Raw genomic sequence first — 115,343 nt, 5'->3', positions numbered from 1 at the left:
TAATCTCTTGAACTTGTACTTGTTTGTTTTCGATTGCTTTGCTCATGATGACACCTCCTATTAGAATGGGTCATTTATACCGACAAAAGAAAAGCCTCCGAGTCAAATAGACACAGAGGCTGAAAGTCATCATCTTTAAATAAGAATCTGAATTCCGATGTCCTCGGTAGGAACATTAAGTGACAAGTCACTCCTACTGTCTACGGTACAAATGGATAATTCACAACAGCAACTATAGTATCACGTATAGCCACTATCGTCAATACATATATATAAATTATTTTACTACTACGTTAGAAGCGTCAATTTTAACCGCTGGACCCATTGTAGTTGTAACATTTACAGATTTCATGTAAGTACCTTTAGCTGCAGCAGGTTTTGCTTTTTGAACTACATCAAAAACAGCTAAGAAGTTTTCTACTAATTTTTCTGCTGAGAAAGAAACTTTACCGATAGGAGCGTGGATAATACCAGCTTTATCAGCACGGTATTCTACTTTACCAGCTTTGATTTCTTCGATAGCTTTTGTTACATCAAAAGTAACTGTACCAGTTTTAGGGTTTGGCATTAAACCTTTAGGCCCTAATACACGACCAAGTTTACCAACTTCACCCATCATGTCAGGAGTTGCTACGATTACATCGAAGTCAAACCAACCTTGTTGGATTTTTTGGATGTATTCTGCATCGCCTACATAGTCAGCACCAGCTGCTTCAGCTTCTTTAAGTTTTTCACCTTTTGCAAATACTAATACGCGTTGAGTTTTACCAGTACCGTTTGGTAGTACTACTGCACCACGGATTTGTTGGTCGTTCTTACGAGTATCAATACCTAAGCGGAAAGCAACTTCTACAGTAGCGTCGAAGTTTACTGTGCTAGTTTTTTGAGCAAGTTCGATTGCTTCTTGTGCAGTGTAAAGTGCGTTACGATCAATTAATTTTGCTGCATCTTGCAGTTTTTTACCTTTTTTAGCCATTATATATTTCCTCCTTGATTGTGGTTATAGCGGATTTTACCTCCCACGAATAAAGGTTGCGTGTTCACAAAGAAACTTCGCAACCTTCCAAAAAACAAAACATCAAGTAAATGGGATTAGTCTTCGATAACAATACCCATGCTTCGTGCAGTACCTTCAACCATTAACATAGCAGCTTCTACTGAAGCAGCGTTAAGGTCTGGCATTTTAGTTTCAGCGATTTCGCGAACTTTATCACGTTTAACCGTTGCCACTTTTTTACGGTTTGGTTCACCAGATCCAGATTGGATACCAGCTGCTACTTTAAGTAGAACTGCTGCAGGTGGAGTTTTTGTAATGAAAGTGAAAGAACGATCCTCGAATACTGAAATTTCAACTGGGATAATAAGACCAGCTTGATCAGCAGTACGCGCATTAAATTCTTTACAGAATCCCATGATGTTCACACCCGCTTGACCTAATGCAGGACCAACCGGTGGAGCTGGGTTAGCTTTACCAGCAGGGATTTGAAGTTTAACAACTTTAATAACTTTTTTAGCCACGAGACACACCTCCTTAAGTCCGTGATGTGGTAATTGGGTTGCCCCTCCCACTCAATATCTGTCTGTCAGCTAAGTGCCGATAACATTAAAATTATCATTACAGACGTCAAACAAAAGTATGACAGTCTGACCTATGAAATGATACCACTTTTAATTTTTTTAAGCAAGTAGTAATTAACAAAATCTGCGAAACATCTACCAATTAGCATGTAATGTTCTAATGTTAGAACTATAATTTTTGAACTTGTTCGAAATCTAGCTCCATAATCGTTTCGCGACCAAACATATCAACCGTCACTTTAATTTTACCTTTTTCTGTGTCAATTTCTTCAACACGTCCTTGGAAATGAGCAAACGGCCCTTCTAATACTTCTACTGCTTCACCAACAGTAATGTCCACTTCTACAACTTTATCAGTCATACCCATTTGTTGTAGTAAACGATCTGCTTCTTCAGGTAATAACGGTGTTGGTTTTGCTCCTCCACCAGATGAACCGATAAAGCCCGTAACACCAGGCGTATTTCGAACTACATACCAAGAATCATCTGTCATGATTAACTCTACTAACACATAACCAGGGAAAACTTTACGCATCATTGTACGTTTTTTTCCATCTTTCATTTCTGTTTCTTCATGCTCAGGAACAATCACACGGAAGATTTTATCTTGCATTCCCATTGTTTCTACACGTTTCTCTAGGTTTGCTTTTACACGGTTTTCATACCCTGAATACGTATGAACAACATACCAATTTTTCTCCATAACTACTAGGACTCCTCGTCCGTCCCTCCCTTACAAATAAAAGTGAAAATGAATCGCGATACGCTCAATGCATTTTTACTCTTTTCACAAACATCTCATTAGAAAAATATAGCTTTCGCTAATTACTTGCGAAAGCTCGATGATATATACCGAAACTAGCATAGTCATCTATCGCTACTATCATACTCTCCTAGTAGTATTTATCATAATGAGGAGATTTTACTGCTTTGCGCTTCACTTCATCCATCCCATTAGATGGAGTTTTCTGCTGAATGAAGATAAAACAAACGAAAAAACCCGTTATTGCAATGGACGGGCTATTTCAAAAATATGCTATTTACTAAATTATAAATCTAAGTACCAGCGGAATAATGATGAAATACCTAAGTCAACTAACACAAAAAATAAAGCCATAATGACAACAGTTGAAATTACAACGACTGTATATTTCGTCAGTTCTTTACTTTTCGGCCAGCTTGTTTTGCGCATTTCTGACATTACATCGCTGAAAAAGCTTTTGATCTTGCCCATTCTAGCTTAACCTCCGAATCAATCAAATCTGTCTATTTACATATCATTTTATAGCGTTTGTTTATGCATTGTATGTTCATTGCAATGCGAGCAAAATTTCTTTAATTCGAGACGTACAGTTGCACCTTCTTTAGCTGGGAACGTGTAATTTCTCGAACCGCATTTCTCACAATTTAGCACGACTTTTTTTGCCATATAATCACCTTTTTCGGCACTTTGTCTTTTTAAGACTAACACCTATATTTGTCAATGTCAATAAAGGCCTAAATGGGCTAAGACATTTCCTCAAGGACTAAATGACGTTCTAATTTACGTTTTACCCGCTGCAATGCATTATCGATAGATTTCACATGACGATTTAATTTGGCGGAAATTTCATGATAAGACTGGCCGTCTAGATATAAGGCTAAAACTTGTAGCTCTAATTCACTTAAAATCTCACTCATCTTTTCTTCTAAATATCCAAACTCTTCTCTATGAATCATCAATTCTTCTGGATCATCCATAATAGCACCCGTTAGTACATCCATAAGCGTTCGGTCTGACTCTTCGTCGAATATAGGCTTGTCCAAAGAGATATAGGAATTTAGAGGTATATGCTTTTGCCTAGTTGCTGTTTTAATAGCTGTGATAATCTGTCTTGTAATACATAACTCTGCAAAAGCTCTGAATGATGCAAGCTTATCTCCTTTAAAATCACGAATCGCTTTATATAAGCCTATCATGCCCTCTTGTACAATGTCTTCCTTATCTGCTCCGATTAAAAAATAGGATCTTGCCTTCGCTCTTACTAACAAACGGTATTTTGTAATTAAATAATCCAACGCATCTGTATTACCTTGATGCACCATTTCAATAAGCTCTTCATCATTGAATCGTTCAAAATCTTGTGTCACTTGTACAATGCTATTTTTAAACATGGTATCACCTCAGCCACAACAGATAATTAGAAACAGTATAACGGAATTGGAAAATATGCGTCAATCAATCATTTCAACCCTCGTCGCCATTTTTCAAAGGCGAGCGCAACATCTGGCTTTAATTCTATACGAGAAGGCGGCTTACTTTCTTGCTTCCGCTTCACATCATGAGTAATTTTATGTTGGATAATACTTGTATCAATTTCTAGCTCTCTAGCCGATTTCCTTAAGGCACCATTCCCAAATATAACACTTTGCTCTGCCATATCAGAAGTTGCTACATGAATTTGTACATTTCTAGCCTTTAATTCATGTGTCATTTTTTCAATACGTTCATCTGCTGTTTCATTTTTTCGTGTATAAATGACTTCTACATCATTTTCTATATAAGATTGCTCTACTCCTGGTACAAGATGGGCGTCAAAAACAATAATTACGCGCCAACCCATTGCCGCTTTATATTCAGCCATGAGTTCTATCAACCTTCTTCGCGCATCCTCAAAATTTGTATCACGCAATGGCCGCAGCTCTTTCCAAGATCCAATCATATTATAGCCATCAACAAGCAAAATGTTTTTCATTGTTATTCAATCGCTTCTTGACGTTTACGATACACTTCGTACATTAATAAAGCCGCTGCTACTGATGCGTTCAGTGATGTGACATGCCCAACCATCGGTAAGTGATATAAAAAATCGCATTTTTCTTTTAATAAACGCCCCATCCCTTTGCCCTCACTACCGATAATGATGGCTAATGGTAATGTTGCATCCATTTTTCGATAATCTGCAGATCCCTTTGCATCTGTCCCTGCAATCCATACACCGCGTTCTTTTAATTCATCTATAGTTTGAGCAAGATTGTTTACACGTACAACTGGAACGTGTTCAATCGCTCCTGTAGATGCCTTTGCCACTACTGCTGTTAGACTCACTGATCGGCGCTTAGGAATAATAATACCATGTGCTCCTATAGCATCAGCCGTTCTCATAATAGACCCTAGATTATGAGGATCCTCTAACTCATCTAAGATTAAGAAAAAAGGATCTTCCTGTTTATTAGCTGCGGCTGCAAATAAATCCTCTAGTTCAGCATACTTATAAGCGGCAACAGAAGCAACGATACCTTGATGATTAGCACTTGATAATTGGTCAACTTTCTTTTTTGGGACAAATTGAACTATGACACCACGTTCACGGGCTAAATCTAGCAGTTCATTGACGCCAGATTTCTTTACTCCTTCTGCAATCCATACTTTATTCATATCGCGGCCTGAACGAAGTGCTTCTAACACTGGGTTTTTACCGGCAATAATTTCACCATTCTGTTCTGCCATTATTTAGACACTCCTTTTGATTCCTCGATTATTTGAATAGCATATGCAATGATTTCGTAGACGCGTTCTAGTTCATTTAATAAATATAAACTACCAAGCACCGCCTCAAAGCCTGAGCTATTACGATAGGTTTGGACATCCGTATTTTTTGGTACAGAGCCGGATTTGGCATTGCGTCCACGGCGGAACACAGCCAATTCCTCCTCTGTTAAATAATTTTCATCCATCATGCGATGAACGATCATCGATTGCGCTTTTGCTGAGACGTAGCGAGTTGCCTCTCGATGTAGTGTGTTTGGTTTAACACGACCAGAGCGTAGCAAATATTCTCGGACCTTTTGTTCCAATACGGCATCACCCATATAGGCTAACGCCAGCGCTTTTAATTGTTTAACATCTTCATTGCGAAGTTTATCCAACTTAATTACCCTCGTTTCCATCTAGTTCCTTGTCGTGTATCTTCTAAAATGATACCTTGGGCTTGCAAATGGTCACGGATCTCATCAGAGCGAGCAAAATCACGATTTTTACGTGCCTCGACGCGCTCTTGTAGTAATGCTTCAATTTCTTCGTCTAATAGTTCTTCTTCTTTTGCAAATTCAATACCTAAGACGTCACCTAGTACTTCAAAGGTTTCAATAAAGGTTTCTAATACCTTCTTGCAAGTATTGGCTTCATTTAAGTAAATATTAGCAATACGAGCTACTTCAAATAATACAGAAATAGCGTTGGCTGTATTAAAATCATCATCCATTGCCTCTTCAAAATGCGCTTTCTGTTCCGCAATTTTGTTCAGCCATTCTTCTGAATGATCACCTAAGCTTACAGTAGTCGTAAGGCGATGCTTCACATTGTTGTATGCTGTACGAATGCGCTCTAAACCTGACGCAGCAGCTTCTACTAGGTCCTTCGCAAAGTTAATTGGATGACGATAATGGACAGATAGCATGAAGAAACGCAATATCTGCGGGTCAATTTGTTTACGGATATCATTCACAAGAATAAAATTCCCAAGAGATTTGGACATCTTTTCATTATCAATATTAATATACCCGTTATGCATCCAATAACGCGCAAATGTTTTATCATTGTGTGCCTCTGATTGAGCAATTTCATTTTCGTGGTGAGGGAAAGTTAAATCCTGCCCACCAGCATGAATATCAATAGTATCTCCTAAATGTTCACGAGCCATTACAGAACACTCAATATGCCACCCTGGACGGCCATCTCCCCATGGGCTTTCCCAGAATATCTCACCTGGCTTAGCAGCTTTCCATAAAGCAAAATCTAGCGCATCATCTTTTTTCTCGCCCGCTTCAATACGAGCACCGATTTTTAAATCGTCAACTGATTGGTGTGATAATTTACCATAGCCATCAAATTTACGAGTACGGTAATACACATCTCCAGCAGATTCATAAGCGTAACCCTTTTCAATTAGCACTTGAATAAATTGAATGATATCGTCCATATGCTCTGTCACACGTGGATGAACATCTGCCTTTTTGCATCCTAGTGCTGTAACATCTTCAAAATAGGCTGCAATAAAACGCTCTGTTAATTCGTGTACTTCTTCACCAAGCTCATTTGCTGCTTTAATAATTTTATCGTCTACATCCGTAAAATTGGAAACAAACTTTACATCATAGCCTTTATATTGAAAATAACGACGTACTGTATCATAAACAATTACAGGACGTGAATTCCCAATATGGATATAGTTATAAACCGTAGGACCGCAGACATACATTTTTACCTTGCCCTCTTCTAGCGGTACAAAGGTTTCCTTTTGTCGTGTTAATGAGTTAAAAATTTGAATACCCATTGTATTTCACTCTCCTTTTCTGTTGAATAAAAAAAGCGCCTCTATCACTCCTAAAAGGAATGACAGAGACGCTCGATTTGCGTGGTTCCACTCTGATTGAAGACAAAAAGCCTTCCACTTTGGACATCCATTAACGGGGATGACTCGATAAAGCCTACTCTCGTTCAGCTTTATGCTCAAAGGTGCATTTCAGTTTTGCCTAGGCTCAGACCACTTTCAGCCGATGATGGTCCTCTCTTAAGAGCATGCGCCACTTACTTCTCCTTATCAACGCTTTTTCAATGTAAATACATTTTACAACGAAAGAATGAATTGTCAATAAATTTATCTTTATTGTGCAAATTTTTCTACACGGTCAATTGCTTTCTCTTTACCAATTAAACAAATGGCGTTCGGCAACTCTGGTCCATGTGTTTCACCTGTTGTCACAACACGGATTGGCATGAACAGATTTTTACCTTTATGACCAGTTGTCTTTTGTACAGCTTTAATCGCAGCTTTTACCGCATCTGGTGTAAACTCTTCTAGCTCTTCCAATTGTGCTTTAAATGCCGCCATTACTTCAGGTACTTGCTCTCCTGCTAAAACCTCTTTTGCTTCTTCATCATATTCAATATGGTCGTTAAAGAATAGGCTAGATAATTCGACAATTTCTGCACCAAAGCTCATTTGGTCATGATAAAGTGCGATTAAATCCGTCGCCCAAGCATGTTGCTCTGCAGTAAGTTCTTCAGGTAATAAGCCTGCTTTTTGTAGATGTGGTAAAGATAAAGCTACAACTTCTTCCAAAGACAACTTTTTAATATATTGATTATTCATCCATGTTAGCTTTTGTTTATCGAACATAGATGGTGATTTTGAAAGACGTTTTTCATCAAAAATTTTGATAAATTCTTCTTTTGAGAAAATCTCTTCTTCTCCCTCTGGAGACCAACCAAGTAGCGCAAAGAAGTTAAACATCGCTTCAGGAAGATAACCTAAATCTTTATATTGCGTAACAAATTGAATAATCGATTCATCACGCTTAGATAGTTTTTTACGGTTTTCGTTAATAATTAATGTCATATGTCCAAAGCGTGGATATTCCCAACCAAATGCATCAAAAATCATCATTTGCTTTGGTGTATTCGATAAATGCTCCTCACCGCGGAAAACGTGAGAGATTTCCATAAAGTGATCATCTAAAACAACCGCATAGTTATATGTTGGAATACCATTTGCTTTTACAAGCACCCAATCACCAATATCTTTAGACTCAAAGGTAACTTGTCCACGAACTAAATCTTCAAATTCGTATGTTACACTTTCAGGTACACGCATACGGATTGTGTATGGCTCACCTGCCGCTTCTTTAGCAGCAATTTCATCTGCTGATAAGTGGCGACATGTACCATCATAAGTAGGAGCAGCTACACCTCTTGCTTTTTGTTCTTCACGAGATGCTTCAAGCTTTTCAGAAGAACAGAAACACTTGTAGGCTACACCTTGCTCTAATAGTTTTTCAGCGTGCTCTTTATAAATATCAAGACGTTCCATTTGACGATAAGGCGCATAAGGTCCACCAATATCAATGGACTCATCATATTCAATACCTAACCATTTTAGGTTATCTAGCTGAGATGCTTCTCCGCCCTCTACATTACGTTCAATATCCGTATCTTCAATACGTACAATGAATTTACCGTTATGATGTTTTGCATATAAATAATTGAATAATGCTGTACGCGCTCCACCGATATGTAAATAACCTGTTGGAGATGGCGCGTAACGAACGCGAACTTCTTTCGTCATAATTAAAAGCCTCCTAAATTTTCGATCAAAAATTGACTTTGTTCATTTTACCACTCTGTTACAGGAAATAAAAGCGGGGTTCATCCACATTTATTTCTTGATCAATAGAATTGTTGCCATTGCCGCAATACCTTCCTCGCGACCTGTAAAACCTAATCGTTCAGTTGTAGTTGCTTTAACATTTACCTGTGAAGGCTCTGCGTGTAATAATTCAGCGATACGTTGTTGCATCTGTCCAATATAGGGGGCCATTTTAGGACGCTGTGCCATAATGGTACAATCGACATTACCTAGAGAATAACCCTTATCCTCAACGATCTTCCAAATGTACTCTAATAATTTTGCTGAGTCCGCGTCCTTAAATGCAGGGTCTGTATCTGGAAAATGACGGCCAATATCCCCTTCTCCAATTGCTCCTAGAGCCGCATCTGTGACAGTGTGTAAGAGAACATCCGCATCTGAATGTCCTACTAGTCCTTTTTCATGCGGAATGGTAATGCCACCAATAATTAATGGACGACCTTCTTCAAATGCATGTACGTCAAAACCTTGTCCAATTCGAAACATATTCATCTTCCTTTAATTAATATTTATCATTATCATATCAAAATTTGCCCTAGGTTGTTTGAAAAGCGCTTTAATAATTATCCTCCTATAGCAGTAATGGGCAGTTTAGAAAGCTACACTCTCTAGACTGCCCCACATTCTTTAAATATGATACTCTATATTTTTCATTTGACTGTTGCTAATATTCGGAGATGGCTGTGAATTATAAACACGTGAATAAGGGGGAACAGAGTGTGTTAGCCAAATATTACTTCCTAAAACGGAATCGTGCCCAATCGTCGTCTCGCCCCCTAAGATAGTAGCACCAGCATAAATGACAACATTGTCGGCAATATTCGGATGACGCTTAATGCCCTTAATTGGATTACCATTTTCATCTAATGGGAAGCTTAGTGCACCTAATGTTACACCTTGATAAATTTTTACATTCTTACCGATAGTACAAGTTTCACCGATAACTACACCTGTTCCGTGGTCAATAAAGAATGATTCTCCTATTGTAGCCCCTGGATGAATATCGATACCCGTTAATCGGTGCGCATATTCTGACATAATTCGAGGCACAATTTGTACACCCATTTCGTATAACTCATGTGCGATGCGGTGAATATAAACAGCCACAATAGATGGATAGCTTAGCAAAATTTCCTCTGTGGAAAGAGCTGCTGGGTCACCATTATATGCCGCTTGAATATCTGTTTGTAGCACTTGGCGAATGGCAGGAAATCGATTAATCAAATTCATAACAATTTTGTCTGCTTGTTCACGGCAATACTTCTCGCAATTGGCAGGATCACTATCCTCCATATTATAAAATAATACTTTTTCGATAATATCCCGCAAATCTAATGCTGTTTCACGCAGCTTATTACTGCAAACTACGTTCACCCTTGTTTCATCAATAGGTCTTGTCATATAAATGCCAGGAAACAGCACCTCATGGAAATTATCTATTATTTTTATAACCCGATCTCGTCCATCAAAGCCTATTGAGTTGTCAACGTCGATGTACTGTTTATTTATACTAGTTAATGAACCTGTAATTTCTGGAACCTTTTGATTCAACCAATCATTTAATGACACAATAAACACCCCTCACATCTTTTCATCTATTCTATTACCTTATTAATCATATATCCACTATTTCATTTTACACATAAAACAATCACATATGGATAAAATCCACTTTATTGGAGCATTCCAACTTTTTATTCTCTTCTACGCCTTCGTTTCTAATTCGACTAGCAGTTATGTCATTATTATCATACATATATGGATGAACAGATTACGAAGCAATAAGGCATTCTGACCATATAATTTTTCCCAAACAAAACAAATAAAAAAGACTATCCATCCTTAACAAACTACGAATGAATAGCCTCTATAAATAATATTTCCTAATGATTGAATGATCCACGCTTACGCAAGATTGCCTCACCAAATACTAAGTCTTCTTGTGTTGTCATTTTTACATTTTCATAACTACTTTCTACGATGTGTACCTGATGTCCGAGACGCTCCATTAGCATTGCCTCATCTGTCCCAAGAAAACCTACTTTTTCAGCTACGTCCTCCGCTTCCATAATTAATTCAAAACGGAATGCTTGTGGAGTTTGCACCATCCAAAGGCTTTCTCGATCAACCGTTTCCTCTATAATGCCATTCATTGATACTTTTTTCATCGTATCTTTCGCACGAACCCCTGCAATTGCTGCACCATGATGATGCGCGTTCTGTACAAGCTTTGCAATGATATCATGCGTAATAAACGGGCGTGCTGCGTCATGGACAAGCACAATATCTACCTGTTGCATCTCTTTCATGCAAGAATGAACCGAATGCTGTCGCTCAGCACCCCCATCAGGTAAACCCTTCACTTTGGTAATCCTATAGTCCTCTAGCATTTTTTGAATAAATCCACGCTCTTCTGGTTTTACAGCGAGCCAAATACCTGTGCAAGCGGGATCTTGTTGAAACACTTCTAGCGTGTGTACCAGAATAGGTTTCTCTAAAAGCTTTAAAAATAATTTATTTTGCCCTGCACCCATACGCTTCCCACTTCCGGCAGCAGGTAGAACCACTTCATATTGCATTTCCCCACATCCTAATCGTCCTTCGGCTTAGCAAATATCATACGACCTGCCGATGTTTGCAGCACACTAGTAACTGTAACTGTAATTGCCTGTCCGATGTAACTACGACCACCTTCAACCACAATCATCGTACCATCATCTAAATAGGCAACTCCTTGGTTATGCTCTTTGCCATCCTTTATAACCACAACCTGCATATCTTCACCTGGTATAACTACAGGTTTCACTGCATTCGCTAAATCATTGATATTTAACACTTTTACATGATGGAGCTCACAGACTTTATTCAGGTTAAAATCATTGGTAACGATGCATGTATCATTGCCCATTTTTTTTGCAAGACGGACAAGCTTTAAATCTACCTCTTGTACATCTTCAAAATCCTCGTCCGTAATTTCAACTTTTGTCTTACGCTCATCTTGTAATTTTTTTAAAATATCTAAACCACGCCGACCTCTTGTGCGCTTTAAGGTATCAGATGAATCAGCTATATGCTGAAGCTCTGTGAGCACAAATTGAGGTACAACTAATATACCCTCAATGAAGCCTGTTTCAGAAATATCAGCAATACGACCATCAATAATTACACTTGTATCTAGCAGTTTGTAGCTTCCACGAACCTCTTGAGCTTCAGCACCTTCAGCAGCTTTTTTCTTCGTATTGGTACTACGTAATGTAAAAAGCTGTATGAGCTCATCTCTTTTTCTAAAACCTAGACGGAATCCTAAATACCCTAATACAAATGACAGGATAATTGGAAGTACTTCCGAAATAACAGGGAATGGTACACTATCAATGGCAAAGCCTAAAAAGTAAGCGACAATCAACCCAATTATTAAACCAAACGTACCAAATAATAAATCTCCGATAGGAACCTTAAACAGAACTTCTTCCATCCAGCTAATGAGCCTTACAAAGTAATCGGAAAATGCAAAAGATAGTGTAAACAGTAAAAGTGCGCCTAGAGCTACTGATACATAAGGATTATCTAGCCAAGGATTAGATGATAAATGAAGCAATTCGTATAATGGCGGTAAGAAAACAAGGCCCAATGCTCCTCCAATCAGTAAAAACGCAATTTGAACAAATTTTTTCACAAGCTGTCACCTCCTAATTGTTAGTTAAGATTATACATAGTTTACGGTAGAAAATCTTTCATGAGCTCAGTCAAAATCTCATTATTTTTGATGTGTGAAACAAGGATAAGATAGTTAGACAAAATTTTACAAACTTCTATTTTGTTCGTACTAGATGAAAATCCTTTATTCATTCATCAGCTATTATTTAGGACGATTATTCTTTTATTTGAGTTTCCAATATTAGCATCAAAAATGAAGGAAAATGCATGTCAGAATAATATCCAACATGCACAACCTCCTTTATAACTCTCTAAAGCATGCATTTAGTGCATCTTTTATTGTTTCTACACCAACAATTTCAATTCCCTGAGGAAATTCCCAACCACCAATATTCGAAGAAGGAATGAAAGCTCTTTTAAATCCAAGCTTCGCCGCTTCAATGACTCGCTGTTCTATACGTGATACCCGACGGACCTCACCTGTCAGTCCGACCTCACCAATAAAGCAATCCGTTGCACGCACTGCCTGATCCTTAAAACTAGATACAATGCTTGTCAACACCGCTAAATCTATTGCTGGCTCATCCAGCTTGACACCACCAGCAACTTTAATATATGCATCCTGAGCTTGTAGCATGAGACCCATACGCTTTTCTAGTACAGCCATTAGCAATTGTACTCGATTTTGATCGACACCTGTGGCCATACGTTTAGGATAGTTAAAGCTTGTAGGTGTAACTAAGGATTGAATTTCAACAAGAATTGGCCTTGTCCCCTCCATTGAGGCTACAATAGTTGACCCCGCCGCACCTTGTGAACGCTCCTGTAAAAATAACTCAGAAGGGTTTAGAACTTCCTTTAACCCACCTTGAAGCATTTCAAATATAGCAATTTCATTTGTAGATCCGAAGCGGTTTTTTTGGCTTCGTAAAATACGATGATTATGATGTCTTTCCCCTTCAAAGTATAGTACAGTATCCACCATATGCTCTAAAATACGTGGCCCAGCAATTTGCCCCTCTTTTGTGACATGCCCTACTAGAAAAATAGCAATGCCTTTTGTTTTAGCGATTCGCATCAGCTCGGCTGTACATTCACGAACCTGTGAGACACTACCTGGGGCGCTTGTTACTTCTGGATGAAAAACCGTTTGTATGGAATCGACAATGACAAATTTAGGTTGTACTTCATCAATGGTTTGGTTTAAAAACTCTAGGTTTGTTTCGGAGTATATGTAAAGCTCTTGAGAAATCACTCCTAAACGCTCTGCTCGTAATTTCGTTTGACGAATGGATTCCTCTCCGGAAATATAAAGTACGCGATGCCCTTTATTCGAGAGTAATGCGGAAACCTGTAATAGTAATGTTGATTTCCCTATTCCAGGATCGCCCCCAATTAATACTAGAGAACCAGGTACAATGCCACCGCCTAATACACGATTGAGTTCGCCCATTTCTGTTGCTACGCGCGATTCTTCAGTAGCTTCTACTTGGATAATCGGGATTGCCTTTTGAGTAACTGTAGCAGAATGTTGAAATGCTCCACGTGGGCCTTTTGCAACCATTTCTACTTCTTCCACCATTTTATTCCATTCGCCACATCCAGGGCATCTTCCCATCCATTTAGCAGATTCATAGCCACAGCCTGAACATACAAATTTCGTTTTTTTCTTTGCCAAATTGCTTTCACCTCGAATATTTGTTCTTATCCTTAATTGTACAGAAAAAAAGACAGCTTGGCACTTAAAGCCTTACTGTCTTTCCTTGAAATTATTTAGAGATGGAAACTCCCTCTTTTTTCTTTACAACAAACTCATCGTTTACGTAATCAATGACAACCTGATTACCCTTTTCTACATTACCCTTTAGTAATTCTTCTGATAATCGATCCTCTACTTGTTTTTGTAATGCACGACGTAAAGGACGAGCACCATATTGAGGGTCATAGCCTTCTTCAGCAATTTTTTCAAGTGCTGCATCAGTCAGCTCTAACGAAATGTCTTGCTCTTGCAAGCGTTTTGTTAAAGCATTGCCCATCATCGCAATGATTTCTTTTAAGTGCTCTTTTTCTAATGCGTGGAAGACAATCATTTCATCGATACGGTTTAAGAATTCTGGACGGAATGCTTTTTTCAATTCTTCTAACATCGTACCTTTCATGTCTTTATGCTTAGACTCTGCACCACCTACATTGAAACCAAGGTTCTTTTGGTATTTTAATGCATCCGCACCAACGTTTGAAGTCATAATGACCACTGTATTGCGGAAGTCTACTACACGTCCCTTAGAGTCTGTTAAACGACCATCTTCAAGCACTTGCAATAGAATATTGAATACATCAGGGTGTGCCTTTTCAATTTCATCTAATAAAACGACTGAATATGGCTTACGGCGAACTTTCTCTGTCAGTTGGCCACCATCATCGAAGCCTACATAGCCCGGAGGTGAACCTACTAAACGAGAAGTCGAATGTTTCTCCATGTACTCGGACATGTCAACACGAATCATCGCATCCTCATCGCCAAACATTACCTCAGCAAGTGCTCTTGCAAGCTCTGTTTTACCAACGCCTGTAGGTCCTAAGAAGATAAATGAGCCAATTGGTCGTTTTGGATCTTTTAAGCCTGCTCTTGCACGACGTATTGCACGAGAAATCGCTTCTACTGCTTCTCCTTGCCCTACTACACGTTTGTGTAACTCTTCTTCAAGCTGTAATAACTTCGAAGATTCTTCAGAAGCAATTTTAGCTACTGGGATTCCTGTCCACATTGATACAACTGCTGCTACATCATCCACAGTCACTTTAGATTCGGCTTTACCTTGCTCTTCTTTCCAATTTTTTCGAGTAGCTTCAATTTCATCCTTCAGCTTTTGCTCTGTATCTCTTAGCGCTGCTGCCTTTTCAAATTCTTGACCTGATACGGCTGCATTTTTTTCAGAACGAACATTTTCAAGCTTATCCTCAAGCGCCTTTAAGTTTGGTGGTACTGCGAATGAGCGTAAGCGTACTTTAGAACCTGCTTCATCGATTAAGTCAATCGCTTTATCTGGTAAGAATCGATCAGAAATATATCTATCACTCATTTTTGCCGCTGCTTCAATGGCTTCATCTGTAATTTTCACACGGTGATGTGCTTCATAACGATCGCGTAAGCCCTGAATAATTAGAATAGCCTCTTCCACTGTCGGCTCATCCACTTGGATTGGTTGGAAACGACGCTCTAAGGCCGCATCCTTTTCAATGTACTTGCGGTACTCATCAAGTGTTGTGGCACCAATACATTGAAGCTCCCCACGTGCTAAAGAAGGTTTTAAGATATTTGATGCATCAATCGCACCTTCAGCACCGCCCGCACCAATTAATGTATGCAATTCGTCAATAAATAAAATGATGTTGCCTGCTTGGCGAATTTCATCCATCACTTTTTTCAAACGATCTTCAAATTCTCCACGATATTTTGTACCTGCAACAACTGTCCCCATATCTAGTGTCATTACACGTTTGTCACGAAGGATTTCTGGCACCTCGTTATTAATAATTTGCTGTGCCAATCCTTCAGCAATCGCTGTTTTACCAACACCTGGCTCACCAATCAATACAGGGTTATTTTTCGTACGACGCGATAAAACTTCAATAACTCGTGTAATTTCCTTGCTTCGGCCAATAACAGGGTCTAAAGTACCTTCACGTGCAATTTGTGTTAAATCACGTGCTAGGCTATCTAATGTTGGTGTATTGGCAGCTTGGGCTGCTTGTTGACCAGATTGTGCATTATCATTATTACCTAATAGCAATAATACTTGCTGGCGAGCTTTATTTAAACCGACTCCCGCATTGTTTAAAACGCGAGCTGCCACGCCCTCACCCTCACGTATAAGCGCCAATAATAGATGCTCTGTACCGATATAGGAGTGACCTAGTTTACGTGACTCATCAACAGATAATTCAATTACTTTTTTAGCTCTTGGTGTATAATGAACGATTGGACCGACATCTTCTTTGCCTTTACCAACTAATTCTTCAATGCCAGCTTCAATCATTTGAGGACTAATATCAATGGCTTCTAACGCTTTCGCAGCAATACCGCCGCCTTCACGTATAAGCCCTAATAGAATATGCTCTGTACCGATAGATTCGTGCTTCCAACGAATAGCCTCTTCCTGAGCAAGCTGTAATACTTTTTGCGCGCGTTGTGTAAAACGATTAAACATCATATAAATCCTCTCCTTTTTCCCCATTTATAGGCTTATTCGCATGTTCTTGAGATAATGTCTCACGAAGCATCTCCGCTCGTACACGATCCCGCTCAGCAGGTGGTAATGCCTCACCTGCATAGTGCTGTAAAAAACCTGGTTGCATACTAACAACACATTCATTTAAGGTCGTTGTTTGTATACCATCAATCAATTGTAAATCTACTCCTAAACGAACATTAGATAGGCAAGTAGCAGCTTCCTCACTTGTTAAAATTCTTGCATGTGTAAGGGTACCTAAAGCTCGATATACGCGATCTTCTAGCGCAAGCTCTGCCTTTTCCATTAATTTACCTCTTGCATGCCGCTCTTTTTGAATAATCTTTTCAGCGACACTTTGTATATCTGCTAAAATATCTTCCTCTGTCTTCCCAAGTGTAATTTGGTTAGACACTTGATAAACATTCCCTAAATTTTCGCTTCCTTCTCCATATATACCTCTTACAGTCATTCCTAAGCGTGTCATGGCATTTATAATTTGATTCATTTGCCCAGTTAATGTAAGAGCGGGTAAATGCATCATGACGGATGCTCGTAGACCCGTACCAATATTCGTTGGACAGCTTGTTAAATAACCAAAAGTATCTCGAAAAGCATACGGTAATACTTTCTCTAGGATACGATCAATCTTATTTGCTTGTTCATAAGCACTTTGAAGTTGAAAACTTGCTGTCATACATTGAATGCGTAAATGATCCTCTTCATTCACCATAATGCTAACGGATTCGTCTTCAGAGAGTAGTATAGAGCCCACTTGCTCTTTTTTAGCCAGTTGCGGGCTAATCAAATGCTTTTCTACAAGAATTTGACGCTGTAAAGGGGTTAAATCCTTTATAGCAAAATAAGCATAATCATTTTGAAGCGTTGGGCTATCGCTGACAGCATGTGTAACGGCCTGTTCCACTTGCAGTGCCTCATTTTCTGAAAACGCTAATGGAAAACGATAGCCATCTAAATTTCGTGCAAGGCGGATCCGTGTACTAATGACGATATCTGAGTAATCATCTTTGATATGCATCCAAGTTGGTGTCGCACGCTCTAAAAATGATTCAATCATCATGTCACATCACCACCTTCAAATTGTAGATGCTTCTCTAGCTCTTTAACTTCATCCCGTAGCTTCGCCGCTTCTTCAAACTGTTCTTCATCTACGGCGGATTTCATACGCTTGCGGATATCTTCTATTTGCTTTTTAATAACATACACATTACTGCGAGCACCAGGCATTTTTCCAATGTGTTGTGGACCTGCCTGAATACGATTAAAAAGCTTTGGCAAATGATCTCCAAATGTGTCATAACAGCTTGGGCACCCGAATTTTCCTTCTTTTAAAAATTGCTTATACGAAAATCCACATTGTGGGCATGTTTGCTGTTGTGGTTGTACCTGTTGTTTTTCCCCCACCTTTTGCCATGTAGGAGAGCCAAACCAGTTAGACAATAACTGTTGAATAGATACTGGCTCTTGTTTAAACTCTGCATGAAATGGATGGAATTGTGAGGCGCAGACGTCACAATAATGATGCTCTACTTTTTGCCCACTTTGAACTTGTGTTACTGTAACTGTCGCATTACGTTGTTTACAATGTTCGCATATCATTTCCATCACCTCACTATTTTTGTTGTTCATATTTTATTGTTGTCAGCATTGCTCGCAATATTTTTGATCGAATGACATCTCTTAAGGGGAGATGCAAGTCGATCGTGGAGCGATCAATTGCTGCTAACATTAATTTCGCTTCTCGCTTGGAAATTACCTGCTCATCAATGAGTCGATAAACCAAATCTTCTGCCATTGTTTGTGATGCCCCACCTTCAATTTGCCTGAGAACATCGTCGATTAAATCAATCTGTGAATTCGCGCGGACACGTAAAATTCGAATGTATCCACCACCACCACGTTTGCTCTCAACAAGGTAACCCCGCTCGGCAGTAAATCTTGTATTAATAACATAATTTATTTGTGATGGTACACATTGAAATTTATCAGCGATTTCACTACGTTTAATTTCAATATGCCCTTCTCCACCTAATTCAAGTACTTGCTTTAAGTAACCCTCTATGATGTCTGATATATTACGCATTTTAGGAATACACCTCGCTTGCTTCACTGACTTTGACTATCTTTGACTTTCTTTGAGTATATTATACAAAACGCTTGAAAAAAATTGCAATGATTTCGCCCATAGAAAAGTGGAAAGTCTTGAAAAAGGCTTTTTAAGAGCCGAAAAGAGCCCTTTTTCGATCATTTGTTTACGGTTTAATAATTTCCTTATACACCTAATGTACCCTTATTCGTCATAGAAAAAACGCAAGCATATGCAACTAGCATATACTTGCGTCTATGAAAATTATACCCAGCGACCAACAATTGGATAACGCCAAGGTTCATCAGACAATGCTTTTACGATACCGATGATCGGTACCACAAATACCATAATGCCGAAAATGATTAAAAATGGTAAGCCAATAAGGACAAAGCTTAAACCAACAGAGATAGCAATTAAAACACCCATGACAATTTGGAATAGCAGTGCTTGAATAGAAATTGCCTTTACTTCCTCATCCGAACTAATTAAAAAGAAAATAATGGGCACTAACCATGGCGCAAAAAATGCACTTGCGTGTATGATTACTTTAGACCATTTAGTCTCCATATATATCAACCCTTTCTTTGAACTTTATTCTATGTTTTATGTACTACTATTTACGGAACTATACCCGCAATAGTTTCACATTAAGAAAGATTTTTTAAAATTTTTTTGAAAGGCTGTGAGGAGCGTTGGAATTTAACAACACATTAGCAAATGAATATGAAAAGGGTATTCGCCGTACATTGCCTAGTTATGATGCCATGCTACGTTTAATACAAACTTTTTATCATTCTAGGCTATCAGAAAATGCTAACATGCTAGTCGTGGGAGCAGGAAGTGGCAATGAAATTATACAGCTTGCAGAAGGAAGACCTCACTGGTCATTCACTGGCATTGATCCATCAGAATCCATGCTTACTATAGCTAAAGAGCGTTTACTCACTCTTCCTAATGATATGTCATTCCATCAGGCTACAATACTTGATGCTTCGCTGCCCTCTACTCAGTATGATGCGGCAAGTTGTGTTCTCGTCTTGCATTTTATTCATGATTATAAAGAAAAGCTCGAAACAATAACAGAAATAGCAAGACATTTGAAACCTGGAGCACCATTTGTCCTTGTTTCAAAATATGGTCAGCTAGGCTCTTTAGAAACAGAACTACAATTTGATTTATGGCGTTCTTATTGGCTACAGCATACTAGACTTTCTTTATCCGATGTAGCAGAGATGGAAAAATCCATTCGTTCCCTTTCTTTTATGAGTGAAGAAGAAATTTTAATACTTTTACAAAGTGCAGGTTTTACTAAACCTTCTAGATTTTTTGCCACTACTTTGTTCGGTGGTTGGGTATGCTTTAAAGAGGAGCGCTAACATTTTGTAGTAAATAATTTGAGGTGAAAACCGTGATAAGCACCATTGGCATTACAAAGCAACAACAATTGTTAAAGGATTTTCCATTAGAAGAGATACATCAGCAAGAATTTGAATGGTATTGGGTTGATTTTAATTGTCCTACAGCCGAGGAGGAATCATTGTTGGATACATTTTTCCACTTTCACCCTCTCGCTATTGAAGATTGCTTAATGAGGTTGCAGCGTCCTAAGCTCGATTTTTATGATGATTTTCATTTCTTTGTCATTCATCGGGTAAACGAAGAGACGTTAGCTGCGGAGGAGGTTAATATTTTTGCCTCCAATAAATTCATCATAACCTTCCATAAAAATCCTGTCCCTGAGATAGAGAAGGTGCAAAAGATGCTGGAAAACCAACCTAAGAATTGGGAGCGAGGTACTGTATACCTAACGTATCAAACTATCGATAAAATTGTTGATAGTTATTTTCCACTCGTTTACAAAATTGAAGATCATCTAAATGCTTTAGAAGGTGAACTTACATACCAAAGTAATGTAAATGCCATGAAAATTGTCTTCGAGTTCCGTAGTGACTTGCTTGACTTAAGACGTACTATTTTACCAATGCGTGATCTTTTATATCGCATTCTCAATTCTTACCGTTTCTCACTAAAAAAATCGGAGAGAGCTTATTTTGGAGATATCTACGACCATCTACTTAAGCTAACAGAGATGGTTGAATCTAATCGAGAGCTTACAGCAGACATGCGGGATAGTTATATGGCTATGAGTTCTAGCCGAATGAATGGCATTATGATGACTTTAACAATTGTATCAACTATCTTTATACCACTTACCTTCATTGCTGGTGTGTATGGGATGAATTTCGATAACATGCCTGAACTACATGGGCAATACAGCTATTTTATTGTACTTGGGATTATGATAATTATCGTTATCTTTATGTTGGCTGTCTTTAAACATAAAGGCTGGTTTAAACTGTTTAAACCATAAAAAGACTGCTCGTTTTAATGAAAACGAGCAGTTTTTTTAATCTATTAATACGGTCCTCTGTCATCAATCTTATTATCCCCCTGCTGTGGAAATAAAAAGTAGGCTAATACCCCTGATCCCAAAGCTGCACATATGGTAATTAATAATTGCTCAACATCTGGTACCTCAGCATGATAGTTTCGTAGCATATAAACAGAACCAATGGCAACAATCACCATGACAGGAATAACAAATTTAAAACGTTTTTTCTCCATACCACCCCTCCTTCCATTTTTTATTTTCGTACGATTTTTAGATTGCTAAACAGTTCGTATTTTACAGGTTTCCTATTTTAAATTCAAATTTACATCGCTTCACCATTTGGACTAACAATAAAGTAAAAAAATAAAGAAATATCCAATTTTTTAACCAAATATTCAGCAAATAATAGTAAAATAGATTTAATCCCATTTATTTATTAAATATACAAACCTAACAAATTTCAAAAGTGCTTATTTACTTACAATTTATTATGGATATTAAGAATGGAGCAAATAATAATGAGTTGGTTTTCAAAAAATAGTAGTTCTAGCTACGCAATTACATTAACACCTGAAAATTTTAAGAGCGGTGTACAGTTAGATGTATTGAACCACCCCAATCTTCAAAAACAATTACAACTTTTAAATTTAACACTTGAGGATTTAGCTATCATTAAGCAGCTACAGCCTTTAGCTAAAGACTTAATTCCTGAAATGGTGGAGAAATTTTATGCAGCCATTAGTTTGAGCCAAGATTTACTTGATATTATTAATAGAACATCACATATTGATCGTTTGAAAATCACGTTACATAAACATTTAAGTGACATTTTTGAAAGTCATATTAATGATGCCTACATTGCTGAACGAAAAGCCATTGCTGAGGCTCACGTTCGAATTGGCTTGCAGTCAAAGTGGTATATTGCCTCATTCCAGTCACTCACTACTACTTTTGCAAACTTTGTGAACGAGGTGGATATTTCTAAAACAGATGCTATTCGTGCTATAAACGCTTTTTGTAAAATCATTAATTTTGAGCAACAACTCGTGATTGAGGCATATGAAAAAGAGGAAGAACGTATTCGCTCAGCAGCAGATGCAACAAAAAATTCCCTTGTAACGACGATCCAAAGTACTGCAGAAGAGCTTAATGCCATTAGTGAAGAAACAGCCGCATCATTATTAGTGATTTCCTCACAAACAGATGATATTGCTGTAGCAACCAAGCAAGGATTGAACTTCGTAGCAGATACACAAGAAAAATCAAGACGAGGCCAACAGCAATTGAAAGAACAAAATGATTTAATCCAAGTTATTTTGCAAAGTGTCAATGGTCTTGAGGTAACGATGAACCAACTACGTACCTCTTCTCAAAAAATTTCTGAAATCGTTGGGCTAGTTACAGGCATTGCTGATCAAACCAATTTATTAGCATTAAATGCTTCTATTGAGGCTGCACGAGCTGGAGAACATGGGAAAGGTTTTGCAGTAGTGGCTGAGGAAGTTCGTAAACTTGCGGAGGAAACAAAAAATGCCGTCCAAAATGTTTCTCACCTTATTAAGGAAACAGAAAGTAATATTACGACTATGGCTAATTCAGTTACTAATGTTGATCAAAAAATTCAACATAGTGTCAATACACAAGAAAGTTTATCCAAGTCATTTAATGATATTGCTGATGCAGTTTCTGGCATTCAGCAGCAATACGTAAATACATCTAGAGATATTTCAGCTATATCTAATTTAATCACTGAATTATCGCAAGGTGCTACACTAGTCTCTTCTTCTTCCGACTCGCTCATTAATGTTGTCAATGAACTAAATATGTAAAATAAAAAAGGGAACTCATTTGGAGTTCCCTTTTTCCTTAATGCGGCAATGCACGTTTTTGTTTACGGTGCTCTCGTCTTGCTGGCCCAGTTTCAAATAAACGCTTCTCTTCATCTGTTTCAGGATAGATTGAGGGAACTGGTACGGGTTTCCCTTCCTCATTTACTGCAACCATCGTGACAAATGATTCTGTCGTTAATTTTTCCTCGCCAGTCTCAATATTGCGAGAAACAACGCGAACATAAACCTCCATTGAAGAACGTCCTGTAGACGAAACAATACTCTCGATTTCAAGAATATCTCCTACATGTGCAGCGGATAAAAAATCAACCGAGTCAATAGAAGCTGTCACTACAAGGCCTTTCGCATGTTTCATTGCTGTAATAGCAGCAATTTCATCAATATAAGCTAACACTCTTCCACCGAAAATAGAATTGTGATTATTTGTGTCTGGGGGTAATACGAGACGCGATTGAACCGTACGTGATTGGCTCATGGGTACAGCGTTGTTTGGCATAATTCTTGCAACTTCCCTTCTCATGTTGTTCTTTCGTCATCGTATCGCAGAAAAAGAGCTGATGCAAATTTAGAACGATTTTTTCATCGAAATAAATTTCATATCAGTCATTTCTTCTATAGCCCACTTAATTCCTTCACGTCCATAACCACTCATCTTTACTCCACCATATGGCATGTTATCTACTCGGAATGTCGGAATATCATTAATAATGACAGCACCAGCCTGTAATTCATCTGCTGCATATAAAGCATCTGACAATATATTCGTGTAAATACCTGCATTTAGGCCAAGGTCCGACTCATTTACAAGTCGAATTGCGTCGTCTAATGTTTCATATGAAACAATTGAGACGATTGGTGCGAATGTTTCCTGACAAACAATTTTCATATCAGCTGACACATTCGTCATAACTGTTGGCGTTAAAGTACGTTCAGTAAATACGCCTCCAGTTGCAATCATAGCCCCCTGTTCTTGTGCCTCCTCAATCCATTCCCTAATACGTTCCACTTCATTTGGATTTATCATGGCACTAACATCTGTTGTCTTCTCTAATGGATCTCCTACTATAAGCTTTTCTGTTTCTGCAACAAATGCTTTAGTAAATTCATCAATAATAGAGGAATGCACATATATACGTTGTAACGAAATGCATACTTGTCCAGCAAAGTTAAAAGCACCGCTTACACAACGACTGATAATTTTATTTATTGGCGTAGATGGTTCGACAATTACTGCAGCATTAGAACCCAGCTCTAAAGTTACTTTACGTAAGCCTACTTTTTCTTTAATCTTCAAACCAACCTTACCACTACCTGTAAAGGTTACTTTTTTGACATATGGATGTGTGACAAGCGTATCACTAAGCTCACCCCCACTTCCTGTCACAATTTGTAATGCCCCATCGGGTAATCCTGCCTCTCGGAAAATTTCTGCCATAACGATAGCACTTAGTGGCGTTTGTGTTGCTGGCTTTAATACAACTGTATTGCCCACTGCAAACGCTGGGCCTAACTTGTGTGCCACTAAATTGAACGGAAAATTAAATGGCGTAATGGCTGATATTACACCTAAAGGTTCTCTTTTTGTCCAGCCTATTCGATCTCCTGCTCCAGGGGCTGCATCCATTGGAACCGTCTCACCTTTTGCCTGTTTAGCTCCTTCAGCTGCAAATTGATAGGTTGCGATTGTACGGTCAATTTCAGCTAAACCTGCAACAATAGGTTTTCCAGCCTCTAAGGCTAAAATCTCTGCAAGTTCTTCTTTTCTTTGTCGCATTATATCAACGACTTTATATAATATTTCGGCACGTTCATAGGCTGTTGTCTTTTTAAACGATTGGAATGCCTGCTGCGCACCTTCGATAGCTTTCTCTACATCTTGAATAGATGCTTTAGCTACATGAGCAATAACCTCACCGCTATATGGAGAAGCTAGCTTATAGCTTTCCTCTGCATCATGCCACTGACCATTAATCCAAAGTTTTGTATCCTTCATCCTTCAAATGCACCTCCAAATAATCATGTTCTTCTTTATTCTATCACGAAGAACTTGAACTAGACGCAATGGCAGCTGCACTAACCGCTGCAATCATTGCTGCTTGCTGTGCTTGGATTAATAGCTCAATAGAAGACATAATGGTCATGGACAAAGACTTTTGTACCTTTGCCATATCATAAATAGCAAATTGTACAGCCATAAAGAGCACAAATTCACGATGCCATTTTAATAACTTCATGTCTTTTAATTCATGGTATAAATCAATCAACTTTTGAAGTTGTGCTTTATCCAGGTTAAGTATGGCTAAAAAGCCAAGTAAAGGATAATGCATAGCCTTGACTTTAACGTTTTGCTTTTTGAGCCCATCACGAAGGGTTACAACATCGGGTACTAGCTGACCATCAAATTTGGGTGATAAAAATGTTAATACCTGTGAAAGCCATTGGAGCTCATTGCCAGCATTAAAATTATATGTTCTTAGTTCTTTATAGTATCGATTCATGGTATCCGCGCGCAATTCAACATCATCAGATGGACTGCTTAATAATATGGCATAAGGAATGTCCTCATATGAGGTTAATAATGGATGATGTTTACGTATAGCATCAAATAAGGCTCTTGCCACCTGTGCATGCGTCTTTTTATCCTGTTCATCCTCCGTCAAGAATTGTGCTCCGATATAGCTAAAATTGCCGCTTCTGAATTTCGCTTCCTTTAAGATGCTCACATTTGTAAGTAAATTCTTCACTGCCTTTTCTGCATCATCTTGCTCCATGAGGTTGGCAGCAATACTATATCCAACGGTTGTCCGTAAAGGAGACAGCCATGAAGATTGCTTCTTCATCTCTTGTAAAACATTTTTATACTTCGTTGCATCAAAAGTTTTTCCTGAGGCTACAAATGTACTAGCAATAGCTAACACAATTTTACGGTCCACCGTCCAGCCTGCAGCCGTTGATACCTCCTCTACTGTATTGGCAAATTCATTTTCAATCATCACATAATCCATATTTATCACACTCCTTTACCCGTTTTACGTAACATAATGTGAGAAAGATTCACCCTCTTTGTAACAATTAACATAAAAAGTAAACATAATTTAATGTATGTTACTTACTTTATTTGATTTAATAGAAAATATTAACAACCTATAAAGGAGGTATGGCCGATGTTAGCAAAAACCACAAAGAAACTATTATTTACCATGACCTTAAAGGATCGATTAAATCTATTCCTTTTCCTAAAAAATTCATCCAATAATATCGCTTTACATACTCTTTTCCATAAAAATTAATATCAAAACACTTGAACGCCCAAAATCAATATTCATCATTTCTATAAGAAAAGAGTCATGTGTCCTAAAGCCTCCCTTTCCATACAATAACTTTTCTACTTCCAGATAAAAAAACAGCGGCAGAAAAACTTTGCCGCTGTACAGATAACTTGTTAAATTAACCCTAGCTCTTGCAGTTCTTCAGAGTTGAGGGCTCTTGACCTTGTTAGGAAACGTTTTCCTTCTACGCCCTCGAGTGAAAACATGCCGCCTCTGCCGTCCACCACATCCAATATGATTTGTGTATGCTTCCAGTAATCATATTGATTTTTGTGCATATAGAAAGGGGCACCACCCACTACACCAAGGCACACATCCTGATCTCCTATTAGCAAATCCCCTTCTGGATAACACATAGGTGAGGAGCCATCACAGCATCCGCCTGATTGATGAAACATAACGGGCCCATGTTTCTCTTTTAATAGATCGATTAGTGCTAGCGCTTCTTCCGTAGCTAATACACGTTCAACCACGCTCATGCACCTCCCTACGAATTAGAAGAAACCAAGTTTGTTTTCGCTATAGCTAACTAATAAGTTTTTCGTTTGTTGGTAATGCGCTAACATCATTTTATGATTTTCACGACCAACACCCGACATTTTGTAGCCACCGAATGCAGCATGTGCAGGATATGCGTGGTAACAGTTTGTCCAAACACGACCAGCTTGGATTTCACGACCGAAGCGATATGCCGTATTAATATCTCTCGTCCAAACACCTGATCCTAAACCATATAATGTATCATTCGCAATTTCCAATGCTTCCTCTTTCGTTTTAAATGTCGTGACAGCAACTACTGGTCCAAAAATTTCTTCTTGGAATATACGCATTTTATTATGTCCTTTGAAAACAGTTGGTTTAATGTAGTAGCCATTTTCGAAGCCTTCACCTACATTATTTTTGTCTCCTCCAATTAGACATTCTGCACCTTCTTGCTTACCAATATCTAAATAAGAAAGAATTTTTTCCATTTGCTCACTAGATGCCTGTGCACCCATCATTGTGTTTGGATCAAGTGGGTTGCCAACTTTAATGGCTTCTACTCGCTGTAATACGCGCTCCATAAATTTATCGTAAATTGATTCCTGAATCAGTGCACGGGAAGGACAAGTACATACTTCCCCTTGATTTAGAGCGAATAGCACAAAGCCTTCAACAGCTTTATCTAAAAAGGCATCATCTTTATCCATAATATCTTCAAAGAAAATGTTTGGCGACTTACCACCCAGTTCTAATGTTACTGGAATAAGATTTTGAGAAGCGTATTGCATAATTAAACGCCCTGTTGTTGTCTCACCTGTAAAGGCAATCTTACCAATGCGTGGATTTGATGCAAGCGGTTTCCCTGCTTCTAAGCCAAATCCATTTACAACATTAATGACACCTGGTGGTAGTAAATCTTCTATTAATTCTAAAAGCACCATAATAGATGCTGGTGTTTGTTCTGCAGGTTTTAATACGACACAGTTTCCAGCTGCAAGTGCTGGCGCAAGCTTCCATACAGCCATTAATAACGGGAAGTTCCAAGGTATAATTTGGCCAACTACGCCAATTGGCTCGTGGAAATGATAAGCAACTGTATCGTTATCTATTTGGCTTACTGAGCCCTCTTGAGCACGTAATACCCCAGCAAAATAACGAAAATGATCAATTGCAAGAGGGATGTCTGCATTTAATGTTTCGCGTACCGCTTTACCGTTATCCCATGTTTCAGCAACGGCTAGCTTTTCTAAATTTTGCTCGATACGGTCCGCAATTTTAAGTAAAATGTTTGCGCGTTCTGTTGGTGATGTTTTACCCCATGCATCCTTAGCAGCATGTGCCGCATCTAATGCATGTTCAATATCCTCAGCTGTGGAACGTGCTATTTGTGTAAAAACTTGTCCAGTAACAGGAGTAACGTTATCAAAGTATTGACCCTTCACTGGGGGTGTCCATTCGCCACCGATATAATTATCATATTTCTCTTTGAATTGAACTACCGATCCTTCAGTGTTTGGAAATGCATAAACCATTTTACTTCTCCCCTTTACACAATTTAATGAGAACTATCTACAAAAAACGTTATTTTATATCGGAATAACAATATTTTCATAGAAACCCTCTCACCTAATATATTGTCAGAAACATAAAATAATTTCAACTTTTTCAAAAACTTTTCCAACTAATTTATTTTTGCTAGAAAAGTTTCTAGCATTCACTGTATGTGCGACGTTAAGGTATACTTAAAAATAATATAAAATATAGGAGAACAATATGCGTATTAATAAATATTTAAGTGAAACAGGCATCATATCTCGTCGTGGTGCTGATAAATGGATAGCAGAAGGAAAGGTAACAATTAACGGAGAACTGGCAACGGTTGGTAGTCAAGTTGAAACAGGAGACATTGTTTGCGTTGATGGAAAAGAGGTAAAGAAAGAACAACAGCTTGTTTACATTGCTCTAAATAAACCTGTCGGCATTACAAGTACGACAGAGCGTCATATAAAAGGCAATGTTGTTGATTTTGTCAATCATCCTCTACGTATTTTTCATATTGGGCGTCTTGATAAGGAATCAGAGGGGCTATTATTATTAACGAATGATGGTGATATCGTCAATAAAATTCTACGTGCTGAAAATCATCATGAAAAAGAATACATTGTTCAAGTTGATAAGCCTATAACTGCGCAATTCATCCAAAAAATGGGTGCAGGTGTCGATATTTTAGATACAACAACCTTACCATGCCATGTGGAAAAGATTTCAGATAAAGTATTTAAAATCATTTTAGAGCAAGGCTTAAACCGCCAAATTCGTCGAATGTGCTCAGCACTAGGGTATTCCGTTAAGCGTCTACAACGCATTCGTATTATGAATATTAAGCTTGGTAATTTAAAGGTAGGGCAATGGCGTGATTTAACGGAGAAGGAACGAACAGAACTATTCAAACTACTCAATTACACACCAAAATAGATACATCCAAAGGGAGGGACGAGGACTATGATATCCATTCAAAGCACAGAACAACTAACAGGGGTACGAATTAGCGCGGATTATTGGGATTTAGATGAACTAATTAATGCTATTTATAAAGTAACTGGTGACGAAAATAAATACTATGATTATCAGGGTCCTCGACTACGTATTTTAAGCGTTTGCTATAAACTAAGACATGCTATGCTTGGTGAGCATCACCTAGAGTTTGTTAGTAATGGACTTAATAAGAGTGTTCTAACACAACATGAACTCATCTTTCCAAATAAGAATGTCTATTTTTCAACAGAAATTCTTTGGCCAGAAATTATCTTTAGTGCAATCGCATTAAATGATTTTATTGAACTGCACCAAAAATTAAACAATGCTTCTATATGGAATCATGAGATAGCTATTATTCGTAAATTTCAAGCGGCTATTGCTGAATGTTTAGAGCAGGAGGTAAGTGACGAAGATTATGTTGTGTTTTTAAGAATGTTACATGCTAAAAACCCCTTAACTTTCCGTTTTGCAACACAATACGTTGATGTTTTAAATCTAGAGTATATTGAATTAAGTAAAGAGGAACGTCAGGCACATTTAGCTGCATTTGCTGTGCGATTAATGGTAGAGGACCATGAATATGTAGCATTAAAATCCCACCTGATGGAAGCAGCTATGGCAACGAAACAAGCATTACATGATATTCAAATTCAACTTAATTATCCTGAAGAAATACTGTGGTGAACGAATCATGCCGTCTCAAAATAATTGAGACGGCTGTTTTTCTATTCAATTGTTTTGTAGGCCATTTTATAAATAACTTCCTTGTGCTGAGGATAATCTACTAAAAGCTCTTCCTGTGTGAACAATTCAAAGTCCTCAAAGTCAAAGCCTGGCGCCACCATACATCCGACTAAACTAAACGTCTCAGATTCCTCCACCGACGAGCCGAAAATTGTATGCTTTGGTACTGCAAGCTGAGGGACTTCTCCCGCTTCTATATTCAAGCCAAGCTTCTTCGCTTCATATGTCCCATCTGGGAAAATCATATGAACTGTTAGTGGGCTTCCAGCGTGATAATACCATAGCTCGTCCGATTGTAGACGATGTAAATGTGAAATATCCTGTGAGCGCAGAAGGAAATATATACTAGTATAAATCGGTCTCTGTACATCTCTCACTGCTATATCGTCCGATGCACGGAACGATGAAATGTAATAGCCCCCTTCAGGATGTTCGGCTAACTTTAAATGTTCAATAAAATATTGTGCTGAATACTTCAAAAAGCATCACTCCTTTTTTCAACCTTACCAAAAAGTAAAGTAGAAATGCTACCTCTGATTTTCTTTCAACATACAAGCCAAAAAGGACATCTCAACATGAGATGTCCTACCATTTTTATAATCCGCCTAAATAAGCTGCCTTTACTTGCTCGCTCTCTTGTAGCTCTTTTGCTGAACCAGATAAAACAATACGCCCTGTTTCAAGTACATATGCACGGTTAGCGACAGATAATGCCATATTAGCATTTTGCTCTACAAGTAATACGGTTGTTCCTTCTTTATTAACCTGTTCAATAATATTGAAGATATTTTTCACCATCAACGGTGCAAGACCCATCGAAGGTTCATCCATTAATAACAGTTTTGGTTTTGCCATTAAGGCGCGCCCCATCGCCAGCATCTGCTGTTCCCCACCAGATAATGTACCTGACTGCTGTTTTCGGCGCTCTAATAATCGTGGAAATAACTCGAAAACATGATCCATATCTTTCTTAATACCTGCTTTATCATTACGCAGATACGCACCAAGCTCTAAGTTTTCCTCAACTGACATATTGGCAAAAACACGGCGTCCTTCTGGAACGTGAGAAATCCCTGATTTAACAATAGTCTGTGCCGCTTTCCCAGCTATCGAAAAGCCTTCATATTCAATAATGCCACCTTTTGGCTTTAATAAACCTGACAATGTCTTTAAGAGCGTACTTTTTCCAGCACCATTTGCACCGATTAACGTTACAATTTCACCCTCGTTTACTTCTAAAGAGAGGCCCTTTAATGCTTGGATGTTGCCATAAAAAACATCGATATTTTGTACTTTTAGCATTAGCCGATAACCTCCTCTCCAAGGTATGCTTCTATTACCTTTGGATTGTTGCGAATTTCTTCTGGTGTCCCGTCAGCGATTAATTGTCCGTGATCAAGTACGTAAATGCGCTCACAAATACCCATAACTAAGCTCATATCATGCTCAATCAGCAATATTGTTAAGCCGAACTCTTTACGAATAAATGCAATTAGCTCCATTAAATCGTGAGTTTCTTGTGGGTTCATCCCTGCTGCTGGTTCATCCAATAGAAGCAGTTTGGGATTTGCTGCTAACGCACGAGCAATCTCTAAACGACGTTGCATCCCGTATGGCAAATTCTTAGCTAGCTCATCTTTATAGACATCTAAGCCAAAGATTTTTAAGAACTCAATGGACTGTTGCTCCATTTCGGCCTCACCTTTGAAATGCGTAGGTAAACGAAAAATAGAAGCCCACATAGAATGCTTTGCAAGTGAATGATTGGCTACCTTTACATTGTCAAGAACAGATAGCTCTTTAAATAATCGAATATTTTGGAACGTACGGCTGATCCCTTTCTGTGTAACCTGATAGGGTGCAAGTCCATTCAATTTCAGACCATTAAAAGTAATTGTACCTTCCGTAGGTGTATATACCCCTGTTAACATATTAAAGCTAGTTGTTTTTCCAGCTCCGTTTGGCCCAATAAGTCCTACCAACTCGCCTTGGTTAAGGTACATATTAACACCCTGTACTGCCTTTAAACCACCGAATTGAATACCCATATTTTCAACATTGATAAGAAGGTTTCCAGTCATTATTTCGTACCTCCCTTTTTACCAAACTTAAATAATTGTGTTATCTCTTTCGTTCCCATTAAGCCTGTTGGACGATAAAGCATCACAATAATTAATACTAAACTGTAAATAATCATACGCGTTTCCGGGAAGTTTGCTAGATAAGTAGACACGACTGTTAGGAAAATCGCAGCAATCACTGAACCAGAAAGACTTCCTAAACCACCAAGTACAACGTAAATTAAAATATCAAATGATTTTAAGAAACCGAATGTTGTCGGTTGAATAATGTAAAAGTTATGTGCAAAAATGGCTCCTGCTAGACCTGCGAAGAAAGACCCAATCGCAAATGCAACAACTTTATAGTAAGTTGTGTTAATACCCATCGCATCTGCTGCTATTTCATCTTCTCGAATGGAAATACACGCACGCCCATGACGAGAATTTGTAAAGTTTGAGATAACTAGAATCGTTAACACTACGCCAAAGAATGCGTATGTCCAGTTCGATAAATATTTAACCTGCATCCCTGCTGCGCCACCAACATAATCCGTATTTAAAAAGATAATACGAATGATCTCTGCAAATCCAAGTGTAGCAATCGCTAAGTAATCCCCTTTTAAACGAAGCGTTGGAATCCCTACGATTAAACCAGCAACTGCTGCTGCAGCAGCCCCTAATAAGATGGCCAATGGGAATGGTAACATTAACTTTGTTGTAATAATTGCGGATACATATGCTCCAACTGCAAGGAACCCAGCATGCCCAATTGAAAACTGTCCAGTAACACCAATAACAATATGCAAGCTGACAGCCAACATGATGTTAATACACATTGTGATCAACATATTTTTATAGTACAAATCAATTACTTCTGTTGTAATCAACAATTGTACAACTGCATAGATGACTAGCGCTATTACGGCATAGCCCCAGAAAACTTTAGACTTTTTCATAAAACCGCTCACCTACACTTTCTCACGGGCGTTTTTACCAAAGATACCCGATGGTCTGAAGATTAAGATTAAAATTAAAATAACGAATGCCGCAGCATCACGCCATAACGAGAAGCCAAGTGCACTTACTAAGGACTCTACAACACCTAGTAACATACCACCAACCATAGCGCCTGGGATGATACCAATACCACCAAGAACAGCTGCGATAAATGCTTTAACCCCAGGAATAACCCCCATTAACGGGTCAATTTTTGTATAATAAACCCCAAAGATAACACCTGCTGCACCAGCTAAAGCTGAACCAATCGCAAACGTTGCAGAGATTGTATTGTCAACGTTAATACCCATTAAGCGAGCTGCATCTGCATCGTGGGAAACGGCACGCATCGCTTTACCGATTTTTGTTTTATGTACGATGAATTGTAAAAGAATCATCAGTACAACTGCGACTGATAAAATTAAGATGGAAGTACTGCTGATTTGAACGCCAAAAATATCTAATGATTTATTTTTGAAAACTTCAGGATATGCTGCTGGTTGTGCACCTCTGAAGAAAATTGTTGTATATTCAATTAATAGCGATACACCTATCGCTGTAATTAAAGCTGCGATACGTGTCGCATTTCGTAAACGTTTATAGGCAATACGTTCAATTAATACACCAAAAATTGCACAAACTAACATCGCCAATAATAATGCTGGGAAGAAACCAAGCTCCCATTTAGCAATAGCGTAAAAGCCAATAAATGACCCAATCATGAAGACATCACCATGAGCAAAGTTAATCAGCTTGATAATACCGTATACCATCGTATACCCTAACGCTATTAACGCGTAGATACTTCCAAGTGAAATACCGTTCACAAGTTGCTGTATCCATTCCATGCGCATTCACTCCTTTAAATTTTCTGAAAATTGAAAAATAAGTACATAGATCGATACTAAAAGTTATGTTTTGCTCTACGATTCTAGTTATCTAACACACAAAAAAGGAAGGCGTGTTTACCCGCCTCCCCCTTGCTTACAAAACATTAAGGATTAACTTTAGAGTTGAACACTTGTTTACCGTCTTTAAATTCAAGAACTGTTGCTGTTTTAATTGGGTTATGATTTTCGTCAACTGAGAAAGTACCTGTTACTAAAGAAAGATCTTTTGTTGCAGCTAATTCATTTTTAATTGCTTCCCCATCTGTAGAGCCTGCACGTTTAATTGCATCAGCAATGTAGTAAATTGTGTCATAACCAAGTGCGTTGAATGCGTCAGGCGCTTTGTCACCATTTGCCGCTTTAAATGCCTTTACGAAATCTTGAATTTTTTGATCTGGGTCTTCAGCAGAATAGTGGTTTGTGATGAATGTGTTATTCAATGCATCCGCGCCAGCTAATTCAATTAAAGTTGGAGAATCCCAACCATCAGCACCCATCAGAGGTACATCAATGCCCATTTCGCGTGCTTGTTTAACAATCAAACCTACTTCTTCATAATATCCAGGGATAAAGATAAAGTCTGGATTTGCCGCTTTAATATTTGTTAATTGTGTACGGAAATCTGTATCCTTAGCTACATAAGCTTCTTCTTTTACAACTTTTCCGCCACTCTTCGTAATCGTTTCTTTAAAGGATTTTGCTAAACCTTTTGCATAGTCTGATGCATTATCTGCAAAAATAGCTACATTTTTCGCATCTAGCTCACCTGAAGCAAAATTAGCTGCTACAATCCCCTGGAATGGGTCAATAAAGCATGTACGGAAAGCATATTCATTAACACTGCCATCCTCATTTACCGTGATATTCGGTGCTGTACCAGAACCCGTAACAATAGGAATTTTATTATCATTTGCAATTTGAACAGTAGCTACTGTATTACCTGAAGTTGCAGGTGCTAACATTGCTACTACTTTATCCTGCGTTGCTAGTTTAATAGCAGCTGAAGTTGCTTCAGAGTTCTCTGATTTATTATCTACTTTAATCAGTTCAATTTTCTTACCATCAATACCGCCAGCATCATTAATTTCTTTTACAGCCAGTTCTGCACCTAGCCCAATAGAGGAACCATAAGATGCTACATTCCCTGAAAGCTCTAAGTTGGCACCGATTTTAATTGTATCGCCATCAGATGAACCTCCGCCTGATGATGAGCCTCCGCCAGAACTTGAATCGTCTCCGTTACCGCAACCAGCAAGAACACCAGCAAGTAATGAAGATGCTACTAAAAGTGAACCGAACTTCTTAAGCTTTTTGCTCTCTCTCATAATTAAATTCCCCCTGAAAATTTCTCAAATATTAGATATTTCTGATAATTATAAACAATTAAATTCATTTACTCAATAGCCAAAATAATTATTTATAACTATCTAAAAACAAAAGAAAATATTATTCATATAAGCCTTTTTCATTGTAAAACATTCTTTATATTTAGTCTAGAGTGATTTTTCAGTATAATTAGTTATTTATGAATTATCTTTTAATTCAAACTATAGACTAGTACAAAACTATCAGATGAAATTGTTTTTTCAACATAAAGTCTGCTTAATTTATAGAACCTCTTCCTCTATTACAATTATTTCCCTGAAAATAATCAAAAGAAAACGAATAACTAATTGCTTATATCTGTACTGCTAACAGGAAAAAGCTTAGAGTGGGTTTCCCCATACTCTAAGCTTTTTTTAATTCAAAGACACAAAGGCGCTCATTAATATTTGTTTCATTTTCTAAATGCACTTCATGAAGCAACTCAAATGGTGTTCCATGATGTAAAAATTGTAAATAATCGTAAGGCGGATAATATAAAATTATATGAATATCTCGCATTCGCTGCTCATAGGATTTCCAAATATTGTGAATGACTGTGCGAAAAATATGGATTGAAAAAGGATTAAAAAAGAAAAACACATTATCACGTGACTTTATTTCATATGATTCGGCTATTGTATGAATAAACTTAATAGGGGCATGTGCTCTCATTTTTTGAAGATAACTACGTTTATTTTCTTCAGCCTCCGTATAAAACCCTGCATCCATTTCTATCCCAATGGTTGGTATATGGAACTTATGGTGCACATAAATAGGAACTCGCCCTTTCCCGCACCCCATATCAATAAATACTGGATTGTCAGGCATCTGATACGCAGCGAATAATTGCTCCAATCCTCTGTAGGGTGTTGGTTCATAACGATGATAGTGTGCAAGCTTAGGAAAGCCATATTGCTCTCCCACCGTGTTTATATGCAAATGTTTATCAAATTGCTGTTCATTCATATGAAAGGACTCCTCAGAAAAGAATGCTTTATTTTAACACGATAAAAAGCAAAAACCATACCCAAAGATATTGGATATGGTTATTTTCTAACGACCTCTACGTTTAAATTTAACAACAAAGAGAAGTGCAAGAAGGAGTAGCACCAGGCATGTAATGGCTGTAAACATTGTATTTTTATCAATAACAGGCTCGTGATTCGCAGCTTCACTATTCGCACCAGGCATTCCCATTGGGGCTCCATTTCCATCAGGAGGTTGCATTTGTTCTCCATTTTGTCCATTTCTCGGACCCTCGCCCTCTCTATTAAAAGGTGGGCTCTTTGATGGATCAAAGTCCTCTGGTAGCTGACTTGGATCAAAATCATCTGGCATCCAATCCATTTCACCATTTTCACTTGGTATTGGCATACCCATATTGCCCTGAGAAGACGTAGATGCTTCCACAACAAGCTCCCCAGACAGTTGCTTTAATATAGATTCTGAGCGCTGTTTGGCAAATTCCGGCAAGCTATTTTCACCTTCAACTGCTTCTAAAAACTGCTCCGTAGTAGAGAATTTGGTTGGATCCGCCTCCACATAAGTAGTTAATAAGACAGCTAATTTTTTAGTAATGGATTGCACATACTCTTCTGTTAAATAAGTTGTCGCTAGTTCTTCTAAATAACCTTCATACTTGTCACGATATTCATCATTCGAAAGCAATGCCTTCAAGAGTGGCCGCTCCTCTAATGTTGTGCCAGAAACAGGTGTTGTCACACTAAAATTAATAGCACTATCATTTATTAGATTGCCCGACATGCCCATTCCCATGTCAACGCCGCCACCTCGTTGTTGCTGCATACCCCCATCGCCAGTTTGATCGGGTTGTCCATTGTTTTGTGCCACTGGTTTTTCCATATTAGTAGTAACGTCAGCTTGATTTTCACCGTTTCCTCCTGCTATTCTACCGCCTCCAGCCCCAAAGCCACCAAAGGACATGTTGTAATCCCAAGGAATAATAGAAAACACACCGTTCTGTTCATATAAATAATAGTTATGTTTCATATTCCCTTGATAACTATCTAAATTCACAAGTGCTGTGTTGACGGCAAAATAACGTAACATTTCATCCACATCGATATACTTTTCTATGTCTCCACCATTATTAATTGCGTCTAGCATTTCAACTAATTTGGATTGATTAATAGTACCTTCATTTGTTTTTAATCCGATACCTGTATAGTCTTCGATATCGTCGCTAATATATTTTAAATCGCTGCCTGTCCCATCTGGCTTAAATAAAAAACCATCATTAGAGCCGTAATTATTAGCCAGGAATGTCTCATCCACAGCTTCTACCCCTAAGAACAAACCCCGCTCCTCACCATTCACTGTGACATACATATAGGAGTGTGCTGGTGTTGGTAAACCCATTTGCTCCATCAGTTCATAGGAGATATACTCTCTCATTAATGTAGAGTCACTATAATTATTGTTTAAATTTAATTTTTTTAAGCCATACAAGCTTTGTGTATCATCATAATAATCAAAATCGATTTTTAAGCTATAGCGATCTGAGTCACTATTGACAACCGATCGTAGTGATAGATTGCCCTTTGTACGAATAGCAACATTCTCAACTTTCTTGCCGTTTACTGTAATATCTGCTTGTTTTAATTCTTCAGCAGAAGCATTTTCGAGCATGTCAGCCCAATCTTCCTCAGCAATTTCAATATCAACTGTTGTTACTTTATTTTTATTAAATACTATATTCTCATAGGAGAACTCAGAATTTTTCGTTTCAATGCCTACATTCGGAAGTACAGCATATATCACGACAAAGAGAAGGAGTAAAATCACCATGCATAGATAGACAATTCGTGTTTTAATCATAGCCGTCACCTCTCATCGTAGTTCTATTTGTTAATGAGGTCATTACGCTGTGAAATTCCCATCATAGCTCAGCATAATGGCTGATTTTACACCAGCTACCTTTGTTAGTTCATCCATCAATTTTGCATCATTTTGTTTTACACGAATTTCATAAGTTGTTTCGATTTCATTCTGTTGCATAATGGATTTCGATTTGAGAGCGAATTTTTTTGTTTGCGCAGCAATAATTCTCTCAATTTCAGCATTAGCCAATTCCTCTTCAAACTTTACAATTAGTAAATACGGATTTTCTACCGTTATTTTATTAACGAATATTAGCAATACAAGTCCGATTAAAATAGCACCAATAATCACTAAAGGAATAAAGCCAGCACCACATAAAATACCTGAAACAATTGCCCAGAAAATATAGACTAAATCCATGGGATCCTTAATAGGTGTACGGAAACGTACAATAGATAAAGCACCAACCATACCAAGTGACAGCAGAACATTTGAACTGATTCCCATAATCACTAGTGCTGTTGCCATTGTCATTATAAGTAGTGAGATATTGAATGAATGTGAGTAAATGACTCCATTAAAGGTCTTCTTATAAACAGCATAAATGAAAAGCCCAATAAAAAACGCTACTACTAAACCAATAATTGAATCGATTAATGAAAACGAGGTTGTTTTTTCTAAAAAGTTAGATTTAAAAATATCACTAAATTTAATTGTATCCATTGTTCATTCTCCTTTATTATTAGCCGTACATACGACTAAGTTGATATTTTGAATAGGCCTCAGCACGAGTATCCACTGACTGTAGTAAATATTTGATGATGTCTGGTAGATATTCATCGTACTTTACCTCTAAAATAACAAGATTAGGCTCCAGCACATCGACCATAGGCAAGTTTTTATTAAACATATCCGTGTTGCGTAGACTCGATTGCACCTTACTATCAAATGTCACACGCACATTGCCAAACGGATAGATATAGGCTTCTCTCTCGTAATCCACTACCGTAGTAGGTCGCAACTGGTTGTAATTCATCTCATGATATAAATCTAGAATTAGCGCTCGGTCATCATTCTTCATCCAGGCTATCTCGCCAATACGTAGTTTTTCATACTCAGCTTGAGATATTGAACATTTTGTTTTAAAGGTCACATTGTTACGCTTACTCTTCCGCTCAAGATTAATAACATTATTAGACTTGCCGTATATGCGTACTCGATATTTATCTCGATTAATAAAGCCTTCTTTTTTCTCATTTAACACTTTATTGGCAAAATTATCGAAGTACGTACTACGAATTAAATATTTACCGTCTAAGCCAGCATGATGATCACGCTGCATAACATGCTGAAGCTTGGCTTTTAATAATGCATAATCTGGATAAGAGATCGCTTGCTTTATTTCTTGGCGACCATTTGGATTAAATGAAGTAACTATTGGCATTTCATCACTCTCCCTACTTGTATTAGTGTCAGACTGACTAACATTTAATGCTGCTCGTCCCTTTGTTCATTTCCCGTCTACATCGTTTACTATAAAGGGCTTTTGTGTCAGGCAGATGTCAGCTTTACAAATTCTTCAACTCTCTTTTACAAAACAAAGCAGATTTCTGGGAGACGGATTAAACCAACACTAAGAAGGCTACTACGCTCTTATAGCGTAGTAGCCTTTTGCAATACTAATTCAAAATGTGTTCCAGAGGGATTGCTTTCAATTAATCGCAAATCGCCCCCAACAGATTGGGCCATCATTTTACTAAGTGGTAATCCTAAACCCAAGCCACGAACAGTATATTTTTTATTTCCCCCTCTATAAAAGCGCTCAAAAATAAATGACTGATCCTCTAGAGGGATTCCATGTCCTGTATCCTTCACCATCACTGACAGAGCCTCGCCATGATCTATCAACCTCAAGGTTATTGTTCCTTTGTCCATCGCCTGTTTAGCATTGGTTAATAGGTTTGTAATGATCTGTTGGATACGAACAATATCTATCTGTACAAGCACAGGTTTTTCCAACAAATGTAAACGAACTTTTACATGTTCATCTTCCTGCATGACTTCCCACTGTGCCACCGCCTCTCGCAGTAGCTGATTAACATCTACTGACTCTATCTGCACAGGAACAGCATCGACAGCAAAATGGTTAAAGGCAAGTAAGTCACCAACCATTGTTTTCATTTTTGTCGTTTCGACCATAGCCATTTCAATGAATTCCATAGCATCCTGTCCCGTTACAACACCATCTCTTACAGCCTGTAATAAACCACTTATAGAGGTGACAGGTGTTTTCAATTCATGGGTGACACCTGCTAGTAATTCCGTTCGAGTTTTCTCCAGCTGCTCTAATTTATTTGCCATATTTTTGAAGGAGGAAACAAGCTCATAGATTTCCTTTTCCTTACTATATTGAGGCAAATCAATTGCATAATTGCCTTCCTGTACATGCTTGGCAGCCTCAGCTACTTGTTTAATGGGATGGGCCAAACGCTTTGACAGAAAGTAAATAGCGATCCAGCCTAATAATGCTAATGCTCCAATTAATATGGCAAGCTGTCCATATGCTTGGTTAACTCTTGTTAAATTCTCCTTCTTCTCCATCACCAGGGCCCAGCCCAATAACTCATGATTATTTTCTATCTTTCTTTTCACTACATATTCAGGTTCAAGTCCATCCTTTATTTCCTTAGTACCTTCTTTTCCATCTAACAAGCCAGCTACATTTTTAGCACTACCAGGTGGTACAGGACGGTTGCTAGTCAGTATATTTCCCTCTGTATCTACAACATACAAAATCGGATCGATCTCTTTCATATTAAAACGCTGACGATCCCCTATGAAACCTGGAATACCATTTATAGGTCCATTATTAGGATTTGTTGTATCCGTTAAACGATAGACCGTCTCGTCTGCTAAAAACTCCATTAATTCTAATCGATTTTCAAATGTTGTATGTCGAATCCACGCTGCTGAGATTAAAGATATAATAGCTAAGCCTATAAAAAGTGTCAGTAAATATCGGCTCGTCCAATATTGAAGTAAGGATATTCGCTTATTTTTTTTGAACACTTAGCTGATACCCCAATCCACGTAGTGTCTTTATTTCTCCTTCCGCTTCATCCCATTCTTTTAAAGCCTTCCTTAGCCTCTTTATAGCTAAATCTACAGCACGATCACTACCCTCATACTCCCATCCCCAAACTTGATCTATAAGCTGATCCCGGGTAAATGTTTGATTAGGGTGGTCAGCTAAAAACATGAGCACTGATAAATCTCTTGGCGTTAATACAATCTCTTCTCCACCCAAAAGCACTTTATGCGCTTTACAATCAATTACTAGAGACCCATACTGCTTACTAGTAGCTGAATCAGAACTACCTACAGCACGTCTTAAAACAGCCCTCACTCTTGCAACAACTTCATCTGCGATAAAAGGCTTGGCAATATAATCATCTGCCCCATGATCAAACCCCTCTAGACGGTAATTAACCTCACCTAATGCTGTTAACATGATAACTGGGCAAGTACTTCGTTCTCTTATTTCTTTTAAAATGGACCAACCATTTTTTTCTGGTAACATAATATCTAGCAACACTAGATCTGGCTGTGTTTCACGAAACATGACCAAGGCTTGACCACCATTGAAACATTGTGTCACACTATAACCCACTTTTTGTAAATACACCTTTAAAACCTGGCTTATTGGATATTCGTCCTCTATTACTAGAATGTTTGCCAAAGTCAATCACCTCGCTACTAGTTCACTCTTATATTCATTATAGCACTGGATTATGTCAGTTAAATGTCAGCCTATCCATTACCCATAAACTACTAGCACAGATTATATAGAGGACATCTATTGACAATGTCTTCCTCAGCCACTTATCATTGAGTGCGAATGATAATCAATGATAATTCATTCAAAAACCTAGTAAATGAAATTAAGGGGGGTAAAAGCATGATTATTGTAACTAATCGTATTCAAGTAAAACCCGGTTTTGCTGCGAGAATGGCACCAAATTTTACAAAGCCAGGGCCTCTGCAACAGTTTGAAGGCTTTCATAAAGTAGAGGTATTAATTTCAACTGATGATCCTACTTATGATGAAATGAGTGTTAATATGTATTGGGAATCTAAGGAGCATTTCCAAGCATGGCGTAATAGCGATGCATTTGCTGCAGCCCATCAACGCCCAAATTCGGGCTCTGAGGGAGAAAAGGCTGACAGTCCAATTATCGGCAGCAAAATAGTGGTGGCGGAATTAGCTTCTTCTATTGAAGCCTTAAATTAATAAACGACGATTAAATTACTTATACATTATCTTCTGATTCTATCTAAAAAGCCCTGCATGTTGAACGATCATGTAGGGTCTTTTTTCTTGGTATAAGAAACATTGATTAAATCAATATAAAAGAATGACTAGTATATAGCCCAGCACGGATAGACAAACCGAGCCAATTAAACCTGCAATAAATGCCTTTACACCTAGCTCCTTAAATGTTTTCATCTCAACATTTAGCCCTAAACCAGCCATTGCCATCGCAATTAAGATATAAGCAATATCTACTAATGCTTTCGATACATTCGCCGGTATAATCCCTAAAGAGTTGATAGCACTCATCGCTAAAAATCCTAAAATAAACCACGGTATGATGGATAAAGAAAAGGCCTTTTTCTCTTCACTTTTGTCCATTCTTCGATAGAAAATACCAATAACAATTGCTACAGGTACGAGTAGGGCCACTCGTGTTAATTTCACGATGACGGCTATATCAATTGCTTCATTTCCACCAGCAGATGCAGCTGCAATTACATGCGCAATTTCATGTAATGTCCCCCCTGCGAAAATACCATACGCAGTAGGTGTTAAATCGATGATGGAATAAAGTACCGTATAAATAAGTGTAAAAATAGTCCCCAATAACGCAACAATCGCTGCCCCTACCGCCGTTTCCTTTTCATTTGCTTTAATTTGAGGTGCAATTGCCACTACTGCAGCAGCTCCGCAAATGGCAGTCCCGCAAGCCGTTAATATCCCTAGCTTTTGATCGACTTTAAATATTTTTGTTAGGCCGTACACAACAATTAAGGCAAATAGCAGATTAATGACTGCAATTAAAAAAACGTTAGCACCCGCATGATAAATATCTGCCAAATTTAAGCGCATACCCAATAAAATAATACCAAAGCGTAATAGCTTCTTGCTGGAAAATGAAATACCTACTTGCCAAGAATCTTGTACTTTAAATGTTGCTCGCCAGGTCATCCCTAATATAATGGCAATAACCAACTGTCCCAATATTGAAAGGAAAGGAAATGTGGCAATATATTTCGCTACTAAAGCAATAAGAAGCGTTAACAATATCCCCTTCAAGAAATTTGGATTAAGAGTAGATTTTAATTTATGCTGTCTATTAACCATGATGTTCACTTCTTTCTCCCTTGTTGATTATTACTTTAATAAAGAGTGCACTATTAGTAAAATACATATATATAATTATTATTATTAATATTTCTAATAATAGGGGTGAAGATATGCAATTGGATGCTTTAAAAACATTTATCACACTGGTTGAGGTCAATAATTTTACAAAGACCTCTGAAATACTTCATATTTCACAACCAAGTGTTAGCTTACACATTAAGAATCTAGAGCAAGAATTACAAACAACCTTATTTATTCGCTCCCCAAAATCGGTGCAAATTACACCAACTGGTGAAATTCTTTATAAACGAGCAAAGCAAATCATGGCGATAGCTGAAGCTGCAAAAGAAGATATCGCTGCCTATCATCAAGAGGTACAAGGTACGCTAGTCATTGGGGCAAGCTTTACAATTGGCGAATATATATTACCTCCAATTATTGCAAGCTTACAGCAACAATTCCCACAACTTGAACTTCAAATTATTATTGGCAATACAAAAGAAATCATTCAATATACAAAATTACTGCAAGTCGATATAGGTCTAATTGAAGGACAGGCTCATGATAATGAACTAGTCATTAAGCCATTTATGCAAGATGAGTTATTTATTGTTAGCGACAGTAAACATCCTCTTACAAAGCAACAACCTCTGACTGCTGATAAACTCCAGCAGCAAAGCTGGGTTGCGCGTGAAGAAGGCTCTGGAACACGTTATTATCTGGATCATTTATTCAGAGCAAATGGTTTACAGATTCATTCGCTTTTGACTATTAGCAGTAATCAGGGCGTGAAGGAGAGTGTAATGCAGGGACTTGGTCTTTCTTTATTGTCTGCCTGTGTGATAGAACGTGAATTAAAAAATGGAGATATGACTATTCTGCGCCTTGAAGGACAGCACTTTATGCGAACATTTTCTTATCTTTGTTCACCTACCATGAAAAATAAGCGCAATGTCGACATACTGATTGATATCTTAATAAAAAAAGCATAGCGATTTTTTTCTCGTCGCTAAGCTCTTTTTATGGTTCTTCTCGTATTAAAATGTTTACTTTCAATGATTTCAACAAATTTCATTGCTGCTCTAGAAAGGGGTACTGACTTCAAATAACACATACCAATACTTCTCGTAGGAATACTTTCCCTTAAAGTTAATTCATAAAGAAGTCCACGTTGAAGATAGTCCTTTGAAAATTCCTTTGTTACACATGCAATGCCAAGGTTACTACGCGCAAATTCGAGTACCAAATCATGTGAGCCTAGCTCAAACTCTGGCTCTATGTGAACGCCTCTTGCAAAAAGATAATCTTCCACATACTTCCTTGAATTCGATTTTTTCTCTAGAAAGATAAGTGGAAATTTTAAAAGGTCCTCATAGCTTAAACTTTTAGATGAAAGTGTTTTATATTTTTCCCCACAGACAAAAATATCCTGAATATCTGTACATACCGTTAACTGTAATGTTGAATCTTCAATTGGAAAATTACAAAACCCTATATCTACTTCACCCGATTTAATAAAATTACAAATTTCAGAGGTTGTGCCATTTAGCATTTGCAATTTAATATTCGGATACATTGTATGGAATGCTTCTAAATAAGGCATTAAAAAGAAGCGTGAGATCGTATCACCTACACCTATTTTTAATTGCCCTGTTGTTAAATTTTTGAATTCAAGTAACTTTTCTTCACCAGCATCTAAAAGCCCTAAAGCAGAATTAGTATATTCAAAAAGTAAGCTACCCTCTGTTGTTAATGTCACACCTTTAGGAGTTCGATTAAAAAGACGTGTGCCAAGCTCATTTTCTAATTGCATCATTGCCTGACTTACAGCTGGCTGTGTCATATATAAATCTTTTGCCGCACTAGAAAAGCTATTATTTTTTGCTACAACACTAAAAACACGATATAAATCTAATTTCCCTATCATATAAGCACCTCTTATAGCTATTATATGAACTATTAATTTTACTTATATCATTAACGAGCCTTATAGTAAAATCATATGGTTTTTATATCACTTTACGCTAGATAGAATGAGGAGAGATTAAATTGGAACGTGTAATCGGTACAGTTGTAAGAGGTCTTCGTGGTCCTATTATTAATGAAGGCGATAATATTGAACAAATTGTTGTAGATACAGTGTTAAATGCTGCACATATTGAAGGATATACAATAGAGGATCGTGATATTGTGACAGTAACTGAATCTGTCGTGGCACGTGCACAAGGAAACTATGCTACGATTGATGATATTGCCATAGATGTAGCTGCTAAGTTTGGAGATGATACGGTAGGCGTTATTTTCCCCATCTTAAGTCGAAACCGCTTCGCCAATTGTTTACGAGGCATCGCTAAAGGTGTAAAAAAGGTAGTATTAATGCTAAGCTACCCATCTGATGAAGTGGGTAATCATCTTGTAGATATTGATGAGCTCGATGTAAAAGGCATTAACCCATGGACGGATACGCTCAATGAGGTTGAATTCCGCGAGCATTTTGGCTATAAAAAACACACATTTACTGGTGTAGATTATATTGAATACTATAAAGAGTTAATCGAAGCAGAAGGGGCTACGTGTGAGGTCATCTTCTCAAATAATCCAAAAACAATTTTAAATTACACAAAGAGTATCTTAACATGTGATATTCATTCACGCTTCCGCACAAAACGTATTCTAACAGCGAACGGTGCAGAAAAAGTTTACAGCCTTGATAATATTTTAGCTGAATCAATTAATGGCTCTGGTTTCAATGCTGAGTATGGTCTACTTGGCTCGAACAAAGCAACAGAGGATAGTGTTAAATTATTCCCACATACTTGCCAACCGATTGTTGATGGAATCCAAGCAAAAATTAAAGAAGCTACAGGAAAAACAGTAGAAGTTATGATTTATGGTGACGGCGCATTCAAAGATCCTGTGGGTAAAATTTGGGAGCTTGCAGATCCTGTTGTATCCCCAGCATTCACCGCTGGATTACATGGAACACCGAACGAGGTTAAATTAAAATATTTAGCGGACAATGATTTTGCAGACCTTCGAGGCGAAGAACTAAAGGCTGCTATTTCTGAATACATCCAAAATAAAGATGAAGATTTAACAGGTCAAATGGCTGCACAAGGAACAACACCGCGTCGTTTAACAGACCTTATCGGTTCCCTATCTGACCTTACATCTGGTTCGGGTGACAAAGGAACACCAATGATTTACATTCAAGGCTACTTCGATAATTACACTAAATAAACAAACAAAAATGAACTCTCGTCCTAATGAAGAGAGTTCATTTTTTTATGGCGAGGATAACAGGAATCGAACCCGTACTCCCATTGGAAAGGGATATGCACTCCTTGCACCTACCTCGTAATAGATGATTATTGAATGCTTGCTATAGTATTACATTGTGCTCAGTCCCTTCTCTTCTTAATTGGTTAGGATTTTAATTTATTTGGAATAATTTCTTCTTGTAGCCAATGCTCACTTGTTTGAACATGTTGCGGTCTCACAAATTTCCCTAAATTATAGCGGAAATCTTCGTAATGGAATGAGCTAGTATTTCTAATGACATACCCCTCTTGTTCCCCTTCAAAGAATGATTTTCCAGTGAATGTACGTTTTATCTGTTCTTCGTCAAAAATCCCTCGATATAAAACGGGCACTGTTTCTATACCTAACTCTGCTGCAAAGGCCACGGTTTCATCCCAGCTCAAACAAATATTTTCTTCATTCCAAATGCTAAACAAATAGAAATAGCTTGTTAATCCTTGATAATAAATAGAATGCTTGGCATAAACATTTTCACCACATAAGCGCCAGTCCTTTGGAATCCGATACGCAAAGTTCGCGTGAAATGTTTTTACCCAATGTCTAGAAGGATGGTTGGCTGAATGAATACTTCTAGCATGCATATAGTCTCTGTAAAGTGTTGTCCCTTCTCCATCTAACTTTTCAGTGACAACAACCTCCTTTCCAATAAAATGATTCACATTTCTAGCAACTTTATCATCATCGGTATAACCCCTGCTCCATGGTAAATGAAAACTTCTTGGGTATTTCATTAATTTCGTCATATTTTCACCTTTCTTTCCTAAAGTTTACTTGGCAAATTGATCTGCCTCACGGAAAAAATAAAGCCTTGTTAATAAATCACCATCTAATAAATGATAAATTTGGCTTCCACCTCTATCTCCCCCATACTGGATTAACATATGAAATTGCACTAAATGAACAACCTTTAATACAAATTCCTTTTCAAAGCCCAACTCTAATAGAAAATGGCAAACCAGTTGAGCCGAGACATTTTCATGCCCAAAATAACCATAACGCTGTTGCAAAGGTTTATATTTTTTACAAGCTGGTTTACCGACATCATGAAACAATGCAGCTATTTGTAGAGCTAGTTTATCGCTTTCTAAGTAGTACTCATTGATATACGCGTACACAAAATACGTATGCTGACATAGTAAAAATTGATGGAATGGGTTTTCTTGATCGAATTGATAAATTTCTTTGAAAAGTGGGACTGCTTGAAGTGTTTGAAAAAGCTCTTCATAGGTGGGGTGGCCTTGTATGAGTGAAACAAATTGTTGTCGAGAAAGATCATAGGGACTTGATTCATGAATAATATGCAATTCATTAAACCCTTCTCCTACTGTCGGGAACTCTAAATGCTTTCTCATTTTTTCCATCACGATTAATGGTACATGTCTTTTCCTTTGCTGGTTTCTAGCTACACAGATTGAATAAGGTGTATCAAAGTAATAACATACCTTCTGCACATTACTTGGTATTTTACGAAGTGCAAACATCCTGCGCTCTCGTTCAATATTGGTTGCATCCACAATGACAGAAAACCCTTTTGCCACTAAGTCATTAAGACGTTCATATAATGTACGAAAGACTATACGTGATTTTTGCCTTGTTGAATCCCCAAATAACTCCTGACGTATAGCGTCGCTTGATAGGACAATTGCATTTTCATTTTTAGCTAACTGTTTCACAAATGTACTTTTCCCACTACCAGGCAACCCCACTGTAAAGATTACCTTCATTCTTTTCACCTCCCTTCAAGTTTCTTTATCGTATGGCATGCCACATTCTTTAGTGTCTCAATAGCATTTCATCCATTATTTTTAATAACAATTTATGATAATCAGTCATAATATGAAGCAATATTACATATAAAAAAGACGGCTCCACCTTTTTGTAGAGCTGTCTCTGTTTATCAATATCTTATTACCTTACACATTTATTGTATCATAAATTTACAATAATTTCTAGACTATACTTCTTTCCGAAGTAGATGTATGATAAATTTCCTGCTTCAATCCCCCCATATCATCTGCATTTGGATACTTTCACTATATTCAAATTTGTGGTTGGACAAACAGTTAAAAAAGCAGCACAATTACCCTCTTCTCACCATCTATTGAGGTGAGGGTTACTGTCAAAGGAAGCAAATAACTATGGAGAGGAATGTGAGTAAACGTTGGAAAATCAAAAAGAATGGCTAGAAGAAAAGCATCACCTTGAGGATTCTTTAAACATTATTGTTCATAAAATAAAAGAGTTAGAGCATAAAGAAAAAGGTTTTAAAGAAAATGCTGTTGCCTTAAAGAAATCCTTTTGGAACGATGTGAGAGTCAATCTAGATACCGCTGAGGATGTAGACGAAACCTTTTTTGCAATTAAGCAGCAGGCAGAGCTTTTATCTGACTCAGAGCTAGCACAGGAACGGGCAATTCGTAATGTAAAGGTATATGAACGTTTACAACAGTCACCCTATTTTGCTCGTATTGACTTTGTACAAGATGGTCAACAAGACCCTTTAAAAATTTATATTGGTGTAGCCACATTATTGGATGAACAGGATGAAAATATCATCATTTTTGATTGGCGAGCGCCTATATCGAGTATGTATTATGACTACACACCTGGTGATGCATCCTACGAAACATTAGGTGAAGAAATTCATGGAGAAATGCTGTTAAAACGGCAATTTATTATTAAAAATGGTCAACTACAATCCATGTTTAATACGGGCGTTACAATTGGTGATGACCTACTGCTCGATATCCTTGCGCAAAATGCAAATGAGCATATTCGTAGTATTGTTGCGACAATCCAAGCAGAGCAAAATAAAATTATTCGCCATGTAAATTCACGCTATCTTATTGTTGAAGGCGTGGCAGGTAGTGGCAAAACAGCTGTAGCCTTACAGCGGGTAGCTTATCTACTTTATCGTTATCGTGATGAAATGACTGCCGATCAAATTCTGCTAATTACACCTAACCAACTTTTTAATCAATATGTTCATTCTGTCTTACCTGATTTAGGGGAAGACAATATGCAGCAGTTAACGTTTATAGAATATGCTGAAAAACGATTAGGTAAACAGTTTCAATTAGAGTATCCTTATGAGCAGCTTGAAGAACTGTTAACAGAAAAGGATGATGCTCAGTATCAAACAAAATTAAGCATCATTTCTTTTAAAGCAAGTCTCGCTTATAAACATATAATCGATCAATATGCGAGTTATTTATCCGATAAAGGCTTGTTATTTAAAAATATCGTTTTTCGTGGAGAGCGGATTATTACTACACAGGAAATTACCGAATACTTCTATTCTTTCCCTTCTACTATGTCGATACCAGATCGCCTACAATTAGTAAAAGAATGGTTATTGCAGCAACTAACGAAATTGGAAAAGGCTGAGCGTACAAAGGAATGGGTAGAAGAAGCTACTGAGTTATTAGATAAAGAAGATTACTCCAAATCTTATAGTGAACTTTTATATGAGGGTCGCTATACTGAAAACTCATTTGACGATTTTGATCAAGAACGCTTTAAATTAGCGAGACAAATTGTCAAAAAACACTTTAAACCATTACGTAACTCTGTTAACAAGTTAAAGTTTGTCCATATGTTGGGTACATATCGACAGCTCTTTGATTTGAATAGTTCTATTAACAGGGATTTACAACACCTTATGCCAGACAATTGGGAGGACATTTGTCTACAAACACTCCCTAATTTAGCAAAGCGTTTGATTGCCTATGAGGATACTGCACCATTTTTATATTTACAGGACAAAATTGAAGGACAACAGACCAATAGGATGATCCGTCATGTGTTAATAGATGAAGCACAGGATTATTCGCCATTTCAACTTACTGTATTACAGCAGTTATTCCCAAAAGCACGTATGACCATTTTAGGTGATGGCCACCAAACGATTCATCCACATACCTTTAATAATCCTTCTCTACTCGACACTCAATTATATGGTGAGCAGGCAGAAAAAATGATATTAACCAAAAGCTATCGTTCGACAAAGCAAATCATACAACTCACTGCCAAAATATTGAATGATGGTAGTGAAGTAGAAGCATTTAACCGAAATGGCCCTGAACCATCGATTACTATTGTGCCAAATGAATTGGAATTAATGGATCAAATTATTCAAAATATCGACCATTTATCTATTGAATTCGAAACAATTGCTGTCATCTGTAAAACCGCAGCCGAATGCTCTGCCGTTTATAAGCAATTAAACAATCGAGTAGATATTCAATTAATCAACCATAATTCAAAGCAGTTTAAGAAGGGTATTTTATTACTTCCAGCTTACATGGCGAAAGGCATCGAATTTGATGCGGTAATCATCTATAATGCATCTGCCGCTAATTACTCAAGAGAAAGCGAGCGGTACTATTTCTATACGGCGTGTACGAGAGCTATGCATGAGCTTCACATTTACTCCATCAACAAATTAACGTATTTCCTTCAATAATAGGTAACAGGAGAATCTGTTATTTACAGATTCTCCTGTTACCTTGCTGTTTTATATATAGAACGTATAGTCTTCTGGAATAACACGTTTTAAAAATTTCTTCGTTCGCTCCTCTTTTGGGCTGACGAAAATATCATGAGGGCTACCTTCCTCTACAACTACTCCTCCATCCATGAAAATTACGCGATTGGCAACATCTTTGGCAAAGCCCATTTCGTGTGTTACTACAAGCATTGTTGTACCCTCCGCTGCAATATTTTTCATGACCTGTAGAACCTCACCTACCAATTCAGGGTCAAGTGCGGACGTTGGTTCATCAAATAAAATAATATCAGGATTCAAAGCTACTGCTCGTGCAATACCAACACGTTGCTGTTGACCTCCTGACAACTGACTTGGATAGGCATCATATTTGTCTGATAAACCTACTTTATCAAGTGCCTTTTTACCAATTTCCACAGCCTGTGCTTTAGGAATTTTACGTCCAATGATTAATCCTTCCGTTACATTTTCTAATGCTGTTTTATTAGTGAATAGATTATAGTTTTGAAAGACAAATGCGACACGCTGGCGAATTGCATGCACGTCTTTTTTCTTTACATGTTGAAAATCAACCTGAATATCTCCAAATGTCGCATGGCCTTGATCAGCCTTCTCTAAAAAATTGATACAACGCAATAATGTTGTTTTTCCTGAACCACTGGGACCTAAAATAACAACAACGTCCCCTTTATCAATGGCTAAATCAACACCCTTTAAGATTTCATTGCCACCAAATGATTTATGAATATTTTTAATTTCTAACATGCTAATTCACCCCTTAGACATTTGCCATTTTGTATTTGCTTAAATATTTCTCATAACGCTTAAACAAGTATTCAACCGTACTACATAAAATTAAGTACACAATAAAGATATCCAAATAGGCCTCTACATAATTGTAGCCAACGTTTGCCGCTACTTTTGCCTTCAGTGTAATTTCAGGAAGCGACATTGCGTAGCCTAGCGATGTAGCTTTAATAAGATTAACTGTAGCTGTGCAAATATTCGGCAATGCCACTACTAATGCCTGTGGAATGATGATGCGAGTATATGCTTGGAATGTTGACAAACCTACTGAGTGTGCAGCCTCTAGTTGCCCCTTTTCAATGGTACTTAACGCCGATCGAAAGACCTCAATCAAAATGGCTGTTGAGCTGAATGCAAATACAATAAACGCATACCAAATTGGATTGATTTTATAAATATCATACGCAATATGATATTTTTCAAAAATAATTTTTAACATTAAAGGTATACTGCTATAGATAATAAAAATTTGTATAATAATCGGCGTTCCTCGAACAAAAGAAACATAAATCTTCGCGAGGTGATGAATAACTGGAATTTTATTGATCCTAGTTAGTGCTAACAAAAAACCTAGTGGCAAAGCTATCACCAAAGCAACAACTGTGACTAGGAGCGCTATAGGAACACCAGACAAAGCTACGAAAAATGTTTCAAGTAAAAATTGATAATTCACCCTCACGCCTCCTTAAGTTGTTTCTAGGGTCTTCTTACCCTTGCCAAATACCTTTTCTAATATAGTAAATATTTTCTCTATAATAATAGATAACACCCAATAGATAATAGCCAATGCAATATAAATTTCTAAGGCATGAGCATTGATGTTACTTGCAATAATTAGATTTGCCTTACCTACAATATCAATTAGACCAATTGTATAAGCGAGTGCACCTTCCTGTAATAAAGCAATCATGCCATTGCCAAAGTTCGGTAAAGCGACGACCAGCGCCTGCGGAAAAATAATTCGACGGTAGGCTTGGAATGGTGTTAACCCGACACTAACGGCTGCTTCAAACTGCCCTTTTGGAATGGCTAAGTAGGCAGACCGTATCACCTCAGACATTATTGCCGTGAATTGTAAGGTGAATGTTACAACAACAAATATGGCCGTTTCAATTGAATGGAGATTAAGACCAACATTTTCCGCTAATGCTGGGACACCATAGTAGACAAGAAATAACAAAACAATGGAGGGTGTACAACGCATAATCGTTGTATACAGATTGGCGAATTTAGTTAGCCACTTGACTGAAGATAGCTTAGCAGCCGCCAGCAATAAGCCGAATAGGGTACCTAAGATAATGGAGGACCCTGCAACTAAGAACGTAATTTTTAAAAATGGCAATAACACTGGGATTGCGTTCCAAATGTAGGTTGCGTCAAAATATTTATCCATTTCCTCACCAACTTTTGTTTTTATGAATAAAGACTGCTGAGCATTACTGACTCAACAGCCTTACTATTCGTTCCGTTTTAAACTAACGATTTACGTTTTCCAGTACTTCAAATAAATCACGGCCATAGAATTTTGTACTTAATTCATTTGTTTTCTTTTGTTCTTTAACCTGTGCTATTGCTTTATCATAAGCGTCAGCAAATTCCTGCTCTTTTTTATTGAACAGTGGCCATGTTTTTATAACAGCAAATTCGTTATAGACAACGTCATCTTTTAGGTTATAATATGGTCCATCTTCTGCAAGTACTTGTTGTTTAAATGGGCCTTCAATCATGACACCACCATCAACACGGCCCTCATTTACCCACTGCACTACATCGACAGTAAAGGCGTCACCGGCCTCAAGTTTTACTTTATTATCTGGATTTGCCGTATTATACTCATCGATAATTGTATATTGAGCATTATTTGCAGCAATCGGTGCTAAAGAATAGCCCTTTTTCGCAAAATCCGCTAATGTTTTCACGCCTTCATCCTCTTTACGCAAAACTAAACCTGCGCTACTTAAACCTAAGAATTCCTTCGGGAAAATAAATTTCTCTGTTCGTTCCTGAGTAAAGAATGCGTTTTTAACCCCTACTTGATATTTCCCTTGCTCCACACCAATTAATAAATCATCACTTGTTGTACCTACATACTCAAATTGATAGTCAGGTAGCAATTCATCTACTAATTTCATTACTTCTACATCATAACCAGTTGGATTTCCATTATCGTCGATGTAACTAATAGGCTTTGAGGCTTGATCGTAGGCTACTTTTACTGTACGTACCTTTTCACCATCACCTGATTCTTTATCTGCTGATTCTCCTGAATTACAACCTGCTAATAATGCTATAGAGGCCAAACCAATTGCAGCAAATTGAAATATCTTATTCTTCTTCATATGTCATTTCTCCTTATTTTTCACGTGATTTAATGATTGATTTTCATATAATTTCTGCTGTTCAATAGCGGCAGTCGCTAATTTAATTATCGTCATATCATCCATCGGTGGATTATGAAGCCCTGCACGAACATTGCGGTAATAACGCTGTAATGGATTGGATAGTTGTAAGCTTTTCGCCCCTACTACACGCATCGCTTTATCGACTATATCTATTGCCATGTTTGTTACTGTGTGTTTAGCAACAGCCATTTCATTTGTTATTAGTCCACGTCTAGCAGGATCATCGTAAGCCTCAGCCACTCCGTATAAGACAAAACGTGCTTGATGGAGCTTTAATTCAATATCCCCTAAAAGCTGTTGTACGTTTGGCAACGTACTAATTGGCGCATTCAGGCTATTCGGTTGATGGTGATTAGCAAAATGAATAGCATAATCACGGGCTGCTTGTGCAATACCTAAGTAAGTTGCTGGGATATGGAGTATCCAGCCATTTATTTTGCCACCACTCGGATGACTTGGTAACTCTACTAAATACTCTGTTGCAACAAGCACATCCTTTAACACAAGGTCGTGGCTGCTTGTGCCTCGCATTGCAGACATCTCCCAATTCTCCTCAATGGATAGACCTGCTGCATCCTTATGAATGAGGAAGAAGCCAACTTGCTGCTTTTCTTCAATCCAAGCGGAGGTAAGGAAATAATCGAGCACTGGAGATGCAGTCGTAAAAATCTTGCGCCCATTTATTAGCCAGCTACCTTTAGTAGAAATGGCATTTGTCCCTGGCCGCCCTCCTCGCGTTGGGCTACCTGTTGCAGCCTCACTAACAGCTCTATTAATCATGGCCCCTCTCTTTATTTCTTCAGAAAAAGCTATTAATAGATCATCAGTCCATAGGTTAGTTTCATAAATTTCCCCAACAACACCTAATGTCCATCCAAGGGAAAGAGAGGCATTTTCGTCATAGCTTGCTAGCGTCTCTTGTACAAGCACCATATCATAAACAGATAACCCTTCTCCGCCATATTGTTTCGGTAAAGTAAGTTGAGGATAGCCAATTTGTAAAAGTAATCGATGAGCTTCGAACGGAAAACGAGATTGCTCATCTACCTCAACAGCCTCTGCCTTGATTGGCTCAGCTATAGCAGCTAGTTGATCTAGCCAATATCGTTGTCGCTCTGTCTTTACAAATAAATTCTTCAAATGAATCTCCTTCTTCCCAATATATATAAATCGTATAAATTTACTAAGGATTGATAATGAAAAAAAATCTCTTGCTACATGAATGTAGTGAGATACTATTTGGTACTGAATTTTCTGATTCGTTGACACTTATAATACTTTTCGCATTAGAAAATGTCAATGGGTGAAATTCAAGTTTTTTTGTAAGTTTAATATGTATTACAAAGTTTCAACTTTTACCTTTGATTTATGCACCAAGCTTTTCTTACAACATATGCTAAGACTAATGAAAGAGGTGCATATATGACCAATAATTTAAATTCGCCACTAAACGGTGGAATCATAACCCATTCGGCTCCACAAGTTATTCAAACTAAGTTTGGAGATATTAACGGGGATGGTTTTTTTGAAACCATTTTTTTAATGGGCACTAAACAGCCTGATAGTCCTTTCTGGAGAAATCTAACACTGTCTATTTTTTATGGTCAAACAAGACAAATGGAGCAACTTCCATTGAAACAAAATATGGGCTATAATCCGACTATTTTCTTGGGCGATTTTACTGGTAATCATATTGAGGATATTCTGGTTGTGTCTGATACAGGAGGTAGCGGCGGAATTGTAAATGGTGAGATTTTTTCCTCCATCAACAATCAAGTTCGTTCCATCTTTGATGCAGAGTCTTTTAATAATAAACTTAAATATAAGGTCAATTATGTAGATCATTATAAGGCTGTTGTTCAGAGTTTTAATCCTGCTATTAAATACACAATTGATTTACAGTATAAGGGAACCGACTACTTAGCTGAAATTTATAATCCAGATGGCACCTTGAAGCAACCGATTGAAGGCTGGGTAGATCCTTTTGGAGGACTATATCCTGTTGATTACGACCGAGATGGAACGTATGAAATTTTAGGATATCAAGAAATTGCAGGTAGATATCATGCTGATGGATTAGGCTATGTAGAAAATATTTTAAAATGGAATGGCCATGAATTTGTAATAGATCGGCAAACGGTTGGTATTTTTGGTGAGGATTTATCATAGACGACAAATCTAGCTATTAAATAATCTAAAACAGGAATCTGCTCATTTTTACTTAACTCTAACAAAAAACAAGCAGATTCCGTTATTTATTTTTTCTTTTCAACCAAGGCAAAGTAGTTATTTTCAGGGTCAGCAAAGTTAAAAACCCTACCCATTGGCATCATGACTAGATCTCCTACTTTTACGCCCTTTGCCTGAAAATCTTGGTACATCTCTTCAATTTTATCAGCGTAAAACATAATAGAAGGTGTTCCTAAATTTAGATCAGGTTGCATTTTAGCAATAATTTCTTTGTTATGAAGCACAAAGGATGTTTGAGCTTCCTTAGTTGGTGCAATTTCAATCCAGCGCATGCCTGCTTCTTCATGTTCAGAAATGACCACAAACCCCACTTTTTCTGTCCAAAACTTAACAATTGCATCTTGATCATTAACATATAACATTACTTGTCCTATTTGATGAATCATGACTTCATTCCCTCCTCTTTTGAGCATTAGTATACATCAAAAAGCAGCTTTATATAGCTTCTAACGCCATCAATTTAGGGAAATTTCAAACAATTGATAATGATATACATTACTATGAAATAATTAATTCAAAGTACTTAACTTTTATTTTATTTCTGATAGAATGAGTATTATTTACCTTTAAGGGAAAAGTATAGAATAAAATATTATGTGAGGATAATACAATTGAAACAACTAAGTTTAAGAAAAAAGCTTATTTTTTCGTTTTTAGCCATGCTTCTCATCCCAACACTCTTGATTGGAATAGTATCTTACCAAAGTGCTGAACAGCAAATTTCAGAGGAGCAACGCGCAAGTGCGACTGAAAGTGTACGCATTCTAAATTCCAATATTACAAACATGATTGAACCTAAATTGAAAGATGTACAATATTTTTCACAGAAATTTAGTGAAACTTACTTTCAAGATGAGAGCATTTTAGAACTGAAGTCATTATTAAGTGAATATGTCAACATGCACCCTGAAGTAGATCTGATATATATTGGAACTGCTGAAGGCAAACTGTTTGATCAGCCTGTTCAAGAGTATCCTGATGGCTTCGACCCTCGGACAAGACCTTGGTATAAGCAGGCTTTAGCTAATAATGGGAAGACCTCAATTACTGCACCATATGTTACACAATCTACAGGTGACATTGTCATCACAATTACTCAGGCATTACCGGATGGTTCTGGCGTATTAGGATTAGATCTAAATATTTCTACATTAAGTGACATTACGAATAATATTCGTATTGGAGAAACGGGCTTCGCTTCTCTTTTAGATAACAATAAAATTTACATTGCTCAGCCAGATAAAGAAAGTGGTACAGAGGCAACGGAAAGCTACATAACAAAAATTTATGAGCAGGAAAGCGGTACTATCATTGAAAAAGACCGTCACTTACAATTTGTTACGAATGAGTTAACGGGTTGGAAAGTAATTGGTACAATGTTTACTGCGGAAGCTGCAAAAGCTGCAGCATCCACATTGAATATAAATTTAATTATCATTATTGTTTCCATTCTCGTTGGCGTTATTTTCATGCTCTTTATGATAAAGTCTATTGTTAACCCAATTAATCAATTGAAGCAAAGCGCATTAAAAATTAGTGACGGTAATTTAACGGAGTTTATTGAAATCCATTCTAAAGATGAAATAGGTCAGCTTGGAGAAGCCTTTATCTCTATGAAGGTGAGCTTAAAAAAATTAATTCGTAATGTTGATCAAAGCTCACAACATGTCCAAACAGCCGCTCAAAATTTATCTGCTAATGCAGAACAAAACATCGCTGCTTCAGAGCAAGTTGCCGATGCAATGCACCAAATGGCAATTAGTACAGAAAAACAAACAACAGGTATTGATCAGAATGCCATTTCAGTTGAAGAAATTGCTAAAGGCGTTGTTGAAGTGGCAGACAGTTCCATGCAGGTTTCTGACCTATCTAGTCATGCTATCCAATTGGCAGAAGAAGGTGGACAATCTGTCAAACAAACGGTACAGCAAATGAATTCTATCCATAATTCTGTAACTCAATCAGATACAATGATTAAAGCACTGTATGATCGCACGAAAGAAATTGGTTCCATTTTAGAAATGATTAGTGCTATATCAGATCAAACGAATTTACTAGCGCTTAATGCAGCTATAGAAGCTGCTAGAGCAGGAGAACATGGCAAAGGCTTCGCGGTAGTGGCAGATGAAGTACGCAAATTAGCAGAGCAATCTCATCAATCAGCAGAGCAAATTTCTGCGCTTATAACTACTATTCAGCAAGATACGGCAAAATCTGTAGAGACAATGGTCAAAGCGTCGACAGATGTTCAAGAGGGCTTACAATTGACAGAAGAAACAAGTAGAAAATTCGCGAGCATTATCGAAAGTCTTCGAAACATCGCGCCGAAAATGGAGGATATTTCAGCATCTGCTCAAGAAATGTCTGCCGTTGTAGAAGAAGTTTCAGCGACTGCTATTGAACTTTCCGATCACGCAAAATTAAATGCTGCTGCTACAGAAGAAGTTGCTGCTTCCACGGAACAAACTTTATCTTCTATGCAAGATATGGCTTCGTCTGCCAAAACCCTACTTGATATGGCGGATGAATTGCAGGGTTATGTTAATCGTTTTAAATATTAATTATTTAACTGCTAGATCTGAGTTCACGATAGTATTGAACTCAGATTTTTTCTATTCCAAAAAGATAGGAAATTACAAAATAAGATATTTTTCTACAAATAATAGCGTTGCATAACTTTATTTTCCAGATTTTTCAGAAAATTGTGTTGATTATTATTCATTTTCCTCTTAGAATCAGATTAAACATTTGAACGACTTAGGAGTCTACTAGTGTAAAAAACCAATCACGTAGTTAATTCTATTACACTTCAATAATGTCGTTTAAGGAGGAATACTATATGAAACGAATTAGTTTAAGAAAGAAACTCATCTTTGCATTTTTAGTCATACTTCTCATTCCCGCACTTTTAATCGGGTATACCTCCTTTAAAAGTACCAAAAATCAAATACTCGAAGAGCAGCAAGCAAGCGCCAAGGAAAGTGTGCGTATGCTTAATAGTAATATTACCAATACAATTGCTCCTAGAGTTCATGATATCGAATATTTTGCCAAGAAAATAAATCAGTCTTATTTACAAGATGATAAAAAAGCTGAATTAAAAGGGCTTTTTCAGGAATATGTAAATACACACCCAGAAGTGGAGCTAGTATATATAGGGACTGCTGATGGGCGGATCATTGATGAACCTGTCCATGACTATGCAAGTGATTATGATCCTCGTAAACGTCCTTGGTATATAGAAGCCATTGATAATAAAGGGCATGTATCCATCACTTCTCCATATATCTCAAAATCAACAAATAACATCGTTGTAACAGTTATGCAAGCTCTTCCTGATGATTCTGGCGTAATTGCCTTAGATTTAAATATCTCTCTTCTAAGTGCACTGACAGATCAAACACGTATTGGAGAAACGGGCTTTGCCTCTCTGTTAGATAATAATAAGTTATATATTGCTCAAAAAGATAAGGAAAGCGGCACAGAGGCAACGGAAGATTATGTTTCAAAAATTTACGAAAAGCAGGAAGGTATTATTACTGAAGGTGACCGTCATTTACGCTTTGAAACAAATGAAATCACAGGCTGGAAGATAATTGGTACAATGTTCGTTGCAGAGGCTACTAACGCTGCTACCTCAACCTTTACTATTACATTACTTATTATTGGTATTTCTATTATTGTTGGTATTATCTTTATGCTCTCAATGATTAAATCTATTGTTAACCCAATTAAACAACTACAGCAAAGTGCTCTTAAAATTAGTGAAGGTGATTTGACAGAGTTTATTGATATTCATACCAAAGATGAAATAGGACAGCTTGCTGAAGCATTTGTCTCAATGAAAGTTAGCTTAAAAAGACTGATCCGCAATGTTGATCAAAGCTCACAACATGTTCAAACCTCGGCACAAGGTCTTTCAGCGAATGCTGAGCAAAATATCGCTGCATCTGAGCAAGTGACAGAGGCTATGCAACAGGTAGCGATTAGTACGGAAAAACAAACAACAGGAATCGATCAAAATGCTGTTTCTATTGAGGAAATTGCAAAAGGTGTTGTAGAGGTAGCAGATAGTGCCCTACAAGTTTCAGACCTATCCAGCCAGGCCATCCAATTAGCGGAAGAAGGTAGTCAATCTGTTGAGCACACTGTTAATCAAATGGTATCCATTCATGATTCTGTGGCTCAATCCGATACGATGATTAAATCCCTATTTGATCGTACAAAAGAAATTGGCTCCATTATAGAAATTATTAGCGCTATTTCAGACCAAACAAACCTTCTTGCTCTTAATGCTGCTATTGAAGCAGCACGAGCAGGTGAACACGGTAAAGGCTTTGCAGTTGTAGCAGATGAAGTACGTAAATTAGCGGAGCAATCTCATCAATCAGCAGAGCAAATTTCTACTCTGATTACTGGCATACAACAAGATACAGCTAAATCTGTACAAACGATGACGAAAGCTTCTGCAGACGTTCAAGAAGGTTTACAGCTATCCGAGGATACGAAAAAGAAATTTATAAGTATCGTTGGAAGTCTTCGAGAAATTGCTCCTAAAATGGAGGATATATCAGCTTCAGCACAAGAAATGTCTGCCGTTGTAGAGGAGGTATCCGCTACTGCTATTGAACTGTCAGATCATGCAAAACTAAACGCAGCTGCATCTGAAGAGGTTGCCGCTTCAACGGAACAAACATTATCTTCCATGCAGGAAATCGCCTCTTCTGCTAAAACATTGCTTGATATGGCAGATGAATTACAAGGCTATGTAGATCGTTTTAATTACTAAATAAGAAAGCACGATGATACTTGGTTTAGCCCTATCATCGTGCTTTTATCTTGTTATTTAATTATTCATTTACCTCATGGCTAAATTGCCATTCAACGCCAAATTTGTCTGTAAGTGAGCCGTAACATTTGCTCCAAAATGTTTCTTGAAGCTCCATTCTCACGTTACCACCTTCTTTAAGCTTATCAAATGCTTGACGCATTTGCTCTTCATCATCGGATACAACAGCTAATGTGACATTATTCCCTGTGGAAAATGGCATGCCTGGAAATGTATCTGAGAACATAATTCTACTACCGAATACAATAAGTCGTGTATGCATGACAAGATCTTTTGCTTCTTCTGGTAATGGATAGTCTGGATTTTGTGGTGTCTCTCCAAACGTCATAATGTCAGCCTTGTCCGTATTAAAAACGTCTTCGTAAAACGCAACTGCCTCTCGACAATTTCCATTAAAATTCAAATAAACCTCTACTGCCATTTTCAACACTCCTTTGTCATTTTTTAAAACAATTCTATTGTACATGGATTATAAAACATAACACAAATTATAACTAGAATATTTCATCTTCAAAGTAAGTTGTCTCCTTTCTTTTTAAATTTTTTATTTATTTTCACAAAAGCTTTGACATTTACTCAAAAATCATGTAAATTACCAAATGGCGAACAATTTAAATTAAATCTTAAAAAATATTCGTATTTTAGGAGTGTATATAATGGATAACGTATTTGACTATGAGGATATTCAACTAATTCCCGCAAAATGTATTGTAGAAAGTCGTTCAGAATGTGATACTTCTGTTACTTTAGGTGGTCACACTTTTAAACTTCCAGTAGTACCTGCAAATATGCAAACAATTATCGATGAAAATCTTGCAAAGAAACTTGCTGAAAACGGTTACTTTTACATCATGCACCGTTTCCAACCAGAAACTCGTCGAAACTTTATTCTAGAAATGCAAGGAAATGGCTTAATTGCTTCTATTAGCGTTGGTGTAAAAGAAGAGGAATATACATTTATTGAAGAATTAGCAGCTACTAATTTGGTACCTGATTTTATTACAATTGATATTGCACATGGTCATTCAAATGCTGTTATTCGTATGATTCAGCATATTAAAAAGCATTTACCAAAAAGCTTTGTTATCGCAGGTAATGTAGGAACACCTGAAGCGGTGCGTGAGCTTGAGAATGCTGGCGCAGATGCAACAAAAGTTGGGATTGGACCAGGTAAAGTATGTATTACTAAAATCAAAACAGGTTTTGGTACTGGCGGCTGGCAACTAGCTGCACTACGTTGGTGTGCAAAGGCTGCTACAAAACCAATTATTGCTGATGGTGGCATTCGTACACATGGAGATATCGCTAAATCTGTACGTTTTGGTGCTTCAATGGTAATGATCGGTTCATTATTCGCTGGTCACGAAGAGTCACCTGGTGAAACAATCGAAATCGAGGGTAGAACAGTGAAGGAATACTTCGGCTCTGCTTCTGAATTCCAAAAAGGTGAACGTAAAAACGTCGAAGGTAAGAAAATGTACGTTGAACATAAAGGTAGCATCAAAGATACATTAATCGAGATGCAACAAGATTTACAGTCATCTATTTCATATGCTGGTGGCACAAAGCTAGAGGCTATTCGCAATGTTGATTATGTAATTGTAAAGAACTCTATTTTCAATGGAGATAAAGTGTATTAATCGATGTAAACCTGCTATATTAAGCTTCAACATCACCCCAATTAAGAGCTGTTTTTTACTCTTGATTGGGGTGATTTTTTTGGACCTATTTCACTTAAAATACCGTATTTATTTTCAGAATTTTCTATTTTATTAAAAAATTATATATTATAATAGAACTATATTGAAGGAATGAAGGAACGGGGGTTGTATCTTATGAAGTCAGTACGTAATAAACTTGTTAGTCTTGCTATTATAGTTATTCTACTATCAACAGGACTAGTTGGAACCGTCAATTATATGGTGGTGAAAGGAGAACTCGATCAGGTAGGTCGAGATAGTCTTAAAAATGGCACACTTGGCATACTTGAACTAATTGCACAGTTAGATACTCAAGTTCAAAATGGGAAATTAACGCTAGAAGAAGCTCAGGAAAGTGCTAGAACACAGATCGTTGGTAATAAAATTGAAGATAACAAAAGATCCATTGATAATCCTGTTAAATATGGAGATAATTTTTATTTCTATGCTTTCCAAGATAGTGGTATGGTTGAAACTCATCCATCCCTAGAAGGACAAAATATTTCAGATTTACAAACAGAGGATGGGCGCTATTTTGTACGAGAAATGATTGAAGCAGCAAATGCTGGAGGAGGATATGTACGTTATGATTGGGCCCTTCCCTCAAATCCTGAAATCGTTGCGCCTAAGATAACGTATGTAGAAAAGGACAAGCATTGGGGCTGGATTATAGCAGCTGGTACATACGAGATGGACTTTAATGCAGGTACGAATAATGTTTTATACTACACACTAGGCATGACCATCCTTGCAACGATTATTGGTGTATCACTCTTCTGGTTCTTCTCTGGACGAATGACAACCTATATACGAAAAATTATGGTCATTACATCTGATATTGCTAAAGGCAAGCTAACTGGTGATGACATACCTGTTACTACAGAAGATGAACTAGGTATACTAGCTAGTAACGTGAATAATATGAAACATAGCTTACACGAAATGGTCAACAATACAAAGGATAGTGCGTCCCAAATGCGCGTTTCTTCAGAAATGCTGAGTGCTATTACTGAGGAGACGACTGCTTCTGCTGATGAAATTCATCAAGCCATCAATGATATATCTAAGGGAGCTGTAGTACAAGCTGAGGAAGCAGAAATGGCCATTAGTAAAGTAGAAACACTGTCCTCACTTATCTCAAATGCTACAGATAAATATAGTGAGATTACAGAAAATATGAATATCATTAATCAATCACAAGAAAACGGTAGACAAAAAGTAGATGTATTACTTCAAAATTCAAGTGAGTTTACGCAAGTGATTGAGGAATTAAGAACAACTTTCTCAAGTTTGACAAGCCAAATGAAAGAAATTCATCAAGTCGTACAAACAATTACATCCATTTCTGAACAAACAAATCTATTAGCGCTAAATGCAAGTATTGAAGCAGCCCGTGCAGGTGAACATGGCAAAGGGTTTGCTGTCGTAGCTGAGGAAGTCCGTCATTTATCTGAGGATACGAATGAAGCTACTAATCGGGTTAGAAACCTATTACAGCGTATTGAGGTCGATACCGCTAATTCAGATTCAAAAATGATACACACGCTCCAACTGTCACAAAATCAGGCCATGTCGATTACGGAAGTAAAGGGAGCCTTTACTTTTCTAGCAGACTCCATTCATGGCATTACAAAGCACCTTGTTTCTTTAGACAAAGGAATGAATGACATGGCGGAAAATCGAATAGTCGTGATGAACGCCATCAATGAAATAGCAAGTGTCGCTACACAATCTGCCGCAGCTACCGAACAAATTAACGCTTCTATTGACGAACAAAAGTCAGCAGTGACATCTATCATGCACTCCTCTATGGAGCTTCATACAGAGGCAGAGCGCATGTACGACTTGGTAGAACGCTTTACATGATAAAATACTATATAAAAGAGGAATGCTACGCATATCCGTAGCATTCCTCTTTTACATTATAGTTTGTTAATTACTGCGTGGATTGTTTCCTTAAGCTCTGCATCGTGATCTGCAAGATCTACAAGGTTCCCTAGACGTTCACGTAATACAGGACGCTCAATTACTAGCTTTTCATCAAGTACTTGTACCAGTAGCTCGATAATAAGTCGATCACGAACATTTAACGCTTCTTCTAAACGTTCTGGTGTAATTTTCGCATCAGTTTTTGCAGATTTTGCCATTTTAAAAACCCCTTTTATATTTTATATTCATGCACATCTATTTTAGCATACCACTAAATTATTTTGAAAACTTTCTTTCATTAAAATATACCAAAACTTTACAAAATACTAAGAAAAGATTTACGACAAATTGTTATATTTATATCATAATACACTACTACTCGACCATATGATGATGTATTTACAAAACCGATTGGAGGAATTGGATGAATCAAAAAAATACGACTTATTTACAGCTCATTAAAGCTGTGCCAAAATCTCTACAGCTCTTTCTCAATGTTTGCCTTGTACTATTAGCACTGATTCTCTGCTTTTTATTATTTAAGGAGCTAATTGAATTTCTTAAAATATTACTATTCGCTAAGGAAGATGGTGATTATAAACTATTCCTTGCCAATATTCTTATTTTCTTTTTATATTTCGAATTCATCACAATGATCATTAAATATTTTAAGGAGGATTACCATTTTCCACTTCGCTATTTTATCTATATAGGTATCACAGCAATGATTCGACTAATTATTGTGGAGCATGATCATCCTCTAAATACGTTAATTTATTCATTAATTATCCTCATACTAATCATAAGCTACTTTATTATTAATATAACGCCACTTGAAAGGCCAACACGTTCTTCCATTCTCATTAAAAAAGATTAAAAGCCCTCACGCCCATTCTAAAATGCAGATATACATGTGGGCTTTTCAAACACATAGAAGAATTGCTGTAAAGCCTGTAAATACTGATTATCACTAATCTGTATTCGACTCAGCATAAATAGCTCTTGGACCGTTACTACGCCCATTACTAGTGATGAAAGCTCAGCTACATCTATCGTTACTTCAACATCATAGCTATCACTTTCTAGCATTTTAATTGTACCGTTAACAGCCTCAACAATAAGTTGCTGATTATTTTTTGCCAGTAACGAATCCATAACATTCAATTTAAAGGTCAAAGTGACACCGTTAAAATTGCGTGTTAGTAGCTCATCAAAAAAGCCCTTCACATTAATTATACGGTACATTAGACCAATTCCTGACACGGCACTTGCGTGATAGACACTTGGAATTAAATGATTTGTGCCATTTCTTACATCCTCTAAAAAGAAATGGACATTTTCTTCTTGTGTATTCCATTCGATTCGGTTTACTTGATCTGCTTGACTGTTTAAAAATGTACTAAGCTCTAGCAAAGCCTCCGGAGTTTCATAGATCCACTCCTTAATGACCAAATTATTTAGCATAAAATTACTATCGCTTTGTTTATTAAAAGAAAAGGCAATATAGCCCTGAACTGTACCTTCCTGTTCCATTGCAATCACATAGTTATCTGGATTATTAAAAATAAAAGATAGTTCCGATTGTGTTTTAAGAAACATCCCATGTTTTTTTGCTACTACCCTGTTGTAGCAATCTACTAGCTGTTGTTGATCTTCAACTGTCAAATATTTAAGGTGCTTTTTGGTTGGTCCTTTCGGGAAGCTTGAAGGCTCTACCAAGTATTGATAGATTTTCGGTCCATAGCCAAAACCCATTTTTTTATAAAAATCTGGTCTAAACGGATACAAGGCCAAAAAATGAATATTTTTTTCTAAAAAGATGTTAAAGAAATGTTGGATTAATTCTTTTGCAGCCTTCTCTTTTTTATGTAATAAATCAACTGCAACAAGTCCTACCCCACCAATTGGTAGCATTTTAGAGAACAGATTCATTTGAAAGTCATGTAGTCGCATACCACCAATGAGTTTGTCATTTTCCCAAAGTCCATAATAATGAAGAGATTCATCATTGCTCTGATTTTGCATAAAGAGCTTTTTCAGCTGCTCTTTTGTTGTTTGTGTTCCATTCAATTTTCCTGGATACGCTCCTACAACGATATTTACAAAGGCTACAAAATCTTGCTCTTTTAATAATTTCTCTACAACCCTCATCATGTCCCCTCCATTTTCAAATTGTTGCATGTTGTTCACGAATTTTTCATATTAATTTTTATACCCCATAATAACATATATTACCACGACCAATTAATGAGTACTGAAAATGATTAAAGGAGGAAAATGTATGACTTTAATTGATTCATATATTCACGAAGTGACTAAAAGGCTACATAAAAATAAACGTGAGATAATCAAGGTTGAACTAAAGGCTACTATTGAGGATATGTTGCCAGAGCAATATACAGAATCTGAGGTGAAGGAAGTAATTAGGAAGCTTGGAAGCCCTTCAGAAGTTGCTGCACGCTATCAGGTTACTCCCCACTTTTTAATTGGTCCAAAGAATTTTGAACAATATACAAGAACCATCAAGCTAATTATTCCTTGGGCAATTCTTATTACGATCATTGTTCAAATAATAGAGAAGATTGTTCTCTATTCTGGAGAAGAAGCACTTCTTACAACCATTATTACAGCATTTGTAGGGATGATTGTTGCAATTATTGCTGTGTTATTTCACGTTTTGTTTTGGGTTACGGTTATTTTTATCATTAAGGACCGTTCTGGGGCTGAAAAGCTTTCGATCCCTTTTCTGAGAGATACCAAGCCATGGTCACCTGATGATTTAATACAAATTAAAAAGATTCCCAAAGATAAAATCATTCCTATAAGTGATACGATTTTTAGCCTTTTAGGAATACTTATTTTTTCTTTTGTTTACTGGAATGCCTATCGTCTTTTAGGTATTTATACAACGAATGACAACGGCAGCTTGAAATTTGTTATGCCTATCTTTAATCAAAATACTTTACAATCGTTTGTTCCCATGGTCTTACTATGTATTATCCTAAGTCTAACTTTAACCTTATTAAAATGGCGTGCAGGACAGTGGACAATGCCTATCGCCATCACTAATGCACTACTTCAAAGTGTAGGAACAATTGTGTTTATTTTAATAGCGATACACCAAGATTTTATTCACAGCGCCTCTATCCCTTATATTGCGGCTATTACAGAAACAACCTCAGCTAAAGTTGCCTTCACTATTGATAAAATACTACTTGTCAGTATGATTATTGCTGTTTTAGCAAATGCATTTGATATCTACCAAGGATTTAAAAAAGCGAAAATATAACGCCCTTCTTCTTCATATACCTAGTAAACCATACATTCAAATCGCCAAAATACCTTTATTCTCTGATGTTTTGTATAATGATAAAGTTGAAAGTATTTTATATATGTGAAAAATAATCTGCACAATTCAATCAGAGTAAGGGGAAAGTACTATGACCATTCTTCTAGTAGATGACAATCAAGTCAATTTATTTGTCATTGAGAAAATACTAAAAAATGCAGGTTATGATAACTGTGTTTCTCTTTCATCTGCTTATGAGCTATTTGATTATTTACAATTAGATGCACCCAATCCGACAGGAAATTCAGTAGATTTAATTTTGTTAGATATTATGATGCCGGAAGTAGATGGTATTGAGGCCTGCAAACGCATTAAGCAAAATGAGAGATTAAAAGATATTCAAATCATTTTTGTTACAGCACTCGAGGATAAAAACAAACTGGCAGAAGCCCTAGACATTGGTGGTGTAGATTATATTACTAAACCAATTAATAAAACAGAGTTGCTTGCCAGAATGCGTGTTGCCTTACGTTTAAAGGCAGAATTAGACTGGCACACACAGCATGAAAAGAAAATACAATATGAACTAGATTTAGCAACCCATGTACAAAGGAGTCTTCTTAGCCCACCGTTAAATGAGAAGGACATCCGTATTGAAGTTTCTTATTTACCATCCTCTAATTTGGCAGGAGATATGTATTATTGGTACAAAATAGACGATCATCGTTATGCCATTATATTATTGGATATGATGGGTCACGGTATATCGGCAGCGTTGGTTTGTATGTTCATCTCCTCTGTTCTAAGAGAGGCGGTTAAGCAATTGGTGGAACCTGAGCTTGTCATCCAAGAACTGAATCGTTATATGACGCTATTACAAGATGGGAAAGAGAATAATCTTTATTATTTTACAGCGATTTATTTAATCATTGATACAGAGCAAAAAACAGTCGAGTACATAAATGCTGGCCATCCTCCTGGATATGCACTAATTGATGAAAAAACATGTATTCCATTAGATCAGGGTAGCTGTGCAGTCGGTTTCTTCGATGAAATAAAAGTGAAAAAGCAATATATTCAATATGAGCATGACATTCAAATCGTGTTATTTACAGACGGTGTATTAGAGGCAATGGGACCCTGTGAATTAGAATCAGAAAAGCATTTGCAAACGCTAACATCCTTCAAGTGGGATTATTCACAATGCCTAATCGATAACCTTTTGCCTAAGGATAAACAAGAGAATCAGCCTGATGACATGTGTGTTTTAATGATTCAAGCTAGCACTAATACTATATAAAAAAGCAGAGGCTATCCGTTAAAGATAGCCTCTTACTCATTAATACATTTTTTGATAAATTCTTTCGTTTCCAGAAATCTCCTTATACTTTGAAATAACCTCTTCAAATCGCAATGTTTCTTTATCCCCTAAGCATAAAAAACCTTTGTCACTTAGACTTTCATAAAATAATTGATGTACCTGGCTCTGAAGCTTAGGTGAAAAATAAATAAGAACATTTCTGCACAGAACAACATGAAATTCATTAAATGAATGATCTGTTACTAAATTATGTTGAGCAAAAATAATATTTTTCAATAATGTTGGATGAAAGTAAGCATATTGATAATCTGTTTGATAGTATTCTGAAAAAGCATGGGCACCTCCAGCAAGCATATAGTTTTTTGTATATGCCTGCATTTTATGAATTGGAAAGGCCCCCTTCTTAGCTTTTTCTAATACTTGCTCGTTCATATCTGTTGCATAAATTACAGATCTCTCTATTAGCCCCTCTTCTTGAAGCAAGATAGCCATTGAATATACTTCTTCACCTGTTGCACACCCTGCATGCCAAATACGGATTTCAGGATATTCTCGTAAAACAGGAATGACCGTTTCACGAAAGGCCTTAAAAAAGCTAGGGTTGCGGAACATCTCCGTTACATTTATTGAAAAATCATTTAATATCTGCTCTAAAAATTCTTTATCATGAATGACCTTTTCTTGTACACGTGAAATCGTTGGGATGTTATTTATCCCCATCCTATTGTAGATTCTGCGTGAAATGGATGAACGATTATATTGCCGAAAATCATAACCCGATAAACGATAAATAGCTTCTAGTAACAAATCAATTTCTAAATTTGTATGCTTATTTAATTGTATATTTTGCTCCAAAGGCTGAAATTGTTGTTCCATGTTCATTAACTCCCCTTAGAAACTAACCATACTCTTAAAACTGATATTAATTGATCTAAATTTAATGGCTTACTAATATAATCAGATGCACCTGCCTGCAATGATTTATCACGGTCATTTTTCATCGCTTTAGCAGTCAATGCAATGATTGGCAAATCGATACGTTTCATTTGCTGACGAATAATAGTCATCGCTTCATAGCCATCCATATTTGGCATCATTATATCCATCAGAACAAGATCGATATCTGGATTAGCCTGCAAGACCTCTAAACATTCTAGCCCATCTTTGGCAACTAGAATATGCATGCCTCTTTTTTCTAATGCCGTTTTCAACGCATAAATATTACGGTTATCATCATCAACTATTAAAATATTTTTCCCTTGAAACACCTCAACCTCATGTTGAAGGGTTTCTTCCATTGCTACTGGCTGCTCTTTGATTTGTTCCTCTTCCACCGTTGTCACAGCCACTTCGTTCATGGCAAGCTTTTGGCAATGCTCCTCTTCAATTCCATTTGGTAGACTCGGAATCGTTAACGTAAAGCTACTACCTTGTCCTTCAGTACTTTGTAATGTAATCCATCCACCAAGTAATTTTGCAAATTCCTTACAAATAGAAAGACCAAGACCCGTTCCACCATATTTTCGTACCGTAGCTCCATCTGCTTGTTGGAATGATTCAAAAATCAGCTGGTGTTTGTCTTTTGGAATACCTATTCCTGTATCTGAAACAGTAATTTCTAACCAATCTGTACTTATATCCTGCATATTGTTTGTTAGTTGTTGTGGTGTAAGCTGGTTAATGTCTAATGTGACAGATCCCTGCTCAGTAAATTTAAAGGCATTCGATAATAAATTCTTTAAGATTTGCTGGAATCTCTTCTCATCCGTATAGAATACATCCACTACATGATCCGCCTTTGAAATATGGAATGCTAAGTTTTTCTTCCTCGCAACTGGTGCAAAGGTATGTTCAATTTGTACAGGTACTTCGCTCATATTCACTTCATTAAAAATAATATCAAGCTTCCCGGCCTCCACTTTAGATAAATCTAATATGTCATTGATTAGAGCAAGCAAGTCCTCTCCTGAAGAATGAATAACTTTAGCAAACTCTGCTTCCTCGTCTGTTAGGTTGTGTTGGCTATTTTCTGCTAGCATTTCAGATAATATTAATATGCTGTTTAAAGGTGTTCTTAATTCATGTGACATATTCGCTAAAAATTCGGATTTGTAATTAGAGTTAAGGATAAGCTGCTCTGCACTTTCTTCTAATTCCTTCTTCGCTTTCTCTAGCTCTCTTGATTTGGACTCTGCCTCTTTCGTGCGTTCCTCAAGCTGCTCATTAATCATAGTCAGCTCTTCTGTCTGCATTTGTAATTCCTCTGATTGTGTTTGAAGCTCCTCTGATTGGACCTGTAATTCCTCTGTCATTGCTCTAGATTCATTCAATAGACGTACAATTTCCATACGCCCTAAAACACTATTAACTGTTAGTCCAAAGGTTTCAGTAACCTGTCTCACTAATTCTTGCTGTAACTTACTGAATTTAGCCATTGTTGCTATTTCAACAACCGCTATAACTTCATTTTCAAAAATGACAGGAATCAATAAAATATTTTGTGGTCTAATTTCACCTAATCCCGTCTTGATTAAACGATAGTCTCTCGGAATATTATCATAGAATAGCACTCTCTTTTCTAATGCACATTGACCGATTAACCCTTGTCCTATTTTGAAGCTCTCCATACCAACACAATCATCCGTGTCAGCAAAAGCAGCCTTTTTCACAAACTGTACTTGGTTCTCTGTTACTTCCCGAACATAAAATGCGCCAAGGGATGCTTGGGTTTTCTGTGCTACTTCTGATAGGAAGGTCTCCGCTAATTTTGTAATTGCTGAAATACCTTGATAATTTGTCACGATTTCAGCTACATTGCTTTGTAGCCATTCCCTCTTTTCGACGGACTCTAAAAGCGTATTCGTTGCATTAGCAAGTTCATTCACTTCATCGTTTGTATTCACATGGATTCTTCTTGTAAAATCACCTTTTGTAGCTGCTATTTCTTGAATTGTTTGTGTTACTTCCGTTATCGTTTTTACAATTGAACGGGAAATGCCACTAGCGATAGCAATAGCTATTGTAGAAACTAAAATTAAGATCCCAAATAGAGCACTAGTTAATTTACTATTTTGCTTATCTAACTGACTTGCCTTTGCCTGTGTATAAGCATTTTCAGTGGCACGGAATGAATCGAATAATTTGCGCATTTTTTCCATATCCTGACGACCATTATCCACTTTAAAAAAATCATTTAATGCTTCTACATTATTATCCTTTTTATATTGAATAGTTGGTTCGCCTGACGTTGCAACCCAATGTTCAATTGTTTCCTCTATCTCTTTAAGTTTGTCCTGCTGAGCTGGTTTATCTTTCATTTGTTGATAGAGTTCATTAAAATCTATTTTCCAATTTTCAGCTGCATTATCATAGGGTTCCAGATAACTCTGCTTACCCGTAATGATGAAAGCCCGCTGACTTGATTCCATATCCAATATATATTTTTCAATTTCATTCGTTAAAGTTAGAACATTGGAATCGTACTTAATAATAAAATTTCTTTCCTTCTGCAAAGATGTAATTTGATTATTTAATATGACAACCGTCGCAAGTAGGCAAAGAATGATTACGATATAACCTAATGAAATCTTTGAGCGTATACCCAATTTTAATCTATTTAACATTTGGTTTTCCTACCTTTACCTTTCTTTTACTTTAGTATGATTACTAGTATACATGTAAAAATAACTCATTTTCTCCTATTTTAGATTCATCATAAAGAAATTTTGCTGATTTTGTATCAATAAGTCTCTGTATTTTTCATATACATTTTATATTGAACCATTTCTAATTAAGGAGAGAAAACATTTGGATATTATCGTAAGACCAGGAGATTCACTTTGGCATTTCAGTGAGGTATTTAAAATTCCTCTTCAACTCATTTTAGATTCTAATGAAAATATAAATCCCCAATTTTTAAGAGTTGGACAACGGGTTCGTATTCCTGGTTTTGTGACCAACAACTATCAAATTAAACAAGGAGACTCTTTTTGGCAGATTGCCCAGAGCCGAAACCTCCCCCTAGTCGCCCTATTGCTTGTTAATCCTGATCTCAATCCAAATCGATTACAAATCGGTCAAATGATTCGCATACCCCAACGTATCACATGGCGTTTAGTTGAAGGTAAGCAAACTTACACGTATACCCATATGATAAATGATCTCAGAAAGCTCCTTGATGCATATCCTTTTCTTCATAGCTCAAACATTGGCAGTTCCGTTTTAGGGAAGGAGCTACCTGAGCTATCAATTGGCCATGGTGCAAAACGTGTACACTATAATGGCTCCTTCCATGCAAACGAATGGATTACTACACCTATTATTCTAACATTTTTAAATGACTATTTGCTCGCCCTCACCAATCAAAGTAGTATTCGTGGAATTTCTCCATTTTCTCTTTATCAGCAAACATTCCTTTCTATCGTTCCTATGGTAAATCCTGATGGCGTTGATTTAGTAATACAAGGCCCACCAAATGATGAAGCATTAAGAAATCAACTAATTGAATGGAATAATGATAACGCTGATTTTTCTGGCTGGAAAGCAAATATTCATGGAATTGATTTGAATGACCAATTCCCTGCCAAATGGGAGCTTGAAAGTGCCCGTAATCCAAAAACACCAGGGCCAAGAGATTATGGTGGTGAAAGACCACTATCTGAACCTGAAGCCATTGCAATGGCTGATTTGACCAAGCAACGTGATTTTTCAAGAGTATTAGCCTTTCATACACAGGGACGTGTCATATATTGGGGTTTTGAAAATCTAGAGCCCCCAGAATCAGAGGTACTTGTAAATGAATTTAGTAGAGTAAGTGGCTATGAGCCCGTTCAATCTGCTGGAAGCTATGCTGGTTATAAAGATTGGTTTATTCAAGATTGGCGTAGACCAGGCTTCACTGTTGAATTAGGAAGTGGTACAAATCCTTTACCAATCAGCCAGTTTGATGACATTTACGAGGAGTCTTTAGGGATTTTCCTTGCTGCATTGTATATGTAAAAAGAGTACTCGAACTCCATTCGCTATGAAATAGTCCTTTTGGGCTTTTCAGCGAATGGGTTTTTTATTGAAAATCTCATCATCATTGTAAAAAAAGGGGAATAAATTACTTTGACAGACAGAGTAATGTTTGCTACTATTACTCTGACAGATAGAGCAATAAAAAAAGTAGGTGACTTATGGTTCGCAGTGATATTATCCGAGGACATTTGGATTCGATTATTTTACGGTTAATTTCAGAAAAAGACCGTTATGGCTACGAAATTTCTCAGGAAATAAGTCTCCGTACAAACAATCGGTTTCAAATCAAGGAAGCAACTTTGTATGCAGTTTTTCAACGTCTCGAAAAAAAAGAAATTATTGAAGCCTATTATGGAGATGTCTCACATGGAGGCAAAAGAAAGTATTACCGTATTACATCATTAGGTAAGGCCTATTTAAATGAGCTAGTGAATGAATGGTCGGAAGTAAAGGAAATAATCGATTTATTTATGGAGGGCTTAGAATGAAAAGAATAAAAAACCATATTGATGAGCTTTTTAAAGACATTCCTCGAACTAACGAAACGGAAATGGTTAAACAAGAAATCATTGAAAATCTTGAAGAAAAAGTATTTTATTTGATGGACCAAGGTAAAGAACAAGAGGATGCTATTAATAAAGCCATTGTAGAATTTGGAGATATCGAAGACTTAAAGCAAGAGTTAGGTGTTAAAGAACCAGCAAAGAAAAACATGGCTAAATTAAACTTAGAATTTTCAATTTGGGGTAGTGGCTTAATCATTGCATTTTTTATTTTTATTAATCTTTATTACACACCACATACTATTTGGGCAATCTATCCGATTTTCGCCATTCTTTGGTGGCCTTTATCGATGTACTTTGTGTGGTCTCGTAAGAAATGGGGTGAATAAACATGAGGAACTTTATTAACTTTTCTATAGCGGGGAGCTTGATGACAATGATTTTTTTAGGGGTTGTTAATTATACGACATCTCCTCAAACAATGTGGTTTGTATATCCATGCTTATTGCTACTGCTTTGGCCTATTACGTTATTCTTTATGGCTAAAAAATTGTATAAACAATACTCAATTGTTTGTAGTGCCTTAATTATTACATTTCTAATAGTTGAAAATTATATTTACGCACCAGATCATTTATGGTTTGTCTATGCGATTTATCCAATTATCTGGTGGCCAATCCTCATGTACTTAGATGAAAAGGCAAAAACGTTAAAAACAGCTCTAATTGGATGTGCTTCTACCATCATCTATTACTCTATATTGAATATGATTGTATCTCCTCAATATCCTTGGGCAATTTATCCTGCTTTTTTAGTGATATGGTGGCCTCTAGCTTTATATCACGCGCAACGAAAAACCTTTGTAGCATTCTCCGTTACAGCTACGATACTAATTAGTATCTTTTTCATTACAGTAAATGTTGTTTCTTCACCAAGCGTTATATGGGCGATTTACCCTATTTTTGTGACACTTTGGTGGCCTCTGAGTATGTATTTTTATGTGTATAAAAGAAAAATGTATCATGCTAGCTTTATGAAACGCATGTAAAGTAGGTATTGTATGAAAAGGATTAAAAAGTTCATTAAATATCTTGTCTTGATTATGACCTCCTTACTATTATTAGCACTTGTATTTCCAACATGGACATCATCTATAGAGGACATGAACAGCATTAGTACGCTAGAACAGGTAGAAATTAACGGCAGTGACCATGAAATTATGATACGGGGCCATAACAAAAATAATCCTGTCATCATCTTTGTCCATGGCGGACCAGGTTGCTCTGAAATACCCTACGCTAAAAAATATCAAGATTTATTGGAAACCGAATTTACAGTGGTAAATTATGATCAAAGGGCTAGTGGGAAGTCTTATCATTTTTTTGAGGACTACTCAAATCTTTCATCTGATTTGCTTGTGGAGGATTTACTAGCACTGACTGACTATATTGCTAATCATCTAAATAAAGAAAAAATTATCTTAATTGGTCATTCCTACGGTACCTATATTGCCATACAAGCAGCTGCTAAAGCTCCTGATAAATATGAGGCCTATGTAGGGATTGGTCAAATGAGTAATACCGTTGAAAGTGAGATGGACAGTTTACACTTTACGATCAAACAGGCTCAGCTTAAGAGTAACACAGAGGATGTTGCACATTTACAGAGGTTAATGGAGGAAATTAGTAGTGGTAAAACATTTACGCCTCGTCATTTAGTGAGCAAATACGGTGGAGCTACAAGACTTATTACTAACCCTGATGGAAATATGTTAGGGATGCTTTTTAGTACCGAATATAATTTGTTAGATATTATTCGCTATAGCAAGGGGATATCCCTATCGCAAGAAGTCTTAGTAAACGAAATCTTGCAGTCCCCACTTCCTGCGAAAGTCAATTCACTGACTCTTCCCTTCTATTTTGTAATGGGGGATTATGATTATCAAACATCATCGAATAGCGCTAAAAAGTACTTCGACCAAATTATCGCGAAGAAAAAGGAATTCATAGCATATGAACAATCTGCTCACTACCCCCAGTTCGAAGAAAAAGAGAGATTTTTCGAATGGATGCGTACGACTTTTAAAAAATAAATATTTCTTAAAGTAATTCTACACTTGGTAGCATTTATTTAATTGCTATATAATTTAATTATTAAATATTTTAGCGGACGTGATTATATGCCAAAAAATCTAAACAATGTAGAAATTATTATGAAAGAAATGCTGGAAATACAGCAGAAGTCGAAAATGTTTGTAGATCTTTTATCTGAAGGAGAGGCGTTATCACAAAACCAATTAATATTACTCCTACAGCTAAAAATAAATAATGGGATGAAGGCAACAGAAATTGCTGAATTCTTTAGTGTAACACCCGGAGCTGTAACTTCCATGTGCGATAAACTGGAAAAACTCGAACTCATACAAAGAATTAGAGAAAATAATGATCGACGTGTGGTCAAAATGGCTTTAACCAATATTGGTGACATGAAGGTTCAAGAAATCTTTTTAAAGTTTTCTCAGGATAAACTCATAGACATGGCCAACATCTTACGCGAAGTAAACCAATTAATGAATAAAATTTTTTAGGATTTCAACAAATTGAAATCCTTTTTTTATTGTTTAATTTAAGCTGTGCTTTTGTTCTTGACAAATGGAAGTAGCATATAATTTAATAATTAAAATATATATTAATTAAATTATAATGAGGTGACTTTATGTTTCAAAAACTCCGTACCCTTACACAAACGAATGGCACCGTTAAACATTTGGATGCTGATTATGAACAATTAAACATTCGAGGCGCTGTATCGTTACAACAAGAAGTACACTTAATAAAAGTGTCCACTCATGGTCATAGCTCCTTCTATTATCCAGTTACAGCGCAGATATTTAATAGTACTGGCTCGTGTAAGTTAAAGGATTATTGCCAAATCGGAGAACTTACAAATGCTGGGAATATTAAAATACGTAATGGTTTTATCCAAAAAATCAATAGTTCTGGAAAGCTAATGGTTGAAGAGAAATTACAGAGCGAGCAATTTGATGCCATTGGAATAGTCAAGGCTGCGGAAATAATCGCTCATCACTTTCATTTGAAGTTATCGGGAGAAAGCGGAATTGACAGGTTAAGGGCTGAAAATGTGGTAATAGAAAAGGATAGGATAACCCTTCTTCCGTTATTTAAAAAAATATTACGCTGTCACACAATAAGTGGAAAACACCTACAATTATCTAATACGAATGCAGAGTTTGTGGAAGGGGAAGTCGTCCATGTTGGGGAAAATAGTGTGATTGGGACACTTTACTATACGGATGATTATTCGATAGCTTCGAGTTCAAAGGTGCACCACATTATACGGAGGGAAAAAGAATGATACTTCTAAAAATGCTAAAGACTTTTTTTTGCTCATTAGCTTTAGTGGTATTATCTGTACTTTATGTTGGATTACTTTTAAGCGCTGGCTTATCCATACTCGCTGGTTTTTTACGAACATTCGGAGTGGATCAAATTAAAATGGGCCTTTGGTATGGCGTAGAACTTCCTGTTATGTTCAGCATCCCCTTCGCCCTGTTAATAGCCCTACTGTTGTTCTTTTGTGCCATATATATTAAACGTTCTATTGTTTTTTGTTTGTCAACTCTTCGAATATAGAGCAATAAAAAGTAAGCATATTTCTTAGAAAGAATATGCTTACTCTCATCGACTTTTAAGTTGAATAGCAGGGAGGCTCATTTAATCAGTTGATTCACATTTTTATCAGTAGCTTAAAACATTGCTATAGTTCTCCTTCAAGAAAACGGATAAGGTATATTTCAGGTCTACCAATAAATTCTTTAAAACTACATAAATTAGCATACTCCTCATGCTCCACATCATAGCACCCTATATGGCCTTCTCCTTTTGGGTTCCAGACTATTTGCAAATCAGAGTAATTGTCGATATTTGCGGAAAGAAGGAGGAGCTCTCTATGACCTAGTTTCATCTCAATTGTATCAGTTAGTTTGAAAAAATCGATAAAGTGAATTTCATAATCATTTGGTGCAAGCTCAAGATGTAGTCGATCTCCTGTCAGAAAATTAATCAATTCATCTGGTAACTTGTATTTTTTCAATGTCTCTTTTTTGTTTTCAATAGTATGGAGTTCTATTGGTTCTAAAGCCTTTAAGTAATTTGCTAGTTCCATATTTTTCATACGTACAGCAATTGTATAAGCTCTCTCACCATCTTTCTCCGCTAAAGTGACGTTTGCACCTCGTTCAATCAAATAGTTCACCATAGCTATATTTCCCATTCTTGTTGCAACTGTTAATGGTGTTGCTTCATAGGGATAGACCATATCAGGCTTTTGATAATTAATATCTACTCCTTGATCAAGTAAATAAGTGACTGTTTTTTTATCAAAATTCGACACAGCCTGACGCAATACAGGACCTCCATGCTGCTTTATATCAAGCCCAAGTTCATGAATAAGAGGGATATTTCTTTTATTGCCATAGTAGGCCTGAGAATAGGCTCCAGATCCCACTTGGTTATAGCCATCTAATTTTGCTCCTTGTTCAACAAGGTAACGTACTATATTTTCTTTACAATATCGAACAGCTCTTAAAAAAGAAGGATTTTTTTCCACATTTAAATTAACCCCATATCCAACTAATAATTTTACTACATCCAATCTTTGTGCAATCAACGCTAAATCCAATGGGCTTAATGATGTATGCTGACTTAAACATATCTCTTCTTCAATATTCCAGCCTTTATCCCTCGCAACTCGCAAAGCTGTAATATCGCCAGTATAGATATACATTGCAAGCTCTGGTAGTTCTGAAAATGTTCCAATATCTTGTAGTTTAATCATCTATAGATTGGCTCCCTTCTTATTGTATATACAAAGTATAGAAAACTACCATCTATATCACAATGGGACATAGAGCTATAGTGTCATAAAATACAGGGCAAGATTTATAGCAAATTTGATGGTTCTTTTATTAAAAAGAAGGCAATTGGATTTAAAATTTCCCAGGAAAGAATTTATTCAAATTAAAAAGAGCTCTCAATCAGAATAGATTGAGAGCTCTTTCTTAAACGCTTACCATGACTTATTTTAAGCCAAGTGCTTTATCTGTTGTTGCATTTATTTCTTTTAGAAGCTCAGGGTTTTCTGCTAATGATAGACCATAAGATGGAATCATTTCTTTAATTTTTGGTTCCCACTCCTTGATATGTTGAGGGAAACATTTATTAAGAACTTCAAGCATAACATGTACAGCCGTAGATGCACCTGGTGAAGCTCCTAGTAAAGCTGCAATCGAGCCATCAGAAGCACTTACAACTTCTGTACCGAATTGAAGTGTTCCTTTACCGCCAGCTTCTGTATCTTTAATAACTTGTACACGTTGTCCAGCTACGATAATATCCCAATCATCACTTTTTGCATTTGGAATGAACTCACGTAACTCTTCCATACGTTGTTCTTTTGAAAGCATAAGCTGTTGGATTAAATACTTTGTTAAGCCCATCTCTTTCACGCCCGCAGCTAATAAAGTTGTGATATTATGCGGTTTTACAGAAGCAAATAAATCCATATTTGAACCTGTTTTTAAGAACTTAGGAGAGAAACCTGCGAATGGTCCAAATAGTAATGATTTCTTGTTATCAATATAACGTGTGTCAAGATGCGGAACCGACATTGGTGGAGCACCAACTTTTGCTTTTCCGTATACTTTTGCATGATGTTGTTCAGCTATTTCTGGATTATTACATGCTAAGAATAGACCGCTAATTGGGAATCCACCAATATGTTTCCCTTCAGGAATACCTGATTTTTGTAGTAATTCTAAGCTTCCTCCACCAGCTCCAAGGAAGACAAATTTTGCTGAATGATATTCCATTTTACAGCCATCTAAATCGTGCACACGTACTTCCCATGTACCATCACTAGCTTGTTTTAAACTTTCAACACTATGATTATAGTTAACATCTACATCTTTTGCTTTTAAGTGATCAATTAACATACGTGTTAAAGCACCAAAGTTAACATCTGTACCAGTGTCAATTTTCGTTGCAGCAATGTCTTCACCAGCAGGACGATTTTCCATAATAAGTGGAATCCATTTTTTTAGTGTTTCAGGGTCATTAGAAAATTCCATTCCTTCAAATAAAGGATTTTTTGTCATCGTTTCATGACGTTTCTTTAGAAACTCAACATTTTCTTTCCCTTGTACTAAACTCATATGTGGTAAAGGCATAATGAAGTCTTGTGGATTATTGATCAGCTTATTGTTTACAAGATACGACCAAAACTGTCTTGAAACATGGAACTGTTCATTAACATTAATCGCTTTTTTGATATCGATTGATCCGTCTTTTTTCTCTGATGTGTAGTTCAGCTCACATAATGCAGCATGTCCAGTTCCCGCATTGTTTAATTCGTGAGAACTTTCCTCGCCTGCTTTTTCAAGCTTTTCAAACACTGTAATTTTCCAATCTGGTGCTAATTCTTTGAGTAATGTTCCCAAAGTTGCACTCATGATTCCGGCACCAATTAAGATAACATCTGATTTAATTTGTCTGTTACTCATTTTTACCTTCCTTATATGTTAAGATTTGCAGAAAGGATGTAAGCACTCCCACTTTAGAAGTACTGTAGCCATGGAGCAACCTCGGAGCACACCATTTCTGTATCAATTATTACCTTATTGCAGTTTATCACAATTAGTTCAAGAATAAAATATCAACTATTTATATGAGAGTTATCAGCTTTTTTCGAGCCTTTCCAATCATAATTCAAGCAAAAAAATCACTTTTTGTTCTAGATAAAAATTGAATTATTTAAGCTTATTGGAATAATCGGCCTAAAAATGGTTGACATTTTCATAAAAAATAGGTTCTTTTTATTATTATATCTGTATAATAACATATAAATATGGAGCTCGTCTTGTATCTGAACTAACTTTCCTTTCCCCAAAGATTAACTTTCGATTGGGCTTTTTATATGCCAGCCATCTATATGAAAACCGCCCATTTGTATGAACACATACCTTACTACTGTTTCATATAACGCCATCATCTTTTCAACATTGTCCTCATGCATTGCTCTCATAAAAATTTCTCTAAAGTCCTCATCTGGAAATGCTGACTTACTATATTTTTGCAGGTAAATTGGATCTTCAAGATAGGAATAGATTTGATAAAAGGGTATCGTTTCTAGATTTAAAAATTGACAGTACACCAAAAATAAATTGGCTAATGAGTTATGGTAGGTAAAGGAAAAGTCCATTCTATCCTGCTCATAACAATCCTTTAAATTATCTAGTGCATCCCATAGTTCATATTTTTTTATTTCTAAGACCGTTTTATTCATTGTGTTATATTTTTCTTCGAGCCATTCCTCTGCCTCAAATTTCAAGTCTTTTATTATTCCAGTATAATCAAATAAAATTCTACCTGTTTTAAATTGGACCATCGACATGGTTCTTCTTTTTTTAAAATCATCTTGGAAATACCCACGAATTTGACTTGGTGGATTCGCAAAGTATTCAATTAAAAAACCATCAATAACACGATTCCCTCTTTCCCTCCACCCCACATTATCCGCCAAAATAATATGAACATCGATATCAGAGCGCTTAGAGGGATTTCCAGTAATATAGCTCCCACATATGAGCGCTCCTACAACTTCCTCTTTATCTTGCCATTCTTTCAGGAACGTTTCTAAGGCTATTTTCCATTTTGCCATTGATATCATTCACTCCCTTTTTAATTGATTTATTTCTACGATACTATTGAAAAAACAGAAAACCTTTAAATACGTTTTCTGTTTTTATCTGCTTCTTATTTAATTTCTTTAACAGTTAATTTCTTTTGGCTAACTTCATAAGTGACTACCACGTTTTTAATAATCGCCGTATCATCATAGGAGAGACTAGCTTCAAATTCTATTGTAGCATCTCCCTTCCATCTAAGATGATCCACATAGCTATAGTTTTCATGATCTGTTCGAATCCAAGTATCTAACCCTTGCTCAGCACCATATTTAACCCTTGAAGATTCTACTAACTCCGGGCTTACCATTCGCTCTTCCACATTGATGACTTCAACAAATTCACTTTTATTAGAGTTCGTGACAATAGCAATTAATTTCTGATCAGGTGAAGGAATTATCTCTTTAATATACATTGATGGACTGGAGAAGCTAGAATATGCCTCTAGCACATCATCTTTTATACGCCAAAGAACATTCTGGCTTCCGTAATCTGAATAATTATTGAATAAAGTAAAGAAGACGCTCCCATCTGCTAATTTATATACCTGCTGACTTTTAAAGCTTCCCGATAAAATATCGACAGCAAAAATAGCCGAATTTGCAATTTTTTTGTTATCACTTTGTATAAATGGCTGAATAGCCTTTAACGCCTTATTTCTCAACTTTTCATCATTATAGCTCTCTACTAGTCTATTTATTGCAATATAGATATACTCCTCTTTGTCACTATCTAGAGCTTTTAGAAATTTATCTGCATCATATTTTGTAGCTGGCATTAGTTCCATATCCTCTGCTGATAAATAACGAATATAAAGCTCATTATTTTGATGTTTATAGTAAGCTGCTGCTATTGTGGCAGTAGAAACTGAGCTTACGATCATCATACTTATTACCACTGCGAGCCATTTTTTAGAAAAACTTTTCTTCTTTACTTCATAGTTGGCGGCTTCAATTAATTCTTCCTCTATAAATCCAATTTCACGATATAACTCCTCTTTTTTCATATATATAATCCCTCGCTTTCCAAATAAAATCTTAGTTTATTACGTGTCCTAAATAAGTTGGACTTAACTTTACTACTACTCATTTGAAAGTGTAAGGAAATATCTTTTATAGAATAGGAGTACCAATATCGTTGAATAAATATATTTCTAGATTGTTCATCTAAGGTATATAAAAATTGGCTAATGTATTGAGCAAGTTCACCCGCTTCATAGGATGTTTCTACCGTATGAGAAGAAGCTAGACATTCTTCCAGCTCTGTGAGAATGACCTCAAACTCATTGTTTCTCTTTTTGGCTGTATTATAGCTATGCTTATCAAGTGCAATATTACGTATGATTCTCCCTAAAAAAATAGATAGTTTTCTTGGTATCTGTGGAGGGATTGTGTTCCATGCAGCTAGGTAGGCATCATTCTCACATTCTTCAACATCCCTCAAATTTGCCAAGATTCTTCTCGCTATTACTCTACAATAATTTCCATATTTTTTCCTTGTTTCCAAAATAGCCTGCTGTGAGCGTTGTATGTATAAAGCAACTATTTTTTCATCGTCCATTTGCATTTTCTCCTTTTATGTACTCTTACTTATAAAGTAGATAATCCAAACAATTGGTTGCATGTTGTGGCAAAAATTCTGGTAATGAAAAAACCGCACTCTTTTAGGTACGGTTCTCCACATTTCAAAATAAATTAGATAAAAATGTTTGTATTGATGTAGGTAATAGCTGAAAGAATAATCCCTCATATTTAATATCCAGTATACCAGCGACAACAATAACAACGAAAATTAATAATAGAAAGATTTTCTTATTTTTAGAAATCCAATTCAATAGATGCCACTCCTCTGTCCTAATAGTAAGCATGTTTAGTATAAGTTGATTGCTATCAAATAGCATCCTATTTATCGTCTGTCACCTAATTTTACAATGCTACATAAATTAAAATGATACGCTAAAAATGAGAAATATGTAAGAAGGGAATGGGTATGGTCAATTTTAAATCTTTTCGAGGTGTTATCACTCAAATCAGTGATTTTTCTGTTGGGCAAAACGGAGATAAGAACGGTTGTTATAAAATAATGACCTTAGAAGATGGTGCTGGTGGGGTCGTCAATTTTATTATTTCTCCCTCCACCTATTTTGTTAATCGTGAAATTGTCACAACTGGTGAATGGGTAACAGGATATTATGATGGAGATGCACCTGTACCGATGATTTACCCGCCACAATACCGTGCTTTAATTATTGTAAAAGAAAGCAATTATCATAATGTAAAGGTAGATTTCTTTAATCAACAATTACTGAGTAGTGATGGACAATTACAATTAAACCTTTCTCCTACTACGATTATTTCACTTAAAAATGGGCAGCCTTTTACCAATAGTCCTGCCAATCGAAACCTCATTGTTGTTTATGGTCCTACCACTAGGAGTATTCCTGCTCAAACCACTCCCTATGAAATCATTGTTTGGTGTTAATTTAATCACATTTAAACAACGGCTTAAACCTCACTGCGTGAATTTAAGCCGTTGTTTATTGTTATTTTTTATTCAGTATCATTTTTCATTTCATGTAATTGTTGTTTAATCTGCTCTAGATATTCTTTATTTTGCTGAACCGTATCCAAATGCTCACCATATTGTTCTGCATTGAAACGTGCATTTTCAGCATGCTTAATCTGATTAAATGCATGTTCTATTGCTATTTCCTCTGGATGTGATTTTGCATGCTTTAATAGACGATCCGCCTTTTGCACGGAGTTACTAAATAATGTGCTAGGATGATCCTGCTTCCAACTTGTATCGGAGTGCTTAGCCAATGTATATATCTTCCCTTCTTAAAAATGTTTTCATTGTTCTAGATGTAGTATTATGAAATGCTCTGATAATATGTATGGAAGAAAATAAACACAATATTTCCCAGGCTATAATCAAAGGACTAAGGCATATGCCTTAGTCCTTCTCTCAATGTCATGAATAGTTGTCAAATATAAATTAGTGCCATGCAGTCCTCTCACTGACTGGTTGCTTGATATCTGTTTTTCCTTGTGTTTCAGCAAAGTTATTGATTTGTGCTGAAGCTGAATCAAGCTCAAATTCAGCACCAAACTCCTCACGATGAAGTGTCTGACGCTGTTGATTTGTTTTATTTGCACTTTTCGTACCATTTGATCTGTTACGATTTGTATCCATATTTGACATAACCATCCTTCATCGATTATTTGAAAAGCTTTAAAACCTTGTACAAGTTTTACGAACTTTTCATTCTAAAGTTTGTCCAAGGAGGAAAAAAGAATGTGCATTAATTATTTTTTTTAGCTAAGTATAGAGTTGAGGATTTTTCAATTTTTGATTGTTAGTAAGTCGCTTGCAATCTTATTTTCTTTCTGACTATAATACTTGTATACAAGTATACTCCAAATCAAAAAGGGTGATATTATGAGCGAATATAATGATTATTTATATCCACAAAAATGGCTTTCTAAGGCTTCTACAGGTGATCGCGTAGCATATGAACTTAGAATGCGTATTATTTCAGGTTTAATTGAAAGCGGTACCATTCTTTCAGAAAACAAACTGGCAGCTGATTTTGAAGTAAGCCGTTCACCCATTCGTGAAGCCTTAAGAATATTAGCTTCTGAAAATATCATTCGATTAGAGAAAATGGGTGCTGTTGTCATTGGTTTATCTGAAAAAGAGATTGAAGAAATTTATGATGTTCGATTGCTGATTGAAACATTTGTGTTTGAACGTCTCATAAAAATGGATACAACTAGCTTAGCACTAGAACTTAGCAAAACATTAGAAATGATGAAAGTTGCCATTAAGTATAACGATGCAGACGAATTTTCTTATCAGGATGTTATGTTCCATGAGACAATTATTCGTTCCATCGGACATTCCTATATCACCATGATTTGGAATAATTTAAAGCCAGTAATGGAAGGCTTGATTTTACTATCTATGCGCATGCGCTTTAAAGAGAAATATGAGGATTTTACTCGTATTGTGAAAAATCATGAGCTCTATATTGACGCTATTAGAGCCAAAGATCGAGAGCTTATGATTAAATCCTTACATGAAAATTTTGATGATGTTCAAGGCAAAGTAGAAGATTTATGGCGGTCACAGCAAATGCTATCTAAAGGGGTTGAGCCACAAAATGACTAACTATATGTTAGGTGTTGATATAGGGACTACTAGCACTAAGGCCGTATTATTTAGTCAACATGGGAAGGTTATTCAACAAGAAAATATTGGGTATCCATTATATACACCGGATATTTCGACAGCAGAACAAAATCCAGAAGAAATCTTTCAAGCTGTACTACAAGCCATTACCAACATTATGAAAGTCCATTCTGATAAACCATTACTATTTGTTTCCTTTAGTAGTGCTATGCATAGTGTGATCGCTATGGACGAAAATGATCAACCGTTAACACCTGTCATCACTTGGGCGGATAATCGTAGTGAAGCATGGGCACATAAAATTAAAACTGACTGGAATGGCCATGAAATTTATAAAAGAACAGGTACACCTATTCATCCAATGTCACCACTAAGCAAAATTACTTGGCTTGTGCATGAACATCCTGAAATCGCGCGCAAAACGAAGAAATATATCGGTATTAAAGAATACATTTTTAAAAAGTTTTTTGATCAATATGTCGTCGATTATTCATTAGCTTCGTGTATGGGTATGATGAATCTCCATACATTAGATTGGGACGAAGAAGCTTTAGCTGTTGCAGGTATTGCGAAAGCACAATTATCCACACTCGTACCAACAACTCAACTATTTTTAAATTGCAATGACCTTTTAGCTAAACAAATTGGTATTGACCCACAAACACCTTTTGTCATTGGTGCAAGTGATGGCGTGCTCTCTAATCTAGGTGTGAACGCCATTCGAGAAGGCGAAATTGCTGTCACTATTGGGACAAGCGGTGCTATCCGTACCATAATTGATAGGCCCAAAACAGATGTAAAGGGTAGAATCTTTTGCTATGCACTAACAGAAAACCATTGGGTCATTGGTGGACCCGTAAACAATGGTGGTATGGTATTACGCTGGATTCGCGATGAGTTTGCCTCTTCTGAGATTGAAACAGCTAAAAGACTAGGTATTGATCCATATGAAGTGTTAACGAAAATTGCTGAACGTGTTAGACCTGGTGCTGATGGGCTGCTATTCCATCCCTATCTATCAGGTGAACGTGCGCCTTTATGGAATCCAGATGTCCGTGGTTCATTTTTTGGTTTAACTATGTCTCATAAAAAGGAACATATGATACGAGCTGCCCTCGAAGGGGTTATCTACAATTTATATACTGTCTATTTAGCATTACTGGAATGTATGGAAAGCCCTGTCACTCGTATTCAAGCTACAGGTGGTTTTTCACGCTCTGAGATTTGGAGACAAATGATGGCGGATATTTTTGAATCTGAAGTAGTAGTACCTGAAAGCTATGAAAGCTCCTGTCTAGGCGCTTGTATTTTAGGCTTATATGCTACAGGAATAATTGATTCATTTGATGTTGTCGCTGATATGGTTGGTGACACTTATAAACATACGCCAATCGAAGAAGCAGCCAAAGAATATAGACAACTACTCCCAATTTTCATTCGTTTATCTAGAGTTTTAGCAGACGACTATACGTCAATTGCTCAGTATCAAAGGAGCTTAATTAAGCCCGACTAAAGAGGAGGAGAATACATGCCATTAGTTATTGTAGGTATTGGTATTATTGCGCTGTTAATTTTAATAATGGGCTTTAAATTAAATACGTTTATTTCATTAATCATTGTTTCATTCGGTGTTGCTTTAGCTCTTGGGATGCCTTTGGATATTATCGTAAAAACGATTGAAGCAGGGTTAGGTGGAACATTAGGTCACTTGGCACTAATATTTGGTCTTGGAGCGATGCTAGGAAAATTAATTGCCGATTCTGGCGGTGCACAACGTATTGCCATGACCCTTGTGAATAAATTTGGAGAAAAGAACATTCAATGGGCAGTTGTAGCAGCATCCTTTATTATCGGTATCGCTCTTTTCTTTGAAGTAGGTCTTGTGCTATTAATCCCAATTGTCTTTGCTATTTCAAGACAATTAAAGGTTTCTATTTTATATTTAGGAATTCCAATGACCGCAGCCTTATCTGTCACACATGGATTTTTGCCACCACATCCTGGACCAACTGTTATTGCTGGCGAATTTGGGGCAAATATTGGTGAGGTGTTGCTTTATGGCTTTATCATCGCCATTCCGACTGTTATTTTAGCTGGACCATTATTTACAAAATTAGCGAAAAGGTTAGTGCCTGAATCATTCAACAAAACTGGAAATATTGCCTCTCTAGGTGAACAAAAAACATTTGAACTAGAGGACACACCGAGTTTTGGAATAAGTGTTTTTACTGCACTATTACCCGTTATTTTAATGTCCATTGCTACTATTATTACACTGTTACAAAAAACAATTGGCTTTGAAGATAATGGCTTCTTAGCAGGTATCCGCTTCATCGGTGAAGCTGGTACATCCATGTTAATTTCCTTATTAGTTGCCGTCTATACAATGGGTATCGCAAGGGAAATTCCTATTAAGCAAGTAATGGAGTCATGTACAACAGCAATATCCCATATCGGTATGATGCTCTTAATTATTGGGGGCGGTGGTGCCTTCAAACAAGTTTTAATTGATGGTGGTGTCGGTGATTATGTAGCTGAACTCTTCCATGGAACTACCTTATCGCCAATTTTACTAGCATGGATTATTGCGGCTATTTTACGCATTTCATTAGGGTCAGCTACGGTTGCTGCTTTAACAACAGCTGGTTTAGTCATTCCAATGTTAGGTCAAAGTGATGTAAACCTTGCCTTGGTCGTGTTGGCAACAGGTGCAGGAAGCTTAATTGCTTCACATGTTAATGATGCAGGTTTCTGGATGTTTAAAGAATATTTTGGATTGAGCATGAAGGAAACATTCGCTACTTGGACCTTGCTAGAAACAATTGTATCTGTAGCTGGTTTAGGGTTTATTTTATTACTTAGTTTATTTGTTTAAAAAATATTTAAAAAGGAGCAAGTACAATGTTAAATACAATTGGCGTTATTGGATTAGGTGTTATGGGCAGTAATATCGCTTTAAACATGGCTAATAAGGGCGAGCAAGTAGCCGTTTATAATTACACACGAGATTTAACCGACAAACTTCTACAAAAAGTTGAAGGACAAGCGCTTACTCCTTACTATGAAATAGAAGAGTTTGTACAAGCTTTAGAAAAACCAAGAAAGATTTTTTTGATGGTGACAGCTGGGAATGCTATTGATTCAGTTATTCAATCAGTAGTGCCTTTCCTTGAAAAGGGCGATGTCATTATGGATGGCGGCAACTCTCATTATAAAGATACAGAGCGTAGATACGATGAACTTAAAGCTTTAGAAATCGGGTATTTAGGGATTGGTATTTCTGGTGGTGAAGTAGGAGCATTGACAGGACCATCTATTATGCCTGGTGGTGATCAAGAGGTCTATAACAAAGTAGCACCTATACTGACAAAGATTGCAGCACAAGTGAATGATACACCATGCTGTACGTATATTGGTCCCAAGGGCGCAGGTCACTTCGTCAAAATGGTACACAATGGAATCGAGTATGCAGATATGCAACTCATTGCGGAGGCCTATACGTTTTTAAGAAAAAATATAGGATTATCCGTTGAGGAAATTGCTACTATCTTTGAAACATGGAATCAGGGCGAATTGAAAAGCTATTTAATCGAAATAACAGCTGAAATCTTAAGGAAAAAAGATGAGATAACAGGATTACCACTGATTGATATGATACTTGATAAAGCTGGTCAAAAAGGTACTGGGAAATGGACAAGCCTGCAATCTATAGACAATGGTATTCCTACATCAATTATTACGGAGGCCTTATTCGCTCGCTATATTTCATCATTAAAAGAGGAACGAATTCAAGCAGAGGCAATACTATCTGGACCAAATTATAAACAACAAAATCTAGATAAAGATGTCTGGATTGAATACGTCCGCCAAGCGCTATATATGGGGAAAATATGTGCTTATGCGCAAGGATTTACACAATATAAAATGACATCGGAGCTTTATGAATGGCGTTTACCATTAAAAGATATTGCATTAATTTTCCGTAGTGGTTGTATTATTCGAGCAGAATTTTTAAATGTTATTAGTGAAGCCTATCAAAAGCAACCTTCTCTAAATAATTTATTAATTGATCCGTACTTTGCAGAAAAGACGATGGACTATCAAAATGGATTAAGAAAAATAGTTTGTGAAGGCATCCAAGCAGGAAACGCGTTCCCTTGCTTGAGTGCTTCTCTCACATATTACGATAGTTATCGAACAGGTTCATCTAATGCTAATATGTTACAGGCACAACGTGATTATTTCGGTGCGCATACGTATGAACGAATTGATGCACAAGGTGTTTTCCATACAAATTGGTAAGTAAAAAGCTAAAATATACATCATTGCCTCAATGATTGTATATTTTAGCTTTTTTATTCTAGAAAAACATGTACTCGATTACGGCCTGCTTGTTTTGCCGCATACAGTGCTTTGTCCGCACTGTTTAAAAGCTGATACAGTGTCTCTTGTCCCTTTGTGCCTTCTGCTACACCACAGCTTATAGTAGCACGAATTGCTCCCTCAGTAGTCATAAGTGGCTGGGATTCTACGCTATTACAGAGCAAATTAGCTAATGCTTGCCCCTCTAATAATGTAGAGTCCTTGAGTGCAAGAACAAATTCCTCACCGCCATACCGTGCAAACAGTTCTCCTTTTTTCAACACACTCTGACAAACCTTTACGACATGAACTAGTAATTGATCACCGATAGCATGCCCATACGTATCATTGACGTTTTTAAAATGATCGATGTCCATTAAAATGACAGTAAAAGCTGAGGATGATTCTCTTGCCTCGCTGTAAGCCTGATTACATTGTTGAAAAAAAGCTCGACGATTATAAATTTGTGTAAGTTCATCGTAAAAAGCGAGTTGCTCTAACTGTCTTTGTAGCTCCTTCAACTCTGTTATATCAGTGAAAATAAGTAATAACCCCTTACCATGATTAACATGTTGCAGCTCTGTAACACGCACTTGATAAGTATGATCAGAAAGCACCATCTCGATGTCTTGCGTATTCACCACTGCCTCCAATGTAAATGGTATCGGTTGTCCAGTTACTTCAAGCCATGTTTTCCTAATATCCCTACCAATCATGGATCTGGTTAGCTGAGGAAATACCTTGCTGCAGGCTTGGTTAAACTCTATTAATCGAGCAGATTCATCTAAGACAATAACCCCATCATTGATACTATGAAATATTGCATCCTTGGCAACAGGCATCACCCTAAATAACCGTGAGGAATTAATAGACCATAAATATAAAAATGAAGAAGCCCATAATACCATAGGAACAGGATCAACTCCTTGAGGTGTTAAGCCCAATAAATAGATGAATGCTGTTATCATAGGAATAAGTTGACCACACATTAAGGCAATTAATTGTTGCCGGTAGGCCTTAGTAGTCTCTTTCCAATGGATTAATACTAATAAGAAGGATACGAACATACAGCCAAAAGTAAATATGCCATGAATGATATACCATATGCCAATTTCCTGATGAACATAAGGTGCCCCTAATATAGGATCTATTTCAAATACTCTATAATGAAAATGGTGTATATCATTTGTAGCAACCATGACTAAGCTAATAAATGGAATGGCAAGAAGAGCCATTATCTTTTTCCTTGTCAGATGAAAGCCTAGGTATTGCATGATAAACAATAATCCGAGAGGCGTTGAAAAAGCCATACCTACATATTGGATGGCCGTCCAAACCTTTATGGCACTTAATGTTGTAGCGATTAAACCAAAAGCAGAGGCAAAACAATATACCGCAATTAATGCGGTATAACTAATAAACAATTGAGCAATTTTTGTATAATTGTAGCGTTTTAGAAATACGTATAAACATAAATACAAATTTAGTACACCTGATGTGCAGCTAAGAGTAATGAAAGCAGTCAATTGCGAATTCATGTCTATGTACCTCTTTATATTTTTAATTTTAATGTAGCATACATATAAAATTTTGTGGATTTATTTATCGATTAATTTTTTAAGGAGTAACGAATATGATTAATAAGGATAACTCAGAAATCATTTTCTTTTCTGATCCAGTTGAAAATCTAACCCACCCCTTTTATAAGAAACAAATTGTATTCACAGGCGCCCTTTCTACCATGACACGATCCGAAGCCTTCAAACAAGTAAAAGCCTATGGAGGGTATTTACAGGGAGCTGTTACACAACATACTGATTTCGTTGTGCTTGGTAATAAACGTAGGGGTATAAGCGCCAAGCAGCATAAAGCTGAGCAACTAATCCGTGAGGGGCAAGACATTCAAATATTAATAGAAGATGATTTTTTATGGCTTATTTCAATCCCAAAGAAAGATGATAAGTAAAAAGAGTATGTAAGGTTGTTCTTCTTACATACTCTTTTAATTTTTTACTTTATCGGAACAGCAATAGGCTTTAATGTATATGGCTCTTTTATCGGTTCTAATGCCCCTGTACTATCCTTAATTTTGTATACACCTACTACAGGGGTGATCATAATCGAGGTAGCTTGTTCATCAAATTTGTTTGCAACAATACGAGGGAAATTTCCACGCCCTTGAAAATCTGTACTATGACCAGTTCCTCTAAAATGAATGACATTATAATCATTCCCTAAATCATCTGTCACAATATAGTCAATGAGAACTCCTCGCCAAGCTTCATTTTCTTTTTCCACCAAGACTTCTTCGGAAAGATAAAATGTTGTAGCGATAGGTGTTTTGGTTATTTTAAAAGCTTCAATTTTTATACCTTCCCCTTCTGTTTTCATACTATCTTTTTCCACCTTTATTGTTTCACTTTCAAGCTTCTCTAAAGTAAATTCAAATGCCCAGTCTCCTGCTACTGACTTATTTACATTATTTAAATCAACAATTTGATTTCCTTGAAAATTAATGTGAACTTCCTCGGGCTTAGAGCCTCTAATGAGTTCAAAAATATACAATACTGCATACTCATTGCTGTTTATTTTTTGAACCAAATAATTTGTTGAATAGCCACCATATCGATACCTATTACCAAATTCCTCAGCAGTTAGTTCACGATTGTCACCATATAAAACTGGCCTTTCTCCTAAATCCTTTTCACTTTTTATAGTGTAAGCAATAGTAATATTTTCACCATCATATACAGCATCTGTAACAGTGACTTCAACTCCATTACTTTCTTGGCTCACTCCGACACTTGTAGAATACTGATCATAATTGTTAAATACATACCTTTCATCATCAATAAACAATCCGAATACACTTCCAATAAATGGTAAATTTGCAGCAAATGTAGGAAACGAATAACCAATTGTCATACTGGATGCAATAAAAAAAGTAGCTGCAACAATAAAATTTTTAATGAAATGCCTTTTCTTTTTAACTATCATGACATTTCTTTTCACTCTCTCTTTTTCAAGTGAGCTCACTTCCATCGGCTCTATATTTATATCAAGATTTAAATCATTAAATTGTTTATATAGCTTTTTCATGTCATACTTCCCCCCAAACGAATTTGCTGTAATCGTTTTTTCCCACGATATAATCGATTATCAATAGCGGCTTTTGTTAAACCACAATGAGTAGCAATTTCTTCGTTTTTCATATTTAAAAAGTATTTCATCGTAAAAATATCCCGGTCTAACTGCTCTAATTGCGTCATCATGATGAGCACTTCCTCTGTTGTTGTCTTGATTAAGTATTCCTCTTCAGCCGATATTGCGGCTTCACCTGTTTCATTTAGCTCATAAAAATATGGCGTTTTAGACAACCTTCTTTGTTTCGATATGGCTTTAAACTTTGCTATCGTGCAAATCCATCTTCTAAAATCCTCTTTATCGCCTCTAAATTGTTTAGCATTTTCATAAGCCCCTAGAAATGTATCACTAATACATTCCTCTATTATTTGAGGATCATTATAGGATTTTAGAGCATTATAAATAATCGCTTTGATAATCCCCATATATTCCTCAATGACATATTGAAGTGCTTCTTCTCGTTTTTTCTTAAGATGTTTTATAAAATTTTCATCTGTTACCCTCATGCAAACACCCTTTCTTCCATAAACATAAAGGATCCTTTATATAAAACATCGCTCAATCTTAAATTTCTTCTCATATTACTCAAAAATATTTATAATTTCAATTTTTTAACAAATATAAAAGGCTAAATCTCAATTGATTTAGCCTTTTTAATATTTATAGTATAGATTTTAACCAATAGCATTGGGACGAAAACTATTTGTTTACCTTAGGTGCTGGATAATCAAAGCCCTTTGTATCCACCTCTACCTTTTTCATCTGCTGATCTTCTAGTGGTTTATTTGTAGCATCTCGCTCTGCTCCAACAATGGCATCAACTGTTTCCATACCTGCAATCACCTTGCCAAAAGCAGCATATTTTCCATCAAGATGTGATGCTTCCTTTACCATAATGAAAAATTGTGAGCCTGCTGAGTTTGGATCATCTGAACGAGCCATCGAAATAACACCACGTTCATGCTTCATATTATTTTCAAATCCATTTGAGGTAAACTCACCATCAATCGAATAATCAGATCCTCCAGTACCATTCCCTTTAGGATCTCCACCCTGAATCATAAAATCAGGAATAACCCGATGGAAAATAAGACCATCATAGAATCCATCTTTTACTAAAGCAATAAAGTTAGCTACTGTATTTGGTGCTACAGTAGGCTCCAATTCAATAACAATTTTTTCATCATTGCTCATCGTAATCGTCACAATTGGATTTTCCTTCACTTTTGACGCATAATCCATTGTTTCTTGTGTTTCTTTAGCTGTTTTTCCCTCAGTTTTCTTACTATCCTTAGCTGTACCACAGCCTGTCAAAACAACAATAATGGCTAGCAGAGATAGCATAAAGAACAAACCTTTATTACGTACGAACATATCCTTTTCAACTCCTCTTGTTAAGCATCAATTCATTATAAAACTATCCAAACTGTAGGACAAATCCAAGAGAGACAATGACAGAATATTCCTGTCATTGTCTCTTTTTATTTCTACTATATTAATTTCGTAGGTTGCTATTAATTCACATTATTTCAATAAATCATAATTCCCTTGTCTAATACAGATTGATTTTGTACCTGATTCCCTAAAATATATAGTTTTTTTAAGTTGGGCAAATTCACTAAGGGTTCTACATTCGAAATAGCATTATTTTCTAAATGAAGCACCTCTATTTGTTGCCAATTTCCCAAGAAATTTAACGATTGTAGTGAACTATCTTGTAAAGTGAATGAACGTAAATTTGTAAAGCCAGCAAAGTAAGGCATGATCTTATCTACTTCTTGCACCCATTCCCCATTACCAATTTGAATGGAAACATCATTTAAAGTTAAATGCTCCAGCACGTTGTTCGTAAATGGCTTGCTATTCACCTGAAAATTACATTCATTACAGATTAACATTTTTACATGCTGCAAATTGAATAAGTCATTGGTTTCATAAAAGAGGGTCTCATTTAAATTGATTGTTTGCAAATGAGGTAGGTCATTTAATGAACGAATACCTGTAAGAATTCCATACTCCATGACTGTAAGCTGTTCTAGCTGTGGGTATTTCAGTAGTTCTGCACCATTCAATTGCGAATCCGATCCACTTATAGAAACCGTCAAATCTCTTAAAGCGGGTGCTTCTAGCTGTGGTAAAAATGAACTCTTCAGCTCTGCTTTTTTCAAATGGGGCGCTACAATCGATGAAATATCACCATGATAGCCAGTTAACGATAACTCCGTCAATGACGTTAGACTGTTAACCATATCCAACAATTCCACTTGACCAGGAGAAGCTAAACGTAGCTTTGTTAAAGATGACATATTTCTAAGTCTATCTAAATTGATGATATTCATGTTTTCAAGATCTAAAGATTGTAGTTTAGGCATATTTTGTATAAAATCAAGTGTTTTTAAATTTCTTACTGAGGTAAGTTTTAATTCTTGTAATTGAGTCAATGAGTATAGTGGGCTAAAATCTGTAGCTTCACTAATGTCTATTGCTAACGATTCTAGATTAGTTAGTGTAGACAGCCACTTTAAATCATTAATTGATTTTAAGGAAAGTGATTTCAGCGATAATTTATTTAGAATCTGAAAATCTGTCACCTCTTCAGCCACATAAGATAGTTCTAGAGATTGAAGATTGGGGAACTCTAATAATAAAGCAAGTTCATCATTACTTCTAATTTGGATAGAGAGCTCTTTAACATTAGACTTATCACTAAAATATCCTGCGATTTTACTAAATGATTCATTAAAACTACCTGTATAACTTTTTAAGTTTTCAAGATGTTGGAAGCTTACTTTTTCACTTTGTGATATTTCATAATCATTCATGAGCTTTAAAACCGTTAATCCAGTAAAGGCCTCAAAGTCCTTTTGTTCAATTTTTTGCGTATTTAATAATTTATCCATAATGATATAAGTAGAAATTTTAGCTTCCTTATTTGTAAAAGGATCTTCTAGACTATAATCAAAATGCCATTGATCGTCAGAATAGTAGGCAGCCAAATATCGAATACTTGCAATCTCTTCTTTTGCTGGCATCGTCCCACCTTTATCAAAAATATCTTTTAAAAAGAACAGTAGAACTTCACTTTCAGGCATTGTTCGAACGGATAGTTCTTCACGGTTTCCATCCTCTGTTTGATTACTACTTAAAAGAAAATACCCAAGGAATACACACATCATGACAATTGGTATCATAAAGAGCAGCTTTAAATTTGTTTTTGGACGGGATGGTGTATGAGGAGAAGCTGTTCCATAATAATTATTAATCGTTTGATCAACATAATAAATTTTATTCTCTTTCAACATGATTTCCGTATCACAAAAAGGACATTTGAATGTTTGCTCTTCTTTATATTCAATTTTCCCATTACAATTTGGACAATTTAATTTAATAAATTCCACTGGCAGCCCCCCAGCACTATTTTTCCATTAAGCTTAGTTGTCTAAAAAATAAATGTCAATATTTACGAAGTATAGGCAAGCAATCTAAAACTAAATTTTAAGTGTCTAGCCAGCTGTTTGAATTCTTCATAACAGCAGAATTTAATAAATCTAACTAAATTTACAATAATCCTATACTTGGGTTATTAAAGTTTGCCCAGGCTATATCACTGTTAATGTACCTAACCATTCTATAGGCTACTGGCTTAAAACCGCACTTTGGCCAAAATGCCGATGCAGCAAGATTAGTTATTCTCCAATCTGTAATGATATTCTCATAGCCCGCCTCTTTCATCCTTCTACAGCCTTCATTCATCAACTTTTTTCCCACACCTCTTCCCATTTGTGAAGAGTAAGTACCTGCAATCGTTAGCTCTATTGCATGCTCAGGTGTCATCAAATCTGAATGTATAGGATAATATTTTTGAAATCCTAATTCCTGCCCATCCTTTACTGCAACGAAACATGTATCATCATTCTCCTCTACTATACTTTTATATGAGTCTTTTATGCTCATGACAACCTCAGGGAATACAGGCTCAAATGTAGGTGCGGAATTTTGATACGATTGAATGATCCTAGACATTTTCCCCATCATTTCACTATCCATTTTATTTGCAACCCTAATCTCTGCATTACATGTATTTTCAAATGGTTTATAATCCCCAATGTTCATGACCCCATGTACTTGTTGTATAGAAAAGCTTAATCGTTGGTAGGCATCATAGTAAGCCTGATTTCCAAGAGGGATTATCGTGTAATGCATAAAGCAACCTTGCTCTAGCCATACCACTGAAATCTCTGCATATAATTTTCTAATAAGCTCAGCGGATTGATCCTTTCTGATTGCCAACCCTTCATATGGTACCCATACATGTCTGCCTCTTAGAGAGTCATTCTTGATGACTCCGATTAAATATCCTACTAGGTCATCTTTAATAAATGCTCCAATCCCCTTAATAGTATTATGAGCAAATAAGTTTTCAAGCATATTTGTTATATGTTCAGCATTAAGACAGCTGTTGTTTAGAAATGGATATACTTCACCCTCAAGGCTCTGTCTATTTTCGAGTAATTCAGCCATTGTGGGTACATCATTCACATCGATTGTTTTATATTTATATTTTCCCACTTCAACTCTCCCCCCCTAAATTTCTACATTATATTACATATTATATCATTATAGATAATACAGGATTTTGCTGGATATTTTTAATTACTTTCTAATCTAAGAGAGCCAAAGTCTAATTACAATGATGCATTTCTATCCTTAAGCTAAGCCAATTAACTATGTAGAAATAAAATAAATATGATATCTTTTTGCAAGGTAGTATTTTGGAAAGAGAGGATTTTTAGCAATGAATCAAAAAAATTTCTGGCTTGATTTACCACGGCCATTCTTCATTTTAGCTCCAATGGAGGATGTGACAGATGTTGTATTTCGTCATGTCATTCAGGAAGCAGGGAGACCCGATGTATATTTTACGGAATTCACCAATACGACGAGCTATTGTCATCCAGATGGGTTAGATAATGTACGTAACCGCTTAGCTTTCACAGAAGATGAACAGCCTATTGTTGCACATATTTGGGGAGACAACCCTGAACATTTTCGTCAAATGAGTATTGGTATGAAGGAATTAGGCTTTAAGGGAATTGATATTAATATGGGTTGCCCAGTTGATAATGTAGCAGAAAGAGGTAAAGGAGCTGGATTAATTCTTCATCCTGACCTAGCCGCAGATATTATTCAAGCAGCCAAAGCAGGAGGCTTACCCGTCAGTGTCAAAACAAGACTTGGCTTTACGGATGTAGCAGAATGGCGTGAGTGGCTTACACATATTTTAAAACAGGATATCGCCAATCTTTCTATTCATCTCCGTACAAGGGAAGAGATGAGCAAGGTCGCTGCACATTGGGAATTAATTGGAGATATCAAAAAACTACGTGATGAAGTTGCTCCCCACACATTACTGACGATCAACGGTGATATTCCTGATCGTTTAACAGGTCTAAAACTAGTTGAGCAATACGGTATCGATGGTGTAATGATTGGGCGCGGGGTGTTTTCAAACCCATTTGCCTTTGAAAAGGAACCTAAAGAGCATAGTGCCAAAGAATACCTTAATTTACTATACTTACACCTTAACCTTCATGACCACTATTCCAAGGAATTCGAAACACGTTCATTTAAAGCATTACAACGTTTCTTTAAAATATATGTACGTGGCTTCAAAGGGGCTAGTCAATTGAGAGTTCAATTACTGGGTGCACATTCTACAGATGAAGTCCGTGAATTACTAGCTACGTATATTGCCCACGAACTAAAGGAGAATAAATAAGAGGAGATTGGCTTCGCCACTCTCCTTTTTATTTGCTTTTACTTGTAATCATTTATTGGGCCTTTATCCATTAGAACTTCTACCATATTAGAAGAGCCCATCTTCAGCTTAGGTCTACGTTCAGAATTTGGTTCACTATAAAGCTCTAATGGGCTGATAATCACACCATCTGGAGTATTATGAAGTATTCCAGGCACACAGGAATAAATTCTATCATTATTATTAGCATTTTTAGCAAAAATAGTAACGGAGGTTCCATTATGATTATCTATACTCATAGACACCTTATATCTGTAGAATGAGCCTGTGCCATTTGATTGGGCGGAATAAACCACAGGAACAACAGCTAAAACATTATTATTTAATCTCAATTTGATTACTTCAGTTTTTGTTGAACCAGCATCTCTCCCAACATCCCCCATGTGTTCGACTACCCCGTTGTGAAAACTCCTAAGTGGGGGTGTATTTTTCGCCCCAAACATAGCTACATCGATCTGCTGACCATCCTTTGTATAGACTAAAGCATATATATCGTAGTCAGTACCAGTTTGCCATGATACCGTAGCAGTAATTTCAGGCGTTTTATCAATGATAACTGGCTTTTGACCTTTGGTGAGACTGACATTCCCCTTTACCTTTTCAAGATTTATCTGTGATAACATGTTTTGTCTATTTGTACTTTCTGGAACATTTAATGATTGATCAGGTTCTATCAGCATTTGTTTTTTTATAGTTGTTGATTCAGAAAGCTTGTTTTGTTCTTCAGGTTCAACCTCAACACCGTAATTTTCACATAACCCCTCTAACCCAGAATCAAATCCCTGCCAAATAGATCTCACCTTTGTCTGACTATTTCTTAGATATAATTCTAATACTACGATTCCATTTTCATTTGCAAAATTAGCTGGTGCTAAATTGATAATATTGTTATCAGTACGTATTTCTGCCTTTAAATTTTTCACATTTGAAAAACCTCGGCTATTATCTTCTGTAAGTGTTATAGCTATTTTAGTAATACCTTCAGGGATTTTACTCATGTCGAAATTCATTTTATGTATTTTTATATTCCCTACATTCTCAGGTGGTATCAGGGTAGCTGCACCAGATAAGCTAGTTGGTTGATTATAAAATATAATGCCGCTATCTCCTTGTACCTTGTTTACATCCGTTAAAAGGAATGCAGTTAACGAAATATCGATCGAATTAGACATTTCGTAGCTAATAGTAACACTACCTTTTTGGGAACTTATAACTGTATTTGCTCCCATCTGAAGGAATTGAATCATGTGAATCCCCCTTATCCCCTTATTATGTATAGATATCAAATTGATAAAATTGTAAAGTTAATCTTCCAATTTAAAAAATTCGAGTAATATTTACAAAATCCTTCTTTAAAAGGAAAATGACCGGAAACAAACACTGTTATTTACAGAAAACCAATCTAATTTCTCATAAATGCATTTTATGATATGATGTTTAAATTGTGTGTCTACTAAGTAGCACAGTTACATTCTTCAAAGAAAGAGGTATTTATGCATCATACACAGTTATCCAAGCGACATTGGTTACTTATCTTAACACTTGCATTATTAACATTTGTTCTTGGGACAAGCGAATTTGTTATTGTCGGGATCTTAACTGATATTTCTTCAAGCCTTCATATGACAAATGCAAAAGCAGGCACACTCGTTTCTGCGTTCGCTATCACATTTGCCATCGCTACACCACTCGTGATGTCAGCAACAAGCCATTTTCCAAAGCGTAAATGGATGTTGTTTTTGATAGGTTCCTTCATTGCCTTAAATGCTCTGTGTGTAATTTCAACGAGCTATATTATGCTCCTTATACTTCGGGTTATGACCGCGATTGTAACAGGTGTATTGATCTCTCTAGCCATGATTGTTGCAAGCGAAACCATGCCAATTAATAAACGCGGCCTTGCTATATCATTTGTTTTCGGTGGTTTTACACTGGCCAATGTAGTTGGAGTACCCATTGGAATTGTAATCGCTGAATGGTACGGCTGGAATGCCACTTTTATGTTAACCACTCTTCTCGGAGGGTTGGCGTTTGCGGCATCTTTTTTTGTCTTACCTACTCGACTCAGCCAAGTACGAAGCTCAATACGGGATCAATTTTCTTTAATGATTCAGCCTCGAATTTTAATTGCCTTTTTCATTCCTGCTCTCGGGTTTGGTGCAACCTATGCAGTCTTTACGTACCTTGTTCCTATTTTAAAGGGAATGGGTGCACCAAATAATTCTATAAGTTTAATCTTATTCGGCTACGGCTTTCTTTCGATTTTCAGCAACATTCTTGCCGGTAAAATTGCCACTCACAATGCCATCGGCCGACTTCGGTTTGTCTTTCTCGCACAAGCTATTGTATTGACAAGCTTATTTTGGACAACAAACCATTTTATTTTAGGATTAGCGAACATCGGACTAATGTCACTAATGGCCATCCTCTTAACAACATCTACTCAACTTTATTTAATAGATTTGGCCGAAATTTATAAACCAGATGCTAAAGGACTCGCTGCTTCTCTTATGCCCGTGGCAAGTAACGTAGGCATCGCTTTTGGGTCTGCATTAGGCGGCATTGTATATCATCAAGGAAATTTGATGAATGTCACATGGGTCGGTGGTATAGTTGCCGTCAGTGCAAGTCTACTAACTTTCTTTAGTTATCATTTAGACCTTAAACAAAAGAAAACAGCATAAAAAATGCAAGAGGTACCTTAGAAAGAATATAAATCAAACAGACCCATTCGAATAAAGCGAATGGGCCTGTTTTTAAAAAGCTTACTTGTGATCCGTATCTTCATAATAAGGAATAATTATTCTGGAATAATATATTTTTCTTTCATTGGCCCAACTTTATTTAAAATAATTGCGCCAATCATTTGTATAATCGTCTTCACAATAATTTGCCCCAAAATGGCGGCAGGTACCGCTTCCCATGGCAATATATTGGCACCAAGTGGACTTAAGCCGATTACTACGAAAATTGCAGAATCTAGAAATCCTCCAACAATACCACTGTAGAACACACGCCAAGCCATTGGTAATTTTAATCGAGTATAAATTTCAGTATCAGCCGTTTCAGCGACAACAAATGATAGCGCTGAGGCTACCACAATTAAAAGTGTATCACCTAGTAGGAATGACACCACAGCTGATAAAATTAAAGCTGTAATAATAAATAAATACGTCTTTTTTCTACCATATTTATTTTGTACTAGATCCCGAAAAATAAAGGTTGCCCCAATTAAAAGCGTTCCCATTGGAACAATAAACATACCAAAATGGAATGGTGCAAATGCTGCCGTTACCACATTAGCAATAACAATAGATAATAAATAAAATAATATTCTCAAACTATTACTCCTCAAGTAAATTTAATTTTTGTAAGAGCACCCTACACGCCTCTTTTATTTCCCCACACAAGGGCATGTAACTGTGGCAGTACTTTAACATCTCTTAAATCCTCATCCTTCATTACTCTATCAATCAGTGCACGATATTTATCCAATAAATTCATCATTAATTGTGAATTATCAGTTGCCGTGAGATCATCATTACCGACTTGAAGATAAAAAGGAATCATGGGATATCGATGGTGAATTTGTTTAGCATAATCGTAATCCTCTTGATTAAAAACGACTATTTTGAGGGATACATGGTGATTGCTGTTCCGATCTTTAAGTTTTTCGAAGATATAAGAGAGCACCGAGTAGTCTGTGGTCATTCCAGAACTAGGTGGCTTTGGTGAAATTGTCAGTTCATCAATCTCATACATCCACTTTTGCCACCTACTCCCCTGTGTTTCTACCCCGATTTTTATGTCATTTTCTTTTAAAATGGCAATAAGCTCTGCTAAATTCGGATTGAGTGCAGGATTGCCGCCTGAAATTGTGACAAATGAAAAACCATTGCCCCCTAAACGTTTCAACTCAGACCAAATCTCTTCCGCTGTCATTTGGACAATAAGGTGCTTTCCACTGCCATCCCACGTAAACGATGAATCACACCAAGAACAGGAATAATCGCAGCCCGCAGTTCTTACAAACATTGTCTTCTGGCCAACGACCATACCCTCTCCTTGAATCGTTGGCCCAAAAATCTCGATAACAGGTACTTTACTCAACTTCCATCCACTCCCTTCTAGCTTCTGCATAGCTTGTTGGAGTCTCGTAAAGCCTGATAAACTCTACACGTACACCGTTATATCCTTCATCAAGCAAAGCCTCAGTCAACTTTTCGTAAATCCAAACAACAATATTCTCTGCCGTCGTATTCATGAGTGGAAGCGTTTCATTTAAATAACGGTGATCCAAATGAATCTCTATTTTATGTTTCCATATTTCTTTTATATCGCCGAAATCAATCATCAAACCACGTTCATCTGTGTAGCCACTCAGTCCTAATATAGCTCGATAGGTATGCCCATGTAGATTTTTACATTTCCCTTCATAATGATGTAGATGATGGGCAGCATCGAAGGTAAATTCTTTGCTTATGAGAACACGCTTTGCATGATATTTCAATTGATTTCTTTGAATATCCACATCAATTCTCTGGAGTCTCTCAACGATTTTAAAATCTGACATGCCTTAAGACTCCTTCCTATAACTTAAATACTCATCAAGCCCTTTATTTCGCAATTTACATGCTGGGCATTCACCACATCCATCTGCTATGACACCGTTATAGCAAGTCAACGTTCTTTGTCGTACAAACTCAAGTGCACCAAGCTGATCAGCTAATTCCCATGTTTGTGCCTTATTCAGCCACATCAAGGGTGTATCAATCACAAAGGAGTCATCCATCGATAAATTTAACGTTACATTTAAGGATTTAATAAAGACATCTCGGCAATCCGGATATCCACTAAAATCAGTTTCACAAACACCTGTTACAATATGCTTTGCCCCTACTTGGCTCGCTAAAACGCCCGCAAATGAAAGAAAAAGGAGATTGCGGCCAGGCACAAAAGTCGATGGGAGCTCACCATTTTCTCCGTCCTTCACCTTTATGTCTTGTCGTGTCAATGCATTCGGAGCAAGTTGATTCAGGAGAGACATATCAAGTATGTGATGCTTGATACCAAGCTCCTCTGTTATCACCTTCGCACAGTCAATTTCAAGACGATGCCTTTGACCATAATCGAAAGTTACTGCCTCAATCTCTTCAAAGCGTTCTTTTGCCCAGAACAAACAAGTTGTGCTGTCCTGACCTCCACTAAATACTACAATTGCTTTTTCCTTTTTCATCTATAAAGACTCCCTTATATCGAAAAAACAGCACTCTAAGAAAAAGTGCTGCTTTCTTCTTAGTTTTTTTAAGAGGGTAGCTAAAAACCTCTGTCTTGCTTCATTTATCGATTATCAATTTTTTCTGGGTTAAGATCGTGGTTCATTAAACGATAATTGGCGATTTCTTCGTATTTAGTTCCTGGCTTCCCATAGTTACACCATGGATCAATCGAGATACCCCCACGTGGAGTAAATTTCCCCCAAACCTCTATATATCTTGGATCAAGTAATGCAATTAAATCATTCATAATGATATTCACGCAATCTTCATGGAAATCGCCGTGATTTCTAAAACTGAATAAATACAACTTTAGAGATTTACTTTCAACAATTTTTTTATCTGGGATATATGAAATGTACATCGTTGCAAAATCCGGCTGATTTGTAAGCGGACATAAACTAGTAAACTCTGGGCAATTAAACTTAACAAAATAATCTCGATTAGCATGAAGATTATCCACTGCCTCTAATACCTCAGGTGCATAATCATAGGAATACTTTGTACCTTGATTACCTAATAGGGTCAAATCCTTTAATCCTTCTTCATGACTTCTGCCAGACATAAAAAAACCTCCTTGTAAAATGTTTCCCAACACTTTTCAAGAGAGGCATCACCAATCATTCTATTTAAAACATAAGTAAACAGATAAAAAAAGCCACGTCCGATATGGACATGGCATATTGTCATGTTTCCATAGTTTTTTATAGAGGGTATCAGCTATGAACCTCTCCCGTTCTAGTCCGGGCATTCTTTTCTTCAATATCGTACAAAAAATAATACAGGACGTCAAATGGATTTTTTATAAAACTCTTAAATGATAAAAAGTATGAATCACTGTAAGTCAATACTCATTTGAAAGTTCTACTTTTTTATTAAATTACTAGGAAAATAGAATTAATCCATTTTTAACAAAGTAATACTAATTATCAATATTTTGAGATTTTTCAATATTCCGATATTCGAATTATCTCACCTGTGATAAATTGGAAATATCACACTAAACTGAAAAGTGTGATAATTAAGAGCGGAGGGAGAAATGAGATTTGAAAAAGTTTAAGTTTACGAAGTTTTTAAGTAGTATGATAGCTTTCGTTATGGTGCTTTTTCTATTGGTTCCATTATCGAGTGCTAATGCTGAAGATTCGAAGCCATTCAAGCAGGATAGCCAAAGTGAAAGTATACTTCAATTAAAGGCGGCTATCGCTGAACAGCTAAGCTTGTCTAAAGATGGTCCAACTCTTCACGAAAGCTTACAAAATGTATCAGGCAATCAAGAAGTTGCAGTCATCGTACATTTATCTGAAAAGCCTGTGGCACTAGAGCAAGGAATGAGCCAATTGAAAGGCCAAATGTTCTCTAATGCGCGAGCAAATGAAGTTCGATCAAATGTAAAATCTCAACAAGCACAAGTTAAGAAAGAATTAGCTACTAAAAATGTTCAAATGACTCAAGGCTACACATTTGATACTGTTTTAAACGGTTTTGCAGCAACTGTGAAAGCAAATGATCTCCCAAAGCTGCTTTCAATAGAAGGAATAACATTAATTGAACCTGATGCAATTGTTTACGCATCTGAAGATAATACAATGAAATCATCAGAACTGATTAAGGAAGATCAATTAGAGGCTCAAATGAATACAAGTATTTCTTTCCTCGGCATCGAACAGCTTTGGAATGAAGGAATTGAAGGACAAGGTATAAAGGTAGCAGTATTAGATACTGGTATTGACGCAGATCACCCTGAGTTCGCTGGAATTTACAAAGGTGGGAAAAACTTCATTCCAAATTCATCAACTTACACAAAGCCTCGGGCAGATGACGATGCATCGGAAACCTTGCCTTCTGAGCGTCCTGCTGGAACACCTGAATTTAATGAAAAGGGAAGCTCGTTCTATACTTCTCACGGTACCCATGTTGCTGGAACCATTGCAGCAATTGGAGCTAACAATTTCGGCATTAAAGGAATTGCTCCCAAAGTAGACCTTTATGCTTACCGTGTTCTTGGTGCATATGGAAGTGGGGCTACATCTGGTATTGTTAAAGCAATTGAAACGGCTGTAACAGAAAAAATGGACATAATCAACCTTTCTCTTGGTGGGGGGGCTAACTCTGAAACGGACGCTGGTTCATTTGCTATTAATAATGCAATGATGGCTGGAACAATCGGAGTAATTGCAACAGGGAACTCCGGCCCAAATCGAGGAACAATGGGCACGCCTGCAACCGCTCGTTTAGGAATTGCTGTGGGTAACACAACAAATCCAGAAACAATGTATAACGGTGAAGTGAATGTTACAGTTGGTGACTACAACTTAACAAAACAGCTCCCATTAATGGGCACAACTTTTGGAAGGGATTTAGCAACACAGCTTCAAGGAGAATTTGACCTAGTTGCTATTCCTGGAAACGGAGAAGTAAAAGACTATGAGGGAATCGATGTAGAAGGTAAAGTGGCATTAATCTCTCGTGGCAGTATCGCATTTGTTGATAAAATTGCGAATGCAAAGGCAAATGGAGCAGTCGCCACAATTATTCATAACTTTGCTGGTGGAACAAATGCACCTAATATTTCAGGTACATTCCTGGGTGATTCCTTTGCTTTTCTACCAACATTTGATATGTCCCAAACGGATGGCAATGCAATTCGTGCTGCATTAGCCGGTGGAACTGGAAAAGTTAGCTTTAGTCAATTTACTTCCACAAAGACACTGGGGGATGAAGTAAACGATTCAAGCTCCCGTGGACCATCTACGCCAAACTTTGATATTAAACCAGATGTAAGTGCACCTGGAACAAACATTATGTCAACGATTCCAATGTATAAAAAGGATTTCCCTAATGCAGATTACGCAGAGGCATATGATCGTAAAACAGGAACCTCTATGGCAACACCGCATATTACAGGTATTGTTGCATTACTTAAACAAGCAAATCCTGATTGGAATGCGTTCGACATAAAAGTGGCGCTTTCTAATACAGCAAAGGTTTTAGATAAAACAAAATACGATGTGTTCTCTCAAGGTGCAGGTCGTGTAAATGCTTATGCTGCAGCACATCCAGAAATTCTTGCCTATGCATTGGATAGTGCAATTTTAGATGGAACAGGAGCTGTTTCAGAAAACTTAAAAGGGACAGTTACTTTTGGTCCACAATCACTTAAAGACCAGGATATTTCCGTAACGAAACAAGTTTTAGTAAAAGATATAAAGGGGAACGGCGGTAATTATAATGTATCAATTGATGTGACAAAATCATTTGGTGATGCAACTGTTACAGTCGACCAGCCAACATTTAATCTAGTTGGTGAGCAAGTGTTAAATCTTACATTAACGGCTTCACAAGCTACAGCTCCAAACGGCTCGGAAATACTGGGGTATATTCACATCAGCGGTGGTGCTACAGAAATTTCATTGCCATTCGCAGCTGACTTTGGAAGCGAGGCAGTAACTGAAATTAAAGATTTAAAGATTACAGAAACAGACCTCTCCTTTAATGGAGATGGCGCGAAAGATTCAGCTGTACTTTCATTTACATTAACTGGCGATGTAACAACTAACTATATCGAGCTATGGGATATTATGAATCCTCAAGGTGGAGAATATGGTGATGGCTACATCGGTTATCTACATGCAGGTACTGCGCTAGGAAAAGGCTCTTATACGCTGAATATCGCTGGGCAATACAAACCATGGGGAACAGAACCTGCCACAACAATTCCAGATGGTCTCTATACTATTGACTTTACTGGTCTTGCGGCATCAGGGGTAGTTTCCGATTATGTTGGACCAATTATCGTGAAAACAACTAAACCAGAAATTACTGGTTCAGTAGCTGAAGGTGTCGCTACAGGAAAGGTAACAGATAAGTATATCGACTACAATGAAGAGTTATATTTATATGGTTTAAACTACAATTTAAATGATAAATTAAAAGCTTCCTATATTGCTACTGTGAATGGCGAAATACAAGCGCCAGTTCCTTTTGAATTAAATCAAGACGGTAGCTTCACATTCCCAGTAACATCAGAAACTAATGCTGTATCAGTAAAAATTGAAGACGCTGCAGGGAATGTTGGTGAAGCACTAATATATGAAAAAGATGTAGTTGAACCAAAAGTAACACTTTCTGTCAATCCAACTGAGCTAGACCTAACAGCTGGGGAATCTGCACAACTTACGGTAACAGAGACATCTACTCCTCCAGAAGGTGAAGCAACAGAGGAAGATGTAACTTCAAAAGCAACTTATGTTGTGGGAGATGAAAATGTTGCAACAATAGCAAATGGATTAGTAACTGCTGTAGGTGAGGGCACGACTACGATTACTATTTCATATGGTGATCATGAAGTTACGGTAAATGTTACAGTAAAAGCACCTGTTGTAGAAACACCAATCATAACACTAGAAATTGACCAAGCTCAGGTTGAAACTAGAATAGGTAAAGAGGTTATGGTTAAGATTACTGAAGTAACTACTTTTGAGGGTAGAACAACAGAAAAAGATGTTACTACGCTTGCAACCTACGAAGTAGCAAATGATAAAATAGCTACTGTAAAAGCAGGGGCTGTAAAAGGTAAAGGTCAAGGTACTACGACAATTACAGCAACGTATGGTGACCACACATTAACATTTGATGTATTGGTTGAAAAGCCGGGCAATGGTAATGGTAACGGCAATGGCAACGGCAACGGCAATGGCAATGGCAATGGCAATGGCAATGGCAATGGCAATGGCAATGGTAATAATGAAGTTACCGAAGTTGAGTTATAATTAAATAAGTACGGTTCCAGCAAAAAGAGAAATTGCGCTTTGCAATTTCTCCTTTTGCTATTTAAATTTCACTTACTCATGATAAGGTTGGCTGTAACGAGTCTATGTACAGTTTTTCTGTACAAGCTTTATCTAGTAATCGAATATTTAATGCAAAACCATAAGAGATCCTAACATTACTGTTCAGAACCTTTTAGTTTTATTTAAGCATTGTTGCAGTTAAAAATTCTCGTGTTCTCTCCTCTTTTGGATGATTGAAAAATTGTTCAGGTGTGCCGCGTTCAATAATTCTCCCATCATGCATATAGACAATCCAATCAGCTACCTCTTTTGCGAATCCCATTTCATGGGTTACAACAACCATAGTCATTCCTTCTTCAGCCAAATCTTTCATGGTTGTTAAAACCTCTCCCACAAGCTCAGGATCGAGTGCCGATGTTGGCTCATCAAAAAGCATAATGTCTGGTTCCATCGCAAGTGCTCTAGCAATCGCCACCCGTTGCTTTTGCCCCCCTGATAGTTTACTAGGATAGACATCCGACTTATCCTCCAAACCTACTTTTTTCAGTAATTGTTTTGCTTTGATGATAGCTTTTTCTTTGTCTACACCCTTTACCATAACAGGTGCTTCAATAATATTTTCTAAAACCGTTTTATGTGGGAATAAGTTAAAATTTTGAAACACCATCCCAACCTTTTCTCTAATCTTGTTAAGATCATCTGTCCGTGGATTGACTTCATTTCCCTCAATTATAATATTGCCATTATCTTTTCTTTCTAAAAAGTTCAAGCAGCGAAGGAGGGTGCTTTTCCCTGACCCACTCGATCCTATTAGACAAACAACATCGCTCTCATAGACTGTCATGTCGATATTTTTCAATACATGTAAGTCTCCAAACGATTTATTCAATTGACTTATTTTAATCATTTCCTTAGTTTCCAATTTTTTCAGCTCCTATCTGTCGCTTACTGCTAATTTTAATTCAGTTCGGTTCACTACAAATGTCATCAACGCTACCAACAATAAATAGTAGACTGCTACAATGAGTAAGTAGGTCATTTCATCGAAATTATTCGACCCAAGTGTTGTCGCCACATTAAACAGCTCATTCATGGAGATAAATGCGGCTAACGAAGAATCTTTTAAACTGATGATAAATTGATTGCCTAAAGGCGGCAATGCTCTACGGAATGCCTGTGGGAGAATAATCCTTCTTAATGTCAGTGTCTTTGTCATTCCCAAAGAGCGTCCTGCTTCAAATTGGCCATTATCGACTGACTGAATTGCTCCCCGAAGGATTTCAGAAATATAAGCTCCATTATGTAGCGCTAGAGCAAGGGAAGCAGCCCAAAAATCAGGGAGAAGGAAAATCCCGCTAATTCCGAAGTAGAGGATAAATATTTGAACAATCAGTGGTGTTCCTCGAACCAAATAGACATATATATCTGAAATAAGTTCTAAAATTTTTATATTAGAAATTTTTAATAAGGCAAAGACTAGTCCGATGATGATTCCCAGTAAGATAGAAACCACCGTCAGCTCTAATGTTAAAAGCATAGCTTTAAAGAATACACCTTTTGTTTCCATTAGTATTTGAAAAAAATGTGAAAAACTTGGCAAAGTACTACTTCCTTTCTTTTATAGCATTGGTTTATTCTGATTTTTTGGTAATGTCCTCACCAAAATATTTGATACTGATTTGAGTCAATGTTCCATTTTCCCGAAGTTGTTCCAAAGATTCATTAACTCGCTTCACTAGCTTTGGATTATCCTGAGGCAACACAATCGCTTGTTCACTGCGATTAATTAATTGTTGTCCTTTAATCTTAAAACCTTCCTTTTCAGCAGTTTTTCCTGTAACAAAATCTGTAATTACTGCATCATGACGCCCACTGCTTAATGCCTTTAATGCCGTAATATCGCTGTCATATGTTTTGATGTTGTCTGTATACTTGGAAGCTGTATCGGCATATGTTGATCCTTTTGCAACAGCTACTTCCTTTCCCTCTAAATCTTCAACAGTCCTAATTTTACTATCCGGTCTGGTGAAAATTTTCGGTCCTGAATAATAATAGGGGGTAGAGAAAGAAACATGTTTACTCCGCTGCGGGTTAATCGTGTGACTTGCAACGGCTGCATCCGCTCTTCCCGTTTTCACCCCTTCAACAATCCCTTTGAACTTGATTCGTTTCTGAACCGGCTCAAGGCCCATTTCCTTTGCAATCGCTTCACCAACCTCAATATCAAAGCCCGACATTGTAAGATCGTCATTTATATAACTAAATGGCTTAAATTCACCAGAAGTAGCAAAAACAAATTGATTTTTATTGATCAGTTCAGATCCATCTTCAAGCTTCTGCTTCTCTCCACAACCAGACAACATGCAGGCTACGATTGTACTTAAGACCAATAAAAACTTTTTACTCAACAACATGTTGGCTATAACTCCTTTCTCTTTCGATTATTCCTACAATCCTTTCTTGCTATATAACTTGCTTATGATAGTTAATACCCAATCTACTTCCGATAAAACTAAAAAGTATCAGGCACTATTAATAGTGCCTGATACTTTTTCTACAAATTTCGCATTATATAATTATCTTTCAGGTATTCTCTTTCCTCTAAAATGTAGCTTTTTAGATGTATAGAACTAAGAAAAACGCACTTACTTATGATACGGTTCTCCGTGATGTAGCTAAGTGAGATTTTTAAAAAGAAGTGACTCTTTCCCCACATTTCTTTACTTGTTATTTATCCTCCATGTCATTAAATTATATAGCGGCGTCAATTTTGATATTTTTTCTTTTGCAATTTGTATGATACTTTCTTTTGTTTTAAGGTATTCATCATTAGGAGAAATATGATAAATGCAAAAAGATTCATAACCTTCTTTATCATATTTTTTATAAAAGTCGATAAAGCTATATGGATCTTCTTTATCAATTACAAATTTATGAATTGATGTATCAGATTGTGGGTCATATATATGCCAAATCAATTGTTCCCCTTGTAAGTTTTTAATTTCCTGATGAATTTCATCTTTTAGGGTATCGATTTTTCCCTTCTTAAGAAAATCTCTATCAATAGCTCCCTTTGCTGTTGCATGAAAAAGTCCTATTTGGATTCCATCACCTACTACAGAAACTTGCATACATGCATGTTTTATGAAACTTTCATACCGTTCAGCCGAACTGCCTTCAATTATTGCATCACTCTTGTGTTTACCATAACGGAGGCAAATCCAAGACAATCGTTTATAATTGTACTCTGACCGAATGATTTGAGAGGTAATATATTCAGGTTTTCTATCGGCAGCCCAGTGGTTATATAAATTATAATGTGACAATTGTTTTTTCAATTCACTATTTATTGTAAGTAATTTTTTTCGGACAATATCCCTACGTTTATTTATAAATGAACCATCTTGATTTTGATATTTTGGAAAAAGTGTCTCATAGTCTCGAAAATTAAAAAAGTAATCATTTAAGTTATAGTCAGTTTCAATAAAGGGATCAGTATCATCAATAAATATCTCATTAATTTTCTTATTAGCTTCTATATTAGCATCCGACAACTTCCTAAGTTCTCTGTCAATATTTTTATAACTTTGTATAATGCTATTGGAAACTTTCGTGGAGGCTATAAAACAATAATTAGCAAATTCCTCTAAACGCTTCTGATTACTCGAACTCACTCCATGAATTAATTCAAGGTTTCCCTCTAAACCTCCATGAGTGAAGTTTGCAGAGCCATGGTAAGCTTTTAAACCTCTCGATGTTTAGAACATAAATACTTTTGCATGTAATTTTTCTTTATGCACTATATATACATTAGCTATTTTTAATAATTCTTCCAAAAGAATACTCGGGTTATTCATGTTAAATTCTACAGATAAATACAGAATAATGTTGTCCTTTTGCAAATTATTTTTAACTTTTAATTCTTTGATAATCTCTAATCCGTAATTTGAAAAATAAGCTGTTACAATAATGATTTTGTTGATGTCCAAGTCTTTTATTACCTTTTGAATGTATCCCTTTTCCCAAACCCAATTACCATCTTGTAAACTTTTCATAATCACACCTCTTTCAATTCATTTCTAATTACCATCAAAACTGTGTGAATATTTAGAGGTAAAAATATAACTCATATTTAAAAACAAAATCACTATTTATTTTTCATTAATTGACTCTGATAAGTCTTGATAATATTTAACTGATTTCTTTAAATGTTTATCTATCTCTTTTAAATCTCCCTCTAAATTTTTCCACACTTCTAAATTTACCATATCTTCTTTTATCTCTTTTTTGGCTTTTTTGTAAAGTTTAATTCTTTTATCAATATTGTCTATAAAAGCATCCTTTAATTTTTCTGCTTTTTTTGCATTTTTATTTGAAAATTGATAAGTGGGAATTAATTCAACATTATGTTTGAGATTAT

General features: G+C 36.6%; 114 protein-coding genes, 1 pseudogene, 1 riboswitch and 2 other annotated features (2 of these 118 cut by a window edge). Of the genes and pseudogenes, 34 read left to right on the top strand and 81 right to left on the bottom strand.

The window, feature by feature from the left end; translation table 11 throughout:
* The 22 genes from rplJ to C7B89_RS05000 form a co-directional block, all read right to left on the bottom strand.
* Nucleotides 1–46, bottom strand: the beginning of a protein-coding gene (gene rplJ / locus C7B89_RS05105; RefSeq protein WP_103119000.1) for a 50S ribosomal protein L10. It extends 455 nt beyond the left edge of the window; only the first 46 of its 501 coding nucleotides appear in the window; the start codon lies at nucleotides 44–46; the stop codon falls past the left edge of the window.
* A gap of 32 nt (nucleotides 47–78) precedes the next feature.
* Nucleotides 79–224, bottom strand: a sequence feature (ribosomal protein L10 leader region).
* 53 nt (nucleotides 225–277) lie between these two features.
* The gene (gene rplA / locus C7B89_RS05100) at nucleotides 278–976 is read right to left on the bottom strand and encodes a 50S ribosomal protein L1 (protein ID WP_004233594.1); all 699 of its coding nucleotides are present in this window, start codon (nucleotides 974–976) and stop codon (nucleotides 278–280) included.
* A 116-nt stretch (nucleotides 977–1,092) separates the two neighbouring features.
* Nucleotides 1,093–1,518 carry a 50S ribosomal protein L11 gene (gene rplK, locus C7B89_RS05095; protein ID WP_004233593.1) on the bottom strand — a complete coding sequence of 142 codons (426 nt, stop codon included), beginning with the start codon at nucleotides 1,516–1,518 and terminating at the stop codon, nucleotides 1,093–1,095.
* A 229-nt stretch (nucleotides 1,519–1,747) separates the two neighbouring features.
* On the bottom strand, nucleotides 1,748–2,281 hold the full coding sequence (gene nusG, locus C7B89_RS05090; RefSeq protein ID WP_004233590.1) for a transcription termination/antitermination protein NusG: 534 nt from the start codon (nucleotides 2,279–2,281) through the stop codon (nucleotides 1,748–1,750).
* A gap of 345 nt (nucleotides 2,282–2,626) precedes the next feature.
* The gene (secE, locus tag C7B89_RS05085; RefSeq protein ID WP_004233589.1) at nucleotides 2,627–2,812 is read right to left on the bottom strand and encodes a preprotein translocase subunit SecE; all 186 of its coding nucleotides are present in this window, start codon (nucleotides 2,810–2,812) and stop codon (nucleotides 2,627–2,629) included.
* A 48-nt stretch (nucleotides 2,813–2,860) separates the two neighbouring features.
* A complete protein-coding gene (rpmG, locus tag C7B89_RS05080; RefSeq protein ID WP_081010942.1) occupies nucleotides 2,861–3,007 on the bottom strand; it encodes a 50S ribosomal protein L33 in 147 nt (48 codons plus the stop codon).
* Nucleotides 3,008–3,084: 77 nt separating this feature from the next.
* On the bottom strand, nucleotides 3,085–3,732 hold the full coding sequence (gene sigH / locus C7B89_RS05075) for an RNA polymerase sporulation sigma factor SigH (RefSeq protein WP_004233587.1): 648 nt from the start codon (nucleotides 3,730–3,732) through the stop codon (nucleotides 3,085–3,087).
* 68 nt (nucleotides 3,733–3,800) lie between these two features.
* Entirely contained in the window at nucleotides 3,801–4,313 is a 513-nt protein-coding gene (locus C7B89_RS05070; RefSeq protein WP_054548958.1) for an NYN domain-containing protein, read from the bottom strand.
* A gap of 2 nt (nucleotides 4,314–4,315) precedes the next feature.
* A complete protein-coding gene (rlmB, locus tag C7B89_RS05065; RefSeq protein WP_054548957.1) occupies nucleotides 4,316–5,068 on the bottom strand; it encodes a 23S rRNA (guanosine(2251)-2'-O)-methyltransferase RlmB in 753 nt (250 codons plus the stop codon).
* On the bottom strand, nucleotides 5,068–5,508 hold the full coding sequence (locus C7B89_RS05060) for a Mini-ribonuclease 3 (RefSeq protein ID WP_175400791.1): 441 nt from the start codon (nucleotides 5,506–5,508) through the stop codon (nucleotides 5,068–5,070). The genes rlmB and C7B89_RS05060 overlap by 1 nt, the downstream gene beginning before the upstream one ends.
* A complete protein-coding gene (gene cysS / locus C7B89_RS05055; protein ID WP_048395551.1) occupies nucleotides 5,493–6,893 on the bottom strand; it encodes a cysteine--tRNA ligase in 1,401 nt (466 codons plus the stop codon). The genes C7B89_RS05060 and cysS overlap by 16 nt, the downstream gene beginning before the upstream one ends.
* Before the next feature lie 61 nt (nucleotides 6,894–6,954).
* Nucleotides 6,955–7,173: a binding site (T-box leader), on the bottom strand.
* 50 nt (nucleotides 7,174–7,223) lie between these two features.
* Complete coding sequence (gene gltX / locus C7B89_RS05050; protein WP_054548956.1) at nucleotides 7,224–8,684, bottom strand: glutamate--tRNA ligase; 1,461 nt, start codon at nucleotides 8,682–8,684, stop codon at nucleotides 7,224–7,226.
* 90 nt (nucleotides 8,685–8,774) lie between these two features.
* On the bottom strand, nucleotides 8,775–9,251 hold the full coding sequence (gene ispF, locus C7B89_RS05045) for a 2-C-methyl-D-erythritol 2,4-cyclodiphosphate synthase (protein ID WP_004233581.1): 477 nt from the start codon (nucleotides 9,249–9,251) through the stop codon (nucleotides 8,775–8,777).
* 141 nt (nucleotides 9,252–9,392) lie between these two features.
* A complete protein-coding gene (epsC, locus tag C7B89_RS05040) occupies nucleotides 9,393–10,334 on the bottom strand; it encodes a serine O-acetyltransferase EpsC (protein WP_004233580.1) in 942 nt (313 codons plus the stop codon).
* Nucleotides 10,335–10,648: 314 nt separating this feature from the next.
* Nucleotides 10,649–11,344, bottom strand: coding sequence for a 2-C-methyl-D-erythritol 4-phosphate cytidylyltransferase (gene ispD, locus C7B89_RS05035; RefSeq protein ID WP_048395541.1), 696 nt, complete (start codon nucleotides 11,342–11,344; stop codon nucleotides 10,649–10,651).
* An 11-nt stretch (nucleotides 11,345–11,355) separates the two neighbouring features.
* Nucleotides 11,356–12,441 (bottom strand): PIN/TRAM domain-containing protein, encoded by a 1,086-nt coding sequence (locus C7B89_RS05030; RefSeq protein ID WP_004233578.1) that lies wholly within the window; start codon nucleotides 12,439–12,441, stop codon nucleotides 11,356–11,358.
* Between the two features lie 282 nt (nucleotides 12,442–12,723).
* Entirely contained in the window at nucleotides 12,724–14,100 is a 1,377-nt protein-coding gene (radA, locus tag C7B89_RS05025; protein ID WP_004233577.1) for a DNA repair protein RadA, read from the bottom strand.
* 91 nt (nucleotides 14,101–14,191) lie between these two features.
* Nucleotides 14,192–16,636 (bottom strand): ATP-dependent Clp protease ATP-binding subunit, encoded by a 2,445-nt coding sequence (locus C7B89_RS05020; RefSeq protein WP_048395540.1) that lies wholly within the window; start codon nucleotides 16,634–16,636, stop codon nucleotides 14,192–14,194.
* Nucleotides 16,626–17,735 (bottom strand): protein-arginine kinase McsB, encoded by a 1,110-nt coding sequence (mcsB, locus tag C7B89_RS05015; RefSeq protein ID WP_048395539.1) that lies wholly within the window; start codon nucleotides 17,733–17,735, stop codon nucleotides 16,626–16,628. The genes C7B89_RS05020 and mcsB overlap by 11 nt, the downstream gene beginning before the upstream one ends.
* Complete coding sequence (locus tag C7B89_RS05010) at nucleotides 17,732–18,274, bottom strand: UvrB/UvrC motif-containing protein (protein WP_004233574.1); 543 nt, start codon at nucleotides 18,272–18,274, stop codon at nucleotides 17,732–17,734. Before C7B89_RS05010 ends, mcsB begins: the two co-directional genes overlap by 4 nt.
* Nucleotides 18,275–18,287: 13 nt before the next feature.
* Nucleotides 18,288–18,758 (bottom strand): CtsR family transcriptional regulator, encoded by a 471-nt coding sequence (locus C7B89_RS05005; RefSeq protein WP_004233573.1) that lies wholly within the window; start codon nucleotides 18,756–18,758, stop codon nucleotides 18,288–18,290.
* Nucleotides 18,759–19,025: 267 nt separating this feature from the next.
* A complete protein-coding gene (locus tag C7B89_RS05000; protein ID WP_048395538.1) occupies nucleotides 19,026–19,331 on the bottom strand; it encodes a DUF4870 domain-containing protein in 306 nt (101 codons plus the stop codon).
* 125 nt (nucleotides 19,332–19,456) lie between these two features.
* Between C7B89_RS05000 and C7B89_RS04995 the strand changes: the two genes are divergently transcribed.
* Both C7B89_RS04995 and corA read left to right on the top strand, forming a co-directional pair.
* Nucleotides 19,457–20,140: a class I SAM-dependent methyltransferase gene (locus C7B89_RS04995; protein WP_054548954.1), complete on the top strand. Its 684-nt coding sequence runs from the start codon at nucleotides 19,457–19,459 to the stop codon at nucleotides 20,138–20,140.
* A 32-nt stretch (nucleotides 20,141–20,172) separates the two neighbouring features.
* Nucleotides 20,173–21,135: a magnesium/cobalt transporter CorA gene (gene corA, locus C7B89_RS04990; RefSeq protein WP_048395530.1), complete on the top strand. Its 963-nt coding sequence runs from the start codon at nucleotides 20,173–20,175 to the stop codon at nucleotides 21,133–21,135.
* Between the two features lie 44 nt (nucleotides 21,136–21,179).
* Here corA and C7B89_RS04985 read toward each other — a convergent pair whose 3' ends face one another.
* Nucleotides 21,180–21,389, bottom strand: coding sequence for a hypothetical protein (locus tag C7B89_RS04985; RefSeq protein WP_048395528.1), 210 nt, complete (start codon nucleotides 21,387–21,389; stop codon nucleotides 21,180–21,182).
* 270 nt (nucleotides 21,390–21,659) lie between these two features.
* On the opposite strand from C7B89_RS04985, the pseudogene C7B89_RS23530 reads away from it, so the two are divergent.
* A pseudogene (locus C7B89_RS23530) lies at nucleotides 21,660–22,220 on the top strand (protoglobin domain-containing protein); the annotation flags it as partial.
* On the top strand, nucleotides 22,203–22,985 hold the full coding sequence (locus tag C7B89_RS23525; protein WP_231595752.1) for a methyl-accepting chemotaxis protein: 783 nt from the start codon (nucleotides 22,203–22,205) through the stop codon (nucleotides 22,983–22,985). The pseudogene C7B89_RS23530 and the gene C7B89_RS23525, both read left to right, overlap by 18 nt.
* A gap of 37 nt (nucleotides 22,986–23,022) precedes the next feature.
* Here the strand turns inward: C7B89_RS23525 and C7B89_RS04975 are convergent, their stop codons facing one another.
* The 5 genes from C7B89_RS04975 to adh all read right to left on the bottom strand — a co-directional run bounded on the left by C7B89_RS04975 (nucleotide 23,023) and on the right by adh (nucleotide 28,350).
* A complete protein-coding gene (locus C7B89_RS04975; protein WP_004233566.1) occupies nucleotides 23,023–23,502 on the bottom strand; it encodes an acyl-CoA thioesterase in 480 nt (159 codons plus the stop codon).
* A gap of 69 nt (nucleotides 23,503–23,571) precedes the next feature.
* The gene (locus C7B89_RS04970; protein ID WP_054548952.1) at nucleotides 23,572–24,999 is read right to left on the bottom strand and encodes an aldehyde dehydrogenase family protein; all 1,428 of its coding nucleotides are present in this window, start codon (nucleotides 24,997–24,999) and stop codon (nucleotides 23,572–23,574) included.
* Between the two features lie 43 nt (nucleotides 25,000–25,042).
* Nucleotides 25,043–26,011, bottom strand: a complete 969-nt coding sequence (locus C7B89_RS04965) for a DUF4003 family protein (RefSeq protein ID WP_115673251.1) — start codon at nucleotides 26,009–26,011, stop codon at nucleotides 25,043–25,045.
* 437 nt (nucleotides 26,012–26,448) lie between these two features.
* On the bottom strand, nucleotides 26,449–26,808 hold the full coding sequence (locus tag C7B89_RS04960; RefSeq protein ID WP_054548950.1) for a DUF779 domain-containing protein: 360 nt from the start codon (nucleotides 26,806–26,808) through the stop codon (nucleotides 26,449–26,451).
* 21 nt (nucleotides 26,809–26,829) lie between these two features.
* Nucleotides 26,830–28,350, bottom strand: coding sequence for an aldehyde dehydrogenase (gene adh, locus C7B89_RS04955; RefSeq protein ID WP_004233561.1), 1,521 nt, complete (start codon nucleotides 28,348–28,350; stop codon nucleotides 26,830–26,832).
* A 241-nt stretch (nucleotides 28,351–28,591) separates the two neighbouring features.
* Between adh and rluF the strand changes: the two genes are divergently transcribed.
* Entirely contained in the window at nucleotides 28,592–29,293 is a 702-nt protein-coding gene (rluF, locus tag C7B89_RS04950) for a 23S rRNA pseudouridine(2604) synthase RluF (protein WP_048395521.1), read from the top strand.
* Between the two features lie 27 nt (nucleotides 29,294–29,320).
* Nucleotides 29,321–30,040, top strand: a complete 720-nt coding sequence (locus C7B89_RS04945; RefSeq protein ID WP_054548949.1) for a DUF6904 family protein — start codon at nucleotides 29,321–29,323, stop codon at nucleotides 30,038–30,040.
* A 41-nt stretch (nucleotides 30,041–30,081) separates the two neighbouring features.
* Here C7B89_RS04945 and C7B89_RS04940 read toward each other — a convergent pair whose 3' ends face one another.
* The 12 genes from C7B89_RS04940 to C7B89_RS04885 form a co-directional block, all read right to left on the bottom strand.
* Nucleotides 30,082–30,579 (bottom strand): cupin domain-containing protein, encoded by a 498-nt coding sequence (locus C7B89_RS04940; RefSeq protein WP_054548948.1) that lies wholly within the window; start codon nucleotides 30,577–30,579, stop codon nucleotides 30,082–30,084.
* A 115-nt stretch (nucleotides 30,580–30,694) separates the two neighbouring features.
* On the bottom strand, nucleotides 30,695–31,402 hold the full coding sequence (locus C7B89_RS04935) for an ABC transporter ATP-binding protein (protein ID WP_048395515.1): 708 nt from the start codon (nucleotides 31,400–31,402) through the stop codon (nucleotides 30,695–30,697).
* Nucleotides 31,402–32,181, bottom strand: a complete 780-nt coding sequence (locus C7B89_RS04930) for an ABC transporter ATP-binding protein (protein WP_048395513.1) — start codon at nucleotides 32,179–32,181, stop codon at nucleotides 31,402–31,404. Before C7B89_RS04930 ends, C7B89_RS04935 begins: the two co-directional genes overlap by 1 nt.
* On the bottom strand, nucleotides 32,181–33,116 hold the full coding sequence (locus C7B89_RS04925; RefSeq protein WP_048395511.1) for a branched-chain amino acid ABC transporter permease: 936 nt from the start codon (nucleotides 33,114–33,116) through the stop codon (nucleotides 32,181–32,183). The genes C7B89_RS04930 and C7B89_RS04925 overlap by 1 nt, the downstream gene beginning before the upstream one ends.
* Nucleotides 33,117–33,128: 12 nt before the next feature.
* Nucleotides 33,129–34,004, bottom strand: coding sequence for a branched-chain amino acid ABC transporter permease (locus tag C7B89_RS04920; protein ID WP_016992164.1), 876 nt, complete (start codon nucleotides 34,002–34,004; stop codon nucleotides 33,129–33,131).
* 146 nt (nucleotides 34,005–34,150) lie between these two features.
* Nucleotides 34,151–35,371, bottom strand: a complete 1,221-nt coding sequence (locus tag C7B89_RS04915) for an ABC transporter substrate-binding protein (RefSeq protein WP_016992165.1) — start codon at nucleotides 35,369–35,371, stop codon at nucleotides 34,151–34,153.
* Nucleotides 35,372–35,774: 403 nt separating this feature from the next.
* The gene (locus tag C7B89_RS04910; protein ID WP_054548946.1) at nucleotides 35,775–36,377 is read right to left on the bottom strand and encodes a hypothetical protein; all 603 of its coding nucleotides are present in this window, start codon (nucleotides 36,375–36,377) and stop codon (nucleotides 35,775–35,777) included.
* An 87-nt stretch (nucleotides 36,378–36,464) separates the two neighbouring features.
* Complete coding sequence (locus tag C7B89_RS04905; protein ID WP_054548945.1) at nucleotides 36,465–38,249, bottom strand: CotH kinase family protein; 1,785 nt, start codon at nucleotides 38,247–38,249, stop codon at nucleotides 36,465–36,467.
* A 42-nt stretch (nucleotides 38,250–38,291) separates the two neighbouring features.
* On the bottom strand, nucleotides 38,292–38,975 hold the full coding sequence (locus tag C7B89_RS04900) for a DUF4956 domain-containing protein (protein WP_004233537.1): 684 nt from the start codon (nucleotides 38,973–38,975) through the stop codon (nucleotides 38,292–38,294).
* 19 nt (nucleotides 38,976–38,994) lie between these two features.
* The gene (locus tag C7B89_RS04895) at nucleotides 38,995–39,696 is read right to left on the bottom strand and encodes a polyphosphate polymerase domain-containing protein (RefSeq protein WP_048395505.1); all 702 of its coding nucleotides are present in this window, start codon (nucleotides 39,694–39,696) and stop codon (nucleotides 38,995–38,997) included.
* 209 nt (nucleotides 39,697–39,905) lie between these two features.
* A complete protein-coding gene (locus C7B89_RS04890) occupies nucleotides 39,906–41,321 on the bottom strand; it encodes a sensor histidine kinase (RefSeq protein ID WP_115673250.1) in 1,416 nt (471 codons plus the stop codon).
* Nucleotides 41,305–41,991: a response regulator transcription factor gene (locus tag C7B89_RS04885; RefSeq protein ID WP_103119010.1), complete on the bottom strand. Its 687-nt coding sequence runs from the start codon at nucleotides 41,989–41,991 to the stop codon at nucleotides 41,305–41,307. Before C7B89_RS04885 ends, C7B89_RS04890 begins: the two co-directional genes overlap by 17 nt.
* 219 nt (nucleotides 41,992–42,210) lie before the next feature.
* On the opposite strand from C7B89_RS04885, the gene C7B89_RS04880 reads away from it, so the two are divergent.
* A complete protein-coding gene (locus tag C7B89_RS04880) occupies nucleotides 42,211–42,543 on the top strand; it encodes a heme oxygenase (protein WP_048395499.1) in 333 nt (110 codons plus the stop codon).
* Nucleotides 42,544–42,654: 111 nt separating this feature from the next.
* Here the strand turns inward: C7B89_RS04880 and C7B89_RS04875 are convergent, their stop codons facing one another.
* A complete protein-coding gene (locus C7B89_RS04875; RefSeq protein WP_115673249.1) occupies nucleotides 42,655–43,674 on the bottom strand; it encodes a YeiH family protein in 1,020 nt (339 codons plus the stop codon).
* A 113-nt stretch (nucleotides 43,675–43,787) separates the two neighbouring features.
* On the opposite strand from C7B89_RS04875, the gene C7B89_RS04870 reads away from it, so the two are divergent.
* Nucleotides 43,788–44,669, top strand: coding sequence for a LysR family transcriptional regulator (locus tag C7B89_RS04870; protein WP_054548523.1), 882 nt, complete (start codon nucleotides 43,788–43,790; stop codon nucleotides 44,667–44,669).
* 17 nt (nucleotides 44,670–44,686) lie between these two features.
* Here the strand turns inward: C7B89_RS04870 and C7B89_RS04865 are convergent, their stop codons facing one another.
* On the bottom strand, nucleotides 44,687–45,604 hold the full coding sequence (locus tag C7B89_RS04865; RefSeq protein ID WP_048395493.1) for a LysR family transcriptional regulator: 918 nt from the start codon (nucleotides 45,602–45,604) through the stop codon (nucleotides 44,687–44,689).
* Between the two features lie 122 nt (nucleotides 45,605–45,726).
* Between C7B89_RS04865 and C7B89_RS04860 the strand changes: the two genes are divergently transcribed.
* On the top strand, nucleotides 45,727–46,917 hold the full coding sequence (locus tag C7B89_RS04860; RefSeq protein WP_054548521.1) for a coenzyme F420-0:L-glutamate ligase: 1,191 nt from the start codon (nucleotides 45,727–45,729) through the stop codon (nucleotides 46,915–46,917).
* A 185-nt stretch (nucleotides 46,918–47,102) separates the two neighbouring features.
* Here the strand turns inward: C7B89_RS04860 and C7B89_RS04855 are convergent, their stop codons facing one another.
* Both C7B89_RS04855 and C7B89_RS04850 read right to left on the bottom strand, forming a co-directional pair.
* Nucleotides 47,103–47,741 carry an RNA ligase family protein gene (locus C7B89_RS04855; protein ID WP_048395489.1) on the bottom strand — a complete coding sequence of 213 codons (639 nt, stop codon included), beginning with the start codon at nucleotides 47,739–47,741 and terminating at the stop codon, nucleotides 47,103–47,105.
* Nucleotides 47,742–47,765: 24 nt separating this feature from the next.
* Nucleotides 47,766–48,722: an AAA family ATPase gene (locus C7B89_RS04850; protein WP_054548519.1), complete on the bottom strand. Its 957-nt coding sequence runs from the start codon at nucleotides 48,720–48,722 to the stop codon at nucleotides 47,766–47,768.
* 437 nt (nucleotides 48,723–49,159) lie between these two features.
* Here C7B89_RS04850 and helD point away from each other — a divergent pair, with 437 nt between their 5' ends.
* Complete coding sequence (helD, locus tag C7B89_RS04845) at nucleotides 49,160–51,463, top strand: RNA polymerase recycling motor HelD (RefSeq protein ID WP_115673248.1); 2,304 nt, start codon at nucleotides 49,160–49,162, stop codon at nucleotides 51,461–51,463.
* Nucleotides 51,464–51,514: 51 nt separating this feature from the next.
* Here the strand turns inward: helD and C7B89_RS04840 are convergent, their stop codons facing one another.
* The 5 genes from C7B89_RS04840 to C7B89_RS04820 form a co-directional block, all read right to left on the bottom strand.
* Nucleotides 51,515–52,270: an amino acid ABC transporter ATP-binding protein gene (locus C7B89_RS04840; protein WP_048395482.1), complete on the bottom strand. Its 756-nt coding sequence runs from the start codon at nucleotides 52,268–52,270 to the stop codon at nucleotides 51,515–51,517.
* 13 nt (nucleotides 52,271–52,283) lie between these two features.
* Nucleotides 52,284–52,985, bottom strand: coding sequence for an amino acid ABC transporter permease (locus C7B89_RS04835; RefSeq protein ID WP_004233514.1), 702 nt, complete (start codon nucleotides 52,983–52,985; stop codon nucleotides 52,284–52,286).
* Between the two features lie 12 nt (nucleotides 52,986–52,997).
* Nucleotides 52,998–53,705 carry an amino acid ABC transporter permease gene (locus tag C7B89_RS04830; RefSeq protein ID WP_048395479.1) on the bottom strand — a complete coding sequence of 236 codons (708 nt, stop codon included), beginning with the start codon at nucleotides 53,703–53,705 and terminating at the stop codon, nucleotides 52,998–53,000.
* A gap of 82 nt (nucleotides 53,706–53,787) precedes the next feature.
* Nucleotides 53,788–54,651: a transporter substrate-binding domain-containing protein gene (locus tag C7B89_RS04825; RefSeq protein ID WP_115673247.1), complete on the bottom strand. Its 864-nt coding sequence runs from the start codon at nucleotides 54,649–54,651 to the stop codon at nucleotides 53,788–53,790.
* Nucleotides 54,652–54,654: 3 nt separating this feature from the next.
* Nucleotides 54,655–55,854 (bottom strand): acyl-CoA dehydrogenase family protein, encoded by a 1,200-nt coding sequence (locus C7B89_RS04820; RefSeq protein ID WP_115673246.1) that lies wholly within the window; start codon nucleotides 55,852–55,854, stop codon nucleotides 54,655–54,657.
* A gap of 282 nt (nucleotides 55,855–56,136) precedes the next feature.
* Here C7B89_RS04820 and C7B89_RS04815 point away from each other — a divergent pair, with 282 nt between their 5' ends.
* The gene (locus C7B89_RS04815; RefSeq protein ID WP_048395475.1) at nucleotides 56,137–56,883 is read left to right on the top strand and encodes a hypothetical protein; all 747 of its coding nucleotides are present in this window, start codon (nucleotides 56,137–56,139) and stop codon (nucleotides 56,881–56,883) included.
* Nucleotides 56,884–56,969: 86 nt separating this feature from the next.
* Here the strand turns inward: C7B89_RS04815 and C7B89_RS04810 are convergent, their stop codons facing one another.
* Nucleotides 56,970–57,350: a VOC family protein gene (locus C7B89_RS04810; protein WP_115673245.1), complete on the bottom strand. Its 381-nt coding sequence runs from the start codon at nucleotides 57,348–57,350 to the stop codon at nucleotides 56,970–56,972.
* 225 nt (nucleotides 57,351–57,575) lie between these two features.
* Here C7B89_RS04810 and C7B89_RS04805 point away from each other — a divergent pair, with 225 nt between their 5' ends.
* Both C7B89_RS04805 and C7B89_RS04800 read left to right on the top strand, forming a co-directional pair.
* Nucleotides 57,576–59,525, top strand: coding sequence for a methyl-accepting chemotaxis protein (locus C7B89_RS04805; RefSeq protein ID WP_054548513.1), 1,950 nt, complete (start codon nucleotides 57,576–57,578; stop codon nucleotides 59,523–59,525).
* A gap of 278 nt (nucleotides 59,526–59,803) precedes the next feature.
* Nucleotides 59,804–61,753: a methyl-accepting chemotaxis protein gene (locus C7B89_RS04800; protein WP_115673244.1), complete on the top strand. Its 1,950-nt coding sequence runs from the start codon at nucleotides 59,804–59,806 to the stop codon at nucleotides 61,751–61,753.
* 61 nt (nucleotides 61,754–61,814) lie between these two features.
* Here C7B89_RS04800 and C7B89_RS04795 read toward each other — a convergent pair whose 3' ends face one another.
* Nucleotides 61,815–62,234: a VOC family protein gene (locus C7B89_RS04795; protein WP_115673243.1), complete on the bottom strand. Its 420-nt coding sequence runs from the start codon at nucleotides 62,232–62,234 to the stop codon at nucleotides 61,815–61,817.
* Between the two features lie 235 nt (nucleotides 62,235–62,469).
* Between C7B89_RS04795 and guaC the strand changes: the two genes are divergently transcribed.
* Nucleotides 62,470–63,453, top strand: coding sequence for a GMP reductase (gene guaC / locus C7B89_RS04790; RefSeq protein ID WP_103119016.1), 984 nt, complete (start codon nucleotides 62,470–62,472; stop codon nucleotides 63,451–63,453).
* A gap of 195 nt (nucleotides 63,454–63,648) precedes the next feature.
* Nucleotides 63,649–65,379 carry a methyl-accepting chemotaxis protein gene (locus tag C7B89_RS04785; protein WP_054548511.1) on the top strand — a complete coding sequence of 577 codons (1,731 nt, stop codon included), beginning with the start codon at nucleotides 63,649–63,651 and terminating at the stop codon, nucleotides 65,377–65,379.
* Nucleotides 65,380–65,435: 56 nt separating this feature from the next.
* On the opposite strand, the gene C7B89_RS04780 is transcribed toward C7B89_RS04785, so the two are convergent.
* The gene (locus C7B89_RS04780; protein ID WP_016992248.1) at nucleotides 65,436–65,660 is read right to left on the bottom strand and encodes a hypothetical protein; all 225 of its coding nucleotides are present in this window, start codon (nucleotides 65,658–65,660) and stop codon (nucleotides 65,436–65,438) included.
* Nucleotides 65,661–65,866: 206 nt separating this feature from the next.
* Between C7B89_RS04780 and psiE the strand changes: the two genes are divergently transcribed.
* Nucleotides 65,867–66,319, top strand: a complete 453-nt coding sequence (gene psiE, locus C7B89_RS04775) for a phosphate-starvation-inducible protein PsiE (protein ID WP_004233484.1) — start codon at nucleotides 65,867–65,869, stop codon at nucleotides 66,317–66,319.
* Nucleotides 66,320–66,336: 17 nt separating this feature from the next.
* Here psiE and C7B89_RS04770 read toward each other — a convergent pair whose 3' ends face one another.
* The gene (locus tag C7B89_RS04770; RefSeq protein WP_115673242.1) at nucleotides 66,337–67,593 is read right to left on the bottom strand and encodes a GNAT family N-acetyltransferase; all 1,257 of its coding nucleotides are present in this window, start codon (nucleotides 67,591–67,593) and stop codon (nucleotides 66,337–66,339) included.
* A 130-nt stretch (nucleotides 67,594–67,723) separates the two neighbouring features.
* Here C7B89_RS04770 and C7B89_RS04765 point away from each other — a divergent pair, with 130 nt between their 5' ends.
* Both C7B89_RS04765 and C7B89_RS04760 read left to right on the top strand, forming a co-directional pair.
* Entirely contained in the window at nucleotides 67,724–68,731 is a 1,008-nt protein-coding gene (locus tag C7B89_RS04765; RefSeq protein ID WP_115673241.1) for an HAAS signaling domain-containing protein, read from the top strand.
* 151 nt (nucleotides 68,732–68,882) lie between these two features.
* Nucleotides 68,883–70,031 carry a SpoIIE family protein phosphatase gene (locus tag C7B89_RS04760; protein ID WP_103119018.1) on the top strand — a complete coding sequence of 383 codons (1,149 nt, stop codon included), beginning with the start codon at nucleotides 68,883–68,885 and terminating at the stop codon, nucleotides 70,029–70,031.
* A 39-nt stretch (nucleotides 70,032–70,070) separates the two neighbouring features.
* On the opposite strand, the gene C7B89_RS04755 is transcribed toward C7B89_RS04760, so the two are convergent.
* Nucleotides 70,071–70,928, bottom strand: a complete 858-nt coding sequence (locus C7B89_RS04755; protein WP_026023366.1) for a CheR family methyltransferase — start codon at nucleotides 70,926–70,928, stop codon at nucleotides 70,071–70,073.
* Nucleotides 70,929–70,933: 5 nt separating this feature from the next.
* Nucleotides 70,934–73,675, bottom strand: coding sequence for an ATP-binding protein (locus C7B89_RS04750; RefSeq protein WP_115673240.1), 2,742 nt, complete (start codon nucleotides 73,673–73,675; stop codon nucleotides 70,934–70,936).
* Nucleotides 73,676–73,859: 184 nt separating this feature from the next.
* On the opposite strand from C7B89_RS04750, the gene C7B89_RS04745 reads away from it, so the two are divergent.
* The 7 genes from C7B89_RS04745 (at nucleotide 73,860) to C7B89_RS04715 (ending at nucleotide 78,949) form a co-directional block, all read left to right on the top strand.
* Nucleotides 73,860–75,050 (top strand): M14 family metallopeptidase, encoded by a 1,191-nt coding sequence (locus tag C7B89_RS04745; protein ID WP_048395461.1) that lies wholly within the window; start codon nucleotides 73,860–73,862, stop codon nucleotides 75,048–75,050.
* A gap of 179 nt (nucleotides 75,051–75,229) precedes the next feature.
* Entirely contained in the window at nucleotides 75,230–75,559 is a 330-nt protein-coding gene (locus C7B89_RS04740) for a PadR family transcriptional regulator (protein ID WP_048395460.1), read from the top strand.
* Nucleotides 75,556–75,963 carry a permease prefix domain 1-containing protein gene (locus C7B89_RS04735; protein WP_048395459.1) on the top strand — a complete coding sequence of 136 codons (408 nt, stop codon included), beginning with the start codon at nucleotides 75,556–75,558 and terminating at the stop codon, nucleotides 75,961–75,963. Before C7B89_RS04740 ends, C7B89_RS04735 begins: the two co-directional genes overlap by 4 nt.
* Nucleotides 75,964–75,965: 2 nt before the next feature.
* Nucleotides 75,966–76,622, top strand: coding sequence for a hypothetical protein (locus C7B89_RS04730; RefSeq protein ID WP_048395458.1), 657 nt, complete (start codon nucleotides 75,966–75,968; stop codon nucleotides 76,620–76,622).
* A gap of 12 nt (nucleotides 76,623–76,634) precedes the next feature.
* A complete protein-coding gene (locus tag C7B89_RS04725; protein ID WP_115673239.1) occupies nucleotides 76,635–77,666 on the top strand; it encodes an alpha/beta fold hydrolase in 1,032 nt (343 codons plus the stop codon).
* Nucleotides 77,667–77,753: 87 nt separating this feature from the next.
* The gene (locus tag C7B89_RS04720) at nucleotides 77,754–78,161 is read left to right on the top strand and encodes a MarR family transcriptional regulator (protein ID WP_048395455.1); all 408 of its coding nucleotides are present in this window, start codon (nucleotides 77,754–77,756) and stop codon (nucleotides 78,159–78,161) included.
* A gap of 128 nt (nucleotides 78,162–78,289) precedes the next feature.
* The gene (locus C7B89_RS04715) at nucleotides 78,290–78,949 is read left to right on the top strand and encodes a hypothetical protein (protein WP_048395305.1); all 660 of its coding nucleotides are present in this window, start codon (nucleotides 78,290–78,292) and stop codon (nucleotides 78,947–78,949) included.
* A 402-nt stretch (nucleotides 78,950–79,351) separates the two neighbouring features.
* Here the strand turns inward: C7B89_RS04715 and C7B89_RS04705 are convergent, their stop codons facing one another.
* From C7B89_RS04705 to C7B89_RS04680, 6 genes are all read right to left on the bottom strand, one after another.
* The gene (locus C7B89_RS04705; RefSeq protein ID WP_048395301.1) at nucleotides 79,352–80,431 is read right to left on the bottom strand and encodes an ankyrin repeat domain-containing protein; all 1,080 of its coding nucleotides are present in this window, start codon (nucleotides 80,429–80,431) and stop codon (nucleotides 79,352–79,354) included.
* A gap of 241 nt (nucleotides 80,432–80,672) precedes the next feature.
* Nucleotides 80,673–82,154: a malate:quinone oxidoreductase gene (locus C7B89_RS04700; RefSeq protein ID WP_004233452.1), complete on the bottom strand. Its 1,482-nt coding sequence runs from the start codon at nucleotides 82,152–82,154 to the stop codon at nucleotides 80,673–80,675.
* Between the two features lie 389 nt (nucleotides 82,155–82,543).
* Nucleotides 82,544–83,311: a nucleotidyltransferase domain-containing protein gene (locus C7B89_RS04695; protein WP_115673238.1), complete on the bottom strand. Its 768-nt coding sequence runs from the start codon at nucleotides 83,309–83,311 to the stop codon at nucleotides 82,544–82,546.
* A 95-nt stretch (nucleotides 83,312–83,406) separates the two neighbouring features.
* Nucleotides 83,407–84,342: a hypothetical protein gene (locus tag C7B89_RS04690; RefSeq protein ID WP_048395297.1), complete on the bottom strand. Its 936-nt coding sequence runs from the start codon at nucleotides 84,340–84,342 to the stop codon at nucleotides 83,407–83,409.
* A complete protein-coding gene (locus C7B89_RS04685) occupies nucleotides 84,339–84,896 on the bottom strand; it encodes an RNA polymerase sigma factor (RefSeq protein WP_115673237.1) in 558 nt (185 codons plus the stop codon). The genes C7B89_RS04690 and C7B89_RS04685 overlap by 4 nt, the downstream gene beginning before the upstream one ends.
* 124 nt (nucleotides 84,897–85,020) lie before the next feature.
* Entirely contained in the window at nucleotides 85,021–85,170 is a 150-nt protein-coding gene (locus tag C7B89_RS04680) for a hypothetical protein (RefSeq protein WP_231595739.1), read from the bottom strand.
* A gap of 155 nt (nucleotides 85,171–85,325) precedes the next feature.
* On the opposite strand from C7B89_RS04680, the gene C7B89_RS04675 reads away from it, so the two are divergent.
* Nucleotides 85,326–85,817 carry a hypothetical protein gene (locus C7B89_RS04675; protein WP_048395293.1) on the top strand — a complete coding sequence of 164 codons (492 nt, stop codon included), beginning with the start codon at nucleotides 85,326–85,328 and terminating at the stop codon, nucleotides 85,815–85,817.
* A 68-nt stretch (nucleotides 85,818–85,885) separates the two neighbouring features.
* On the opposite strand, the gene C7B89_RS04670 is transcribed toward C7B89_RS04675, so the two are convergent.
* Nucleotides 85,886–86,158 (bottom strand): hypothetical protein, encoded by a 273-nt coding sequence (locus tag C7B89_RS04670; protein ID WP_004233441.1) that lies wholly within the window; start codon nucleotides 86,156–86,158, stop codon nucleotides 85,886–85,888.
* A gap of 175 nt (nucleotides 86,159–86,333) precedes the next feature.
* Entirely contained in the window at nucleotides 86,334–86,540 is a 207-nt protein-coding gene (locus C7B89_RS04665; protein ID WP_054548846.1) for a hypothetical protein, read from the bottom strand.
* Nucleotides 86,541–86,777: 237 nt separating this feature from the next.
* Between C7B89_RS04665 and C7B89_RS04660 the strand changes: the two genes are divergently transcribed.
* Genes C7B89_RS04660 through gnd form a run of 4 tightly spaced genes read left to right on the top strand, consistent with a single transcriptional unit; the run spans nucleotide 86,778 to nucleotide 91,832 of the window.
* Nucleotides 86,778–87,509, top strand: a complete 732-nt coding sequence (locus C7B89_RS04660; protein WP_048395289.1) for a GntR family transcriptional regulator — start codon at nucleotides 86,778–86,780, stop codon at nucleotides 87,507–87,509.
* Entirely contained in the window at nucleotides 87,502–89,043 is a 1,542-nt protein-coding gene (gene gntK, locus C7B89_RS04655; RefSeq protein ID WP_115673236.1) for a gluconokinase, read from the top strand. Before C7B89_RS04660 ends, gntK begins: the two co-directional genes overlap by 8 nt.
* 15 nt (nucleotides 89,044–89,058) lie before the next feature.
* Nucleotides 89,059–90,405 carry a GntP family permease gene (locus tag C7B89_RS04650; protein ID WP_103119026.1) on the top strand — a complete coding sequence of 449 codons (1,347 nt, stop codon included), beginning with the start codon at nucleotides 89,059–89,061 and terminating at the stop codon, nucleotides 90,403–90,405.
* A 26-nt stretch (nucleotides 90,406–90,431) separates the two neighbouring features.
* Nucleotides 90,432–91,832 carry a decarboxylating NADP(+)-dependent phosphogluconate dehydrogenase gene (gnd, locus tag C7B89_RS04645; protein ID WP_103119027.1) on the top strand — a complete coding sequence of 467 codons (1,401 nt, stop codon included), beginning with the start codon at nucleotides 90,432–90,434 and terminating at the stop codon, nucleotides 91,830–91,832.
* A 53-nt stretch (nucleotides 91,833–91,885) separates the two neighbouring features.
* Here gnd and C7B89_RS04640 read toward each other — a convergent pair whose 3' ends face one another.
* Nucleotides 91,886–93,430, bottom strand: coding sequence for a histidine kinase N-terminal 7TM domain-containing diguanylate cyclase (locus tag C7B89_RS04640; RefSeq protein ID WP_103119028.1), 1,545 nt, complete (start codon nucleotides 93,428–93,430; stop codon nucleotides 91,886–91,888).
* 95 nt (nucleotides 93,431–93,525) lie between these two features.
* Between C7B89_RS04640 and C7B89_RS04635 the strand changes: the two genes are divergently transcribed.
* Nucleotides 93,526–93,858 carry a BRCT domain-containing protein gene (locus C7B89_RS04635; RefSeq protein WP_103119029.1) on the top strand — a complete coding sequence of 111 codons (333 nt, stop codon included), beginning with the start codon at nucleotides 93,526–93,528 and terminating at the stop codon, nucleotides 93,856–93,858.
* 44 nt (nucleotides 93,859–93,902) lie between these two features.
* On the opposite strand, the gene C7B89_RS04630 is transcribed toward C7B89_RS04635, so the two are convergent.
* From C7B89_RS04630 to C7B89_RS04610, 5 genes are all read right to left on the bottom strand, one after another.
* Nucleotides 93,903–94,991, bottom strand: a complete 1,089-nt coding sequence (locus C7B89_RS04630) for a DUF4179 domain-containing protein (RefSeq protein ID WP_115673235.1) — start codon at nucleotides 94,989–94,991, stop codon at nucleotides 93,903–93,905.
* Nucleotides 94,988–95,542, bottom strand: a complete 555-nt coding sequence (locus C7B89_RS04625; RefSeq protein WP_103119031.1) for a sigma-70 family RNA polymerase sigma factor — start codon at nucleotides 95,540–95,542, stop codon at nucleotides 94,988–94,990. Before C7B89_RS04625 ends, C7B89_RS04630 begins: the two co-directional genes overlap by 4 nt.
* Nucleotides 95,543–95,735: 193 nt before the next feature.
* Nucleotides 95,736–96,410 carry a peptidylprolyl isomerase gene (locus C7B89_RS04620; protein WP_115673234.1) on the bottom strand — a complete coding sequence of 225 codons (675 nt, stop codon included), beginning with the start codon at nucleotides 96,408–96,410 and terminating at the stop codon, nucleotides 95,736–95,738.
* A 155-nt stretch (nucleotides 96,411–96,565) separates the two neighbouring features.
* A complete protein-coding gene (locus C7B89_RS04615; RefSeq protein ID WP_115673233.1) occupies nucleotides 96,566–98,434 on the bottom strand; it encodes a leucine-rich repeat domain-containing protein in 1,869 nt (622 codons plus the stop codon).
* 160 nt (nucleotides 98,435–98,594) lie between these two features.
* Nucleotides 98,595–99,605 carry a GNAT family N-acetyltransferase gene (locus tag C7B89_RS04610; protein WP_112116930.1) on the bottom strand — a complete coding sequence of 337 codons (1,011 nt, stop codon included), beginning with the start codon at nucleotides 99,603–99,605 and terminating at the stop codon, nucleotides 98,595–98,597.
* Nucleotides 99,606–99,831: 226 nt separating this feature from the next.
* Here C7B89_RS04610 and C7B89_RS04605 point away from each other — a divergent pair, with 226 nt between their 5' ends.
* Nucleotides 99,832–100,815: a tRNA dihydrouridine synthase gene (locus C7B89_RS04605; RefSeq protein ID WP_066038344.1), complete on the top strand. Its 984-nt coding sequence runs from the start codon at nucleotides 99,832–99,834 to the stop codon at nucleotides 100,813–100,815.
* Nucleotides 100,816–100,853: 38 nt separating this feature from the next.
* Here C7B89_RS04605 and C7B89_RS04600 read toward each other — a convergent pair whose 3' ends face one another.
* Nucleotides 100,854–102,101 carry a TerD family protein gene (locus C7B89_RS04600; protein WP_103119035.1) on the bottom strand — a complete coding sequence of 416 codons (1,248 nt, stop codon included), beginning with the start codon at nucleotides 102,099–102,101 and terminating at the stop codon, nucleotides 100,854–100,856.
* A 246-nt stretch (nucleotides 102,102–102,347) separates the two neighbouring features.
* On the opposite strand from C7B89_RS04600, the gene C7B89_RS04595 reads away from it, so the two are divergent.
* Entirely contained in the window at nucleotides 102,348–103,538 is a 1,191-nt protein-coding gene (locus C7B89_RS04595) for an MFS transporter (RefSeq protein WP_066038346.1), read from the top strand.
* Nucleotides 103,539–103,654: 116 nt separating this feature from the next.
* Here the strand turns inward: C7B89_RS04595 and C7B89_RS04590 are convergent, their stop codons facing one another.
* The 5 genes from C7B89_RS04590 to queF form a co-directional block, all read right to left on the bottom strand.
* Complete coding sequence (locus C7B89_RS04590) at nucleotides 103,655–104,194, bottom strand: VUT family protein (RefSeq protein ID WP_054548832.1); 540 nt, start codon at nucleotides 104,192–104,194, stop codon at nucleotides 103,655–103,657.
* A gap of 41 nt (nucleotides 104,195–104,235) precedes the next feature.
* Nucleotides 104,236–104,964, bottom strand: coding sequence for a 7-carboxy-7-deazaguanine synthase QueE (gene queE, locus C7B89_RS04585; protein ID WP_004233410.1), 729 nt, complete (start codon nucleotides 104,962–104,964; stop codon nucleotides 104,236–104,238).
* The gene (gene queD, locus C7B89_RS04580) at nucleotides 104,957–105,427 is read right to left on the bottom strand and encodes a 6-carboxytetrahydropterin synthase QueD (protein ID WP_004233408.1); all 471 of its coding nucleotides are present in this window, start codon (nucleotides 105,425–105,427) and stop codon (nucleotides 104,957–104,959) included. Before queD ends, queE begins: the two co-directional genes overlap by 8 nt.
* A gap of 3 nt (nucleotides 105,428–105,430) precedes the next feature.
* Nucleotides 105,431–106,090: a 7-cyano-7-deazaguanine synthase QueC gene (gene queC / locus C7B89_RS04575; protein ID WP_054548829.1), complete on the bottom strand. Its 660-nt coding sequence runs from the start codon at nucleotides 106,088–106,090 to the stop codon at nucleotides 105,431–105,433.
* A gap of 104 nt (nucleotides 106,091–106,194) precedes the next feature.
* Nucleotides 106,195–106,695, bottom strand: coding sequence for a preQ(1) synthase (gene queF / locus C7B89_RS04570; RefSeq protein WP_004233404.1), 501 nt, complete (start codon nucleotides 106,693–106,695; stop codon nucleotides 106,195–106,197).
* Between the two features lie 125 nt (nucleotides 106,696–106,820).
* Nucleotides 106,821–106,867: riboswitch (PreQ1 riboswitch) on the bottom strand.
* A 309-nt stretch (nucleotides 106,868–107,176) separates the two neighbouring features.
* Here queF and C7B89_RS04565 point away from each other — a divergent pair.
* Entirely contained in the window at nucleotides 107,177–110,902 is a 3,726-nt protein-coding gene (locus tag C7B89_RS04565) for a S8 family serine peptidase (protein WP_115673232.1), read from the top strand.
* 199 nt (nucleotides 110,903–111,101) lie between these two features.
* On the opposite strand, the gene C7B89_RS04560 is transcribed toward C7B89_RS04565, so the two are convergent.
* The 6 genes from C7B89_RS04560 to C7B89_RS04535 all read right to left on the bottom strand — a co-directional run.
* Nucleotides 111,102–111,830 (bottom strand): amino acid ABC transporter ATP-binding protein, encoded by a 729-nt coding sequence (locus C7B89_RS04560; RefSeq protein WP_167444822.1) that lies wholly within the window; start codon nucleotides 111,828–111,830, stop codon nucleotides 111,102–111,104.
* A 27-nt stretch (nucleotides 111,831–111,857) separates the two neighbouring features.
* Complete coding sequence (locus C7B89_RS04555) at nucleotides 111,858–112,523, bottom strand: amino acid ABC transporter permease (protein WP_004233396.1); 666 nt, start codon at nucleotides 112,521–112,523, stop codon at nucleotides 111,858–111,860.
* Nucleotides 112,524–112,554: 31 nt separating this feature from the next.
* Complete coding sequence (locus C7B89_RS04550; protein ID WP_054548827.1) at nucleotides 112,555–113,337, bottom strand: transporter substrate-binding domain-containing protein; 783 nt, start codon at nucleotides 113,335–113,337, stop codon at nucleotides 112,555–112,557.
* 306 nt (nucleotides 113,338–113,643) lie between these two features.
* Nucleotides 113,644–114,477: a hypothetical protein gene (locus C7B89_RS04545; protein WP_158539185.1), complete on the bottom strand. Its 834-nt coding sequence runs from the start codon at nucleotides 114,475–114,477 to the stop codon at nucleotides 113,644–113,646.
* Nucleotides 114,478–114,681: 204 nt separating this feature from the next.
* Entirely contained in the window at nucleotides 114,682–114,978 is a 297-nt protein-coding gene (locus tag C7B89_RS04540; RefSeq protein ID WP_115673230.1) for a phospholipase D-like domain-containing protein, read from the bottom strand.
* A 96-nt stretch (nucleotides 114,979–115,074) separates the two neighbouring features.
* Nucleotides 115,075–115,343: the 3' end of a hypothetical protein gene (locus C7B89_RS04535; RefSeq protein WP_115673229.1), read on the bottom strand. 322 nt of this gene lie beyond the right edge of the window; only the last 269 of its 591 coding nucleotides appear in the window; the start codon falls outside the window, past its right edge; the stop codon is at nucleotides 115,075–115,077.

Origin of the sequence: Lysinibacillus capsici (genome assembly GCF_003367505.1) — a bacterium.
In the GTDB taxonomy this organism is placed as follows: domain Bacteria; phylum Bacillota; class Bacilli; order Bacillales_A; family Planococcaceae; genus Lysinibacillus; species Lysinibacillus capsici.
This window is presented reverse-complemented; position numbering and strand designations above follow the sequence as displayed.

Excerpts from the sequence above, each read along its gene's own strand:
- C7B89_RS04910 (WP_054548946.1), bottom strand. The coding sequence starts at position 36,377 with ATGAATGAACAGCAATTTGATAAACATTTGCATATAAACACGGTGGGA.
- queD (WP_004233408.1), bottom strand. The coding sequence starts at position 105,427 with ATGTCAGATTTTAAAATCGTTGAGAGACTCCAGAGAATTGATGTGGAT.
- C7B89_RS04985 (WP_048395528.1), bottom strand. The coding sequence starts at position 21,389 with ATGGAGAAAAAACGTTTTAAATTTGTTATTCCTGTCATGGTGATTGTT.
- C7B89_RS04630 (WP_115673235.1), bottom strand. The coding sequence starts at position 94,991 with ATGAAAAAGCTATATAAACAATTTAATGATTTAAATCTTGATATAAAT.
- C7B89_RS04830 (WP_048395479.1), bottom strand. The coding sequence starts at position 53,705 with ATGGATAAATATTTTGACGCAACCTACATTTGGAACGCAATCCCAGTG.
- C7B89_RS04740 (WP_048395460.1), top strand. The coding sequence starts at position 75,230 with ATGGTTCGCAGTGATATTATCCGAGGACATTTGGATTCGATTATTTTA.
- C7B89_RS04650 (WP_103119026.1), top strand. The coding sequence starts at position 89,059 with ATGCCATTAGTTATTGTAGGTATTGGTATTATTGCGCTGTTAATTTTA.
- C7B89_RS04915 (WP_016992165.1), bottom strand. The coding sequence starts at position 35,371 with ATGAGAGAGAGCAAAAAGCTTAAGAAGTTCGGTTCACTTTTAGTAGCA.
- C7B89_RS04855 (WP_048395489.1), bottom strand. The coding sequence starts at position 47,741 with ATGACGAAATTAATGAAATACCCAAGAAGTTTTCATTTACCATGGAGC.
- C7B89_RS04900 (WP_004233537.1), bottom strand. The coding sequence starts at position 38,975 with ATGGATACAATTAAATTTAGTGATATTTTTAAATCTAACTTTTTAGAA.
- C7B89_RS04725 (WP_115673239.1), top strand. The coding sequence starts at position 76,635 with ATGAAAAGGATTAAAAAGTTCATTAAATATCTTGTCTTGATTATGACC.
- ispF (WP_004233581.1), bottom strand. The coding sequence starts at position 9,251 with ATGTTTCGAATTGGACAAGGTTTTGACGTACATGCATTTGAAGAAGGT.
- rplA (WP_004233594.1), bottom strand. The coding sequence starts at position 976 with ATGGCTAAAAAAGGTAAAAAACTGCAAGATGCAGCAAAATTAATTGAT.
- C7B89_RS04605 (WP_066038344.1), top strand. The coding sequence starts at position 99,832 with ATGAATCAAAAAAATTTCTGGCTTGATTTACCACGGCCATTCTTCATT.
- queF (WP_004233404.1), bottom strand. The coding sequence starts at position 106,695 with ATGTCTGGCAGAAGTCATGAAGAAGGATTAAAGGATTTGACCCTATTA.
- C7B89_RS04925 (WP_048395511.1), bottom strand. The coding sequence starts at position 33,116 with ATGAAAAAGTCTAAAGTTTTCTGGGGCTATGCCGTAATAGCGCTAGTC.
- C7B89_RS04965 (WP_115673251.1), bottom strand. The coding sequence starts at position 26,011 with ATGGATTATGTGATGATTGAAAATGAATTTGCCAATACAGTAGAGGAG.
- C7B89_RS04705 (WP_048395301.1), bottom strand. The coding sequence starts at position 80,431 with ATGATTAAACTACAAGATATTGGAACATTTTCAGAACTACCAGAGCTT.
- mcsB (WP_048395539.1), bottom strand. The coding sequence starts at position 17,735 with ATGATGATTGAATCATTTTTAGAGCGTGCGACACCAACTTGGATGCAT.
- C7B89_RS04840 (WP_048395482.1), bottom strand. The coding sequence starts at position 52,270 with ATGTTAGAAATTAAAAATATTCATAAATCATTTGGTGGCAATGAAATC.
- C7B89_RS04690 (WP_048395297.1), bottom strand. The coding sequence starts at position 84,342 with ATGAAAAAAGAGGAGTTATATCGTGAAATTGGATTTATAGAGGAAGAA.
- C7B89_RS04550 (WP_054548827.1), bottom strand. The coding sequence starts at position 113,337 with ATGTTGTTGAGTAAAAAGTTTTTATTGGTCTTAAGTACAATCGTAGCC.
- psiE (WP_004233484.1), top strand. The coding sequence starts at position 65,867 with ATGAATCAAAAAAATACGACTTATTTACAGCTCATTAAAGCTGTGCCA.
- C7B89_RS05060 (WP_175400791.1), bottom strand. The coding sequence starts at position 5,508 with ATGGAAACGAGGGTAATTAAGTTGGATAAACTTCGCAATGAAGATGTT.
- C7B89_RS04895 (WP_048395505.1), bottom strand. The coding sequence starts at position 39,696 with ATGCCAATAGTTACTTCATTTAATCCAAATGGTCGCCAAGAAATAAAG.
- gltX (WP_054548956.1), bottom strand. The coding sequence starts at position 8,684 with ATGACGAAAGAAGTTCGCGTTCGTTACGCGCCATCTCCAACAGGTTAT.
- guaC (WP_103119016.1), top strand. The coding sequence starts at position 62,470 with ATGGATAACGTATTTGACTATGAGGATATTCAACTAATTCCCGCAAAA.
- C7B89_RS04880 (WP_048395499.1), top strand. The coding sequence starts at position 42,211 with ATGATTATTGTAACTAATCGTATTCAAGTAAAACCCGGTTTTGCTGCG.
- C7B89_RS04665 (WP_054548846.1), bottom strand. The coding sequence starts at position 86,540 with ATGTCAAATATGGATACAAATCGTAACAGATCAAATGGTACGAAAAGT.
- C7B89_RS04875 (WP_115673249.1), bottom strand. The coding sequence starts at position 43,674 with ATGGTTAATAGACAGCATAAATTAAAATCTACTCTTAATCCAAATTTC.
- gntK (WP_115673236.1), top strand. The coding sequence starts at position 87,502 with ATGACTAACTATATGTTAGGTGTTGATATAGGGACTACTAGCACTAAG.
- C7B89_RS04750 (WP_115673240.1), bottom strand. The coding sequence starts at position 73,675 with ATGTTAAATAGATTAAAATTGGGTATACGCTCAAAGATTTCATTAGGT.
- C7B89_RS04865 (WP_048395493.1), bottom strand. The coding sequence starts at position 45,604 with ATGATAGGGAAATTAGATTTATATCGTGTTTTTAGTGTTGTAGCAAAA.
- C7B89_RS04850 (WP_054548519.1), bottom strand. The coding sequence starts at position 48,722 with ATGAAGGTAATCTTTACAGTGGGGTTGCCTGGTAGTGGGAAAAGTACA.
- C7B89_RS04765 (WP_115673241.1), top strand. The coding sequence starts at position 67,724 with ATGACTTTAATTGATTCATATATTCACGAAGTGACTAAAAGGCTACAT.
- C7B89_RS04675 (WP_048395293.1), top strand. The coding sequence starts at position 85,326 with ATGGTCAATTTTAAATCTTTTCGAGGTGTTATCACTCAAATCAGTGAT.
- C7B89_RS04660 (WP_048395289.1), top strand. The coding sequence starts at position 86,778 with ATGAGCGAATATAATGATTATTTATATCCACAAAAATGGCTTTCTAAG.
- C7B89_RS05000 (WP_048395538.1), bottom strand. The coding sequence starts at position 19,331 with ATGGAGACTAAATGGTCTAAAGTAATCATACACGCAAGTGCATTTTTT.
- C7B89_RS04685 (WP_115673237.1), bottom strand. The coding sequence starts at position 84,896 with ATGGACGATGAAAAAATAGTTGCTTTATACATACAACGCTCACAGCAG.
- C7B89_RS04735 (WP_048395459.1), top strand. The coding sequence starts at position 75,556 with ATGAAAAGAATAAAAAACCATATTGATGAGCTTTTTAAAGACATTCCT.
- nusG (WP_004233590.1), bottom strand. The coding sequence starts at position 2,281 with ATGGAGAAAAATTGGTATGTTGTTCATACGTATTCAGGGTATGAAAAC.
- C7B89_RS04970 (WP_054548952.1), bottom strand. The coding sequence starts at position 24,999 with ATGAAGGATACAAAACTTTGGATTAATGGTCAGTGGCATGATGCAGAG.
- C7B89_RS05070 (WP_054548958.1), bottom strand. The coding sequence starts at position 4,313 with ATGAAAAACATTTTGCTTGTTGATGGCTATAATATGATTGGATCTTGG.
- C7B89_RS04625 (WP_103119031.1), bottom strand. The coding sequence starts at position 95,542 with ATGAGGGTAACAGATGAAAATTTTATAAAACATCTTAAGAAAAAACGA.
- C7B89_RS04760 (WP_103119018.1), top strand. The coding sequence starts at position 68,883 with ATGACCATTCTTCTAGTAGATGACAATCAAGTCAATTTATTTGTCATT.
- C7B89_RS04785 (WP_054548511.1), top strand. The coding sequence starts at position 63,649 with ATGAAGTCAGTACGTAATAAACTTGTTAGTCTTGCTATTATAGTTATT.
- C7B89_RS04715 (WP_048395305.1), top strand. The coding sequence starts at position 78,290 with ATGTTTCAAAAACTCCGTACCCTTACACAAACGAATGGCACCGTTAAA.
- C7B89_RS04700 (WP_004233452.1), bottom strand. The coding sequence starts at position 82,154 with ATGAGTAACAGACAAATTAAATCAGATGTTATCTTAATTGGTGCCGGA.
- C7B89_RS04815 (WP_048395475.1), top strand. The coding sequence starts at position 56,137 with ATGACCAATAATTTAAATTCGCCACTAAACGGTGGAATCATAACCCAT.
- C7B89_RS04905 (WP_054548945.1), bottom strand. The coding sequence starts at position 38,249 with ATGATTAAAACACGAATTGTCTATCTATGCATGGTGATTTTACTCCTT.
- C7B89_RS04795 (WP_115673243.1), bottom strand. The coding sequence starts at position 62,234 with ATGGCAGTAGAGGTTTATTTGAATTTTAATGGAAATTGTCGAGAGGCA.
- C7B89_RS05020 (WP_048395540.1), bottom strand. The coding sequence starts at position 16,636 with ATGATGTTTAATCGTTTTACACAACGCGCGCAAAAAGTATTACAGCTT.
- C7B89_RS04935 (WP_048395515.1), bottom strand. The coding sequence starts at position 31,402 with ATGCTAAAAGTACAAAATATCGATGTTTTTTATGGCAACATCCAAGCA.
- C7B89_RS04635 (WP_103119029.1), top strand. The coding sequence starts at position 93,526 with ATGATTAATAAGGATAACTCAGAAATCATTTTCTTTTCTGATCCAGTT.
- C7B89_RS05005 (WP_004233573.1), bottom strand. The coding sequence starts at position 18,758 with ATGCGTAATATATCAGACATCATAGAGGGTTACTTAAAGCAAGTACTT.
- C7B89_RS04600 (WP_103119035.1), bottom strand. The coding sequence starts at position 102,101 with ATGATTCAATTCCTTCAGATGGGAGCAAATACAGTTATAAGTTCCCAA.
- gnd (WP_103119027.1), top strand. The coding sequence starts at position 90,432 with ATGTTAAATACAATTGGCGTTATTGGATTAGGTGTTATGGGCAGTAAT.
- C7B89_RS04695 (WP_115673238.1), bottom strand. The coding sequence starts at position 83,311 with ATGGCAAAATGGAAAATAGCCTTAGAAACGTTCCTGAAAGAATGGCAA.
- cysS (WP_048395551.1), bottom strand. The coding sequence starts at position 6,893 with ATGGGTATTCAAATTTTTAACTCATTAACACGACAAAAGGAAACCTTT.
- C7B89_RS04770 (WP_115673242.1), bottom strand. The coding sequence starts at position 67,593 with ATGAGGGTTGTAGAGAAATTATTAAAAGAGCAAGATTTTGTAGCCTTT.
- C7B89_RS04945 (WP_054548949.1), top strand. The coding sequence starts at position 29,321 with ATGATATCCATTCAAAGCACAGAACAACTAACAGGGGTACGAATTAGC.
- C7B89_RS05010 (WP_004233574.1), bottom strand. The coding sequence starts at position 18,274 with ATGATATGCGAACATTGTAAACAACGTAATGCGACAGTTACAGTAACA.
- queC (WP_054548829.1), bottom strand. The coding sequence starts at position 106,090 with ATGAAAAAGGAAAAAGCAATTGTAGTATTTAGTGGAGGTCAGGACAGC.
- rlmB (WP_054548957.1), bottom strand. The coding sequence starts at position 5,068 with ATGGCAGAACAGAATGGTGAAATTATTGCCGGTAAAAACCCAGTGTTA.
- adh (WP_004233561.1), bottom strand. The coding sequence starts at position 28,350 with ATGGTTTATGCATTTCCAAACACTGAAGGATCGGTAGTTCAATTCAAA.
- C7B89_RS04755 (WP_026023366.1), bottom strand. The coding sequence starts at position 70,928 with ATGGAACAACAATTTCAGCCTTTGGAGCAAAATATACAATTAAATAAG.
- C7B89_RS04975 (WP_004233566.1), bottom strand. The coding sequence starts at position 23,502 with ATGCCAAACAACGCTGTACCCATGAGCCAATCACGTACGGTTCAATCG.
- C7B89_RS04780 (WP_016992248.1), bottom strand. The coding sequence starts at position 65,660 with ATGGCAAAATCTGCAAAAACTGATGCGAAAATTACACCAGAACGTTTA.
- rpmG (WP_081010942.1), bottom strand. The coding sequence starts at position 3,007 with ATGGCAAAAAAAGTCGTGCTAAATTGTGAGAAATGCGGTTCGAGAAAT.
- secE (WP_004233589.1), bottom strand. The coding sequence starts at position 2,812 with ATGGGCAAGATCAAAAGCTTTTTCAGCGATGTAATGTCAGAAATGCGC.
- C7B89_RS04730 (WP_048395458.1), top strand. The coding sequence starts at position 75,966 with ATGAGGAACTTTATTAACTTTTCTATAGCGGGGAGCTTGATGACAATG.
- C7B89_RS04810 (WP_115673245.1), bottom strand. The coding sequence starts at position 57,350 with ATGATTCATCAAATAGGACAAGTAATGTTATATGTTAATGATCAAGAT.
- C7B89_RS04920 (WP_016992164.1), bottom strand. The coding sequence starts at position 34,004 with ATGGAATGGATACAGCAACTTGTGAACGGTATTTCACTTGGAAGTATC.
- C7B89_RS04620 (WP_115673234.1), bottom strand. The coding sequence starts at position 96,410 with ATGTTCGTACGTAATAAAGGTTTGTTCTTTATGCTATCTCTGCTAGCC.
- C7B89_RS04640 (WP_103119028.1), bottom strand. The coding sequence starts at position 93,430 with ATGAATTCGCAATTGACTGCTTTCATTACTCTTAGCTGCACATCAGGT.
- rluF (WP_048395521.1), top strand. The coding sequence starts at position 28,592 with ATGCGTATTAATAAATATTTAAGTGAAACAGGCATCATATCTCGTCGT.
- C7B89_RS04720 (WP_048395455.1), top strand. The coding sequence starts at position 77,754 with ATGCCAAAAAATCTAAACAATGTAGAAATTATTATGAAAGAAATGCTG.
- C7B89_RS04825 (WP_115673247.1), bottom strand. The coding sequence starts at position 54,651 with ATGAAGAAGAATAAGATATTTCAATTTGCTGCAATTGGTTTGGCCTCT.
- C7B89_RS04560 (WP_167444822.1), bottom strand. The coding sequence starts at position 111,830 with ATGATTAAAATAAGTCAATTGAATAAATCGTTTGGAGACTTACATGTA.
- C7B89_RS04870 (WP_054548523.1), top strand. The coding sequence starts at position 43,788 with ATGCAATTGGATGCTTTAAAAACATTTATCACACTGGTTGAGGTCAAT.
- C7B89_RS04540 (WP_115673230.1), bottom strand. The coding sequence starts at position 114,978 with ATGAAAAGTTTACAAGATGGTAATTGGGTTTGGGAAAAGGGATACATT.
- C7B89_RS04800 (WP_115673244.1), top strand. The coding sequence starts at position 59,804 with ATGAAACGAATTAGTTTAAGAAAGAAACTCATCTTTGCATTTTTAGTC.
- C7B89_RS04930 (WP_048395513.1), bottom strand. The coding sequence starts at position 32,181 with ATGACTGGAAACCTTCTTATCAATGTTGAAAATATGGGTATTCAATTC.
- C7B89_RS04595 (WP_066038346.1), top strand. The coding sequence starts at position 102,348 with ATGCATCATACACAGTTATCCAAGCGACATTGGTTACTTATCTTAACA.
- sigH (WP_004233587.1), bottom strand. The coding sequence starts at position 3,732 with ATGTTTAAAAATAGCATTGTACAAGTGACACAAGATTTTGAACGATTC.
- ispD (WP_048395541.1), bottom strand. The coding sequence starts at position 11,344 with ATGCAATATGAAGTGGTTCTACCTGCTGCCGGAAGTGGGAAGCGTATG.